This is a genomic window from Asanoa sp. NPDC049573 (assembly GCF_040676615.1).
Classification (GTDB): Bacteria; Actinomycetota; Actinomycetes; order Mycobacteriales; family Micromonosporaceae; genus Asanoa.
Map to the genome: position 1 here is coordinate 115,344 of NZ_JBFAPI010000014.1, position 88,757 is coordinate 204,100.

The following is an 88,757-nucleotide window of genomic DNA, read 5'->3' on the forward strand; positions in this document are numbered from 1 at the left end:
GCTCGCGCAACCGCTGCGCGAGGACGTTCTGGCTCATCTGCGGCAGCCCGCGGTGCAGGTCGGAGTAGCGCTTCGGGCCGAAGACCAGCTCCCGCACGACGAGCAACGCCCACCGCTCGCCGACCGCGTTCAGCGCTCGCGCGATGCCGCAGGGGTCGTCGAACAGCCGCTTCTTGCTCATACACCCGAGTGTACTTGACCACAGGAGTGAATGCTCCTAAATTAGGAGTATGAACACTGTGACCTCCGCCGACGGCACCGTCATCGGCTACACACGGCACGGCGACGGCCCCCGGGTGATCCTGGTCGGCGGCGGTCTCGACGACGGAACGGAGAACGCCCCACTCGCCGAGGCGCTGGCTGCGCACCGTGCTCAACTAATCCGTTCGGAACACCGAGAGAAGGAATCGAACCCATGGGAAAGCTCGCGATCGAGACGAGAGGGTTGAAGAAGAGCTTCGGCAAGACCCACGCGGTCGCCGGTGGGTCGACATGCTCCGACGGTGACGACCACGCATCGAGAAATGGAGAGAAGCAGTGAACGAGATGACACTTCGTGTGACGTCCGCCGACGGTACGAGGATCGCCTACGACCGGAAAGGCACTGGCCCGGCGGTGATCCTCGTCGGCGGCACCCTAGACGACGGCGCTGAGAACGCGCCGCTGGCCCGGCTCCTTGCCAACCATTTCACGGTCTACAATTACGCACGACGCGGCCGGGGCGCCAGCGGCAATACACCGCCGTACGCCGTGGCGCGGGAGGTGGAAGACCTCGACGCGCTGATTGCGACAGCCGGCGGCTCAGTTCACGTGTACGGCGCCTCATCTGGCGGCGCCCTCGTGCTGGAGGCAGCAGCGGCAGGTTCGGCGATCGACAAGATCGCGGTGTGGGATGTGCCGTACGCGATCGGGGACGACCTGCGGCCGAGGTTCAACCAGTACATCGCGGACACCCATGAGGCATACAAAGCCGGCCGGGACGAGGAGCTCCTGGAACTGTTCGTGAGGCTTACCGGTGGACCCGACGCGGACATCGCGGCTGGCAAACAACACCCGAACTGGGCCTCGTCCGTCGCGCTCGCCCACACGCTCGTCAAGGACGCCGTGGTCCTCAATGACTACAAGATCCCCACGAACCGACTTGCCCGCATCACTCAGTCGGTCCTGGTGACCACCGAGGGTCCGATCACCGAGCCCCAGATGGCGGGCCTCCCGACCGACTTCTTCGACCGCGCCGCGAAAGCGATAGCCGCTGCCACCCCCCAGACCGAACGACACACGCTCGACGGGCAGGGACACGTCGTCGCCCCCGAACTCATGGCCCGTGTACTGAAGACGTTCTTCAACCAGTAGCCCGTCGACTGATCAGGTCGCGACCGTGGGTCGCTTCGGAACGCAGGCCCATCGGCCACGTCAGCATCGGTCGGTGAGCGGCGACTCCTGAGTTCCGGAGTCTCGCCGCGTGTTGGCGCGAACGCGAACTGCAAGCCTGCGATCCCTTCCCCATGACGGGTGCGCCGATGACGCGGACCTTGCCGCGAGCTCGTCAACTGGGCAGCCAGCGCACGGACTCACCCCGGGAAGTCGTCAACGACGCCAGCAGCGAACTAAGCCTGCGTGCAGAAAGGCGCCTCCCGGGAGATCAAGCCGCGCTCGCCCCAGGGTCACCCTGACATCGCTGCCGCGCTGGAGGTCGTCGACCTCGAAGAAGGACCGGCGTCCGTGAACGCGGGCGACATGACCTCTTAAGGTTCCGGGGTCATGCGGGACAAGATGGGGACACGACAAGGAGAGACGATGAGCGAGCTGACCACCAAGCAGCCGGCTGGCACACCGACCTGGATCGACCTGGGCATCCCGGATCTCGACCGCGCGATGACCTTCTACGGCGCGTTGTTCGGTTGGGAGTTCGATGTGGGACCGGCGGAGTTCGGCCACTACACCCAGTGCTTGCTACGGGGCAGACCCGTCGCGGCCATCAGGCCGAACCCGATCCCGACGCCACGGACTTCTGGTGGAACGTCTACTTCGCGACGGATGACTGTGACGCCGCGGCCGCCCGAGCGCGGGACACGGGCGGCTCGATCATCACCGGTCCGATGGACGTGCTGGACCAGGGCCGGACGGCGATCATCAAGGACACCACCGGTGCGCAGTATGGACTGTGGCAGGCCGGTGCCCACATCGGCTGCGAGATCGTCAACGAGCCGAACGCCCTGCTCCGCAACGACCTGGTCACCGCGGAATCCGGGCCCGCGCGCGACTTCTACGTCGCGGTCTTCGGCTACACGTTGGATGCCAACCCGGACATGCCCGAGCTCGACTTCACGTTCCTGCGCAGACCGGATGGCCACGAGATCGGCGGCATCGCCGGTGACCCAAAGGCCACGAAGTGGCGTTCACGTGGTCGTCGGTGACCAGGTAGCCGCGGGCGCGGCGTGGTTGGGTGTGGCTCTCTGCGAGGACGTAGAACTTGCCGGGCGCGTCGAGGTCGAGCCCACCGAAGTCATCGCGCCGCCGTACACCAAGATCGACCGCTACCGAGCGACGCTCGACGCCGGAGGCGACCCGGCGCTCATCGCCGGCTGGATCCGGGAAACCGCAACGATCCGGACCGCCACGCTGGCCAGGATCGGCGTCGCCGACGGACCGCCACAGCGACTCAACGAAGATCACATCGCCGCGATCGTAGAAGGCCTCGGCGGGCTGCTCGCGATCCTCAAACGGGCGGACCCGCGCGACAAGGCAGAGATCTACAGCCGCATCGGACTGCGGGTGAGATACGAGCCTGGCCTAGAAACAATCAAGGCCGAAGTCGTGTCTGACGACTTCGGCCGTGTGCTGTCTGCGTGTCCGAGGGGGGACTTGAACCCCCACGCCCTATACGGGCACTAGCACCTCAAGCTAGCGCGTCTGCCATTCCGCCACCCGGACTTGCGCGCCCAGTTTACCGGGACGCACGGGCGCTAACTGTACACGACAGGTTGGGGGGTGCGGCTCGGGGGGCAAAACCGGTCGCGCGCCACATGGGTCTCATCAGAGACTGCCTCGCATGGCGCTCACCAGGCTTAATCCCGACGGGCTGCATCCCACGCCCGGCTACCACCATGTCACCGTGGCCAGCTCCGCCCGCACGGCCTACCTCGCCGGGCAGTGCCCGCTCGACGCGGCTGGCGATCTTGTCGGGGACGGAGATACGTACGCCCAAGTGGATCAAGTGGTGGCCAATGCGCTCGCGGCGCTGGCCAGCGTGGGGGCCGGGCCTACTGACGTCGTGCGGACCGTCATTTATGTGACGGATGCGGCAGATCGGTCTCTTGGTGACATCTGGCGGCGGCTGCTGGAGTCGCCGCTCGCGCCGGCCTTCACCTCCGCGAGCACCCTGCTGGGGGTGTCCCGGCTCGGCTTTCCCGGACAACTCATCGAGCTCGACGTAACGGCGGTCCTTCCCGACTGACGCTGAGCTAGGGCAGAGGTAGGAAAAGCGGCCGGGTAGTCGAGGAAGCGCTCGCGGCACCAGGCGTGGTGATCGACCGCTCTCGGCGCCAAGATCGTGGACCCGTACGTGGGTCGCTGCCTCGCGACCCTATGCGGGTTCACCTCGGCGCCCCATCATTTAGGGACATGACCCCCCAGCCTTGCCCCGGCGCAAGGAGTTGCGATGTCCGATGACACGGCACTTGGGCAAGAGGCGGCACTGGCGGAGTTCAACGCGCTGCGCACCGAGATCATGGGGCGGCAGGGCAACGCGCAGCAGCTGCTGTCCATCCAGCTGACGGTTTCCGGGGCGCTCTTCAGCCTTGCGCTGTCGAGCCCGGGTCGGTCGGCGGTGCTGCTGATCCTGCCGCTGATCACCTTCATGCTCGCGGGGCGCCATGTCGCGCACAGCTACGCCTGCCTGAGCATCGCGACGTATATCAGGACCGAGCTGAGCTCCCGGGTCGTTGGCGGGTTGGGCTGGGAGGAATGGCTGCGATCGCATCGGGCCAGACCGCGGCGGAATCAGCCGTTCAATCCGTTGTTCATTTCGTTCCCCGGGATCAGCGCGCTGGCGATCGTGGGCTCGCTGGTCAGTGTGACGCCGTCACACACGTCATTCCTCTACTGGATCGCCTGGCTCGCTGGAGCCGCTCTCACCCTGCTGTCGGCGCGGCTCGTGCGGAAGGTGCGCCACGACTCGTTCCTGTGGATCGGCCCCACTCTCGACAGACCGACCACCGTCGAACAGGCCGCCCCGCAGCGCGCTACGGGACGGCTGTTCAGACAACGATCTCGGTCCTGACGCCGGCGTCCAGCCATCGGATGCCGCGGCCACTTGCGCAGGCGCACCGGCGACCGGGTGTACGAGGCGAACACGCTGCACCGCCACGGGCGACAATCACGCCACTGCCGCGGGCGTCCGTCAGTTGAAGAAGGCGTCGATGGGGGCGCGGGCCTCGTCGAACAACGCCGGACCGTCACGACGGACCTTGTTCGGCGTGGGGGTTCGCGCGAGCGCCTCGAACTGCTCGGCGCTCAGCGCGAACACCACCCGACCCAGACCAGAGCGCTCAATGGCGTACGCGCACATCTCGCACGGTTCGCAGCTGGTGTACATCGTGGTCCCGGCGGCGGCCGACGCGGAGAGTTCCCGGGCCGCCCACCGGGCCAGCTTGAGTTCGGGATGAGCGGTGATGTCGCGGTCTTCGGGCACGGTGTTGTGGTCCTCGGCCAGGATCGCCCCGTCCGGCCCGACCAGCAGCGACCCGAATGGCCGTCCGCCGGCTGCCGGCGCCGCCGCGGCCAGTTCGATCGCGCGGCGCAGATACTGCTCGTCTCGTTGATCCATGGACGTGAGGGTAAACAGAAGGTGCCCGGGTCGCGAGACGACGACCCGGGCACCTCGAGGGTGCTCAGAAGCCGAGCACGGCCTTACCGCCGACGACCGGCAGGCGCAGTTCGCTGCCCTTCGGCGAGACGGTCAGTTCGGTGCCGCCGAGCGGCAGCAGCGTGTAGTCCTGGTCGGTGGAGAACACCACGACGCCGAGACGGTGACCGGTCTGGAAGATGTAGTCCTTCGGCTGCATCGTCCAGGTGAAGTCGTACATCTTGCCCTGCTTGAGTTTTTCGGTGTGTGCCGCGTCCTTGCGGTTCTGCGGGTCCATCCAGCCGCGGGTGACCACGGTCGTGCTGGTCGGGCCGTAGTCCACCAGGTACGCGGTCAGGTTGGCGTCCGGGCGGTTCTCGATCGCCATCTGCAGCCGCATCTCGGGACGGCCGGAGATGCGGACGTTCTGGCCGAGCGCGGGGGACAGGTAGGCGAGCCGGTTCGGGCTGTCCGTGTCCGGGCCGGCCACCAGCGTCGCCGGGGTGATGGTGCGGCCCTCGTCGACGAAGCCCTGCTCGACCTGGCCCTTCGGCGGCTTGCCGGTGGTCAGCGTGCCGGTCGCGGTCGCGCTGGTCGCCGAGAACTTCAGCGCCACATCGCGAGCGGCCTGGTCAGGCCAGTTGGCGTACGTCGTGTAATTGCGGTCTTCGCGCTGCACCACGGCCGTCGGCTCGTCCATGATGCCGTTGTTGACGTTCCACAGCCAGAAGTCGAACCAGCGGTTCTCGGTCTGCTTGTAGGTCCACGTCTGGCCGCTGGGCAGGGTGACGGACGCGCTGTTGCCCGGGCCGCCGTGGCCGCCCTGGTGGAGCCAGATCTTGCGCGGCACGTCGTTCTTGGCGAGCTCGTCCCACCAGCCGGCGAAGTTCTCGGTCTTGACGTTCCAGTCGTTGAGTCCGTGAACGACGAAGACGCTGGCCTTCACGTCGCTGGCGTCGCGGTAGTCGCGGTCGGCCCAGAACTTCGAGTAGTCACCGGTGACCCGGTCCTGCTTCGCGGTGATGTCGGCGAGTTCGTCGACACAGTCGCCCTGGGCGCGGACCTGACCGGCGGTGTACTGGGCCAGGATGTCGAGGTCCTCGCCCTGGAACGTGCCCGGGGCGACGACGAGGCCGTTGGCCCGGTAGTAGTCGTACCAGCTGCTGATCGCGGAGACCGGGACGATCGTCTTGAGGCCCTCGACGCCGGTGGTGGCGACCTGGTTGGGCAGCGTCCCGTTGTAGGAGACGCCGGTCATGCCGACCGCGCCAGTGGTCCAGGTGGCCTCGACCGGGGCGCCGGCGGCGTCGTACGCCTTGGCCCGGCCGTTGAGCCAGTCGATGACGGCCTTGGTGCCGAGCGTCTCGGCCTGGTCGCCGCTGGTCGGGCAGCCGTCCGAGTCGGCGGTGCCGATGCTCATGCCGAGCACCACGGCATAGCCGCGGGGCACGTAGTAGTCGTCGAGCGAGCCGGGCAGGTTGGCCTTGCCCGCCGCGTTCGGGTTGGGCTGCGGGCCCGAGCGCAGCAGGCTGGCCCGGTCCGAGGCGCCGTTCTGGGGCAGGTCGTCGACCAGCACGCTCGGGTAGGGGACGTCGTCCCAGGTGTCCTTGCGGTAGGGGCTCTGCTCGAAGATCACCGGCACCTTGAAGCCCTCGGTCGAGGTCTCCAGGGGGCGGGAGATGTCGATCGCGACCCGGTCGCGCTGGCCGTCGTGATCGGTGTCCACGGGGGCCTCGACGTAGACCCGCTCCTCGATCGCGTCAGCGAGCGAGAAGACCGGCTGGGTCATCCCGTCGGTGACCAAGATGTGTGGGGACGGGGTCGCGGTCGGTTGGGCCGCAGCCGGTGAGGCGGTCGCGGCCGCGATCAGCGTGCCGGATATCGCGACGCCGAGCAGTGCCAGACTTGAGGGTCTGCGCATGAACGTCTCCGTTCGAGAGGGGCGCACCGAGGGGTATCGGTGTGGATGGATCATGATGATCCACTTCCTCAGGCTAAACCCGTTCTCGCGTTCGTCCCGTCCGGGGTGCGATGAAGATGATCACAGCCAATGTGGACAAGTTGGTATAAATGAGCGCGTCTTCACTGGGCGATCGCCGCGGTCGTTCAGCACCTAGCCCGCTGAGCTGTGCCGATACCCCCTGATCTCCCCGGTCGACGGGTCGATCAGCATGACCTGGCAGGCCTGTTGGTGAGTGAACGCCCACGGCGTTCCCTGGACGATCATCAAGGACGACGTCTCACGGACTTTCCGGTCCGCGGTCCGCACCGTCAGCACGGCCTCGACGGGCGCGGCCGGCAGGTCTGGGGCGCAGCCGACGGTCGCCGTGACGGGGACCGACTTCACGCCGGGCGCGACCGTCGTCGGGCGGCCCGAGCGGAAACGCAGACCGCCCGCATCGCCCGTCACCTGTTCGACCACGACGGGAACCGGGCCGCTGTTGACGAGCGTGAGGTTTGCCTCCATCGTCAGCGTCAGCCCGTCCGACCGCGCGGTGCCGGCGCTGCCGACCAACGCGATGAGTGACACGTCCGCGTCCTGCCTGGCCTGGCGCTGGCTGCTTTCGACGACGTGCGTGACCAGGCCGCCGGCGACCATGGCAAGCACGATGCTCGCTGCGATGGTGAGCGTTGTCCGTCGGGATCGGACGGCCGCACGCGCCGGGTCGACGGGCGGCAGGTCGAGATCTAGAACGGGTCCTTCCGGCGGTATGCCCACCAAGCCCTCATTCCACGCCGACGTTTGCCATGACGGCGATGTCTACCAGATGGGTAGCGGCGCGGTGGTCCGGGCTATTCGGCCCGCCAGGTGATGGACAGGCCTTTGCCTACGGCGACGGTGGTCGACCGGCATCGGTCGTCTTCCGCCAGCAACACGAGGAAAGGCGCCACCTCGTCGGGATGGGAGAGCACGTTGTCGATGGCCAGCACGCCGCCCGGGCGGAGAACGCGGATCGGGTGCGGCCACCACGACGGGTATTCGGTCCGTTCCGCGTCGAGGAAGAGCAGGTCGACGCTGCCGGAGGCGAGCGACGCCAGGTGGGCTCCGCCGTCGGCCCGGACCAGGTCGACCTCGACGCCGGCGCGCGACAGGTTCGCGAGGACACCCGGCCACTCCTGCGTGTCGACGCTGACGACCCGGCCGCCGACCTCGCGGGCCGCCGCGGCCAGCCAGATCGTGGAATAGCCGTTGGACGTGCCGATCTCGACCACCCGCCGGGCGCCGGCGATCCGGACCAGCATGGCCAGCAGCGCGGCGGTGTCGGGTTCGAGGTTGCGGCGGCGCAGGAGGCGGTCGGGCTGGGCGGCGTCGTGCTGGACGCCGTCGGCATAGAGGTCTGCCAGGAACTGGTCCATCCTCACCTCACCAGATCGGGGCGACAGGCGTGCCGCCGTCGTGCAGCGACCGTATGCCGGCTTCGCATGCCGCGGTCGCCGCATAGCCGTCCCAGGTGGACGGACCGTCGACCACTCCGCGCCGGCAGGCGTCGACCCACGACTGGACCTCCAGGTCGTATGCCGTCGCGAAACGCTCGAGGAAGTCGTTCGGGAACGGCGCCGCGGCGTCGACGAACGAGCTTGCGCGTTCGCCCACCGCTTCGCAGCGGATCTCGTACCCCCGCTGGCTGTTGACGAAGACCTCCGCGGTCGCGATGCCGCCGCCGGTCATCCGGAAGATGGCCACCAGCGGGTCGGACACGCCGGCCGGCGCGAGCCGGGACGGCGCCGGGGTCAGCACGCTGACCGTCGCGATCTCGTCGTCGAACAGCCACCGGCAGACGTCGACCTCGTGCACGAGCGAGTCCCGCACGATCATTTCGGTGCCGAAAGACCCCGGCGCCGCCATGTTGCGGTGGATGTTGTGCAACAACAGGACCCGACCCAGACCCGCTTTCATCCGGGTGTAAGCCGGGTCGTAGCGCCGCATGAATCCAACCTGGACAAGCGGGCGGCCGGCGGCCCGTTCCGCGGTCACCAGGCGCAGCGCCGAAGCGCTGGACACGGTGAGCGGCTTCTCGCACAGCACGTACTTTCCGGCCGCCAGGCACGCGAGCACCTGCTCCTCGTGCGCGGCACCGGGGGAGGCGATCAGCACGGCGTCGACGAAGTCGGCCGCGATCAGGGCGATCGGCGACTCGACCACCCGTACGTCGGGATGGGCGGCGGCGACGGCCTTGGCCCGTGCGATGTCCGGGTCGGACACCGCGACCAGAGCAGCATCCGAGATCCGCTCCGCGAGCCGCGCGGCGTGGTCGGCGCCCATCACCCCGACGCCGACCACCCCGACGCGCAACGTGTCGGTCACGAAGCCGAACCATCCGAACGTTCCGACCCACTCGCGGGGTCAGGCGCTCCAACCGTTCCCGGCGCGACCGACGCCGGCTCGACGACCTTTCCCGGGTCGGCGCCGCGGAGTTCGTGGCTCAGCTCCGTCAACTCGTCGCCGCCGGCCATCTCTGCCGTCAAACGGTCCAGGGTCAGGTCGTCGCGGTGGGCATCCAGGACCACCCGGCCCAGCTTGAGGATGACGAAGTGATTGCCGACCAGGTACGCGTGGTGCGGGTTGTGGGTGATGAAGATGACCCCGAGGCCGGCGTCGCGGGCCTTGACCACGTAGCGCAGCACCACGCCGGACTGCTTGACGCCCAACGCCGCCGTCGGCTCGTCGAGGATGATGACCCGGGCGCCGAAGTAGATGGCCCGGGCGATCGCCACGCACTGGCGCTGACCGCCGGACAGGCTCGCCACCGGGCGTTCCAGGTCGGGGATGACGATGCCCATCTTGCCCAGCTCCGACGCACAGATCCGCTTCATCTCGGCGATGTCGAGACGGAACAGGCCCCGACGCAGTTCGTTGCCGAGGAAGAAGTTGCGCCACACCGACATCAGCGGTGCCAGGGCCAGGTCCTGATAGACCGTGGCGATGCCGTTGGCCTGCGCCTCGCGCGGGGATCCGAAGTGGACGGGCGCGCCGTCGAGGCGCACGACGCCGGAGGTGTGGGGATGCAGGCCCGACACGATCTTGATCAGGGTCGACTTCCCGGCGCCGTTGTCGCCGAGCACGCAGGTGACCTCGCCCTGGCGGACGGACAACGAGACGTCGCGCAGGGCGTGCACGTTGCCGTAGCTCTTGCCGACACCCTCGAGCGAAAGGATGGCGCTCATCGCAGGTCGGCCCTCCGCTTCACGTACAGGTTCACGATCGTCGCCAACAGCAGCATGACTCCTAGGAACGTGCGGAACCAGTCCGGGTTCCAACCCGCGTAGTTGATGCCCAACTGGGTCATGCCGAAGATGAGGGCTCCGATCGACGCGCCGACCACCGAGCCGTAGCCGCCCGTCAGCAGGCAGCCGCCGATCACCGCGGCGATGATGAAGATGAACTCCTTGCCGACGCCCTCACCCGACTGCACCGTGTTGAACTGGAACAGCAGGTGCATCCCGGACAGCCACGCGCAGAAGCCGACGGCCATGAACAGCCCCACCTTCGTCGAGCGCACCGGCACGCCGACGGCCCGGGCCGCGGCGGCGTCACCCCCGACTGCGAAGATCCAGTTTCCGATTCGGGTACGCAGCAGCACGTACGCCGCGATGACCGTCAGCAACACCCAGTAGAGGACCGTGATCTTCAGGTTGACCGGGCCCAGGGAGACCTCGGAGCCGAAGACCGCGTGGGCCGACGCGAAGCCGTCCATGTCGCTGATGTCGGCGCTGGCCACGTTGCCGGTGGCCAGCCGGGTCACGCCGAGGTTGACGCCCTGCAGGATGAAGAAGGTGCCCAGCGTGACCAGGAAGCTGGGCAACCCGGTGCGCAACAGCAGCCAGCCGTTGAATGCGCCGATCGCGACCGCGAGCACCAGCGACAGGAGCACGCCGACCCACACGTTGAGGCCGAAGTTCCACGCGAGCAGCGACCCCGACAGTCCGGCCGTGGTCACCGCGACACCCGCCGACAGGTCGAACTCCCCGCCGATCATCAACAGCGCGACGGGCACGGCCATGATGCCGATCGTCGACGCTCCATAGAGGATCGTGCCGATGTTGGCCACGTTGCGGAACGGTGCGGCAACGGCCATGAACAGCAGGAAGATCACTATTGCGGCGACCAGCGAGCCGACCTCGGGGCGGCTCAGCAGTCGGGCCGCGAGCGGCCGGCTGGCGACCCGGTCGTCCTGGGCCGCCAGCATCGTCGTGGTGCTCACCGCTTGCCGTTGTTGGCGAACTGTTCGATCGCGGCGACGTTCGAGCTGTCGATGAACGCCGGGCCGGTCAGGGTCGCCTGGCCGCCGCCGATGGTGTTGCCGTTGGTCTTGTAGAGCCACAGGCTGTCGACGGCCAGATAGCCCTGCAGGTAGGGCTGCTGGTCGACCGCCCACGTGATCGAGCCGCTCTTGATCGCGCCGACCAGTTCCTTGTTGGTGTCGAAGGTCGCGACCTTGGCCGAGCTGCTGGCGTCCTTCGCCGACTGCACCGCGGCGAGCGCGACCGGGGCGCCGAGGGCCAGGACACGGTCGATCGCCTTGTCCTGCTGGAGCTTCGAGGTGATCGCGGCCTGGACGCCGGGCATGTCCGTACCCGTGACGTAGATCTTCTCGATGTTGGGGAAGGTGTCCTTGGCGCCGTCGCAGCGCGCCTCCAGGCCGACGTTGCCCTGCTCGTGGATGACGCAGAGGGCCTTCTTGCCGCCGTCGGAGGCGAGCTTGCGCCCGGCCGCGCGGCCGGCGATCCGCTCGTCCTGGCCGAAGTAGCCCTGCACGCCCATCGCCTGCCACGCGTCGATGCCACCGTTGAGCGCGACGACCGGCACGCCGGCCTGCACGGCCTTGGTCACGTTGGCCTTCATGGCGTCGGGCTTGGCCAGCGTGACCGCGATGCCGTCGACCTTCTTGTCGACCGCGGACTGCACCAGGTTGGCCTGGCCGGGCCCGTCGGGGTCGGCCTGGTACTGCAGGTCCACATTGTCCTTCTTGGCGGCGTCCTCGGCGCCCTTGCGGACCAGGTCCCAGAACGTGTCACCGGGTCCGGAGTGGGTGATGAACGCGACCGTCATCCGCGGAGTGTCGGCGGCGCCGGCGTTGAGTGAGTCGTCGGGTTCCTGCTTGCCGCCGCTGGAACTACACGCTGCCAGCGCGAGCGCCGCGGCGGTGCCGGCGGCCAGCAGGGCGAATCTGCGCTTCATCTCGGTCTGCCTTTCTCCATCCGCCGCGCCATCGGAGCGGATGAGGGGATATGTGTGCCAGTATCGCCGCGGTGATGTCTGCGCGGCGATTCGTCATCCGGGAAGGGGGGCGGGCGCGACGTCACGCTCCCTTGATCTCGGCGAGGGCGACCGGCCGCCGTTCTGCGCGGGACAGCTCGCACGCTTCCGCGACGCGGAACGCGGCGAGGGCGTCGCGGACCGTGCAGGGTGAGGGGACGTCCCCGCGGGCGACCTCGACGAACGCGGCCAGCTCGGCCTGGTAGGCCGCTCGGAACCGGTCCATGAAGGACCAGTGTCGCGGCCCGGGCGGAAAGGCGGCGCCTGCTTCGGCGGACGTGAGGGCCAGCGAGTCGTCCAGGCCCACGGCGAGCGCACCCTCGGAGCCGAGCACCTCCATGCGCACGTCATGGCCGGCGCCGTTGTAGCGGGTCGCCGAGACAAGTGCCAGCGTCCCGTCGTCGAGCGTCAGCAGGGCGGCGCCGGTGTCGACATCGCCGGCGGCGGTGAAGAACGGCTCGCCCTTGTTGGCGCCCGTCGCGTAGACCGTGGTCACCTCGCGGCCCGTCACGAAGCGCAGGATGTCGAAGTCGTGCACCGAGCAGTCGCGGAAGATGCCGCCCGACGTCGCGATGTAGGCCGCCGGCGGCGGCGCCTGGTCGTGGGTGTTGGCGCGGATGGTGTGCACGAAACCCAGGTCGCCGGCGACGACCGCCTCGCGCACCCGGCGGTAGGCGGCGTCGAAGCGGCGTTGGAAGCCGATCTGCACCGGCACGCCGCTGCCCTCGACGAGTGCGGCCAGCGCGACGGTCTCGGTGAGGGTCGCCGCGACCGGCTTCTCGCAGAAGGTCGGCACGCCGGCCGCGACGGCCGCGGTCAGCAGGGGCGCATGGGCGGGGGTGGCTGCCGCGATCACCAGTGCGTCGATGCCTGACGCGAGCAGCGCGGCGGTGCCGTCGGCGACCGCGACGCCGAGCGCCGCCGCCAGCGCGCGGGCGGCGGGCAGGTTGGCGTCGGTGACCACGAGGTCGGCCAGGGACGACAGCGTTTCGGCGTGGAAGGCGCCGATCCGTCCCACTCCGACCAGGCCGATGCGCATGGCGTTCACCCGTTCCGTCGCCGATGTCGGATCTGCTAGGTAGCGTGCACGTACGTAAATATGGCGTCAAGCATTTGTTCCAACATTTTTACGTAACGTCAACGTGAGCGCAGGCGGGTAAAGTGCGGGCATGGCGATCCAGGTGGGCGTGTCGATCGACCGGTCGTCGCCCGTGCCGCTCTATCACCAGCTCGCCGAGCAGCTCCGCGCGGCGATCGACGACGGCCGCCTGCAGCCGGGCGACCCCTTCGAGAACGAGATCGCCCTCGCCGAGCGGCTCGACCTGTCCCGGCCGACCGTCCGGCGGGCCATCCAGGAGCTGGTCGGGCAGGGGCTGCTGCTGCGCCGCCGGGGGCTGGGCACCACGGTCGCCAACCGCAAGGTGCACCGCCGGGCCGGGCTGACCAGCCTCTTCGACGACCTCGACCGGGCCGCGGGCCGGCCGGCGACCAGTGTCCTGGGCTACGAGCCGGTGCGCGACGAGCGGGTCGCGGCCGAGCTCGACCTGCCGCCAGACACCGAGTTGCTCTCGATCGTGCGACTTCGGTCGGCCGGCAACCAGCCGCTGGCGATCCTGCGCAACTGGCTGCCGCCGCGCGCCGCCGGGATCACCCGCGAGCAGTTGGAGGAGCAGGGGCTCTACGCGCTGCTGCGGGCCCGCGGCATCCGGCCCGTGGTCGCACACCAGGAGATCGCCGCGCGGATGCCGACCGCGGCCGAGCGGCGCAACCTCGGTCTCAAGGCCGCCGAGCCGGTGCTCACGATGACCCGCAGTGCCTTCGACGCCAACGGGGTCGCGGTCGAGTACGGCGACCACTGCTACCGCGCGCAGGACTACCGCATCGACGTGACCATCGACGAACGCTGACCTAAGCTGACCCGATGAAGGCGTACGCGCTGCTCGGCTTCGTCGCCGTCGTCTGGCTGGCCGCGATCGCCATGGCCGTCGACGGTTTCCGGCACGGGCTGTCGGCACCCGGCCGGTGGAGCGGCTTCGTCGTAGCGCTCCTCGTGAGCCTGGCCGCCACCTGCCTGCTGGTGCTGGCCGCCCGCCGGGCACGACGGCCCGGTGCACGGTGAACGAGCACGCGGTCGTGGTGTTCCTGCTGACCTCCGTGGTCGGTCTCGCCGTCGTCGGCCTGGTGTTCCTGGCCCGCACGGGCAAGGTCGACACGAGCCGCTTCGAGGCGCCGGTCCGCTGCCGCGAGGGCCATGTGTTCACCACGACCTGGATACCCGGCATCTCCTTCAAGGCGATCCGCCTCGGCCCGATGCGCGTGCAGTGGTGCCCGGTCGGCGAGCACCGCACGATCGTCACCCTCGTGCCGTGGTCGCGGCTCAGCGACCGGGAGCGCTGGATGGCCGCCCACTATCACGACTCCGGGATGCCCTGACCCGCGAGATAGACCGTGTTGGTGGAGGTCCGCCGCTGCAGCGGGTTGTCGAACGCGACGACGTCCGCCCGGGCGGTGCCGAAGACCGCGCGCAGCAGCCCGGTGAACGCGTCGTCGGGCGGGTCGTTGGACCAGAGCCCGAACACGCCGCCCGGGTGCAGGTGACCGGCCAGCCGCCGCAGCCCGTCGGCCGTGTAGAAGCCCGCATGGCTTTCGTGTAACAGGTGACGAGGGCTGTGGTCGATGTCGACCAGCACGGCATGGAAACGCTGCTCACCCAGCGCGGTCAGGGCGAAGAAGTCCCCGTGCTCCAGCCGACTGCGCGGGTCGGTGACGACGGGCGCGGCGAAGGGGAGCAGACCGCGGCGGTGCCAGGCGATCACCTCGTCGAGGGCGTCGACGACGACCAGCGACCGCACCCGCGGGTCCTCCAGGACGGTGCGGGCGGTGTAGCCGAGCCCGAGACCGCCGACGACCACGTCCAGATCCTCGCCGGCGACCTCGGCCAGCCCGAGCCGGGCCAGTTCGATCTCGGCGACCGTGAACAGGCTCGACATGAGGAACTCGTCGCCGAGCTTGACCTCGTACACGTCCTGCTCGACGGTCGGGTCCCACCGGCGCCGCAGGCTGATCTCGCCCATCGGCGTCTGCCGCCAGGCCAGCTCTTCGAATCGCGGACTCATGCGTCTCCCGTTACTCGCGCGTTGCGTGAGGCACCCCGTTCGGCCACGGCGCGCGGTGATCGGTGCAAGCGTAGGTGAAAGGTGTCGAAGACCCGGGGAGTCGTCATGGCAACACTTTCGTACGAGACGTTCGTCGCGCCCGCGAAGCCGGTGGTGTCCGCCGACCTTCCCGCCGGCGAGAAACGGGAGATGTTCTCCCCGACCACCGCGACACTGATCCACGGCGACCGCGAGGCGGTGCTGGTCGACGCGTTGCTGACCGACAGCGAAGGGCAGGCCCTGGCCGACTGGGTCGACGAGTCCGGCAAGCACCTCAACACGATCTACATCACCCACGGCCACGGCGACCACTTCTTCGGCGCCGCGGGCCTGCTCGAGCGCTTCCCGGACGCCCGGCTGGTGGCCACCCCCGGCGTGGTCGACGTGATGCGCAAACAGGCCGCCGAGCCCTGGCTCGACGAGTACTGGCGGGTGGCCTTCCCCGACCAGATCGGCGATCCCGTCGTGGCCGACCCGCTCGACAGCGACATCATCGAGCTGGAGGGCATGGAGCTGGTCGTGGTGCCGCTCGGGCACAGCGACACCGACAACTCGACCGCGCTGCACGCGCCCTCGATCGGTCTGGTCACCGCCGGCGACAGCGTCTACAACGGCGCGCACCCGTATCTGTCCGAAGCCGGCGCCGACGGGCTCGCGGAGTGGTTCGACGCGCTGGACACGCTCGACGACCTGCATCCCAAGACGGTCGTCGCCGGGCACAAGCGGCCCGACGCGCCCGACGACCCGGGCAGCATCGAGTTCACCCGCCGCTACCTACGCGACTGGGAAGCCGCCGATCGGGGCACCGACGACGCCGTGCAGCTCTACCAGACGATGCTCGACCGCTACCCGGATCTGATCAACCGCGCCATGCTCTGGCACTCCGCCGAGGCCGCGAAGCGCTCGGCCTCGTCCGGCCCGCCCGACCGGCACTAGCGACCGGGCTGGCGCTCCCTGATCTCCTGCAGCAGCCAGCCGTTGCCGTCCGGGTCGGTGAACGAGGTGACCCCGCGGCCGAGCCGGACCGAACATGCCGAACCCGGCGGCGTCAGTTGCACGATCCGGAACGTCGGACCGGCCTCGTAGTCCGCGTCGAGCCGCCAGTGCCGGATCCGGTCGATACCAGTGCGACTAGCCGGTGTGGCCGAGCCGGGTCGAAAGCTCGCGAACCTCGGCCAGCAGCAGTTGGGCGATCTCGCCGACCCGGGTGCGGACGCGTTCGACCGGGCCGCAGACGCTGATCACCGCGACCGGCCGGCCCTCGTGGTCGAACACCGGCGCCGCGACCGACGCCGCGCCGGCCTGGCGCTCCCCGAACGAGGCCGCGTAGCCGCGCTCCCGGATCACCCGCAGTTCGTCGCGCAGGAAGTTGGGGTCGACGACGGTGTGGTCGGTGAGCGCCTGCAGCGGCCCCGACTCGAGGTAGGCCTCGCGCTCGTCTTCGGCCAGGAACGCCAGGAAGGCCTTCGACGAACTGCCCGCGTGCAGCGGGAACGCGGCGCCGACCTGCACCTCCATCTTCACGTCGCGGTGCGGTGTCACCTGATCGAGGTAGACCCGGCTGTGCCGGAGCCGGATCGACAGTGTCGAGGTCTCGTTGGTCGCGGCGCTCAGCCGGCGCATCGGCTCGCGGGCCAGGTCGCGCACGTCGACCCGGTCGAGGAACGCCCGGCCGAGGGCCAGCGACGCCGGGCCGAGCACGTAGCGGCGGCTGGACTCGTCGGCCACGATGAGTTGGCGGCTGCACAGCGTGGTGAGGATGCGGTGCACGACCGCTTTCGACAGGCCCAGCCGCCGGCCGATCTCGGTGACGCCGAGGCTGGGCTCGCGCGACCGGGAGAAGAGCAACAGCACGTCGAGGGCGCGCTCGATCCCGTTGACGGTGCGCGGATCGGGCGACTGGTCGAGGCTCTGCGCGATGGTCACACTCACAGCATCGGAACGTAGCGTAGCGACGTCAACAGGGGTAGAGCCGGCGCCGCGACGGGCCCACCACGATCTTCGAGTTCTGGGGGTTATCGTCGATGGCATGCCGAGGCCTGCGCGGCGGGTGGTCAGTCAGGAGCGCGTGATCCAGGGCGGCTGCGCGTTCTTCCTGCGGCACGCCACTGTGGACATGGACGGGCTCGCCGACAGCTTGTCGGTGAGCCGGGCCACGCTATACCGCGTGGTGCACGGGCGCGACGTGCTGCTCGGCGACGTGCTGTGGCGGCTCGGCGAGCGCACGCTGGCCCGGGCCCGCGAGCAGACCGCCGCGCCCGGCCTCGACGGCGTGCTGGAGACCACCCGCCGGTTCACCGCGCTGCTGCGGCAGGCCACCGCGTTCCGGGCCTTCCTGCGGGCCGAGCCGGCGACCGCCGTGCGGGTGCTGTTCACGCCGGCCGGCGGGGTGCACGCCCGGGTGGTCGAGGCGCAGAAGGGCATCCTCGCCGCCGCCGCGGCCGACCCGCGATGGTCGCCCGGCGACCTCGACGGCGCCGCCTTCCTCTACGTGCGGATCATCGAGTCGGCCCTCTACGCCGAGCTGATCAGCGGCCGCCGGGCCGACCCGGCCACCGCCGAGCGGGCCGCCCGCGCGGTGCTCGAGGCCTGCTGAACCCCGTCTGCGACGGCCGTCTCAGCTTCGCGCGGGCCGGTAGCCGGTCACATCGACGGCGATTTATGGTGCGGCCAGAGCCGAAGGAGCATTTATGACCTCTCCATGGCGCCGCGCCGTCCTTGCCGTCGCCGCACTGCTCGCATCCCTGCTCTCCGCCGCACCCGGGCAGGCCGCGCCGCCCGACGGCCGCGAACCCATCTCCCGGCCCACGGTGCACGGCCCGATCCCGGGGACCGTGCCCGGCGACCGGCTGGCCACCGACCTAGCCGACACGTACCCCTTCTTCTCGACGCCCTTCGACCTGGCCCGGCATGGCTATGTGGAGCAGGAGTTCTACCTCTCCGGCGTGGCCGACGGCTGGGACACCACCGGCAACCGGGTCGCCACCGACGTGCCCTACCAGACCCGGCTCGTGGTGCGCCGGCCCGCCAGCGCCAAGAAGTTCAACGGCACCGTGCTGGTCGAGTGGCAGAACGTCACCGCGGGCTATGACCTCGACGCGCTGTGGAACGCCGAGGCGACCACCCGCGCCGGCTATGCCTGGGTGGGTGTCTCGGCGCAACGGGTCGGCGTCGACCAGCTCCGCGGCTGGAGCCCGACCCGCTACGGCAGGCTGGACGTGACCGGCGGCCGGCAATGGGTGGCCGACGAACTCTCGTACGACATCTTCGCCCAGGCCGGGCAGGCCATCGCCGATCCCCGCGGCGTCGCACCGCTGGGCCGGCTCAAGGCCACGACGGTGCTCGCCATCGGCGCCTCGCAGTCGGCGTCGCGGATGACCGTCTACTACGACCGGGTGCTGCCCCAGGTGCAGCCGGTGTACGCGGGCTACGGCTTCATCGTCGGTGCGGCGCCCACCCGGGTCGGTGACGAGCCGGTGTTCCAGGTGCTCTCCGAGACCGATGTGCGCACCCCGGTGCGGCCGGCCGACACCGACATGTTCCGTCGGTGGGAGGTGGCCGGCGGTGCGCACAGCGGCTACAACGGTCAGGTCTACCGGGCGCCGATCCAGGAGCGCGACTTGGGCGCCGCGCCGGTCTACAACTGCGCGCAGCCGCCGTTCAGCCGGGTGCCGGTGCAACACGTGACGGCGGCGGCGTACGCCCATCTGGAGCGCTGGGTGCGACGCGGCACGCCGCCGCCGACCGCGCCGCCGATCGTCTTCAACCCGGACGGCACCAAGGCCCGTGACGCGCTGGGCCTGGTCCGCGGCGGCATCCGGCTGTCCCAGGTCGACGTGCCGACGGCGCTGAACACGGGCGACAACGCGGGCGAGTCGTTCTGCCTACTGTTCGGCACCTACCGCCCGTTCGACGAGGCCACATTGGACGGCCTTTACCGCACCCACGTGGGTTACGTCGCTCGGGTGGTGGCCACCGACGTACGCAACGTCGTCGCCGGCTACCTCCAGCCCGCCGACGCGGCGGCCAACCTGCGCGAGGCGCTGGGTTCCGATGTAGGCCACTGAGGACCGGCCCGGCGGCGCCAACGCGGTGCCGCCGGGCCGGGGCTCACGCGTCGCGCCGCTTGAAGAGGGTGCCGGCGATGACCACGACGGCCGCCACGAAGAGCATGAACACGGCGGCCGACGGCCAGCGGGTGAACAGGTCGACCTCGTCGGCCGAGCCGCCCGAGGTCTCGCCCGCGGCGCTGATCAACTGCAGGCCGTCGGTGAAGGGCAGGAACTTCACCGCCGGGGCCAGCCAGTCCAGTGCCGGCACGAACGAGAGCCGGAAGATCAGCTGCTCGACGATCATCGGGGTGACCAGGATGACCACCAACGCGCCGGGCACACCGCGCAGCAACTGGCCGAGCGCCACGCCCAGCACCGACCAGAGCACCGCCAGCAGCAGATAGCCGGGCACCGTCACATCCGACAGGCTCGGCGGCCGCTCCCAGAACGGCAGCGTCGCGGCGATGTTGAGCACGATCGACGCCGCCGTCACGACCAGCGCCGTCGTGGCGACGACCAGCAGCTTGGCGGTGAACAGCCGGACCCGCTGCGGCACCGTCGTCAGGGTCGGCTGGATCGTGCCGTAGCGGTATTCGTGGCCCGACGCGAAGATGCCGAGCACGGCGAGGAACACGACCGCCAACGGCACCGGGGCGTTCGCACCGCCGCCGGTCACCACCGCGACGACCACGTCGTGCACCGGGGTTTCGTGCCGGGTGGCGTAGGCGACCAGCAACGCGATCGCCGCGTTGAGGACCAGGGCCGACCCGATCAGCGCGTACGTGGACCGCAGCGTCCGCAACCGCGTCCACTCGAAGCGCAGCGCGTCGTTCATGCCGGTGCCTGCGCGACGTACTCCTCGGCGTCGCCGGTCGCGGTCATGAACGCCGCCTCCAGCGACGCCGTCGCCGTCGACAACTCGTGCAGCATCACCCCGGCCCGGAACGCGACCTCGCCGACCGCCGCCGCGTCGGTGCCCGCGACCCGCAACCCGTCCGCGCCGAGGGCCTCCGTGCTCACGCCCGCGACATCGCGCAACGCGGCCGCGAGCGCCGCCACGTTCGGGCCGCGGACCAGCACCGTCGACTGGGTGAACTCGCGGACGAAGCCGTCGACATCCCCGTTGTAGATCATCCGGCCGCGGCCGACCACGACCAGCCGGTCGGCCATCAGCGACACCTCGGAGAGCAGGTGGCTGGAGACGAAAACGGTGCGGCCCTCGCCGGCCAGCGCGCGCAGCACGTCGCGCAACCAGTGGATGCCGTGCGGGTCGAGGCCGTTGGCGGGCTCGTCGAGGATCAGCGTGCCGGGGTCGCCGAGCAGCGCCTGGGCCAGTCCCAACCGCTGCGCCATGCCCAGCGAGAAGCCCTTCGGCCGGCGCCGGGCCACCTCGGCGATGCCGACGAACTCGAGCACCTCGTCGACCCGCGCCGGCGGGATGCCGCTGCCCGCGGCGAGCATCCGCAGGTGGTTGCGGGCGGTCCGGGTCGGGTGCACCGCCCGCGCCTCGAGCACCGCGCCGATCTCGCGCATCGGATGGCGGATCGTGTCGAACCGCCGGCCGTCGAAGAGGGTCTCGCCGGTGCCCCGGTCGAGGTCGAGCATCAGCCGCATGGTCGTCGACTTGCCGGCCCCGTTGGGCCCGAGAAAGCCGGTGACCGTGCCGGGGCGGACCTCGAACGAGAGGTCGTCGACGGCGACCTTGTCGCCGTATCGCTTCCCGAGGCCGGTAGCGGTGATCATGAAAGCTCCGTAACGAGTGGTGGGTGCACGCAGGATCGCCGAGGGTTGCTGTGCGCGCGCTGAGAGCCGAGAGTGGTGGCGTGAGACGGGCCCTGGCCGCGCTGACCGTCGCGGCATTCGTCACCCTGGCGGTCGACGTCGCCGCCGACCAGCGGTCCGTCGCCTCGCTCGGCCCGGCCGTCGCGTTCCTGCTCGCGGCCACCTTCGGCTTCGGCTACGTCGAGCGCCGGCCGGAACGCTGGCCGCGCTACGCGTACGTCGTCCTGCTGTTCCTGCTCGGTGGCGCGGTGTTCGTCGAGGCCAGCGCCAACGTCGGCGCCACCCTGCTGCTGGTCGTGCTGGTCAGCCAGACGACCCTGCTGCTGCCGCTGCCCGCCGTGGCCGTCGTGGTCGCCCTGGTCCCGTTCTTCCACGCCGGCATGGCCTTCGCCGAGGGCCTGCGCGAGGGCCTGGGCCTGCTCGCCGCCGCCGTCTTCGCCGCCGTGCTGACCAAGCTGCTGGTCCGCGAACAGGCGGCCAGGGCCAAACTGCGCGAGTACGCCCTGCAGGTCGAGCGGCTCGCCGCCGCGCAGGAGCGCAACCGGGTCGCCCGCGACATCCACGACGGCCTCGGGCACGCGCTGACCGTGGTGCAGATGCAGATCAAGGCGGCCCGCGCGGTGCTGGCCAGCCAGCCGAAGCAGGCCGACCAGGTGCTCGCCAAGGCGCAGGACCAGGCCGAGGAGGCGCTGCGCGAAGTACGCCGCTCGGTCAGCGCGCTGCGCGAACCCCAGCCCGCCGTGCCGTTGCCCGAGGCCCTGCGGGCGCTGGCCGCGGAGACGTCGGCGGCCGGCGTGCCGACCGAGGTCGGCGTCACCGGTGCGGTCCGCGCCCTGCTCGCCGACGCGGAGGAGTCGCTGTTCCGGGCCGCGCAGGAGGGCCTGACCAACGTGCGCAAGCATGCCCGGGCCAGCCGCGCCGAGGTGCTCCTCGACTATTCACAGCCGGCCGCCGTGCGGCTCGAGGTCCGCGACGACGGCGCCGGCACCGCAGGGGAGGGCGGCGGCTACGGGCTGCTGGGCGTACGCGAGCGGGCCGCGCACGTCGGCGGCCGGATGACGCTCGAGTCGCTGCCCGGCACCGGCTCCACGCTGCGCGTCGAGGTGCCCGGATGACCGTGCGCGTGCTGCTCGTCGACGACCAGGCACTGTTCCGCGAGGCCCTCGCGATGCTGCTCGGCGTACGCCCCGATGTCGAGGTGGTCGGCGAGGCCGGCGACGGCGCCCAGGCACTCGACCGGGTCACCGACCTGCGTCCCGACGTGGTCCTGATGGACCTGCGGATGCCGGTGCTCGACGGCATCGCCGCGACCCGCCGGCTGCGCGCCGCACACCCGGGCGTGCGGGTGATCGCCCTGACCACGTTCGACGACGATGACGACGTGTTCGCGGCGCTGCGCGCGGGTGCGGTCGGCTACCTGCTCAAAGACGTCTCGTCGGCCCGGTTGGCGGAGGCGGTGCTGGCCGCCGCGCGCGGCGAGTCGGTGCTGCAGCCGTCGGTCGCGGCCAAGGTGGTGGCCCGGATCGCCGCGCTGCCCGCCGACGAGGGTCAACCCCGCCCGCAGCCGCTGGTCGTGCCCCTGTCCGACCGGGAACTCGAGGTGGTCCGGCTGCTCGCCGAAGGGCACAGCAACCGGGAGATCGCCGCCGCGCTGTTCCTCGCCGAGGGCACGGTCAAGAACCACGTGACCAACGTGCTCGGCAAGCTCGGCGCCCGCGACCGCACCCAGGCCGCCCTGCGGGCGCGCAGCCTGGGCCTGCTCTGAGCCGGGGTCATGACCCGTGGCATGACCTTCGGCACCTGCGCGTGAACCGGTCACGCCAGCACGATCGACGCCATGACCACCACCGCAGCGGCCCGCCGGGCCGACAGAGTCCGAGCCAACCTCAAGGGTCATCTCCGCTTCGCGGCGCACTACGTCGAGATGGTCGTCTCGATGCTGGTCGGCATGTTCGCCCTCGGCCCGCTCTGGTCGATGGCGCTGCCCGGCCTGGCCGACCACCCGGCCGCCGACGCCCTCGTCATGGCGACCAACATGTCGGTCGGCATGACGGCGTGGATGGCCATCCGCCGGCACAGCTGGGCCCGGATCGCCGAGATGGTCGCCGCCATGTACGCACCGTTCCTGGTCCTACTCGTTCCGTATTCTTTCGGTGCGATTTCCGGCGACGCCCTGATGATGGGCGGCCATGTGCTGATGTTCGTGACAATGCTCGCGGCGATGCTCTGGCGGCGCGCGGACTATTACCACCACGGGCACCACTGACGCAAATAGAGATCGGCCGGAGCGAATCGCTCCGGCCGACCTTTACCGTTGCTTATTTTTGCCTTAAATGCTGCCTCAGGCCACCGAAGCGAGGCGGCGCCGAGCGGGCTCGGCGACCTCGACGCGCTGCGGCGTCTCGGTGTGCAGCGGCAGCGGCACGGCCTGCATGGGCGGCAGCGGAGTGGCGATCATCGCGCGGGCCAGCGACGTGAACGCGTGTGCCGCGTTGACCGACACCAGGCCGACCAGCCGGTCGTCGCGGTGGTAGCCGACCACCACGCCGGCCCGGGCGGTGTCGCGCCGGTGCCGCTTCATCTCGCTGATCGCGACCTCGCCGTTGGGGTCGAGCTCGCCGCAGACCTGGATGCGTAGGCCCCACTGCTCGGTCCAGAACCGCGGGATGACCGTGACCGGCCCGGGTTCGCCGTCGTCGTTGAGCAGCGTGCGCGCCGCGCCCCGGCCCTGCTCCAGCGAGCTGATCCAGTGCTCGGCCTTGCGGGGCTTCGTGCCGTAGCGCAGGTTGGGCCAACTCGCCACGGCGCCGCAGGCGACCACGTCGTCGAGGCCGATCACCCGCAGGGTCTCGTCGCAGGCCACACCGTTGGACAGGTCCAGGCCGGTGCTCTCCAGCCAGGCCGTGTCGGGCCGGCCGCCGGTGGTGGCGACCACGATGTCGCCGGTCAGGTTCTCGCCGTCGTCGAGCTGGACGACCCAGCCCTGCCGGAACCGGTTGGCGGTGCGCACCCGGTGCCCGAGGCGGAAGTCGACGCCCTCCTCGCGCATCACGTCGGTGACGTAGTTGCCCACCTCTTCGCCCAGCGCACGGGCCATGACCTGCGGCTTGGAGTCGATGACCACGCAGTTGCGGGCCATCGAGCGGACGGCGCTGGCGACCTCGCTGCCGGTGATGCCGCCGCCGACGATGATGACCCGCTCGGCGTCGCGCAGTGCGCGCCGCAGCGCCCAGGCGTGCTCCAGGTCGTGCAGCAGGTGGACACCCGGGTCGGCGGCCCACTTCGGCATGCTCGGCGAGGAGCCGGTGGCGATGACCAGGCCGTCGTACGCGAAGGACTCGCCGGTGTCGGTCTCCACCCGGTGCGCGTCCGGGTCGAGGTCGACCGCGCGCCGGCCGAGATACCAGGTCAGGTCGTCGTCGTGGAACGGCATGCGGGTGTCCTGCGGGCGCTTGTGGCCGGTCAGGATGCCCTTGGAGCACGACGGGCGGTCGTACGGGCCTTCCTTCTCCGCACCCAGCATCGCGATCTCGCCCGGAAAGCCCTGGCGCCGCAACTCTTCGGCCGCGGCGACGCCAGCGCGTCCCGTTCCGACGATCAGAATCCGGCCGTAGTCCGCGCGCCTGAACCGCCGCGTCATCGGTCTCCCCTGCTACGTCGACGTGGACCGGCGCCCGAGCCCGCCGGAATCCGTGTGGGGCCGGTCAAAGGCTGCTCGGCCGGCTCTTCGTTCTTCTGCGTTACCACCGTGGTCGCGGTCCGGTGCAGCTGGATCGCCCGCGCCGGACACACCTCCACGGCTCTGATCACGTCGTTGGCCAGGTCCGGCGGCACCGTCGCCTTGTAGGCCAGGCGACCGTCGCCACGCAGGGCGAACACCTTGGGCGCCTCGTGCTCACAGAACCCGAACCGCGCGCATCTGGTGCCGTCGACGTTGACCAGGAGCTCGTCGCCGACCCCGACGCGGTCGTTGCGCCGGTTCGTGCGTTCCTGGCGCCAGTTGAGGAACCACTGCGTGGTGGTCACCCAGAGCAGCACGGTGATGCCGAAGGAGCCGAGCACCGCGCCCCAGCGGACGCCCGCGGCCATGTCCGAACCGGACAGCAGCACGTGGCCGACCAGGAACATGTAGGCCACGTAGTTGAACGCGTGCAGCGCCCGCCAGCGGGTGTAGCCGAGCTTCTTCTGGATGAGCACCGACAGGGTGCAGGCGACGAAGAGTTCCATCGCGATCACGCCGACGCCGATGCCGACCGGGTCGTACGGGTTGGTGAACGGCACCACCACGTCGACCAGCTTGACGACACCCATCGGCCCGGCGAGCTGGGTGAACCCGTGCACGACGCCGAGCATCACGCCGAGCAGCGCGATCGTCTGATGGATGCCGTAGACCGTTGCGTGCTTGATCCGGCTCTGCGCCCAACCGTTGCGGAGCATCAGTCCCCAGAGGACCGCCAGCCAGAGCAGGAAGAGCGACAGGAACCCGACCGTGGCCGCGACGAGGTGGACGCTCTGCTGCGCATTGCGCACGGCCGATCCTCCGTTGTTCGTGGCGGAAAGTGGGGACAACGCAAGTATGGTGCGGCACGTCGAATTGTCAATCTGGTCAGGTAGCGCGTTTCGGGGGTAGTTTTCCGTGGCCAACACGCTGTGGAACGGTCACCGGACGGTCGGTTGGCGAACTATAAATTCCGTTTAGGCGCGGCCTAAGGATTCCTTCACTTAAGCCATCTCTAATTGACATGCGTTTATCGTCTCCTTCGTGTCGAGGCGCGGCTACGGCCGCCGACCCGGAGGAGTGACGAGTGAAGGTCCGGCAGCTGGTCGCAGTGGGGCTGCGAGTGCTGGCCGTGGCGTCCCTGGTGACGCTGGTGCCGGCGTCCGCGGCGTTCGCCAACGGCCACTACCGAGCCGCGGCGCCCACGGCGGCCGGCGGCGACAGCGGGCACGGCGGCCACAACATGGCCGGCATGAGCTTCGACGAGCACATGGCGGCGATGACGGTGATGAGCGACGTCATGAAGAGCTCGTCGCTCTATCAGGCGCCGGCACCGCCGCTGCCGGTCCCGGTGCCACCGGACGTCGCCGTTTCCAAGGACGGGAAATACGGCCCGCTCGGTCCCGCCGACATCGACCTGGTCGTCAAGGTCCGGCTCGCCGGCCTCTGGGAGCAGCCCGCCGGTGACATGGCGGTGAAGAAGGGCGCCAGCCCGCGGGTCCGCGAGATCGGCAAGATGATCTCGGAGCAGCATGCGGTGCTCGACCAACTCGACCGCAACGCGGCCGCCAAGCTCGGCGTGCAGTTGCCGAACGAGCCCAACGCCGACCAGCAGTACTGGCTCGGTGAGATGAAGGACGCCTCGGGCGCCCAGTTCGACCGGATCTTCGTCGACCGCCTGCGCGCCGCGCACGGCAAGGTCTTCTCGGTGATCGCGGACGTGCGTGCCGGCACCCGCAACGACGTCGTCCGCGAACTGGCGCAACAGTCCAACCAGTTCGTGGGTACGCACCTCACTCTGCTCGAAAGCACCGACCTGGTCGACTGGCAGCATCTCGCGCTGCCGCCCGAGCCTGCCGATGCTGTCGTCGCTCCCGCCGGCTACATCAAGAGCGGCGTCAACCCGATGGTGATCTGGGTTGTGCTCGGCCTCGCCGTCGTCGCCGGCGGCATCACCACGATTCGCGTAGTCCGTCCCCGATAACAAACCGCACCGGTGTGTGTCCACATGGAAGGTGTCACGCAATGACCAGAACCAGGCAGGCCCCCCGCAAGAACCGGCGGTTCATCGCCGTGTTCGCGACGCTGGCGGTGTTCGCCGGCCTCGTGGCGGTCACCCAGGTGTCTCTCGCGGGCAGTTGGCGGGGTCGCAACAACAACAGCCTGCCGGTGTGTCCCCCGGCGGCCTCGGCGAGCGCGCACGACCACGTCGGTGAGTCGGACCCGGCCGCCAAGCCCCCGGCCGACGCCCCGGCCGGCGAGGTCGCCGGCGCCGCCGGCGACGGGACCGCGGCCGACGCGACGGACACCGCGGCCCCCACGGGCGACGCCGCCGACGCGACCGCTACCACCCCTGAGGAGAAGGCCGCCGACGAGAAGGCCGCCGCGATCGCCAAGATCGCCGCGGACGAGAAGGCGAAGGCCGACGCGCAGGCCAAGGCGGCTGCGGAGCAGCGGCGCAGCGGACGCTGCCGGCCGGCCACCAGCGCACCGACGACCGGCACCGGTGGCAACAACGGCGGCACCGGCAGCACCCCGAGCACCGGAACCAGCGGCGGCACCGGCACCGGCAGCACCCCGAGCACCGGCACCAGCGGCGGCACCGGCACCGGCGGCACCACCTCGCCGACCACCGCGCCGCCCGCGGCGCCGCTCGTCCCGCTCGGCCGCACCTGTGAGGGCAGCGACTTCCCGATCCACGACGGTTTCCAGGGCGGCCCGAAGTGCGTCGAGACCCAGATGGGCGAGGTCGGCGCCGAGGCCGACAACCCCGAGCTGCTGATCAGCCGGGCACCCGCCCGCGTCCGGATGAACACGGCGTTCGACATCCAGGTGAGCACCCGCAACATCGTCCGTGACCGGTTCCTGGGTGCGGCGGCCGGCGGCTACTACCTGGAGAGCTCCTTCCTCACCGAGGACGGCATCGTCCGTGGCCACTTCCACGTGGCCTGCCGCCTGCTCAGCGGCCGCAACGCGCAGGAATCGGCGCCGGTGCCGGCCTTCTTCAAGGCGGTCGAAGACGGCAAGGGCGGTCGTACGCCCGACACCGTGACCGTGACGATCACCCCTGGCCTGGCTGCCCCCGGTGTCGCGCAGTGCGCCGCATGGGCTGGTGACGGCTCCCACCGGATCCCGATGATGGCGCGGGCCAACCAGATTCCCGCGATGGACTCGGTCCGGGTCATCGTCACCCGGTAGTCACCACCAAGCAGCACCGCTGCGGCACAGGGCCGGGCATCGGAACTCCTCCCCGATGCCCGGCCTCCGCGGTTGTCACCGTCCACCGTGAACGGTCCCGAAGGGGAAGATCATGGAACAGGGCTCGGTACGGATCCGCCAGCTCACCGGCGTCTACCGGTTCGACGCGACCGCCCGCGGCTATCTCGCGGCCCGGCTGACGGGCGACGGCTGCGCGTTGCGGGCGTTGACCCACCGCGGCCTGCGGGCCAACCCGGACTGGTCGGCGATGGCCGCCGAGTTGATCGTCCCGGTCATGTTGACCCACCTCGACCGCGCACCCGAGCCGATCCGCCGGGTCGCCCACCGTCCCTGCGTGCTGGCGATCACCCGCGGCGGTGCCGTCCCGTTGCTTGGGCCGGCCGACCTCGATCGGATCGCCGGCCGGGTCGCGCTGTTCCTCGACGAGGTGCGCCGGGCCGCCAGCGCCGCCGGACTGGTCTGGACGATGCCCATGTGGGACAGCAGCCCGGCACCGCTCTACGCGACCAGGTCGACGGACAGCCGCCAGAGCCGGGCTGCCGCCTCCTGGTCGAGGGCGTAGCCGGCCACGCCCCGCCGCACGCCCGGCCGGTGCGGCCCGGCCTCCTGGCAGTCTTCGAAATAGCGACCGGTGACGCCCGCGAGCAGCGGCGAGCCGGCCAGCAACGCGGAGGTCGCGGCGCCCTGCGCGGCGTCCTTCCAGGACACGTCGGTGCTGGCCGGATCGAACGACGCCGGCGCGCTGCCGATGTCGCCGATGTGCCGGCCCAGGTTGGTGCTCGTGATCCGGCCCGGGTTCAGTGCGTTCGCGGTGATCCCGTCGACCGCCCAGCGCTTCGCCGCCTCGACCGCGAACAGGATGTTGGCCGTCTTTGACTGTCCATAAGCGACCCATCTGTCGTACGCCCGGCGTTCGAAGTTGGGATCGTCGAAGTCGACGCCCGCGTTGACGTGCCCGACCGAACTGACCGCGACGATCCGGGCGTCGCCGGCCGCGGCCAGCGCGCGGTGCAGGCCGGTGGCCAGCGCGAAGTGCCCGAGATGGTTGGTGGCCAACTGCAACTCGTAGCCCCGCGCCGTCCGGAGCAGCGGGGTGGCCATGATCCCGGCGTTGTTGACCAGGATGTGCAGCGGCCCGGACCAGCCCGCGACGAACGCCGCCACCGACGCCGGGTCGGCCAGATCGAGCGGCGCGACCGCCAGCCGCCCGACCTCGTCGGCGACCCGGCCATCGGCCGCCGCGGCGCGGGTGACCTGGGCATCGGCCGCCGCGTCGCGGGCGGTGCGGAGGCTGGCGGCCACGTCGCGGGCGACCCGGGCGCCGGCGGCCACGTCGCGGACTGCCAGGGTGACCTCGGCACCGGCGCCGGCCAGCGCGCGGACGGTCTCGACGCCGATGCCCGACGACCCGCCGGTGACGATCGCGCGGCGACCGGTGAGGTCGACCCCGGCCAGCACCTCGGCAGCGGTCGAGGTGGCGCCGAACGGAGTGGTGATCATGGGTTCCTCCTCCTGCCGAGCTAACCTCTAACCGGACCCGGCTCCGTCTAAGGTAAGCGGACCCGGCTCCGGTTATCCAGTGACCCGCGTCACCGCTCGAAGGAGCGCCGTGTCCCGACCGCTGCGCGCCGACGCCCGCGCCAACCACGACCGCCTGCTCGAGGTCGCCGCGGCGGCGTTCGCCCGCGAGGGCACCGACGCCTCGCTGAAGGCCATCGCCCGGGAGGCGGGCGTCGGGATCGGCACCCTCTACCGGCGCTTCCCGACCCGGGAGCACCTGGTCGAGGCCGTCTACCGCAGCGAGGTGGCCCGGCTCTGCGCCGCCGCGCCGGACCTGCTGGAAACCATGCCGCCGGTCGAGGCGCTGACCGCCTGGATGGAACGGTTCGTCGACTTCATGGCCACGAAGCGGGCGATGATCGGCGCGCTGCGCGCCGACGATGACCGGCTGCACATCCGCGAACTGCTCCGCACCGCGATCGCGACACTGCTCGACGCCGGCGCCGGGCGGCCCGGCGTCGACCCCGACGACGTGCTGCTCGCCCTCGGCGGCATCACGCTGATCGCGGGGGAGGAGCGCGAACGGGAGTTGGCGACCCGGCTGATCGGGCTGCTCCTGCGCGGCGTCGCCGATCAGTAGCGCCAGCGGGTCGCGGCCACCACCGCCTCGTCACCAGCGCCGTCGAACAGGGCGATCTCGCCGCGCCTGACTGCCACGACCGTGTCGACCACAGCCGGACCGAGCGCCTCGCCCAGCACCTCGTCGGCCTCGAACTCGGCCACCGCCGCGGCCAGCGTGGCGGGCAGCCGGTCGATGCCGCGCGCCGCCCGCTCGCCGGGCGGCAGCGCCTCGGGGTCGTCGGCCACCGGATCCGGCAGCCGGGCGCCGGCCGCGATGCCGGCGCGGCCCGCGGCGAGCAGGCCGGCCAGCAGCAGATACGGGTTGGCCGCCGCGTCGACGCACTTGACCTCGACGTTGGCCGACTCGCCGGCGACCAGCCGCAGCGCCGCCTCCCGATTCTCCAGACCCCAGCAGGCGTACGCGCTGGCCCACTGCGACGGCACCAGGCGCAGGTAGGACGCGACCGACGGAGCGCCCAGCGCCAGCAGCGCGGGCAGCCGGGCCAGGATGCCCGCCGCGAACGCCTCGCCGGCGCGGTCGAGGCCGAACGGCCCGGCGCCGCCGGACATCGCGGTCATGCCGTCGCGCAGCACGCTCAGGTGCACGTGCCGTCCGTTGCCCACCTGGCCGGCCACCACCTTAGGTGCGAACGTCGCCCGCAGGCCGTGTGCGAGGCTGACCGCCCGCACCGTCTCCTGCACCAGCACCACCGTGTCGGCGGCGGCCAGCGGGTCGGCGGGCGCGACGGCCACCTCGAACTGGCCGGGGGAGTACTCCGGATGGATCTGCTCGACCACCACGCCCTGCGCGGTCAACGCCGCCAGCACCGCCCGCAGGTAGGGCGCGAGCTCGACGAGCCGGGTCATCCCGTAGGCCGGCCCGGTGGTCGCCGGCACGAACTCGTCGCCCGGGCCGCGGGAGACGCACCACTCGATCTCGAACCCGGCCAGCACGGCGAGGCCGGAGCCGAGCCGGTCCAGCTCCCGGCGCAGCAACCAGCGCGCGTCCAGCGGATGGGGCGAGCCGGCCTGGTCGAAGCGGTCACCCGGCGCCCAGGCCCAGCCCGGCGCGGCCGCGAGCGTCACCACCCGCCCGAGGTCGGGGTGCAGCCGCAGGTCGCCGACCGGGCCGCCGGCGTACCGGCCGCGTACCGAGCCGTCGTCGACCAGGAACGCGTCGAAGACCGCGGCGGCGCCGGCGCCCCAGGCGGCGGCGTGCGCGAGCCGGGCCAGCGGCACCGCCTTGACCCGGGTGATGCCCGAGGTGTCGACCCAGGTCAGGGCCACGCCTTCGACACCCTCGCCGGCGAGCCGGTCGGCGACCTCCCGGGCCTGCGCGGCCCGGCGGTCGCGATCACTGGCGTCCACCGACTTAGGTTAGGACGGTGGAGCTGCTGGTGGACCACCATTGCCATGGCGTCGTGCGGCGCGATCTTGACCGTGCCGGGTTCGAGGGGTGGCTCACCGAGGCGCAGCGGCCCGCGCCGGGCACGACGCTGTTCGACTCGGCGCTCGGCGACGCGCTGCGCCGGCTCTGTTTCCCGCTGCTCGACCTGGCCCCGACCGCGACGCCGGAAGCGTATCTGGAGCGGCGGGCCGACCTCGGTCACGCGGCGGTCGGGCGGCGGTTGCTGCACGCGGCGGGGCTCGCGGCCATGCTGGTCGACACCGGGTTCACGCCCGAGCCGCTGACGACACCGACCGAGTTGGGTGCGGCCGCCGGCGCGGCCGCCTACGAGGTGGTCCGGCTGGAGGCGGTGGCCGAGAGCCTGGCCGGCGCGTCCGCGGAGGGCTTCGCGGACGCCGTCCGGGCCGCGCTGGCCGAGGCGGCCGGCCGGCCGGGAACGATGGCGTTCAAATCGGTCGCCGCCTACCGGGTCGGACTGGCGCTGGGGGCGCGACGGCCGTCGGCGGGGGAGGTGCGCACGGCTGCCGGCCGCTGGCTGGCGGCAGGCGGCGGGCGCCTGGCCGACGAGACGCTGCACCGGTTCCTGGCCTTCGCGGCGCTGGACACCGGGCTGCCGTTGCAGTTCCACACCGGGCTCGGCGACCGCGACGTCGACCTGCGCGCCTGCGACCCGCTGCTGCTGGCTCCGTGGCTGCGGGCCACGGAGGCGACCGGCGTACCCGTGTTGTTGTTGCACTGCTATCCGTTCCAGCGGCACGCCGGCTATCTGGCGCAGGTGTTCCCGACCGTCCACATGGACCTCGGCCTGGCCACCCACAACGTCGGCGCGCGAGCCGGTGCGGTGCTCGCCGAGGCGCTGGAGCTGTGCCCCTACGGCAAGTTCCTCTACTCGTCGGACGGGTTCGCGCTGCCGGAACTGCACTTCCTCGGCGCCGCGCTGTTCCGGGAGGCGGCCGGCGACGACCTGGCCCGGCGGACGACCGAGAACGCGCACCGGGTCTACCCGGCGGTGGGTGGAAGGGGCCCTGGCCGATAGGGCCCCTTCCACCTTCTCACCGCGGTTCAGCAGCCTTCCGGCAGCGTGAACCGCCAGCGCTGGGCGCGCAGCACGGGAATGACCCGGTCGACGGCCTCGACGGTCTGGCTCCGGTCGCCGCCGCCGTCGTGCATCAGAACGACCGCGCCCGGTGTGAGCCGGTCCAGGAGGCGTTGGACCAGCACGTCGGTGCCCGGCGGTTCCCAGTCCGTGATGTCGAACCGCCAGCCCAGCGGCCGCATCCCGAGCGATGCCGCCACGTCAGCACTGGCACCCCAGGCGCCGAACGGCGCGCGGAAATAGGGTATCCGGGCGTGTGGCACCGCCCGCCGGATCGCGGCGCTGGTCTCGCGCAGGTCGGCCGCGATCTGTTCCGGCGTCCAGGTGCTCAGGTCGTCGTGGTGCATGCTGTGGTTGCACAGCGTGTGCCCGGCCCGCACGATCGCCCGCACCACCTCGGGGTGCTCGACGACGTGGTCGCCCCACAGGCAGAACACCGCCTTGACGTGGTGCCGGCGCAGCACGTCGAGCAGCCGCAACGTGTCGGGTGGGTTCGGGCCGTCGTCGAAGGTGAAGCTGACCACGTTGCCGTGCCCGCGGGCCGAGTCGACGATGTCGGCGCTGACCCGCCCGTGCGCGTCGGCGGTGCCGGCCACGCCGAGCACCAGCGCCACCGCGCCGAGCACGGCGACCAACCCGCGCCTCATCGGCGCGGCTTCTGCGGTATGCGGGGCAGGACGTACGGCCGTCCACTGTAGATCAGATCCGCCTTCATCTCCTGGTACGCCCGCTTGGGCTGGTAGTTCTCGTCGTAGATGGTGGCCAACCCCTCGGGCGGGTCGGTGAACCAGGTGGGCACCCAGGAGTGCTTGTCGGTGAAACCCCAGACGGTGAACGAGAGGCAGTGCCGGTCGGCCAGACAGGCCCGCAACAGCACGCTGTAGTTGCCGGCCGACGCCTGCAGCCGGGGGTTGATCTCGTTGGAGTCGCCGGCCTGCACGCCGGCCGTCATCTGGCTGCGCACGTCGACCTCGGTGAACGCGGTGGCCAGGCCCAGCCCGGCGAAGCGCTTGAGCGCCGCGGCGACCTGGAAGGTGTCGTAGTTGCCGTATTGCGTGCCGAGGTGGCCCTGGCTGCCGATGCCGTCGATCGGCACCCCGTCGCGCAGCAGCGCCTTGGCCATGTCGAAGACGAACTGGGTCTTGTCGTCGGCCGGGTCGCCGGAGCCGAACGCCTCGATGTTGTAGTCGTTGTAGAACAGCAGGGCGCCCGGGTCGGCGGCGCGGGCCCAGCGGAACGCGTCGGCGATGTAGCCGTCGCCGAGGTGCTCGGCCCAGAAACCCTTGTAGTGCAGGGTCGGCGGACTGTCCCACGGGTCGCTGACGGCTTCGTTGACCACGTCCCACTGCCAGATCTTGCCCTTGAAGTGCTTGACCACGGTGGTGATGTGGTCGCGCAGGATCTGCCGCAACTCGGCCGCGTCGATCGAGCCGTCGTTGACGCCGTCGGTGAGCCAGGCCGGCAGTTGGTTCTGCCAGACCAGGACGTGGCCGCGGACCCGCTGGTTGTTGCGCTTGGCGAAGGCGATCAGTTCGTCGGCCGGGGCCCAGTTGTAGGTGCCGCGGGTGGGTTCGAGGGATTCCCACTTCATCACGTTCTCGGCCGTGACGGTGGAGAACTCGCGGGACACCGTGGCCCGGTACTGCGGGTCGGCGGTGTCGGCGAGGGCGGCCATGTCGACCGCGGTGCCGATGTAGAGGTCATGCCGCAGGCCCAGCGTGCGCAGGCTCTGCTGGGCCGGGTCGACCGGGTGGCTCGCCGTGGCGGGCGTGCCCGCGACGGCGGCGGTCGCCAGCACGACCGCGCTGGCGGCGAGCCATCGTTTCAGCTTCATGTGCGCTCCTATCGCGAGCGACGCCGATAGTTACGGATCGAGTTCCGTAACTTTGCCGAAACATAACGGCCCAGATTGTCCCGCGTCAATCCAAAAGAGTTCCGGAAGTTCCCTCCGTCCAGGTGGCCTCGGCGAAATCGGCGTGCACCCCCTCGGCGCCCAGGTCCTGCACCCAGAGCCCGACGAACGCCCCGGTGAAGCCCCACGCGGCCGGCTCGCCGTCGACCACCTGCGCCGCATGCTCGTCGGACAGGATGGTGGCGTCCAGCGTTACCGGTAGCTCGCGCCAGCCGACACCGAGGTCGTAGGCGAACCGCACCACCGGGCCGTCGAACGCGGCGCGGATTCCGACCCGGGTGGCACCACCGGTGTCGACGGTGACCTCCGGGTGGGCGCGCAGCCGGCCACGGTCGCTGGTCAGCACCTCGAGCACCACCCGGCCGTCGTCGGCGCGGGTCAGGTAGCAGAAGTGCCAGTTGCGCGAGTTGTAGTAGGCGGTGACGCCGGCCAGCTGCCGGTGGTCGCCGGGCTCGAACTCGACCACGGCTGACAGCGCGCAGTGTTCGGCACCCACCCGGCGGGCGACCAGGCTCGGCCATTGCCGGCCCACCGGTGACTGGCCGCCACGCACCCGCAGGTGGCCGGGGCGGCTGGTCAGGTCGACCCAGTCCGGCGTGGCCGGCCGGCGCAGCGTCGACCACCAGGGCGCGAGGTCGGGCCCGGCGAAATCGTCGGTCGCCGGTTCGGCCGGCCACGGGTGCGCCGGCAGGCCCGGCGCGGTGACCTCGTCGGCGGGGATGCCGCCCTCGATCCGCGGCCAGCCCCCGGGCGCCCAGTCGACCCGTTGGATGGCCGTCTCCCGGCCCAGCACGCAGTTGCCGAGCGGAGTCGCGGGCCGGGCCGTGAGATGGGCCAGGTACCACTGCCCGTCCTCCGTGCGCACCAGGCTGCCGTGGCCGGCCTTCTGCAGTCGCAGGTCGGGGCGGCCCAGCGAGGTCAGCAGCGGGCCCTCGGGATCGGCCTCGTAGGGTCCGAACAGGTCGCGCGACCTCGCCACGGTGACCTGGTGCTCCCAACTCGTGCCGCCCTCGGCGGTGACCAGCCAGTACCAGCCGTCGTGCCGGTAGAGGTGCGGTCCCTCGGTCATCCCGGCGGCGGTGCCGCCGAAGATCGGCCGGGCCTGGCCGACCAGTCGGCGCTCGGCCAGGTCGTAGCGCTGGATCTCGATGCCGCCGAACCGGTCCCGGCCCGGTCGCCAGTCGGCGCTCAGGTTCAGCAGCCAGGTGCTGCCGTCGTCGTCGTGGAACAGCGACGCGTCGAAACCGCGCCCGTGCAGCCGGACCGGGTCCGACCACGGCCCGTCGATCGACGGCGCGCTGGTGTGGAAGTTCTGCGGGTCCCAGTAGCCGCTGGCGAAGCTGGCGACGTCGCTGTAGATCAGGTGGAACCGGCCGTCGTGGTAACTCAGGTCGGGCGCCCAGACGCCATTGGAGTCGCCGGCGCCGCGCAGGTCGAGCAGCCGCCGGTCGGTGATGATGCCGCCGCGCGTCCGCCAGTTGACCAGGTCGCGCGAGTGGTGCACGCGGACGCCCGGGTACCACTCGAAGGTCGACGTGGCCAGGTAGTAGTCGCCACCCACGCGCAGGATCGACGGATCCGGGTTGAAGCCGCGCAGGACCGGGTTCCGGATCGACCGGGCGGCGGTTGCGGTGGCTGCGGTCTCGGTCGCCATGGGCAGCTCCTTCGGGTCCGCTTCCGGTGACTTCCGGAAGCCGGTCGCCCCGATATGGGCGAACTCCCCGAACACGGTAATGGCTCACATCGAGATTAGACAGTTCCTTGACCGGCAGTTGCGCACGTCGTAACCTGCCCGCCATACCGGAAGAACTATCGGCATCGATCCGAAAGTTTCGGCACCGCGTTTCCTGCACGTCCCGCCGGCTGCGGCCGGCATCCGAAGATCCGGATTTCCTCGAAGGGATGGCACATGACAGCGCACCTCTCCCGCAGATCGCTGCTCGGACTGGCCGGCCTCGGCGCCGGCGCGGTCCTGTTGGGCGCCTGCGGCGACGACGACGACGGTGGCTCGGCCGCGGCCGACGGTCCACAAACGATCAACTGGTGGCACATCCAGAACACCGAGCCGATGCTGCCGGTCTGGGCGGCGATGGCCAAGGAGTACCAGACCGCGCACCCCAACGTGAAGATCGCGATCCAGCCACTGGAGAACGAGGCGTTCAAGACCAAGCTGACCACCGCCACCCAGGCCGGCTCGCCGCCGGACCTGTTCCAGTCGTGGGGCGGCGGGGTGCTCCAGCAACAGGTCGACGCCGGCCTGGTCAAGGACATCACCGACGACGTCAAGCCATGGGTCGGCACGCTGCTGCCCGCCGCGATGCAGCCCTACACGATCGAGGACCGGATCTACGGCGTCCCGTTCGACATCGGCATGATCGGCTTCTGGTACAACAAGGACCTCTTCGCCAAGGCCGGCGTCACGGCACCGCCGACCACCTGGGCCGAACTGCTCACCGTTGTCACCAAGATAAAGGGCTCCGGCACGGTGCCCATCGCCCTGGCCGGCAAGGAGAAATGGCCCGGCCACTACTACTGGGCCTACCTGGCGATGCGGATCGGCGGCCTGGAAGCGTTGCAGCGGGCCGCGACCGACAAGAACTTCGACACACCCGACTTCGTCGCCGCGGGGGAGCGGCTCAAGGAACTCGTCGACCTCCAGCCGTTCCAGAAGGGGTTCCTCGGCGCCGAATACGGCTCACCCGACGGCCAGGCCGCGACCATGGGCAACGGCCGCGCGGCGATGGAGCTGATGGGCCAGTGGGCACCCTCGGTGCAGGCCAGCTCCTCGACCAGCAAGAAGGGCATCGGCGACAAGCTCGGCTTCTTCACCTTCCCCGCGGTCGACGGCGGCAAGGGCAAGCCCACCGACGCGTTCGGTGGCGGCAACGGGTTCGCGGTCGGCCGCAACGCGCCGCCGGCGACCCTCGACCTGCTCAAGACCCTGCTCGACGTCGAACACCAGCGCCGCTCCGCGGCCACCGGCGCGGTGCTGCCCACCAACAAGGACGCCGCCGACTCGATCAAGGACGAGACCAGCAAGGTGGTCGCGTCGACGCTGGCCAGCGCCACCGGGTTCCAGCTCTACCTCGACCAGGCCTACCCGCCGGCCGTGGGCCAGCAGGTCAACGACAGCGTCGCCGAGCTGATCGCCGGCTCGAAGAAGGCCGACCAGGTCGTCAAGGACATCACCACGGTGGCGAAGAGCCAGTAACGATGCTCACCACCACACCACCCGTCGCGGCGGTGCCGGCGGTCCCGCAACCGCGGGGCCGCCGGGCCCGGCCGCGAGCGGGCCGCCTGGCCACCGTCGCCGTCTTCCTCGCGCCCGCGCTCGCGCTGTTCCTGCTCCTCGTCGTCGCCCCGATCCTGGTCGCCGGCTACGCCAGCGCGTACAAGTGGAACGGTTTCGGTCTGCCGGAGAACTTCGTCGGTCTCGACAACTTCACCCGCGCGTTCGGCGACCCGACCTTCCGCGGCGACCTGTGGCGAGCGCTGGTGCTGATCGGCCTCTCGCTGGTCGTCCAACTCCCCGTCGCGCTGGGCCTGGCCATGCTGCTCAACCAGCCGCTCAAGGGGCGCGGCGTCTACCGGCTGATCTTCTTCGCCCCGTACGTGCTCTCCGAGGTCACCACCGCGGTGCTGTTCACGCTCGTCTTCTCGCCGAACCGCGGCCTCGGCGACGGGTTGGCCCGCTGGCTCGGCGCCGACGCCGGCACCGTCTTCGCCGACCCGGACACCGTGCTGTTCGCGCTGTTCCTGGTGATCTCCTGGAAGTACTTCGGCTTCCACATGGTGCTCTACCTGGCCGGCCGGCAGAGCATCCCGCGCGAGCTGACCGAGGCGGCCACCACCGACGGCGCCAGCGCCTGGCAGGCCTTCCGGCACGTCACGCTGCCGCTGCTCGGCCCGACCATCCGGGTCAGTGTGTTCCTCTCGGTGATCGGCACCATCCAGCTCTTCGACATGGTCTGGGTGCTCACCGGCGGCGGCCCGATCCACTCCTCGGAGACGATGGCCGTGACCATGTACCAGTACGGTTTCCGCCGCTTCGAGGTCGGCTACGCCAGCGCCATCTCGATCATCATGTTCGTGCTGAGCTTCGCGTTCGCGCTGTTCTACCAGCGCGTCATCATGCGCCGCGACACCGAGGGCGCGATCACCACCAAGGGAGTGCAGCGATGACGACCCCGGCCCGGCGACTCGTCCTGCACCTCGTCTCGATCGTCATCGGCGCCCTGATCGTGGTGCCGGTGCTGTTCGGGGTGCTGGGCGGCTTCAAGGACAACGGCCAGCTCGCCGAGAACCCGCTCGGCCTGCCCCACCCGTGGGTGGTCGGCAACTACACCGGCATCCTGGCCTCCGGCGTGTTCTGGCGGCAGCTCGCCAACAGCACGCTGATCGCGGTGGCCACGGCCCTGGTGGTGGTCGGCGCGTCGGCGATGGCGGCGTTCGTCTTCGCCCGCTTCGCGTTCCGCGGCCGGGAGGCACTGTTCACCCTGTTCGCGGCCGGACTGATGTTCCCGTTCGCGGTGGCGATCCTGCCGCTGTTCATCCTGCTGCGGTCCATCGGCCTGCTCGACAACCCGCTCGGGGTGATCCTGCCGCAGGCCGCGTTCGGGCTGCCGGTCACCATCATCATCCTGCGGCAGTTCTTCCGGACGATCCCGGCCGAGGTCGAGGAGGCGGCCACCCTCGACGGCTGCAACCCGGCCGGCTTCTTCTGGCGGATCCTGCTGCCGATGGCCCGCCCGGCCCTGGCCACCGTGTCGGTGCTGGCCGTGGTGGCCAGTTGGAACAACTTCATGCTGCCGCTGGTCGTGTTCACCGACCAGAACTGGTGGACGCTGCCGGTGGGTGTGCAGGCCTTCCAGGGGCAATACTCCGACGACACCGCGCGCGTGCTGGCGTACGTGGTGATCTCGATGATTCCGGCACTCGGTTTCTACGCGGTGGCCGAACGTCAGCTCGTAGGCGGCCTGGCCGGCGGTGTGAAGGGCTGATCGACGGTCGTAGGCTCCACACCATGACGAAAGGGCGATCCATGCCAGGTGCGGCCTCCGGTGGTGCCGCCGACGACAAGCGGACCGTGACCATCGCGGCGATCGCGCGCCTGGCGGGTGTCTCGGTGCCCACCGTCTCGCGGGTGCTCAACGGCCGCGCCGACGTGTCGCCGCACACCCGCAAGCGGGTCGAAGACCTGCTCAGCCAGCACGGCTACCGGCGCCGGCCACCCAGCATGCGGGCCAACTCCGGCCTGGTCGACCTGGTCTTCAACGACATCGACAGCCCGTGGGCGGTCGAGATCATCCGGGGCGTCGAAGACGTCGCGCACGCCTCCGGCGTCGGCACGGTCGTGTCGGCCATTCACCGCCGCACCTCGTCGGCCAAGCAGTGGCTCGACAACATCCGCACCCGCTCCACCGAGGGCGTCATCTTCGTGACCTCCACGCTCGAACCGCCGCTGCAGAGCGAGTTGCGGCGGCTCAACATCCCGGTGGTGATCGTCGACCCGGCCGGCGTGCCGCCGCAGGAGGCGCCCACCATCGGCGCCACCAACTGGGTCGGCAGCCTGCACGCGACCGAATACCTGATCGGTCTCGGCCACCGGCGGATCGGCTTCATCGGCGGCCCACCCCACCTGATGTGCAGCCGGGCCCGCCTCGACGGCTATCGCGCGGCGCTCGAGTCGGCCGGCGTCCCGGTCGACGACACGCTGATCCGGCCGGGCAACTTCTACCACGAGGCAGGCTTCGCCGGCGGCACCGAGTTGCTCGCGCTGGCCGACCCGCCGACGGCGATCTTCGCGTCGAGCGACCAGATGGCATTAGGGGTGTACGAGGCCGTCCGCCAGCAGAAGCTGCGGGTGCCCGACGACATCAGCGTGGTCGGCTTCGACGACCTGCCCGAGGTGCGCTGGTGCTCGCCGCCGCTGACCACCGTGCGCCAGCCGCTGGCCGAGATGGGCCTGCTCGCCGCCCGCACCGTGCTCCGGCTGGCCCGCGGCGAGCAGATCGAAAGCCCGCGGATCGAGCTGGCCACCGAGCTGATCGTCCGGGACAGCGCGGTCGCCCCCGCCGCCTGACGTCACCCGCACACCCGACTCCGTCGGCCGGCGGTGGCAGGATGGCCGGATGGATGTGCGGGAGCGCAACAACATCACCTGGCTGGGCCCCGACGACGGCCCCGTGGTGCTGCTCTCGCACGGCTTCGGCTGCGACCAGAACATGTGGCGGCTGGTCGCGCCGAGCCTGGCCAAGCAGCACCGCGTCGGCCTCTTCGACCATGTCGGTGCCGGCGGCTCAGACCTGTCGGCCTGGCGGGCCGACCGCTACGCGACCCTCGACGGCTACGCCGACGACGTCCTGCGCATCTGCACCGACCTCGACCTGCGCGACGTGGCCTTCGTCGGCCACTCGGTGAGCGCGATGATCGGGGTACTGGCCGCAAACCGCCGGCCCGACCTGTTCGCCGGGCTGGCACTGGTCACGCCGTCGCCCCGCTACATCGACGAGCCCGGCTACCGGGGCGGGTTCAGCCGGTCCGACATCGACGAGCTGCTGGACTCGCTCGACAGCAACTATCTCGGCTGGTCGCAGGCCATCGCACCGGTGATCATGGGCAACCCCGACCGGCCCGAACTCGGCGCCGAGCTGACCAACAGCTTCTGCCGCACCGACCCGACGATCGCGCGCTCGTTCGCCCGGGCGACCTTCCTGTCCGACAACCGGGCCGACCTCGCGGCGGTGTCCGTGCCCACGCTGGTGCTGGAATGCCGCGACGACGTGATCGCCCCGCCCGAGGTCGGCGCCTACGTGCACGACCGGATCCGCGGCAGCGTGCTGGTCAGGCTCGACGCCACCGGTCACTGCCCCCAGCTCAGCGCGCCCCGCGAGACCGAGGCGGCGCTGCTGTCCTTCCTCGGCTCGCTCTGGTGACCGCCGCCCGCACGCCCGACGACCGCTACGACGACGACGCGCCGTGCGGCAGCCTGGTGACCACGCTCGACGGCACCGTCGTGCGGGCCAACGCGACCCTGCTCCGCTGGATCGGCCTGCGCCGCGACGAGGTGGTCGGCCAGCTCCGGTTCAGTGACCTGCTCAACGTCGGCGGCCGGATCTACTACGAGACGCACCTGGCGCCGCTGTTGCGGATGCAGGGCGAGATCGCCGGCGTGGCACTCGAGTTGCGGGTGGCCGGCGGCGCCCGGCTACCCGTATTGGTCACCGCCGTGGTGCTGACCGACCCCGGCGGGGGTCCGGCCCAGATCCGTGTCATCGTCTTCGACGCCCGCGAACGCCGCTCCTACGAACAGGAACTGCTGCGCGCACGCGAGGCCGCCGACCGCGACCGGGATCGGCTCACCCACCTCGTCCGCTCGCTGCAGCAGAGCCTGCTGCCGGCGGCGCTGCCCGTCCCGCCCGGCACGCAGACCGCCGCCTACTACCACATGGCGTCGGCGGAAGAGGTGGGCGGCGACTTCTACGACCTGTTCCCGCTGCCCGGCAACCGCTGGGGGTTCCTGCTCGGCGACGTCTGCGGCAAAGGCGTCGAGGCCGCGGCGGTCACGGCCATGGCCCGCTACACGATCCGGGCCTCCGCCTTCCACGATCCGGACCCGGCGGCCGCCGTCGGAAGCCTCAACAGCGTCCTCTACCAGGAGCACCGCTCGCCGACGCACCGGCACTGCACGGTGGTGTGCGGCGTATTCGCCGTGGGCGAGGGCGGCGTCGAGGTGACGATGGCGACGGGCGGCCATCCGCCACCGCTGCTGCTGCGCGGCGACGGCACGGCCGACTACCTGCCCGCCACCGGCGGTCCGCTGGTCGGCGTCCTGGCCGACGCCCGTTACTACGCGCAGACGCTGACGCTGCGGCCGGGCGACACGTTGCTGCTCTACACCGACGGGCTCACCGAGGCCCGGGCGCCGGGCACGAGGCGGCGCTACGGCCCGGACGAGCTGCTCGCGTACGCCGCGGGCGTCGCACCGGCGACCGCCTCCTCGGCCGTCGCCGCGGTTCAGGCGCTGCTCGGCTCCTTCGACGGCGGCCTGGACGACGACGTGGCGGTGATGGCCATCGGCGCGCTGGCAACCGTCCAGAGTGGTCCGTAGGCTGTCGGCTTATGAACCAGACCGATCCGGCCGGCGAGCTGACCCGGGAGGTGCTCGACCGCATCGAGGGGGCGCCGGACGCCCGCCTGCGCGAGGTGCTCCAGGCCGCGGTGCGCCACCTGCACGGCTTCGCGCGCGAGGTCTCGCTGTCGCCCGCCGAGTGGCTGGCCGGCATCCGGTTCCTCACCGCGGTCGGCCGGATGAGCGACGACCAGCGCCAGGAGTTGATCCTGCTGTCCGACACGCTCGGCCTCTCGTCGCTGGTGGAGACCATCGCGCACCCGGTCGACGCGGCCACCGACGCGACCGTCCTGGGTCCGTTCTACGTGCCCGGTGCGCCGTGGCGGGCCGCGGGCGACTCGATCGCGGTCGCGGATCCGGGTGGCAGCCCGTGCGTGGTGCGTGGTCTGGTGCGCGGCGCCTCCGGCCCACTGGCCGGTGCGGTGCTCGACGCGTGGCAATGCGCTTCCAACGGTCTTTACGACGTGCAGGATCCGGGCCAGCCACCGGGCAACATGCGCGGCCGGTTCCGCACCGGCGACGACGGCTCCTTCGTGTTCCGCACCAGCCGGCCGGTCAGCTACCCGATCCCCGACGACGGCCCGGTCGGCGTGCTGCTGCGCGCCAGCGGCCGGCATCCCTGGCGGGCGGCACACATCCACGTCATCGTCTCGGCCGACGGCCACGAGCCGGTGACCACCCACCTGTTCGACGCCGCCAGCTCCTATCTGGACAGCGACGCGGTCTTCGGCGTAAGGGCCAGCCTGGTCAAGGAGTTCCTCGCGCAGCCCGACGGCAGCACCCTGGTCGAGCACGACTTCGTCCTGCGGGCGGCGTGATGGAGACCGTCGAACGAGTCGACACCTCCCGCGGCGAGTTGGTCCTGCGCCGCGACAACGGCGACTACGAGCTGATCAGCAACGGGGTGTTCCTGATGGACACCCGCTCCGGCGCCTCCGAACGCACCCTGGTGCGGGCGGCTCTGGCCGGTATGGCGCCGGGCGGCCGGCTGCTCATCGGCGGTCTTGGCGTGGGCTTCTCGCTGGCCGAGGCGGTCGGGTACGCGGCGCTGGCCGAGATCGTGGTGGTCGAGATCGAGCCGGCCGTGGTCGCCTGGCACGCCACCCACCTGGCACCGTTCAGCGGGGGAGCGCTCGACGACCCGCGGGTCCGGGTGGTCACGGCCGACCTGGGCGGCTGGCTGGCCGACACCGACGAGCGCTTCGACGCCATCTGCCTCGACGTCGACAACGGCCCCGACTGGACGGTGTTCGGCGACAACGCCGCCCTCTACGGCGACGCCGGCACCGCGATGCTGGGCGACCACCTCAACCCGGGTGGCGTGCTGGCCGTGTGGAGCGCCAGCGCGTCGGCGGCCTACGCCACCCGGCTGGCCGCCACCATCGGCGAGGTCGAGACGAGGCTGACCGAGGTGCCACACGGCGAACCCGACGTGGTCTACCTCGCCCGCCGGTCCTGACCCGCTGCCGGTCCCGGCCCGCCGGCCCGCCCGGCCTTGAGCAGGGCGGCGCCGTGAAACCCGCTAGCCGGCCATGCCGGCGCCGGCGTCGTCGACCGCCGCGTCGACCCGGTGGGCCAGGGCCACGTCGGCCTCGGTCACCGTGCCGGTCGCCGCGGTGTAGACGGTCAGCGTCGCCGTGCCCCGCGCGGGGCGGGAGATGTGCGGCGAGCGGCCGGTCTCGGCCCGCAGCCCCTCGATCAGCGGCAGCACCCGGTCGAGGTTGTCGGGCGGCAACTCGATCGTGCGGCTCATCGCGCGCCGGTCGCCGGACCAGTCCGGCAGGTCGCGCAGGGCGGCCGAGACCTCGTCGTCGTCGAGCGCCAGCGGGTGCCCCGACGGCGTCCGCGCGTCGGGCGGCAGCGGCTCGGCCAGCGAACCCAACTCGGGCGGCAGCGGCAGGTCGATGCCGGCGTCGCCGAGGACGGCGAACACCGCCTGGACCTTGACCCTTATTTCCTCCGGCCGCCGTTCCAGCAGCCGGCCCACCTCGCGCAGGAACATGGTCAGGTCGCGCTCCGGCGGCCCGGCCAGCGCGCGGGCCACCTCCAGCTCACCCGGAAGCGTCTGCATCAGGCGTTTCCCGTCGGGCTCGTCGAGCGACCGGGCGGTCACCCCGACCACCGCGCGGGTCAGCTCGCGGGCCGCGTGGAACTCGTCGCCGGTCAGCCGGGCCACCTCGCCGACCAGCTCGCGATAGCGCAGCCGCGGGCCGGCACCGGCGTCGGTGGTGCCGTCCTCGTCGGCCGCGCGGCGTGGCCACTCCTGCCCCGGCTCGCCCAACTGCGGGATCCGGGTCGCGCCGGCCTCCGGCTTGTGCCGACCGGCCGTCGGCGGGCCCGCGCGGCGTTTCTCCGGCCGGTGTTCCTGCTGCTTCGAGGCGCCCAGCGTGACACCCTCCGCACTGGGCGAGCGGTTGGCGTTGCGCGCTTCCCGGGCCAGCTCGCGGCGGCGCCGGTTGTCGCCTTCCATCTCCTTGGGGGCCATGAGCTGGATTGCCCGCTGCGGACAGGAGTACACACCCCGTTCTGGCGCTTTCGACACAAGTGCACCACTCACCCCGTACGCCGCGCTTGCCGGTTTGCCCGTCGGACGAACGGGTACGGGCCGCCCTATCGCCGCCGACACGGAGGAGATGGTGATGTCGACCGGATACTGGGGAAACGGGCCGTTCGGCGGGGACCCGTTCGACGAGTTCATGGCCCAGTTCCTATCCCCCGGCCAACCCCGGGCCCGACTCGACCTGGGCAAGGTCATGAGCCAGGACGCCCGCGATCTGCTCCAGGCCGCGGCCGGCGAGGCCGCACAACTGGGCAGCGGTGATCTCGACACCGAGCACCTGCTCTGGGCGATGACCCAGCGACCGCCGCTCAACGAACTGCTCTCCCGCGCGGGCGCCGATCCGGCCACCCTGGCCGGCGAGATCGAGCAGCGCGACCGCAAGGGCGGCGCGGTGCCGGGGCCGCCGGCGCTGACCCCGAACGCCAAGCGGGTGCTGCTGCAGGCGCACCAGATCTCCCGCCGGCTCGGCTCGTCCTACCTCGGCCCGGAGCACATCCTGCTGGCGCTGACGCTCAACCGGGAGACCGAGGCCGGGCGGCTGCTGGCGATGCACGGCATCAACCCGGAGTCGCTCCAGGCCGCGGCCCAACCGGGCGCGCCGGCCGCGCCGCGCGTGCCGCAGCAACAGGAGTCGACAACCGGAACACCGACCCTCGACCAGTACGGGCGAGACCTGACCGCGCTGGCCCGGGAGGGCCGGATCGACCCGGTGATCGGGCGGGCCGACGAGATCGAGCAGTGCGTCGAGGTGCTGGCCCGGCGCACCAAGAACAATCCGGTCCTGATCGGCGAAGCCGGTGTCGGCAAGACCGCGATCGTGGAGGGCCTGGCGCAGCGGATCGTCGACGGCGAGGTGCCGCGCACGCTGACCGGCAAGCGCCTCGTGCAACTCGACGTGACCGGCCTGGTCGCCGGCACCCGCTATCGCGGCGACTTCGAGGAGCGGCTCAAGAACCTGCTCGACGAGGCCCGCGAGCACACCGACGACCTGGTGGTGTTCATCGACGAGATCCACACCGTGGTCGGTGCGGGCGCCGGCGAGGGCGCCACCGACGCGGCCCAGATCCTCAAGCCGGCGCTGTCCCGCGGTGAGCTGCACGCGGTGGGCGCGACCACATTGGACGAATACCGGCGCTACATCGAGAAGGACGCCGCGCTGGAGCGTCGGTTCCAGCCGATCCTGGTGCCGGAGCCGAGCGTCGACGACACCATCGAGATCCTGCGCGGCCTGCGCGACCGCTACGAGGCCCATCATGGCGTGCGGTTCACCGACGAGTCGCTGGTCGCGGCGGCCGAGCTGTCCGACCGCTACCTGGCCGACCGGTTCCTGCCCGACAAGGCGATCGACCTGATCGACCAGGCCGGCGCGCGGGTGCAACTGCGCAGCGGCGCGGTGGCCAAGGACGAACGCGAGACTGAGCAACGGATCGAGCAACTCTGCCGCGACAAGGACCAGGCGGTGGCGGCCGAACTCTACGAGCGCGCCAGCGACCTGCGCGACCAGGTGGCCGCGCTGCGCAAGCAGATCGAGGACAGCGGCGGCGGCAGCCGCGCACAGGTGCCGCAGGTGACCGCCGATGACATCGCCGAGGTGGTGTCGCGGGCCACCGGCATCCCGGCGCGGCAGCTCAGCGAGGAGGAGAAGGCCCGCCTGGCCAACCTCGAGCAGCGACTGCACGAGCGGCTGATCGGGCAGGACGAGGCGGTCGCGGCCGTCGCACAGGCGATCCGCCGGTCGCGGACCGGGCTCGGCGACCCGAACCGGCCGATCGGCAGCTTCCTGTTCCTCGGCCCGACCGGCGTCGGCAAGACCGAACTGGCCCGGGCGCTGGCCGAGACGCTGTTCGGCAACCAGGACCGGATGATCCGGCTGGACATGAGCGAGTTCCAGGAGCGGCACACGGTCAGCCGCCTGGTCGGCGCCCCGCCCGGATACGTGGGTTACGAGGAGGCCGGCCAACTGACCGAGGCGGTCCGGCGCAGGCCGTACGCCGTCGTGTTGCTCGATGAGATCGAAAAGGCCCATCCAGACGTGTTCAACCTGCTCCTGCAGGTGCTCGACGACGGCCGGCTGACCGACAGCCAGGGCCGCACCGTCAGCTTCAAGAACACCGTCCTGATCATGACGAGCAACCTGGGTTCCGAGCTGATCACCGCCGAGCAGGCGTCGGTCGGCTTCGAGACGGCCGGCAGCGGCAACGCGCAGCGTGACCTGCGCGACCGGATCACCCGCCGGCTGCGCGAGGAGCTACGCCCGGAGTTCATCAACCGGATCGACGACATCGTGATCTTCGGCCGGCTCGAGCCCGAGCAACTGGCCCGCATCACCGACCTGATGCTGGAGCAGACCCGCCGCCGCATGCACGCCCAGAACATCGCGGTCGAGTTCTCCGCGGCGTCGATCCGCTGGCTGGTCGAGCACGGCTACGAACCGGCATATGGCGCGCGCCCGATGCGCCGCACCATCCAGCGCGAGGTCGACAACCGGCTCTCCGAGATGATGCTGGACGGCCGCGTCAACGCCGGCCAGAAGGTCCGCGTCGACGAACGCGACGGCCAACTGACCTTCGAAGTGGAATCGACCGTAGCGGCCTGATCGCGGGCATTGATCTGCCGGACGCCGTTCGCGCGTCCGTCGGCCTCTGAGCGCCCGAAGTACAGTCGGCGGCGGTGCGTAGCCACATCGTCGAAGGAGACCGACATGTCCACCTGGCTGATCACCGGCTGCTCCAGCGGACTGGGCCGGGCGCTGGCCGAAGCCGTCCTCGACGCAGGGGACCAGGCCGTCGTCACCGCCCGCCGCGCCGCGTCGGTCGCGGACCTGGCCGGCCGCTACCCGGACACAGCACTGGCGCTGGCCCTGGACGTGACCGACCCGGCGCAGGTCACCGACGTCGTACGGCAGTCCGAGGCCCGCTTCGGCGGCGTCGACGTGCTCGTCAACAACGCCGGCTACGGCTACCGGGCGGCCGTCGAGGAAGGCGACGACGCGGACGTGCAGCGGTTGTTCGCCACGAACTTCTACGGCCCGGTCGCCCTGATCAAGGCGGTGCTGCCGGGCATGCGCGCCCGCCGCGACGGGGCGATCGTCAACATATCCTCGATCGGCGCCCGGGTCTGCCCGCCCGGTTCCGGCTACTACGCCGCCACCAAGTCCGCACTGGAAGGCATGACCGGGTCACTGCGCAAGGAGCTCGAACCGCTGGGCATCACCGCGATGGTGGTCGAGCCGGGCGCCTTCCGCACGGACTTCTCCGGTCGCTCCCTGACCCAGTCCGCGACCGTCATCGCCGACTATGCCGGCACCGCGGGCAAGCGCCGCAAGGAGGTCGACACCGTCGACGGCACCCAGCCCGGTGACCCCGCGAAGGCCGCCCGCGCTCTCATCGCCGCGGTCAACTCCGACCGGCCACCGGCGCTGCTGCTGCTCGGCGCCGACGCGGTCGGTTCGTTCGGCGGCGTGCTCGACGCCCAGCGGGCCGAACTCGACGCCTGGCGGCAGCTGAGCACGAGCACCGACCTCACCGATTGACGGCAGCGCGAACGCGCCTCGGCGCCCGATCACGCCGGCGCGTGCGGCCGCAGCCAGGGTGAGAGCCGGGCCGCGGTGACCCAGGCGACCACGACGGCGACGATCACCAGCGAGACGAGGTTGGTCGCCTCGGAGGCCAGGAAGAGCAGCGTCAGCAACACGGCCGTGAGTGGCAGGCCGCCCAGCATGACCACCGTCATCGCGCCGGTGCCCATGCCGACGCCCGCGGTCAGGGGTAGGCCGGCCAGATGGGACAGGGCGAGGCCGCCGGCGGCGCCGATGAACATGCCGGGGAACGTCGGGCCGCCGCGGAAGGCGCTCAGTGACACGCCGTACGCCAGGCTCTTGCAGAGCACGAGCAGCAGCAGTTCGCCGACGGACCAGGTGCCGGCCTGTTCGATGAGGGGTGGGAGCGCGTTCTGGCCCGAGAAGAGGACCTGTTCGGCGCCCTTGGTGGTGACGCCGGCGAACAGGGCGGCGAACCCACCGACGACGAGGCCGGCCAGCACGGTCAGCAGCATCGTGCGACGGGAAGCGATCGCCTGGATCTGGAAGGCGAGGCGCCGGATCGCGGTACCGAGCACCGCCGCGGCCAGTCCGATGACGATCGCCCAGCCGAACTCGGCGACGGTCGGCGTGCCCAGGTGCGGCACGTTCGGCACCGCCAGCGAGAACGTGCCGAAGCCGGTCAGGTGGTCGAGGCCGACGAAGATGAGCGCGCCGATGCCCGCCGCGAGCAACCCGGGTGCCAGGACCACGCTGGTCATGGCGCCGCCGGCGCCCGCCGCCTCGAGGATCAGGAAGGCGCCGGCGAGCGGTGAGATCAGCAGGGTCGCGATGGCCGCGAAGCCACCGGCCGCACCGATCAGCACGATGGCCTTCTCCGGTGTGTCCCGTTTGATCAGCCGCGCGATCAGCACCGCCAGACCCGCACCGATCAGCAGCAGCGGTGCCTCCGGCCCGAGCACCGCACCGAACACCAGGGTGGCGAGCGCCGCCCAGGCGATCCCGGGCAGGTCGCGCGCGGCGACGGTGCCGCCGGTCTTGAACCCTTCCGCCGGGTTGTGACCGCCGGTGCCGGGCAGATAGCGCAGGCCGAGGCCGACGATCAACCCGCCCACCGCGACCACCGGGATCGGCCACCAGTCGGGCGCGCCGGCGAAGCCCAGGTCCTGGGGCAGGTCGGTGAAGAAGTAGCGCTGTCCCCTGTTGACCAGTTCGAGGAAGTAGTAGGCGACGATCGCGACCGGCACGCCGACGAGCGCGCCCAGGAACAGCAGCCCGACATAACCGCGGGTCCTGAGCAGATCCATCGGCTTGGGCGCGTCCGCCGACGGACCAGTCACGACATCTCCCCCCGATGCTCTACTTTCCAGACTAACCGGACAGACCGCAGCGAAAGGCGGTCAACCTGTTTACCGGCGGCAGCGCTGGAAACCCGACACGTGATCAGCGGGTCGACGACCCGGGGAGCGAGGGGCCAATGGGAGCTCCGTTCGACGCCGACGCCGGATTTGACGCGGTCCTTACCGGCCGTCTGGTCGAACCCGTGTTCCAACCTGTCATCGCCCTCCACGATCGGCGGCCGGTGGGGTTCGAGGCCCTGGCGCGCGGACCCCAGGGACGGTTCCACGACGCTCCGGCACTGTTCGCCGCCGCGGCCCGGGCCGGCCGTTCGGCGGAACTCGACTGGCTGTGCGCCGACGCCGCCGCGCGCCACTACCGGAAGGCCGCCCTCCCCGAACTCGCCCTGTTCGTCAACCTCAACCCGGACACGCTGGCCACCGAACCGCCGGTCGGACTGCGCGATCTCTACATCGAGCTGACCCGGCACCACCCGGTCGTCCTGGAGATCACCGAGCAGGCCGTGATGCGCGAGCCCGGCCGGCTGCTCAAAGCGGTCGTCGACGCCCGCAGCCGCTCCGCCCGCATCGCCCTCGACGACGTCGGTGCCGACCCGGCGAGCCTGGCGGCCATGCCACTGATCAACCCGGACATCATCAAACTCGACCGGTCGATCGTCCAGAGCCGGTCGCGGTCCTGGGCGGTCTCCCAGGTGGTCAACGCGGTGCTCGACGAGGCGCAGCGGCGTGGGGCGCAGATCCTGGCGGAAGGCATCGAACGGCGCGAGGATCTCGATGCCGCGCGGGCGATGGGCGCCACGCTTGGCCAGGGCTGGTTGTTCGGCCGCCCGGGTCCACTGCCGGAGCGCGTGGAGCCCTCCGCGGAACCGCTGGCCCGGGTCCAGCCTCGCGAGGTCGCCTGCGCCACGCCCTTCGAGGTGCTGGCCCCGGACGCCCAGGTGCATCCGACCACCGACGAGATGTACGCGACGATGGCCGGCAACATCGAAAACCAGGCGGCGCAGACCGCGAACCCGGCGATCCTGGCCGTCAACATCGGCGACGGTGAACTCGACGACGCCGCCCGCATCGGCTACAACCAACTCGCCGGCAGAGGCATCAACGTCTTCGTCCTCGGCCGACACGTGACCGCGCTGCCCGGCGGTCGTGTCCGCGGCATCCCGCTGGCCGACACCGATCCGCTACTACGCGAACGGAGCGTGCTGTTCGTCGGCAGCCGCTACGGCAGCGGCACCTTCGCCCGCCGCCACGGCTCCAATCCCCGCGACGCTTACCGGGCCGGTGTCTGCTACGACGCCGAGAAGGTCATCGAAGCCATGCTCACCCTGGTCAACCGCCTGCCGAGCTGATCCGTCACTCGTTCGGGTGCACCGGCCGCGCGCCTTCGTGAACGAGCGAGCGCCGCGGCCGATGCTGATCGGCGTGGCGACCTACCTCTACCGCTGCCCCCGCGACGGCGAGTTCGAGGTGCGCCTCCCGCTCGGCGCAGCCACCACGACAGTCCCGTGCGCCCGGTGTGCAGGCGACGCCGCCCGGGTCTGGTCGGCGCCACACCTGGGCCGCACGCCCCGCCCGCTGGCCGCCGCGATCGAGCAGGCCGGCCGCAGCGCCGAGACGCCGACAGTGGTGTCCCGGCAGCCTCGGAGCCGGCCGCCACAGGTCCCACGCGGGCTGCCCCGGATCTGAATCAGGGGCTCACGAACGGCGCGCGCCACGGGGGCGCGGCGCGGCGAGAAGGAGTGGGCATGCCCGAGGTCATCTTTGGGTTGGACTCGACCAAGCGGTTCCGCGAACAGGAGAAGATCGGCCACAACCGGTGGCACCCGGCCGTCCCGCCGGTCGCCACGGTCAAGCCCGGTGCGACCTTCCGGGTGCACTGCCGGGAGTGGTTCGACGGCGAGATCCACAACAACGACTCGGCCGACGACGTACGCGACGCACCGCTGTCCATCGTGCACGCGCTCAGCGGGCCGTTCGCGGTGCAGGGCGCCGAACCGGGCGACCTGCTGCTCGTCGACATCCTCGACGTCGGGCCGATACCGCAGGAAGACTCCGGGCCGCTGGCCGGGCAGGGCTGGGGCTACACCGGCATCTTCGCCAAGCAGAACGGCGGCGGCTTCCTCACCGACCAGTTCCCCGACGCCTACAAGGCGATCTGGGACTTCAAGGGCCAGGTCGCCACCTCACGGCACATCCCCGGCGTCTCGTTCACCGGCCTGGTGCACCCCGGCCTGATGGGCACGGCACCGTCGGCCGACCTGCTGCGCAGATGGAACCAGCGGGAGACGGCGCTGCGGAACACCGACCCCGACCGGGTGCCGCCGCTGTCGCTGCCACCACTGCCGCAGGACGCCGTGCTGGGCACGCTCACCGGGTCGGCGTTCGACGACGCCGCGGCGGAGGCCGCCCGCACCGCACCGCCCCGTGAGAACGGCGGCAACCAGGACATCAAGAACCTGACCAAGGGCTCGAGGATCTTCTACCCGGTGTACGTACCCGGCGCCAATCTTTCCGTCGGCGACCTGCACTTCTCGCAGGGCGACGGCGAGATCACCTTCTGCGGCGCGATCGAGATGGGCGGCTTCGTCGACCTGCACGTCGACGTCATCAAGGGCGGCATGCAGACCTACGGCGTCTCCGAGAACGCGATCTTCCTGCCGGGCAACAACAACCCGCAATACAGCCAGTGGCTGGCGTTCTCCGGTGTTTCGGTCACATTGGACGGTGAACAGCGCTATCTCGACGCGCAACTGTCGTTCCAGCGGGCCTGCCTGCACGCGATCGAGTACCTGACGAAGTTCGGCTACAGCCCGGAGCAGGCGTACCTGATCCTCGGCGCGGCGCCGATCGAGGGCCGGTTCTCCGGCGTGGTCGACATCCCGAACTCATGCGCCACGGTCTACCTACCGACCGAGATCTTCGACATCGACGTACGCCCGTCCGCGTCCGGTCCGGCGCAGGTCCGGAAAGCAGGCAAGCCGGTGCCTAAGTCGTCGTTCTAGACCTGGTGCGGTTCCACCACTGCGCGAGGGTGACGGCGGCGAGGACGAGCAGGGCGCCGGCCAGAGCGAACCAGACGGTGATCTCCATGTCCTGCTTCTGCAGCACGATGTTGCTGGGCAGGTCACGGAGCACCCGGGTCAGCTCGGCGGCGTCGCCGGCCTGGTAGTACTCGCCGCCGGTCAGGTCGGCCACCTCGCGCAGCGTCGGCTCGTCGATGTTCTGGTAGCGCCGGCCGCCGCCGAAGCCTCCGCCGCCGAAGCGCGACCCGTCGCCGAAGATCGCGGCGTCGCCGCTGACCTGGTCGCGGCTGCAGACCATCGACGCGGGCTGGGTGGTGCCGAAGCCGATCGTGTAGACCCGCAGGCGCCGGGCCGCCGCCTCGCCGGCCGCGGTGGTGGGGTCGACGCCCTGCGTGTTGCGACCGTCGGTGAGCACGACGATCGTGTCGGGCTCGTAGTCGCCGCCGCCGGCGGCCGCCGGCAACTCCACGCCGGTCGGCGGCACGTCGGGGTTGACCTCCGCGATCGCGTCGACCGAGGTGAGAATGGCCAGCCCGATCGCGGTGCCCCGGGCCGTCCGTAGCGTGTCGATGGCCGCGATCAGCGCCTTCTTGTCGGTCGTCGGCTCGACCAGCAGCCCCGCCGTGGACGAGAACGTGACCAGGCCGATCCGCGCCCCGTCGGGCTGGTCGGTGACGAACTCGCGGGCCGCCTGCTGTGCGGCGGTGAGCCGGTTGGGCGGCACGTCGGTGGAGCACATCGAGCCGGACGAGTCGATGGCCAGCATGATGGTCGTCGAGTTGGCCGGTACCGGCACGGACGCCTGCGGGCGGGCGGCGCCGGTGGCGAGCACGACGAGGCCGGTGGCGAACAACCAGATGGGGATCCGGCGGCGCCAGCGGGAGGTGGCCGGCACCGCGGCGCGGACCAGGGCGACGCTGGGCAGCCGCACCGTTTCGCGGCGTCGCCGGTGGCGGCTCCACCAGCGGTAACCCAGCAGGGCGGGGAAGGCGAGCAGCGCGGCCAGGGCCCAGGGCCAGGTGAACGACATCAGATGATCCGTCCGAACCAGTGGATCGTCAGCAGCGCGCCGGCCATCAGCAGCAGCAGCGCGAAGGCCACGACCGGGCCGGTCAGCTCGACCGGTTGGTCGTCGATCGTGGTGCGCAGGTCGAGGTCGCGGTAGGCGGCGTCGAGCGCGCCCTCGTCCTGGGCCCGGTGGTAGGCGCCGCCGGTCGCCGCGGCGATCTGGGTCAGCAGGTCTTCGTTGAGCGCCGTCGACACCTGGTAGCCGTCGATGTCGACGGTCCTGCCCTCGACCGTCCCGACGCCGACGGTCTGGATGTGCACGCCCGCGATCGCGGCCAGGTCGGCGGCCAGCAGCGCGTCGGGCCCGCCGGTGTCCTCGCCGTCGGTGAGCAGCACGATCGTCGCGTCGCCGCGGTAGGGCAGGTCGGGCGGTGGCGCCGACGGCTCCGGCAGGCTCACCGGCTGGCCGACGATCGCGGTCAGCGACGCCAGGATCGCCTGGCCCAGCGACGTGCCGCCGGTCACCCGCAGCCGCTTGATCGCGTCGACCGTCTCGGTGTGCAGGTTGCCCGGCGTGTGCGTGTTGAGCGCGCCCTGGCTGAACGCGACCACGCCGACGTCGACGCTGTCGGGTTGCGCCTCGACGAACGAGATCGCCGCGGCCTGCGCGGCGGCGAGCCGGTTGGGCGCGATGTCGTCGGCGGCCATGCTGTTGGACACGTCGAAGGCCAGGATCACGGTGCCGGACGTACGCGGCACGCCCAGTGTCGCTTGTGGACGCGCGACGGCGAGCAGCAGGAACACGACGGCGGCCAGGAACAGCACGGTCGGCAGGTAGCGGCGCAGGTTGCCGGTGGCCCGCACGCCGGCGGCCCGATATGCCTGCGCGCGCTCACGGTGCAGCCAGCGCAGGCCGGCGGCGCAGGCCAGGCCGACCAGCACGGCGACCGCGAGCATGACGGGGTGTGCGACGCTCATCGGCGCCCCCGCCTGGCCCGGCGGACCATCTCGACCAGCGCCTCCACCAGATCCTCGTCGCTGCGCACCCGGTGGGCGGCCACCCCGGCGCGGGCCATCGCCTCGTCCACGGTCGACTCGCGCACCGCCACCTCGGCCCGGAGCCGCTCGCGGAACAGCGGGTCGCCGGTGTCGGCCAGCACCTGCTCGCCGGTCTCGGCGTCTTCGACCAGCACCAGGCCCAGGTCGGGCAGTTCGAGTTCGACCGGGTGCACGACCCGGATCGCCACCACCTCGTGGCGCAGCGCGAGCCGGGTCAGCTCGCCGGCCCAGTCGCCCTCGCCGATGAAGTCGGAGATGACGAAGACCAGGCCGCGCCGGCGGGCGTTGCTCGCGGCCAGCCGGATCATCGCGGCCAGGTCGGTGCTGCCACCCCCGCGATCCGGCGTCGGCGCGGTCACCAGGTCGGTCAGCCGCAGCACGTGATCGCGGCCGGTGCGCGGCGGCACCACCTGGTGGCGGCGGTTGTCGTAGAGGATCGCGCCGACCCGGTTGCCGCCCCGGGTGAACAGCCGGGCCAGGCAGACGGCGAGGTCGGTGACCATCGAGTCCTTGCCCTGGGCCGTTTCCCCGAACCGCATCGAGGCGGACTGGTCGAGCACCAGCCAGGCGGTCAGCTCGCGGTCTTCGGTGTATTGCCGCACGTGCGGCTGGTCGAGCCGGGCGGTGACGTTCCAGTCGATGTGCCGCACGTCCTCGTCGGGCGCGTACTCACGCAGGCTGTCGAAGTCGATCCCGGTGCCGCGGAACGCCGTGCGGTAGGCGCCCTGCAGCCGGCCGTCGAGCCGGCGGAGAACACGCCACTCGAGTTGGCGCAGCAGGCGGTCCGGGGCGGTCGTCATGGCCGGGCGGCCCGTTGCAGCGGAGCGTCCGGCACAGGTGTCGCGGCCATCACCCGGGTGAGGACGTGGTCGGCCGTGACGTCGTCGGACACGGCCTCGTAGGAGAGCACCAGCCGGTGCCGGAACACGTCGAGGACCAGTTCGGTGACGTCGGCCGGCACCACGTAGTCACGGCCGCGGATGAACGCCAGCGCCCGGCCGGCCAGGATCAGGTTGATCGAGGCACGCGGGCTGGCGCCGAAGCTCACGTAGCGGGCCAGGTCACCGAGCCCGGCCGCGGCCGGTTCGCGGGTCGTGTTGGCCAGCCGGACCGCGTATTCGATCAGCGCGGGATCCACGTACACCCGGTCGACCTGGCTCTGCATCTCGACGAGCCGCTCCGGGTCACTGACCGCCTGCCCGGCCGCGGTCGCGGCGATCGCCCGCTCGACGATCACGAACTCTTCGGTCGCGCTCGGGTAGCCGACGAGGACCTTCATCATGAACCGGTCGACCTGCGCCTCGGGCAGCGGATAGGTGCCCTCCGACTCGATCGGATTCTGCGTCGCCATCACCAGGAACGGGCGCGGCACCTGGTGTGTCTCGCGGCCGATGGTCACCTGCTGCTCCTGCATCACCTCGAGCAGCGCGCTCTGCACCTTCGCGGGCGCCCGGTTGATCTCGTCGGCGAGCAGCAGGTTGGTGAACACCGGGCCGAGCGAGACCTGGAACTCGCCGCTGTGCTGGTGGTAGACCCGGGTGCCGACGATGTCGGCGGGCACCAGGTCGGGGGTGAACTGCACCCGGTGGAACTGGCCGCCGATCGCAGCCGCGAGCGCCTTGACGGCCAGTGTCTTGGCCAGGCCCGGCACGCCCTCGACGAGGATGTGCCCGCGGGAGAGCAGGGCCACCAGCAACCGTTCGAGCAACACGTCCTGGCCGACGATGGTCTTCTTGACCTCGTACAGGATGGGCTCGGTGTCCATGCGCTCTCCTACTGCTCCGGGCCGGGTGGTCCGGTGCCGTCGCCGCCACCACCGAGGGCGGCGCCGATCGGCACAGCGAAGCCGACACCCACGAAGGTGCCGGCCGGGGTCGGATTGAGCAGCGCGACGACGATGCCGACCGTCTCGCCACGGGCGTTGACCAGCGGCCCGCCCGAACTGCCGGGGTTGACGGCGGCGTCGAACTGGATCAGGCCGCGCAGCCGGGTGCCGTCGGTGCCGGACGCGACCCGCTCCAAACCGGACACCACGCCGGCGGTGGTGGTGTCGGTCAGCCCGAGTTGGTTGCCGATGGCCACGACGTCGTCGCCGACGTCAAGCCGCCCGGCGTTGCCGATCACGGCCGGCACCACGACGCTGGGCAGGTCTGCCGGTGCCAGCATGGCGATGTCGTTCTCCGGGTCGCTACCGGCGAGGGTGGCCGCCGTTTCCGTGCCGTCCGGGAAGGTGATCTCGATGTCCTTTGCGCCCTTGACCACGTGGAACGCGGTGACGATCAGCCCGTCCGCGTTGGCGACCACGCCGGTGCCGTTGCCGGCGCCCCGGATCGCGACCACCGACGGCACGAGGGCGGCGTAGACCTGCGCTGGGGTCAGCGGCGGCGCGGTGGTCGGTGACGGGCTCGGCCGGGCCTGGGGGGTCGCCTTCCCGCCGGCCTTGAACGCGACGACGGCGGTGAGGGCCATCAGCACGACGACGCCAGCGGCGATCAGCAGGCTCCGCCGCGGGTGGCGGGGCGGCGGCGGAACGCTCGCGACCTCGTCGGGCACGATCATCGCGGACCGCGGCCCACGCATAGGTGCATAGCGCCACCCTAACCGCGCGCCACCGCGATGCTAAATGTCCGTCCTTTCGAGACCGCCGTGCGGCCCGGCCCTCAGGCGTGGCCGGTGAGCGGGTCGAAGGCGTAGAGCCACTCCAGATCGGGGGACAGGCCGTTGCCGACCGCGATCGCGGCGTCGCGGGCCTCCTGCTCCGGCCCGTCGGGCAGGTGGAACCGTGTCGCATTGCCGCGGGAGATCTGCTGCACGCGGGCGGTGCGGTCGTGGCGGAGGGCCTCGTAGCGGGCCAAAGCCGCCGGCACGTCGCTGTCGTCGCGCAGGCAGGCGGCCAACACCGCGGCATCTTCGATCGCCTGGGCCGCACCCTGCGCGCCATAGGGCAGCATCGGGTGGCAGGCGTCGCCGAGCAGGGTGACCGCGCCCTTGCTCCACCGGTCGAACGGGAGGCGGTCGAACAGGGCCCACTTGAGCGGCGCCGACAACTCGTCGATCACCGCGCGGACCACCGGATCCCAGCCGGCGAACGCGGCCCGCAACTCGGCGGGGTCGCCGTGGTCGGTCCACGACTCCCGGGTCCAGGCGTCTTCCTCGATCACGCAGACCACGTTGAGCAACCGCCCGGACGAGACGAAGTAGTGCACACAATGGCTCCCCGGACCCATCCGCACGGTCGAGGTGTGTGTCAACGGCAGGCCGGCGACCCGCTCGGCCGGGATCAGGCCCCGGAAGGCCACGTGCCCGGTGAACCGCGCGTCTGCGGCGCCCAGGATGGCGTGCCGGACCAGAGAGTGGATGCCGTCGGCCCCGACCACCAGGTCGGCCGTCTCCCGCCGGCCGCCCGCGAACCGCACCTCGGCGCCGCGCTCGCCGGGCAGCACGTCGACGCAGCGGGCGCCGACCTCGACCGGGACCCCCGCGGCCAGCACCGCGTCGCCGAGCACCGCGACCAGGTCGCCCCGGTGTGCGTGCAGGTAGGGCGCGGCGTAGGCGGCCACCATCGCGGCGCCGAGCGGCGTCGCCGAGAGCAGCCGCCCGTCGTCCCAGCGGCGGAACTCGAACGCGGTCGGCTCGACGGCGATCGCCCGGACCGCCGGCAGCACGCCGAGCGCGTCGAGCACCCGGGTGGCGTTGGGCGCCAACTGGATGCCGGCACCGACCGCGCCGACCGCCGGCGCCTGCTCGAAGACCCGCACGTCGACCCCGGCCCGCCGCAACGCCAACGCGGCGACCAGACCACCGATCCCGCCACCCACGACCGCCGCCCGAACAGTCATGGACCACATCATTCCCGATCGATGCGCCCGGCCGCAGTCCGGTTTCAGCGGCGCCGATGGGCACCGATCAGCAGCGGCCACAGGGCCTGGTGGTCGGGATGGGCGGTCATCGCCTCGGCCAGGTCGGCCTGGAACCGCTGGGCCTGCGCCTCGGTGATCGTGCCGAGCGTGATCCCGACCGGGGTGACGCTGCGATAGGTCGCGGCCAGCATCCCGCCGGTGGTCGCCAGCCGGTCGATCCGCCCGGTGACCACCGTGCCGTCCGGCAGCGCGCCGGTCGCCTCCGCGAACAGCCGCGGCAGCCGGTGGCCCAGCCCGACGTCGCGTCCGGCCGCCGCGTAGGTGCCGAGGAAACCCCGCCGCCACTCGTCGAGCACCGGCAACGGCGGGTCGAGGGCGACGCCGCGCATGTCGTAGTCCTGCACCACCAGGGTGCCGCCCGGCGCGGTCCACTCCCACATCCGGCGCAGCACGGCGACCGGGTCGGCCACGTGCAGCAGGATCAACCGCCCGAAGACCAGGTCGAAACCGCCATCGGGTACGGGGTCCGCCCGCTCGATGTCGCCCTCGACGAACTCGCACTGCCGGTGCCCGTCCTCGACCAACCGGTCGACCGCCGCCCGGCCGAGGTCGCCGTCGACGTCGACACCCACCACCCGGCCGGTCGCACCGACCCGCTGTGCCATCAGCCGCATCGTCTCGCCCGGCCCGCAGCCGACGTCGAGGCAGCGCGCGCCGGGCGCCAGCCCCACCGTGTCGAGCAGCGTGCCGGTGGCGTCGGCCCAGATCCGGGCCTGGTCGCGCAGCCGCGCGTACTCCGCCGCCGTCCGTCCCATCACGTATGTCATGGTCCCCAGGCTGGTCCTGGCGGCACGGTGCGCGCATCGTGGAGCGCACACGGAGATTTGCCGGGCAGGCATTCGCCTCTGTTCCGATGTCACAGCTGACCACCAACACCGCCGCCGTTCCGGCCGGCGACGCCACGCCGCCCGGGCCGCACCGCCGGCCCTGGTGGTGCTGGTTCACCTGGGCCGACCTGGCCCTGGTCCCGCTCGCCCTCGGGCTGGTGTTGATGATCCGGCGGGCGGCCTACCACCACCCGCTCTGGCTCGACGAGCAGATGATCGCCCGCAACATCCGCGACCGCGGCTTCCTCGATCTCGCCGGCGCGCTCGACTACAACCAGAGCGCGCCGCTGGGCTGGCTCTGGGCGCAGCACGCCCTGGTCTCGGCGTTCGGCACGGACGAATACGTGCTGCGGGCGCTGCCCCTGCTGGCCGCGGTCGGCACCCTGGTGCTGGCCTGGCTGGCCGGCCGGCGCTGGCTCGGCCCGGTCGGCGCGGTGGCCCTGGTGTCACTGTTCGTGGCCAACGCCTCGCTGCTGCGTTACTCCGCCGAGGTCAAGCAATACACCGGCGACCTGTTCTGGACGCTGCTGCTGCTGTTCCTGACGATGGCGTTGCTGGAGAAGGCACGCCCGACCACCCGCCAGTACGTGACGTGGTGGTCGGTCGCGGCGCTGGCCTGCCTGTTCAGCATGGGCGCCATGCTCGCGACCCCGGTCTTCGCGGTCGTCGTGGTGGCTACCGCCTGGCTGCGGGCCGGCTGGCGCACCGGTTTCACCCAGGCGTTCCGGGCCGCGTGGCCGTTCCTCATCTGGCTCGTGGTGTTCGGGGTGCACTACCTGGCCTCGCTGCGCTACGTGGTCGGCAGCGATTTCATGGCCATCTTCTGGGGCCGGCGCGGCTACCCGCCGGCCGACGCCGGCAAGCGCGAGACGCTGGACTGGGCCTGGGACCGCCTCCAGGTGCTCGGCACCGACCCGCTGCACCTGTCGTCGCCCGGCACCGGCGCCGGCTACCTGAAAACGGCCGCCCTGGTCGTCTGGTCGCTGTTCCTGCTCGGCTGCCTGGCAGCCGCCTATTTCCGCCGTCCGTGGAGCGCGTTGCTGCTCGGCGTGCCGGTGCTGGCCTACGGCCTCGCGTTCGCCGAGGTGGTCCCGCTCTACATGCGGATGGCGCTTTGGATCGTGCCCTGCGTGTACGTCGCGGTCGCCTGCGCGATGGCCGCCGCCGCGAAGCTGGCGGTGGCCGCCGTCCATGCGCTGCGCGGCCCGGCCCGCACCTCCTGGCGCGGCGGTGCGGCACTGATGGGCGGCCTCGCCGGCGCGGTCGCCGTGGTGACGCTGGCGGTGCTGGTGGCCCCGCTGATCAAGGCCCGCACCGCGCCTGAACCCCCGCCCGGCCTCGACGAGCGGGCCGCGCTGGCCTGGCTGTCGACCCAGCACCGGCCCGGCGACATGACGATCGTGCTGACGGCCAGCGCCCACGCGGTCGGCTGGTATGCCGACGACGTGCTCCGCCCGCGGGCCGAGCCCGCCCACGTGCCGCCGAAGGCCGGCCAGCCCTGCGCGGGCCAGACCCTGGGCCAGCTCACCGACGGCTATCAGCGGGTGATCCTGTTCGGCTACACGAAGAAGGGCGAGGCCGCGGCCACCGCCGCGCAACTGCGCACCGACCTCGCGGCGCTCGGCACGGTCGCCGCTGAGCGCGACTTCGGCCCGGCAGCGCTGACCCAGATCATCAACCTCTTCCCGGCGGCCCGGCGCGGCCCGACCACCGGCTGCTACGTGGCCATCCTGGGCGACGTCGACTGACGATCCACAACCTCGTTTGATCCTTCGGGCCTCCGGTTGCGTACAGACAGGTGGCCCGGTGGAGCCTGCCGCCGGGCAGGGACGAGGAGGTCTGGCATGCACGCGGTCGCCGCCGCGACGCCCGGTGTCGTCCCGCCCGCGAACTGGGGCTTTCCGCCCAGGTCACGCGCCCTGTCAGGGGCGGCTAGAGACGTGCCGCGGTGCGCAGGACACAATGACCGGGTGCAGCGACGTTCGGGTTCCGGCGACCCCCCTGCCGGGGCTGCCACCCCCGGTGACCCCGACGAGCTCATGCGGCTCCTTTATCGGGAGCATTCGGGCCCATTGTTGATGTTTGTCCTGCGGCTGACCGGCGGCGACCGCCAGCGGGCCGAAGACGTGGTGCAGGAGACATTGCTGCGGGCCTGGCGCAACGCCGACCGGCTCAGCACGTCGGGACACACCTCGTTGCGGCCCTGGCTCGTGACCGTCGCCCGCCGGATCGTGATCGACGAGCACCGCAGCGTGCTGGCCCGGCCGCGCGAGGCCTACGACGAAGACCTCGAACGCTTCTCCGAAGCCGACGGCACCGACCAGGTCCTGCGCCGGATGACGATCACCGCCGCGTTCAAGAGCCTGAGCCCGACCCATCGCGAGATCCTGCTGGCCACCTACTTCCGGGGCCGCACCGTTCCGGAGGCGGCCGAAGAGTTGGGCGTGCCGCTGGGCACGGCGAAGTCGCGCGTCTACTACGCCCTGCGTGCCATGCGCGAGGCGCTCGAAGAGCGCGAGGTGACGGGGTCATGAGTCGCGAGCAGCACTGGGACGTCGCGTCCTACGCACTCGGCGTCCTCGACGAGGCCGACACCGAGCGGTTCGAGGCACATCTGGCCGAGTGCTGGGTCTGCGCCGGCGAACTCGAGTCGTTCCTGCCGGCGGTCGACGCGCTGGCCGAGGTGAACGGCGCCGACCTCGCGGTGACCGAGCGGATCGACCGCGACGGCGCGTTGCTCCGCCGGACGTTGACCGCGGTGGGCGACGACCGCCGCCGGGTGCGCCAGCGGCGCCTGCTCAGCATCGCGGCCGGGATCGTGCTGATCGCCCTGATCGGCGGATTCGCCCTGTTCGCCGGTGCCCGCTGGGTGGCCGACCCGCAGGTGGTGGCGGCGCCGACGGCAACGGCTGGTGTCGGGCCCGGTGAGCCGTTCAGCGCCACCGACCCGGCCACCGGGGTGCACGCCGACCTCGCGGTCGACTCGCGGCCGTTCGGCACCCGGATCTCGTTCGCCTTGAGCAAGCTCGAAGGGCCGGCCACCTGCCACCTCGTCGTGCTGGCCGACGACGGCCGCAGCGAGGTGGTGTCGAGTTGGCGGGTGCCGCCGGAGGGTTACGGCACGGCGGAGCGACCCACCCCGCTGATGTTGCAGACGGCCACCTCCATGGCCGTCGACGACATGAAAGCCGTGCAGGTGCAGGTGGTCCACGCCAACGGGGCGACCAGCCCGCTGGTCACCGTCCCGATGTAGCTCACGGGCAGAATCGCCCGATCACCTCGCCGGCCACCGCGTGCAGCGTGTCGCCGGTGCCACCGCCGAGTAGACCGGCGACGACGGCGTCGATGGTCGCCGCGGTGAGCACGCCCTCGGCGTTGCGGCGGAACTTCGTCGCCACCTCGTCGGCGGTTATCGGATCGTCGGGGTTGCCACGGGCGTTGCGCACCGACTGGCTGGCCGACGAGCCGTCACGCCAGCGAACCGTCACCCTGGCCGGCCGCTCTCGGGGCAGCGCCGCACTGTAGGCCGGTTCCTCGCGCAGCCGCACCAGCGCGGCCAGCGCCCTCACCTCGGGGCGGGCCAGCCGTTCGGGCAGGAAACCGCCGGCGGCCAACTCGCCGTCGAGAGCGAGGGTGGCCAGGCTGACCGGCACCGAGAAGCGGGCCTGCATGTCCGAGGTCGCCTCGGTGGCCGCCAAGGACGCGGCGAACGCGAACGTGTCGACCTCGATCGCGGCCAGCCCGCCGCGGTCGTGCGCCGGGTCCGGCACGTCGGCGACGGCGGCCCGGAACGCGTCGAGCGTGGGATGCACCCAACGGGCACAGGCGTACGGCTTCAGGTAGCTGTCGGCCAGCCGCCAGCGGGTGCCGAGGCCGCCGTTCAACTCCGAAGTGGACAGATCCGTGCACACGACGCCGTCGAGCAACCCGGTCAGCAGGGCCGCGGATCCGACCGCGCCGTCGGCGGCCCGGCCGGCGGCCGCGGCACCGTAGTAGGCACCCAGCCCGGTCCACAGGTTGCGCACCGTGCCGCCGTGCATCGGCACGGCCAGGGTCGCGGCGAGCGGCACCGAGCCGGCCAGTTCGACCGCGGTCGCCGTGGTCGCGGGGGACAGGTCGTGCAGCAGGGCGGCCGCGACGGCCGCGGCGATCGGGCCGTGTATGCCGTGCGGGTGCAGCCCGGGCCGCAGCGTGGTGCCGGCGCCGAAGCGCATGCCGATCTCGTTGGCGATCAGGAAGATCTCCAGCAGCCGGCGGTCGTCGATCCCGCCCGCGGCGGCGTGCAGCAGCACCGGCAGCGAGTGCGGCGCCGGGTGCGCGGTCGGCACCGGTGGCAGGCGGTGCCCCTGCGGGTGGAACGAGCCGCCGGAATCGGCGTCGAGCCAGGTGGCCGCCGCCCCGAGGGTGACCAGCCGGCCGAACGGAAGATCCGGCGACGCGGCGGACCGCAGGCTGTCGCCGAACGCCTGTACCGCCGGATAGCGCAACCCGCCGAGCAGCGCGCCGAGCGTGTCGAGCAGCAGCAGCCGGGTGAAGCCGACCACCGCGTCGGGGGCGTCGTCGAGCGTGGCCGCGTGCGCGAACGCCCCGATCCGCGCGGTGTCTATCTCGGTCATGGTCAGTCCTTCGCTGTGGTCAGGCCGGTGCGGACGGCGGTGGCGAGGTCGGCGAGCCGGTCCAGCACGCCGCCGAGGGCACCGGCCAGCACGACGCCGTCGACGCCGAGCGCCCCGAACGCCGCGAACCGCGCGGTCACGGCCGACACGTCCCCGGTGACCACGAACCGATCCCGGACGAACCGATCGGCCGCGACCGACAGGCCGTCCCGGCGGGCGTCGGTGGTCCCGGCCGACCCGCCGTCCCGGCGGGCGTCGGTGTTCCGGGCCGACCCGCCGCTCCGGCGGGCGTCGGTGGTCCCGGCCGGCAGGTCGCTCCGGCGGGCGTCGGCGGTGCCGTGCCGCCGGTAGTCGTGCGCCGCGGCGGCCGCGGCGACCGCCTCGCGCAGGTCCGCGGGCACGTCGAACCAGTCCGGGGCGTTGACGAGCCGGGCCGCGCACGAGCCGAGCACCGGAGCGGCGGCGGCGTCCGCCTCCGCCTCGGTCGCCGTCACGACCGCGCGGGCGAATACCCAGACGACCGCGTCGGGGCGGGAAGCGCGGGCCAGGGCGACCGCCTTGCCGACGGTCGCCGGGTCGGCGCCGGCGTCGACCAGCACGCCGCCGAGCCGGGCCGCGGTGGCCGTGATGGTGCGCGGGCCGGACGCGGCGCCGAGCAGCCGGATCGACGGAGACACCAGCTCGCGCAAAGTGTCCAAGGACTGCTCGTAGGCGCGCATGGACGGCGGGGCGAGACCCTCGTTGCGCACCGAACTCTCGCCGCGCCCGACCACCGCGAGGACCCGACCGGGGTGGTGCGCGTCGAGGGTGCGCACCGCGCCGGCGACCGCGGCCGGGTGCCGCAGGCCGAGGCTGAGCACGCACGGTCCGGCCAGCCGGGAGTCGGTGCCGCTGAGCACCCGCTCGGTCTCCAGCAGGCAGTCCGGGAACAGCCGGGGGCTGTCGGCCAGCGCGACACCGTCGAGGCCGGCGGCGAGCGCGTCCCGGGCCAGGTCGACCGGGTCGACCGTGCCGGCCGGGCGGGCCACGTTGAGCAGGATCATCGCAGCGTCCCGAGGATCTCCCCGACGGCCACGTCGGCGGGCGCGCGGTCCAGCGGTGCGGGGTCGCCGGCCACCACGGCGAGGGTGTGGGCCAGACCGCCGTGCATGCCGACGATTCCGGCTGACCGGGCCCGCAGCGCCAGCCAACCGGCGGCGGGCGCGTGCCCCGGTTCGGTCGACGGCGGGCCGATCACCATCAGGCTCGCGGCCAGGTCGAGCAGGGCCGGCAGGTCCGCGTCCGGTACTCCGGCCAGGCGGGCCGCGGTGACCGTCGCCGCGATGACGCCGGTGTGCAGTGGCGCGGAGGTGGGTACCTCGCTGTCGAGGCCGGCAGCGACGGCACGCGCGAGGTCGGCGGCGGAGCGCCCGTGTTCGGCGCCGACCGCGAGCCCGATCAGCGTGAGGCCGGCCGCGGGCCCGAGACCGGCCCGCGCGCACCGCGCGCCGTTCCACAGCAGCGCGGGGTAGGTCTCCGCGCGGGTGCCCGTCCCGATCAGCGGGAAAGCACCGTCCGCCGTGCCGATCCGGGCCGCCCAGGCGGCGAGGTCGGCGTCCGGCGCCGGCAGCGCCGCGAAGTCGGCCAGCACCGCACCGGGCTGTCCCCAGTGGACGGTCACGCCGCCAGGCTTTCCCGGGTCACCTCGGTGCTCTCGGCGACGAGGTAGAACTTGAACTTCGTGCGGCCGGCCGGGCCGCGCTCGGCTGGCAGTGGGTTCTGCTCGAACCAGCGCAGATAGTTGGCGTAGGCCTCTTCGTCGGCGTAGTGCATCTCCGCGATCCGGTAGAACGTGTAGCCATCCGGCACCGTGGCGGTGCCGCCGGACGCCTGGCGCACCGGGCGCAGCACCTTGTTGAAGACGATCCGATCGAGGTACGGGTTGGCCAGCAGATCGGGTGCGTGCACCTCGAACAGCCAGCGCTCGTACTCCTCCGGACTGACGCCCTCTTCGATGCCGTACCCGAGAATTGTCTTGATCATGTCGGTTCTCTCCTCACCGTCCACTGATGGGACTGCGCGCCCACGCCGAACCCCTCCAACCGCACCCGCACCGGACGGATCCGGACGCCGACCAGTTCGGCGACGACCTGCTCGTCCGTCCGCAGTGGAGCCTTGTCGAGCCCCCTGGCCCGCTGCGCGGTGACCTGCTCGCGGTAGACGGCCACCGTCCACTCCGGTGGCATCGGCTCGGCCAGGCCGCGGATCGCCACCATGCGCGGCGGCAGCAGGCCGAGGTCGAAGACGTGCGGGCGCTCGTTGCTGGCGCCCGGCGCCGGCGTGCCGACCCAGCTGACCAGCGTGTGCGGGTCGCGCTTCCATTGCTCGAGCCGCCGGTGCGTGTTGCGCTGCACCAGGCTGACCGACCAGTCCGGCGCCAGGAACGCGGTCATCGTGCGCACGACCGGGAAGCCGGCCCGGTCGATGGTCGTCACCTGGGCGAAGCCGGCCTCGTCACGGACAAAAGCCAGGGCGCGTTCCATCTCAGGACCTCCAGGGCGCCAGGCGCCAGGTCGTCTCGGTGGCCGGCGACCGCCCGACCCGGGCGACGAGTTCGGCGTGGCTGGCCGGGCGGTCCGGCACCGCCGTGCTGCGCACCTCGATCTCGATGCCGGTGCGCCGGAACGGATACGGGTCGAGCCACAGCTCTCCGAATGTGCGTACGCCGACGGTGATCGGCTGCGCGACGCCGAGTGGGTGAGTGCGCACCGGCGGCAGCAGCACGTCTTCGGCCGCGTGTTCCAGCGCGGCGAGTTGCGGGCCCCACGGCCCGGCCGACCCCGGGGCCGCGGCCGGCTCGCGCGGCATCACGCACAGGTAGAGGGAGAGCAGGTCCCAGAGTCGGAGCAGCTCGAAGTTGTGCCAGAGCCGGGTCTCGAACGCGGCCCGCGGCTCCTGCTCGGCCCAGGCCAGCCGCTTGGCGTCGATCCAGCGGCGCTCCTCGGCGTCGACCGCCGCGTCCTGGGCGGCCCGGCCGTCGCCGCCGAGGTCGAGCCGGCCACGGGCGCCGGGTGCGGACCAACGGCCGCGGTAGAGGCCGGTCCAGTGCATGCCGACCAGCACGCCGGCGTAGACGTCGCCGAGCGCGACCCGCTCGACGCCCTGCCGGTAGAGCCGGACGTGCTCGCCGGCATCGATCTCCAGGAAGTGCAGCGGGCGGCGTTCCACCTCGTTGAAGAGGACCCGGGCGTCCCAGGCCCGCCAGCCCTCGTCGTGCCGGGCCGCGGCGGTGCGCACCGGCTCGTGCGGTGTCGGCGTCTCGAACAGCTCGTTGCCCCACGCGGCCGCGAGCAGGCCCGCGACGCGGCCGTGTTCGACCTGCTCGACCAGGTGCAGGGCGCCGTCGCGGCGGGTGACGATCACGCGGCCGCCGCTCGCAGGGCCGCACCCAGGTCGCGGGCCGAGCCGCCGGTCGCCAGCCCGTCGATCGCCGCGAGCACGGCGGCGGCGTGGCCGGGGAAGCGGTGATCGAGCAACCGGCGGGCCTTGGCCCGCAGGGCCTCCCGGGAGAACGCCCGTTCCGCGTCGCCGCGTGGTTGGTCGGCGCTGCCGGTCAGCTCGCTGCCGTCGGCGCGACGGACCCGCACCCGGGCCGGCCGCCCAGCGGGATAGCCGGCGTCCAGCGACGGGTCGTGCACCACCCGGACCCGGGCGGCGAGGTCGCGTACCGCGTCCGACGTCACCGTCGCCGCGGTCAGCGTGGTCTCGTCGAGCCGGCCGAAGAGCAGACCGACCGCGACGCTGGTGGGCACACTGAACCGCGCGGCCAGCTCGCTGTCGGCGACGCTGTCGAAGGCGGCCGCGTGCGCGAACGCGCGCACCTCGACGGATTCCACATCAGACAGTGGACCGGTCGCGGCGACGATGTCGGCGACCGCGTCGTTGACGCCGTGCAGATGAGCGCAGGTCGGGTGGGCCTTGGTGTAGCCGCGCAGCACCTCGTAGTCGTCCGATCCGGGCGTGAAGCCGGCCCAGTCCCGGGCGGCGACGGCCGCGAAGTGCCGGTCCAGCGCGCCGGGCAGCGCCTCCAGCCCGGCCACCGCGGCGCCGCCGAGGCTCGCGCCGAGCTGCACCGAGGCGCCCAGGTAGGCGTGCCCGCCGGTCCGCCCGGCGAAGATGGTGGCCGCGTCGCTGAGCAGCACCGCCGAGCCGGCCAGTTCGACGGCCCGGCGCAGCGCGGCACGGTCGCCGGGCGCCAGCAGTTCGGCCACGCCGGCGGCGGCGCCGACCTGACCCCAGGTGCCGATGTCGTGCACGCCGGGCGGGGTGCCGCCCATCGCCTTGCCGAGCCGCACGCCGACCTCGTAGCCGGCGAGCACCGCCGAGAGCACGGCGGTCCCCGGCAGGTCGCGCTCCTCGGCGACGGCGAGCACGGCCGGCACCACGTGTGAGGCCGGGTGGCCGCGGGCCGGGCGATGCCCGTCCTGCAACTGGTCCGCCGCGATCGCGCTGCCGTTGAGGAACTGGGCGTTGGCCGCCGGCCAGCCGTGCGCCGAGCCGACCACGGTGGCCGGACCGGCCGCACCGTCGCCGGCCGCGACCAGCGCGCGCAGCTCGGCGCGGCCGCTGCCCAGCGCGGCGACCGCGACCGTGTCCGCGACCAGGTCGACGACCCGGTCCCGGACCGCCGCCGGCGCGGTGTCGAAGGACATCAGCGCACCCGGGCCATGAGCCCGGCCACGTCGGGCGCGGCGGCCAGGTCGAGCACCGCCGCGGCGATCGCCTCCCGGTCGGCCACGTTTTCGGCGTTGGACGCGAACTTGCTGGCCAGCTCCGCGGAGCTGAGCGGGTTGCCGGGACCGCCGCGGTTGACGTCGACCCGGACCTCGTGCCTGCTGCCGTCGCGCAGTTCCACCCGGAGCACGGCCGGGAACTGGTTCGGGAAGATCTCGTCGCAGCGCGCGTCCGGGACACAGTGGACCTTCGCGGCCAGCGCCAGCCGGGTCTCGTCGGCGGCCGCCGCGTCGGTGAAGTCGTCGTGGCCCAGGCCCAGCCCGCCGCCGCCGAGCAGCGCCGCCGCCACCGTGTAGGGACCGCTGAACGCCGCGTGGTAGCCGGACTCCGGTCGGGCCTTGTCCTGTGCCGGCTGGGCGATCGTGCGCAGCACCGGCGAGGGCACGCCCAGCTCGATCGACTCGATCTCGGCCGGGTCGACGCCCTGGGCCCGCAGCGCGAGCGCGGCGTCGATGCCGGCGTGGGTGAAATGGTTGCACGGGTACGGCTTGAAGAAGATCCCGGGCAGCTCCCAGTGCTCGCCGAGCCGGTCGACGACCGCGTCGACGTCGGCCCGCTCGCCACAGAACGCGTGCAGGAAGCCGAACCGGCCCTCGATCACCGTCGGTGGGCCGGTCAGCCCGTGCCGGGCCAGTTCCGCGGCGACCACGCCGGAGTGCGCGGCCCAGCCGCAGTGCACCCGCTTGACGGTGCCGCCGGTGCGGTTGGCCTCCAGCAGGCCGGCGCCCATGCTCGCCGCGATCCCGGCGGCGTGCGCGATCCCGTCGGCGTCCAGACCCGAGACCATGGCCGCCGCCACGGCCGCGCCGACCGCGCCGCAGATCGAGGTCGCGTGCTGCCCGCGCTCGAAGAACTCGGAGTTGCCGAGCGCGCGGTCGTAACCGCCCATCCCGAGCCGGACGGCGACCTCGATGCCCATCCCGGCGGCGTCGAGCAGCGCGGCGCCGGAGGCACCGCGGGCCTCCGCGACGGCCAGGGCGGCCGGCACGACCGGCGACGACGGGTGCAGCACCGACGGCAGGTGGGTGTCGTCGAAGTCGAGCGAATGCGCCAGCGTGCCGTTGACCAGCGCGGCATTCGCGGCCGGGACGCGCAGGCCGGTGCCGATGGCCACGGACGACGGCGTGCCGCCCGCGTCGCGGACGTACGCGGTGACCGCGCGGGCCGGCGGCAGCCCGGTCGCGGCCAGGCTGTTGCCGATCAGGTCGAGCACCCGGCGGGCCACGTCCTGGCGCAGCTCGTCGGGCAGCCCGTCGCGACGGACCCGGTCGGCGACGGCGGCCAGCCGCTGTACGACGGTCTGCGAGCTCATGCCGACACCGCCGCGAAGGGCCGGATCGGTGAGCCGGTGCCGCCGACGATGCGCAGCGGCGCCATCGCGAAGACGAACGCGGTCAGCCCCTCAGCCGCCGCCTGTTCCAAATTGAGATGCTCGATGATGTAGCTGCCGGCGTCGACGAGCAGCACCCGGTGCACCGGCAGCACGCTGTGCCCCGCGCCCGGCCGGATCTGCTCGTACGCCGTGGTGTCCGAGCCGGTGGCGACCACGCCCCGCGCGGCCAGCCACTCGGCCGCGCCGGTGGTCGCACCGGGCACCCCGGAGGCCTGGCCGAGGTAGGTCGGCGCGTCGTCGAAGTGCCGGGCCCATCCGGTGCGGATCAGCGCCACGTCGCCGCGGCCCACCGTCACGCCGGCCCGGTCGGCCGCCGCGGCGAGGTCGTCGGCCGTCACGCCGTAGCCGCCGGGCAGCACGTCGACGCCGTGCACGGCGGCCACGTCGAGCAGCACGCCGCGGTTGAGCAGGGCCGGGGTGTGCTCCGCGCCGAGGGCGGTGAACCGGCCGCCGACCTGGGCGGCCGCCGCGTCGACGCCACCGTGCAACCTGCCGTCGTGGCTGACGTGGGAGAGCGCGTCGACGTGGGTGCCGACGTGCCCACCGGTCACGATCAGCTCGTTGGCGGCCGAGCCGCCGTCGGGACGGACCATGTCACCGTGGCGGCGGATCAGGCTCATCCGGAAACCCGGGTGGTTCGGCGAGCACGGCATGCCCGTGAAATGCGGGTGCCCGAGTTCGACGAGCCGGACGCCCGCGGTCACCGCCGCGAGTAGCGCGTCCTGGCTCGGCGTCGGCGCCGGGCGGGCCTGCGGCTCGGTGGTCAACTCGTTCCTCCTGGTTGTGCTGCGGACGGGTCGTGCAGATCGAGGACGAGCCGGGCCCGGCGCACCACCGCGGGATCGACGAACCGGCCGTTGGCGTCGAGAACGGCCACCTCGCCGCGTTCCTGCGCGCGGGCGGCGGCATCGAGGATCGCCTGGGCGGCGGCCACCTCGCCGGCGCTCGGCGTGAAGACGTCGTGCACGACCGGGATCTGCCGCGGGTGCACGACCGACCGGCCGACGAAGCCGGTGGCCCGGGCCCGTTCGGTGCTGGCCCGCAGGCCGTCGAGGTCGCCGACGTCGGTGTAGACGCTCTGCACCGGCGAGGGCAGCCCGGCCGCGCGCGCCGCGACGACCACCCAGCCGCGCGCCCAGGCGAGCCCGTCGTCGCCGGCCACCCGCAGGTCGGCCGACAGGTCTGCCTCGCCGAGGCCGAGACCGGCGACCAGTGGGTGCGCGGTGGCCAGGTCCGCAGCCCGGGAAAGGCCGGCGGCACTCTCCAGGAGCAGTTGCAGGGGCAGCGCGGCGCGGGTGCCGACCTCGCGGACGGTCGCCGGGTCTTCGCAACGGGGGATGCGCAGGCCGGCCAGGCCCAACCCGGCCAAGGCGTCGACGTCGGCCGAACCCCACGGGCCGGCGGGGTCGTTGACCCGTACCCACAGGTTGTCGTGACCCTCGGCCGCGAGCCGCACCGCCGTCGCGCGGGCGGCGGCCTTCTGGTCCGGCGGCACGGCGTCCTCCAGGTCGACGACGACCGCGTCGGCGCCGGCGGTGAGGGCCTTGGCCACCCGGTCGGCGCGATGGCCGGGAACGTAGAGCCAGGAGCGCGGTGTCACTTCGGCAACCCGCCCGACCAGCCGAGCGCGCGGGAGATCCGGTCGGCGGCGGTGCGCACCAGCGGGCCGAACCGTTCCCGGGCCTCGGCGTCGACCCGGGCGGCCGGACCGCACACCGAGATGGCGCCGATGACCGCGCCGTCGATGCCGAACACCGGCGAGGCAACCGAGCCGGCGCCCTCCTGCCGTTCCCCGTCGGAGCCGGCGACGCCGGTTTCGCGGATCTCGGCCAGGCGGGCCCGGATCGCCTCGTGGTCGGTCATCGTGCGGGTGGTCAGCGACGGCAGTTCGGCGCCGAGCACCGCCTCCCGCTCGGTGTCCGGCAGGAACGCCAGGATGCAGGTGCTCGAACTGCCGGCGTGCAACGGATATCGGCGGCCGACCTCCACGGTCATCTTGATTTCCCGGGTGGACTCGACCTGGTCGAGGTAGACCCGACCGCTGTGCACCCGCGCCGACACCGTGGTCGTCTCGCCGGTGGCCAGTTGCAGCTCGCGCAATATCGGCATGGCGACCGTGCGTAGCTGCGACTCGCGCAACGCCCGTGCGCCGAGGGCCGCGGCGGCCGGGCCGAGTTGATAGCCGCGGCTGGCCGGGTCGCTGACCAGCAGCCGGCGTTCGACCAGCGTCTGCAGGATCCGGTGGACCACGGCCTTCGACAGGTCGAGGCTGCGGGCGATCGCGGTGACGCCGAGAAAGTCGGGCCCGTCGGTGAAGAGCAGCAGGACGTCAGCGACGCGCGTCGCCGCCTCGGTGCCCTGACTCTCGGCCACGTCCACATCCTTAGTCAACGTTGTTTCAGTCAGCGGAACACGATTTCAGCACCCACTCGCAGTGGGGTCAACCCCCCAAAGTGGCTTTGGACAGCCTGGACAACGAATCTGAGGTGGACTCTTGACCAGCCTCACGTGCAGTGCCAGCATCAGGCCTCATGCGATGTTCCGTGCGGCGGAACACTGTCACCCCCAGGAGCTGACATGAGGAAGACCTGGACCGCGACCCTCGCCTTAGCCCTGCCGCTGGCGCTGGCCGCCTGCGGCGGGTCCGCCCCGGCCGGTACCAGCAACGGCGGCGGCGGGCAGTCCGGCGGCACCATAAAGATCGGTTCCCTGCACCCGCTGAGCGGCTCGTCCGCGGCCGACGGGCAGCAGATGGACAACGGAGCCAAGCTCGCCGTCGAAGCCATCAACAACGCCGGCGGCATCAAGTCGCAGGGCGGCAAGAAGCTCGAACTCGTCAGCGCCGACACCCAGGGCAAGCCGGAGGTCGGGCAGAGCGAGGCGCAGCGTCTCATCCAAGAGGGCGCGGTCGGTCTGCTCGGCACCTACCAGAGCGCGGTCAGCGCCAACGTGTCCACGGTGGCCGAGCGCAACAAGGTGCCGTTCGTCATCGACGTCTCCAGCGCCGACTCGATCCTGGCCCAGGGCTACAAGTACACGTTCCGCGTGCAGCCGAGTTCGACCGTGCTGGGCACCTCCGGCGCGCAGTTCCTCGACCAGGTCGCCAAGGCCGCCGGCAAGCCGGTCAAGCAGGTCGCCGTGCTGCACGAGCAGGGCCCGTTCGGCACCGCGGTGCGCGACGCGTTCAAGGCCGAGGCGGCCAAGGCCGGCATCAAGGTCGAGCCCGCGATCGCCTACGACGCAGCCAGCGTCTCCGACCTGACCACCCAGGTCACCCAGGTCAAGGCCAGCGGCGCCGACGTGCTGATGGTGGCCGGCTACTACCGCGACGGCGTGCTGGCGGCCAAGGCCGTCGACACCATCAAACCGACCCTCAACGCGGTGTACGGCGTGGCCAACGGCGCTTTCGACCTTCCCCAGTTCCCCAAGGAGGTCGGCGCTCCGGCCGAGGGCTACTTCGACGCCAACTACCACGCCGACATGACCAAGCCGGACATGCAGGCCCTGGCCAAGCTCTACACCGAGCGCTACAACGACCAGATCCGGACCGGCGCGGTCCTCGCGTACGACTCGGTCCAGGTGATCGCCGCCGCGCTGGAGAAGGCCGGCAGCGCCGACGCGACCAAGGTGCGCGACGCGATCGCCAGTGGTGAGGTGCCGACCCTGATCGCCGGCCCCGGCACGATCAAGTTCGGCCCGACCGGCGAGAACGTCAACGCCACGCCGATCCTGATGCAGGTGCAGGGCGGCGCGCCCAAGCAGGTGTTCCCGGCCGACAAGGCGGAGGCGCAGCCCGTCTACCCCGCCTTCAAGAGCCAATGACATTCTCACCCGACCAGGACCACGTCGCCGCCGGAAACGGCGGCGGCGTGGCCACCCTGGACCCCGACGAGCTACCCGCGCCCGCGGCCCGTTCGGTGCCGTGGCTGCGGATCGTGGTCATCGCCGCGCTGATCGTCGTCGCGATCGGGCTCGCCTACCTGCGCGCCGGCAGCGGCGTGGTCGTGACCCAGGCCGTCGTCACCGGCATCCTCATCGGCGGGGTCTACGGCCTGGTCGCGATGGGCCTGACGCTGATCTTCGGCGTCCTCGACATCGTCAACTTCGCGCACGGCAGTTTCCTCGCGCTGGCCCTGTTCCTCACCTTCGGGCTGACCCAGGCCGGCCTGCACGTCTACCTGGCCCTGGCGATCAGCGTGCCGGCCATGTTCCTGCTCGGCGTGCTCGTGCAGCGCGGCATCCTGGCCGGCGCCATGGGCAAGCCGCTGGAGAACCAACTGCTCATCACGCTGGGCATCTCGCTGATCATCGAGAACGCCCTGCTGCTCTTCTTCGGCGGCAACCCGCGCTCGGTCGCCCTCTCCGGCGACCGCGGCGTGCCGATCCTCGGCGCCGTCGCCAACCTGTCCCGGATCCTGGCCTTCCTCGGCGCGCTGCTGCTCGCCGGGCTGCTCTACCTGCTGCTGCAGCGCACCCGGCTGGGCACGGCGATCCGCGCGGTCGCCGCCAACGACACCGGTGCGCAACTGGTCGGCATCGACACCCGGGTCATCTACGCGGTGACCTTCGCGATCGGCACCGCCTGCGCCGGAGCGGCCGGCACCCTGGTGGCCCCGCTGGTCACCATCGAGCCGACGACCGGTTCGCTGTTCAACATCGTCGCCTTCGTGGTGGTCGTGCTGGGCGGCATGGGCAACGTGGTCGGCGCGCTCGTCGGTGGCCTGATCATCGGCCTGGCCGAGCAACTCGGCGGCATCTACCTGCCCGGCCAGTCGCCGCTGCTGTCGGTCTTCATCGTCTTCGTGCTCGTGCTGTTCCTGCGACCACAGGGACTCTTCCGGAGGTCGGCATGACGACCACCACCGCACCGGCGCCGGCGACCGCGGCCGGAAAGCCGCTGCCGCGCCAGCCCTGGAACCGGCACCTACTGGCGATCGCGGTGCTCACCGTGCTGCTGATCCCGCTGCCGCTGATCCTGCCGCCGGCACAGGCGTCCGTCGCGGTGCGGGTGCTGATCTTCGCGCTGATGAGCATCGGCTGGAACATGATGAGCGGCTTCGGCGGCATGTTCAGCTTCGGCCACGCGGCCTACTTCGGCATCGGCGCGTACACCGGCGCCTATCTGCTCGTCGAGCACGACGTGTCGCCCTGGATCGGGATGCTCGCCGGGATGGTGATCGCCGCGGCGTTCGCGACCCTGATCGGCTTCCTCGCGCTGCGCTACAAGCTGCGGGGTGCCTACTTCGCGCTGGCCACCTTCGCGTTCGCCGAAATGCTGCGGCTCTGGGCCACCAACAGCGAGTTCGTCAACCGCGCGGTCGGCTACCACGTGCCGCTACGGGTCGACACCTCGTGGTGGTGGATCCAGTTCGAACCGGCCTCGCCGAACTATTTCTGGATCGCGCTCGGGCTCACCGTGGTGGCGCTCGTGGTCAGCGTGCAGTTCGTCCGCTCACGGGCCGGCATGTTCGCCAAGGCGGCCCGCGACGACGAGGACGCGGCGGCCACCATCGGCATCCCGGTGATGCGCTACAAGCTGTTGACGATGGCGCTGTCCGCCGCGATCACCGCGGTCGCCGGCGCCTTCTACGTGCAGTATTTCCTGTTCATCGATCCCGACCTGGCGTTCGGGTCGAGCGTGTCGATCCAGGCGATCCTGCCCGCGGTGATCGGCGGCGTGGCCACCATCTGGGGCCCGGTCATCGGTGCCGTGGTGATGGGCCCGCTCAACGACGTGACCGCGACGATCCTGCGCAACCCGCCGCCGGCGCTCGAGTTCCTGCAGGGCCGCGGCGGCCTGGACGTCATCGTCTACGGCGTACTGCTGATCATCATCGTCCTGCTCCTGCCGAAGGGCGTCTACGGAGCGATCCGCAAGAGGTGGTCCCGGCGATGAGCTTGTTGCGGGTAGAGAATCTGGGCAAGTCCTTCAAGGGACTGCGCGCGGTCGACGACGTGAGCTTCGAGGTCGCCGAGGGCAGCATCCTCGGCGTGATCGGCCCCAACGGCGCCGGCAAGACCACGATGTTCAACCTGGTCGCCGGCGCGCTCAAGCCGGACTCCGGCCGGGTGCACCTGGGCGGCAAGGAGATCACCGGGAACGCGCCGCACAAGGTCACCGCGGCCGGGATGACCCGCACGTTCCAGCTCATGCGGCCGTTCTACTCGATGACCGTGCTGGAGAACGTGACCGTCGCGGTGCTGGCCGGCGGCGGCGCCAAGCGCACCGCCCGCACCGAGGCGGCCGAGGTGATCGAGCGGGTCGGCCTCGACAGGTGGCGCGACTCGCCGACCGAGGGGCTGCCCACCGCGGCCCTCAAGCGGCTCGAGCTGGCCCGCGCGCTGGCCAGCAAGCCCCGGGTGCTGCTGCTCGACGAGGTGCTCGCCGGCCTGGTGCCCGCCGAGCGGGCCCCGGTGATGGAACTGCTCGAGCGGCTGCGCGCCGAAGACGGCGTCACGCTGGTGTTCGTCGAGCACATCATGGCCGCCGTCATGCGGCTGTCCGACTCGGTGCTGGTGCTCGACCTGGGCCGGGTGCTCACCTCCGGCGCGCCGGACGAGGTCACCCGGGACCCCCGGGTGATCGAGGCCTACCTGGGGGAGGACCCGCATGCTGCGGCTTGAGGGACTGAGCGCCGGCTACCACGGCCTGCAGATCCTGCACGAGCTCGACCTGCGGGTCGAGGAGGGCGAGATCGTCGCGATCGTCGGTGCCAACGGCGCCGGCAAGACCACCACGCTCAAGGCCATCTCGGGGCTGGTCAAGCCGACCGCGGGCACGATCACGTTCGACGGCAAGCGCGCCGACGGCGTACGCCCGAGCGAGCTGGTCACCCGCGGCCTGCTGCACGTGCCGGAGGGGCGGGCGCTGTTCGGCCCGCTCAGCGTCGAGGAGAACCTGCGGATGGGCGGCTGGACCCGCGGCCGCAAGCCGCTGGAGGAGCCGCTCAAGGAGGTCTTCGAGCTGTTCCCGATCCTGCACGAGCGGCGGACCCAGGCGGCCGAGACGCTCAGCGGCGGCCAGCAACAGATGCTCGCGACCGGCCGGGCGCTGATGGCCGGCCCGCGGCTGCTGCTGCTCGACGAGCCGTCGACCGGCCTGTCGCCGAAGCTGACCTGGACGGTGCTCGACGCGGTCAAGGCGATCCGCGAGCGGGGTGTGTCGGTGCTGCTCGTCGAGCAGAACGCCGCGCACGCGCTCAACCTGGCCGACCGGGCCTACGTGCTGGAGAGCGGCAGCCTGGTCCTCGACGGGCCCGGCCCGGAACTGGCCCGCGACGACCGGGTGCGAGCCGCCTACCTGGGGCTGTGATGTCTACAGTGGAATCTATCGCGCGGCTCGGCGGCTGGGTCGCCGGGCTGCGCTGGGCCGACGTGCCGTCGTCCGCCCGGGCCCGGCTCGGCCTGGTGCTGCTCGACTCGCTCGGCGTGACCGTGGTCGGTGCCCGACAGCCCGAGCAGCGGGCGCTGGCCGCCGCCTGGCGGCCCGGTGCGGGCGCCTCGCCGCTCATCGGCGGTGGCCGGTCGACCACCGTGGAGACGGCCGCCTGGCTCAACGCGACCGCGCTGTGCCGGCTGGAACTCGACGAGGGGCACAAGTACGCGAAGGGCCATCCCGCCGCGCACGGCCTGCCGGCCGTGCTCGCGCTGGCGGCCGACCTCGGCGCGAGCGGTCCGGAGACGATGGCGGCGCTGCTGGCCGCCTACGAGGTGGCGGCCCGGTTCGGCCGGGCGACCACGTTGCGCGCCGGGATGCACCCGCACGGGAGTTGGGGCGTGGCCGGGGCCGCGGCCGGTTGTGCCCGGCTGCTCGGCCTGCCCGGAGACCAGGTCGCCGCCGCCATCGACGCCGGCGGCGGCCTGCCGGTCGCCGGACACTTCAGCAGCGCGCTGGACGGCAACCCGGTCCGCGACGCCTGGCTCGGTGCGTCCAATGTGTCTGGTCTGGCCGCGGCCCGGATGGCGGTGGCCGGTGTGGCCCGCAACACCGGCACGCCGGCGGCCTCGCTCGGTGACGTGCTCGGTCGCTTCGATCCGGCGCACCTGACCGATGCGCTCGGCGACCGCTGGGACGTCGAACTGGGCTACTTCAAGCGGCATGCCTCGTGCTCGTTCACCCATCCGGCCGCCGACGCGGCGCTGCTGATGCGGGCCACCCTGCCGCTCGACGATGTCGAGGAGGTGCTGGTGGAAACCCACTCGCTGGCCGGTGGACTCGGCCGGGCCGAGTGGGACAGCCGGCTCGGCGCGCTGTTCTCGACGCCGTTCGTGGTGGCCGCGGCGCTGGTGCACGGCGCCGTCGACCCCGGCGTTTCGGCGTCCGGGACGCGCGACGATCCTCGGGTGCGGGCGCTGGCCACGAAGGTGAACCTGAAAGTCGCCGACGACCTCGACGCCCGGCTGCCCGGCGAGCGCGCGGCCCGGGTGACCGTACGCCTGGCCAATGGTCCGGATCGGGTCGTCCAGGTGCCGAACCCGGTCGGTGACGCCGACTACCACCCGATGGATGAGCCAGACGTGCTGGCGCTGCTGGGCCGCCTGCTCGACACCGAAACCGTCGAGGTCGTGCACGAGGTCGCATCCGCCCTCGCCACGAGCCGGGATGTCGGGCCTGACCTCCGCCGGCTCGCCGAGATTTAGGAGTTTTCAGTGCGGATCTACGCCGTGACCCCGATTCACGTCGACGCCGAGGAGTTGGCGCGCCGGCAGGCGCGCTACGCCGCGCTGTCGCCGCCGGGCGTGGAGATCGTGCTGCACGACATCGGCCCGGACGCGCCACGCGCCCTCGACACCGACGCGCAGGTGCGGGAGAGCGAATCGCTCGTGGTCGAGGCGCTCAGGCGGGCACCCGACGGCTTCGACGCGCTGCTGCCCGACTGCGTGCTCGATCCGGGCGTCGCGCTGCTCGCCGGCACCCTGCCCGTGCCGGTGTTCGGCCTGCTCCGGCTCAGCCTCGGCTGGGCGGTGCTGACCGGCCGGCGCAGTGCCGCCGTGGCCCGCAACAAGGCGATCGCCGACGAGATCGTCGCGCGGGCCGAGGTCTACGGCTGGTCGTCCACCCTGATCGGCGTCGAGGTGCTCGACCTCGACGTGCACGCGATCGCCGACAGCGACCGGTGGGCCGGCGGGCTGGGTGGCGCCGTCGGCACGCTCGCCGCGGCCGGCGCCCGCTCGGTCATCAACGGCTGTTCGGCCGTCGACATCCCGGCCGGGGTCGTGTTGCCCGCGCGGGTGGTCGACCCGACGGCGCTGGCGCTGCGGCTGATCGGAGCGGGCGAATGACCGGCCCGGACCTGGTTGTCGCCGGCGCCGGCGGTGGGCTGGTCGCCGCGCTGCGCGCCGCCCAACTCGGCCTCGACGTGCTGGTCGTCGAGGCCAGTGAGCACTTCCGCCGGGGCAACAACACCTCGATGTCGACCGCGATGATCCCGGGGGCCGGGTCGCGCTGGCAGAAGGAAGCCGGCATCGACGACTCCGGCGAGTTGTTCGCCGCCGACGTGGCGCGCAAGACGCACGGCCAGGGCGACCAGCGGCTCGCCCGCGCCCTCGGCGACGTGAGCGCGCCACTGGTCGAATGGCTGGCCGACGACATCGGGCTCGACCTGTCGCTGGTCACGGACTTCCACTACCCGGGCCACTCGGTCGACCGCTGCCACACCGTCGAGGGCCGGCACGGCACCGTCCTGCTCGACCACCTGGTCGACCGGGTCGAGAAGGCCGGTATCGACCTGCTGGTGCCGGCCCGGCTGGTCGACGTGCTGCTGGACTCAGCCGGCTCGGTGAGCGCGGCGGTGGTCGAGCGGCCGGACGGCTCGCGCGAGCAGATACCGACCCGGGCCGTGCTGCTGGCCACTAACGGCTACGGCGCCGACCGGGCGCTGGTCGCCCAGCACCTGCCGGAGATCGCCAAGGCGGTCTACCACGGCAGCGAGACCTCCCGCGGCGATGCGCTGCGGATCGGCGCCGCGCTGGGTGCCGAGAGCGCCTTCCTCGACTCCTACCAGGGGCACGCCGCCCTCGCCGCCCGCTCGGCGACGCTGGTCGGCTGGGCCACGGTGATGCACGGCGGCTTCGTGCTCGACACCACCGGCCGCCGGTTCGGCGACGAGACGACCGGCTATTCCGAGTACGCCGCCGCGCTCGCCGCCCGCCCCGACGCATTCGGCTGGCTGGTACTGGACCGCCGGATCCACGACGCCTGCCTGGCCTTCACCGACTTCCGGCAGAGCGTCGAGTCCGGTGCGCTGCTGGAGGCGTCCGACGCCGCCGCGCTCGCGTCGGTCGCCGGCCTGCCTGCTTCGGCGGTCGCCGCGGAACTCACCGAAACCGCCGCGGTCGCGCGCGGAGAACGCGCCGACCGGTTCGGCCGCACGTTCTTCGAAGCGCCCTTGTCGGCTCCCTATCTGATCGCCCGGGTGGTCCCGGCCCTCTTCCACACCCAGGGTGGGCTCGTGGTCGACGAGCACGCCCGGGTGCTGCGCCCAGGCGGCGCGCCGATCCCCGGGCTCTACGCCTCGGGCGGCGCCGCGTCGGGCATCTCCGGCCACGGCGCCGCGGGCTATCTGGCCGGCAACGGCCTGCTGCCCGCCCTCGGCCTGGCCTATCTCGCCGCAAACCACTGTGCCACCGCACTTTCGGAAGGATCCCGATGAAACCGCTGGAAACCTTGATCAAGAACGTCACCGTGGTCCGGCCCGACGCCGGCTCGCCCGACGGCGACCGGCTCGACATCGGCATCTCCGGCGGCAAGGTGGTGCGGCTGGAGGCCGACATCCCGGCCGAGGAAGCGGAGACCGTCGTCGACGGCCGCGGCCGGCTGGCCTATCCCGGCGCGGTCGACGCCCACCAGCACTGGGGCATCTACAACGAGCTGTCCGCCGACACCGAGACCGAGAGCCGGGCCAGCGCGCAGGGCGGCGTCACCACCGGCCTGACCTACATGCGCACCGGGCAGTACTACCTCAACCGCGGTGGCGCCTACAAGGAGTTCTTCCCGCACGTGCTGGCCGCGTCCGAGGGCCGGTCCTACATCGACTACGGGTTCCACCTGGCCCCGATGATGAAGGAGCACATCGACGAGATCCCGTCGATCGTCGAGGACTTCGGCGTCACCTCGTTCAAGATCTTCATGTTCTACGGCAGCCACGGCCTGCACGGCCGCTCGTCCGACCAGAGTTCATTCCTGATGATCCCGCCGGACGAGCGCTACGACCTGGCCCATTTCGAGTTCGTGATGCGTGGCGTGCAGGCGGCCCGGGAGCAACTGACCGCCGTCGCCCCGCACGTCTCGCTCTCGCTGCACTGCGAGACCGCAGAGATCATGACCGCGTACACGAAACTGGTCGAGCAGGACGGCTCGCTGCAGGGCCTCGCGGCCTACAGCGCGTCGCGGCCGCCGCACTCCGAGGGCCTCGCGGTGACCATCGCGGCGTTCCTGGCCGACGAGACCGGCCTGCCCAACATCAACCTGCTGCACCTCTCGTCGCGCAAGGCCCTCAAGGCCGCCATGGCCATGGCCAAGACCTTCCCGCACGTCGACTTCCGCCGCGAAGTGACCATCGGCCACCTGCTGGCCAGCGTCGACACCGCACACGGCCTGGGCGGCAAGGTCAACCCGCCGCTGCGGCCGCAGGAAGACGTCGAGGCGCTCTGGGAGTACGTGCTCGACGGCAGCGTCGACTGGGTGGTCAGCGACCACGCCTGCTGCAAGGACGAGCAGAAGTTCGGCGAACCGCGCGACGACATCTTCGCCGCGAAATCCGGCTTCGGCGGCGCCGAATACCTACTGCCCGGCCTCGTGTCCGAGGGACGCAAGCGGGGCCTGTCGCACCAGCGGATCGCGCAACTCGTCTCGCTCAACCCGGCCCGCCGCTACGGCCTGCCCGGCAAGGGGACCATCGGGGTTGGCTTCGACGCCGACCTGTGCCTGGTGGAGAACGCGTCCTGGACGGTGCACGCGGCCGACTCGCTGTCGACCCAGGAATACACCCCGTTCGAGGGCTTCGAACTGGGCGCCAAGGTCACCGACACCTGGGTCCGCGGCCAGCGGGTGCTGGAGAGCGGCAACGTCGTCGGCAACCCGGGCGGTCGCTACGTGCACCGGCCCTACCAGGGGTGACCGTGACTACCGTGGACGATGGCCCACTCGCGGGACTGCGGGTGCTCGACGTCTCGACGATCCTGGCCGGCCCGCTGGTAGCCCAGATCCTGGGGGACTACGGCGCGGAGGTCATCAAGATCGAGCACCCGGCCCGGGGCGACGGCATGCGGGGACACGGCCTGGCCAAGGGCGACCAGCCGTTGTGGTGGAAGATGGTCGCCCGCAACAAGCGCACGGTCGGCCTCTATCTCGGTGACCCGGCGGGCGCTTCGCTTTTCAAGCGGCTGGCCGCCACCGCCGACGTGGTGATCGAGAACTTCCGGCCGGGCACATTGGAGCGGTGGGGGCTCGGATACGACGTCCTCGCCGCCGACAACCCCCGGCTGATCCTGTTGCGGGTCACCGGTTTCGGGCAGACCGGCCCCTACGCGTCGCGACCGGCGTTCGGCACGCTGGTCGAGTCGATGAGCGGGTTCGCGCACCTCACCGGCGAGCCCGACGGCCCGCCAACACTTCCCGCGTTCGGGCTGGCCGACTCGATCGCCGGGATGGCCGGGGCGGCGGCGGTCTCGATGGCGCTGTTCCAGCGGGAGAAGGACGGTCGAGGGCAGGAGATCGACCTCGACCTGCTGAGCCCCATCATGACCGCCGTCGGCCCCGGTGTGATCTACGCCGACCAGCTCGGCATCGACCAGCAGCGCACCGGCAACCGGTCGGCCAACAACGCGCCGCGCAACACCTACCGCACCTCCGACGGCCACTGGGTGGCGATCTCCACCAGCGCCGACAGCATCGCCCGCCGGGTCATGACGCTAGTCGGCCACCCCGAGGTGATCGACGAGCCGTGGTTCGCCACCGGGCGGCAGCGGGCGCAGCACGCCGACCTGCTCGACGGGTACGTCGGCGACTGGATCGGTGCGCGTACCCGCGATGAGGTGTTGCGCGCGTTCGCCGAGGCCGGTGCCGCGGTGGGCCCGGTCTACAAGCCGAGCGAGCTGCTCGACGACCCGCAGGTGCGGGCGCTGGAGCTGGTGACCACCGTGGACGATCCGGAGCTGGGCGAGATGCGGATGCAGAACCTGCTCTGGCGGATGTCGCGCACGCCGGGCCGGATCCGGTTCACTGGCCGGCCGCTCGGTGCCGACACCGACGCGGTGCTCGGCGACGAGCTGGGACTGTCGCCCGAGGAACTGGCCGACCTGCGCGAACGCGGCGTAGCCGGCTAAGTTCCGCTGGGCGGAAAGCGAGAAACCCCCCGAAACAATGGAGGTCCGAGTGCTCCGCAGTTTCCGTCTCCTCACCAGTTTGGGGCTAGCCGCCGGCCTGGCCGTCGCCGCATCACCCGGCGTCGCCCAGGCGCACGACAAGAAGCCCACCCTCGACTGCTCGACGACGGCCGCCGGGAAGGTCAGCAAGGCCGTCGGCCAGCCGACCACGGTCACGTCGGCGGCCTCCGCGACGACCCCGGCCACCACGGCGTTCTGCGACGTCAAGGCCAGCATCACCGTCACCGCGAAGGACCACAGCACCTCCGTCATCCAACTGCGACTGCAGATCCCGCAGAACTGGAACCGCCGCTACGTGCAGCTCGGCGGCGGCGGTTTCTGCGGCAGCATCCCGACCGGCGGCACCTCCGGCAACGCCAACGTCGACCTCGGCTACGCCGTGGCCTCCGACGACAGCGGCCACATCGGCGGCGGTTCGGACGGCTCGTTCGCGCTCGACAACACCGCCGTCCAGGACACCTGGGGCTACCTGTCGGAGCACCTGACGGCGCTCGCGTCCAAGGCGCTCCTCAAGGCAATGGCCGGCACGAAGGCCGACTACTCCTACTTCGTCGGCTGCTCGACCGGCGGGCGGCAGGCCCTGATCGAGGCCCAGCGCTGGCCCGACGACTTCGACGGCATCGTCGCCGGCGCACCGGCCAACCGCCAGAACTACCTGGCCCCGCTCTCCCAGGGCGTGCGCGAGCTGCAGAACCGCGACGCCGCCGGCAACCAGGTCGTCGACGCGGCCGCTGCCGCCGTGGTCGGTCAGGCCGTCGTGACCACATGCGACGGTGTGGTCAAGGACGGCGTCGTCGACGACCCGCGCAGTTGCCACTTCGACCCCGCGACGGTGGCCTGCCCGGGTGGCGCGGCCGCTCCCGGTTGCCTGAGCGCCGCGCAGGTCGCCGTCATCAGGAAGTGGTACGACAGCCCGCGCGACAACCGCGGCCACGAGCTCTACCCCGGCGGCCTGCCGCTGGGCTCGGAGGGCGGCTGGGTCGGCTCCGACATCAGCACCTCGCCGACGCGGCTCAGCGGCGGTGGCGCGTACGCCGAACAGGTCCTGAGGTATCTGGCCTTCCCGACCGACCCCGGTGCCTCCTACCAGCTCGCCGACTTCGACCCGAACAAGGACGCGAAGAAGCTCGACGCGATGGCGAAGGTCTACAACGCCGACACCACCAACCTCGACGCGTTCCGCAAGGCCGGCGGCAAGCTGATGCTCTACCACGGCCTGGCCGACCCGCTGATCACCCCGTTCGGGACCATCCAATACTACGAAGACGTCGTCGACCGCTACGGTTCGCTCGCGAAGACCGAGCAGTTCGCCCGGCTGTTCCTGCTGCCGGGCGTCTACCACTGCAACGGCGGCCCCGGCGCCGACCGGGTCGACTGGCTCAGCTCGATCCGCGACTGGACCGAGCACGGCAAGGCGCCGTCGTCGGTGCTCGCGAGCAAGGTGAGCGGCGCCGTGACCACAATGGAGCGGCCGGTCTACGCCTACCCGCTGCAGGCGCACTACGACGGCACGGGTGATGCCAACCTGGCCACCAACTGGATGCCGGTCTCCGGGCCCCGCGGCCGCTGACCGGCGAACTACCCGAAGGGCCCGCGCGAACGCGCGGGCCCTTCGCTTATCCCGTCACCCGTGCGGTGGTCGACCGGACGGGTGCTACCAGGGCGAACGCGGCGACCGTAGGGTCGGTCCGTTCGGAAATCGCTCAGACGGGACGCCAGGCCTTGCATACTGCCCGCTCGCACCGGCTCGACGACGCGCTGTTCGACCACTCGACCCCGCGCCCACCGGCCCAGCGGCTCAGCGCCATCACCCGCTACCTGTGCGGAGCGTCCTATGTCGACCCCAGCTTCGGCGACAAGGTCGTCCGCGAGCTGATGGAAGACGCGCACCGGGCCGTCGTGCCCGCGACCGGCTATGACCTTGGTCCGGTGCTGCGGCACGCCTACCGCGCCCGGCGACTGTGGCTGGCCCAGCACGCGCTGCTCACCGCGGTGCTGCTGGTCGGGGTGTTCATCGCGCCCGAAGGCACGCTGCTCCTGGTGCTCGCGGCGCTGGCGCTGGCGCTGCCCGGGCTGTCGGGCGGGCCGCTGAGCCGCTCCCGGGCCAAACGGCTCGGGCTGATCGCCATCCTGGTGCTGCTGGGCCTGATCCTGCTCGGCGGCCCGATCGTCGACGCGGTGCGCGGCATCGACGATCCCTACCGTGACACCTCCCGGCCGGCGGGCGTCGGGCTGTGGCTGGTCGGCACCGGCCTGGTCGGGATCGCGGCGTTCTTCGTCGTGCTCGGCTGCCGCGGCCGGATGGTGCGGGTGCTGTGCACCGAGCTGGCCGCCGACGCGCCGCCGTCGCGTGTCGACGCCGGGATCACCGGCCTCGCCGCGCACCGCCTGGCGACGGTGGCCGCAGCCCAGCACGGCAACATCGTGCTGCACTCGGGCTACAACCCGTTCCTCGGCGCCGGCCGGGTGACCGACGCCTCGTCGGTCGCGGTCGAACTGAAGCCGGCCCGGCCGCCGGACACCTTCCTGCCGCCGCGCCGCCCGCCCGACGAGCCCGCACCGCCGCCGGTGCCGATCGACCCGGTGGCGCTCAACCGGCACGTCAAGGAGCGACTCGCGGCACTCGGTTCGCCCGACCTGCCGGACGGCGCGGCGTTCACCAGCCTCCACCTACGCGACCAGATCATCGCCGGCGGCATCCGCTGGCGCGGCTTCCCGCTGGTCGACCAGCACCTGCGGGTGCCCTTCTCGATCGCGACGCCGGAGGCGCTCGACGAGATCGTGCGCCATCCGCAGTCCAGCGCCCGGCACTTCCTGCGCGCCAGCGTCGGCGCGGAGAGCCGGGCGATCCGCCGACCGGACCACACGGTGGTGATGCCGGCCGAGCACCAGAGCGTCATGGTCACGACGTTCACCCACATCGCCGTCGAGGGCGGCATGCTCTACGTCGAGAACGTGGCCGCGATGCTCGGACCGATCGAGCGCAAGTACCTCGACATCGACCACTTCACGGCCGGCTCCGACATGTGGTGGGAGACGTTCAAAGACACCGTGCGCCGGGCCGGCGCCGACGTGTCGCTGGCGGCACCGCGGTTGGTGACCGCGCTGACCCGTCGCGCGCTGGCCTGGTGGCGCGGCGGCCGGGCCGATCAGGCCAGTGTCGACGACGAGGTCTACGACTTCGGCGCGCGCGAGGAGATCCGCCAACTGGCCTCGTCGACCCATCCGCTGACCTACCTGCAACGGCTGGACTCCACGAAGTACGCCAAGCTCGTGCAGCGCCGGATCAACGACGCGGTGGTCGACTTCCTGCGCCGCAACGGCGTCGACACCTCGGAGTACGAGGAGCGGGTCAGCTCCTACACCAACAACGGCGTGGTGATCGCCGGAGACAACTACGGCGCGGCGGCGGCCGGCGACAAGGCCACGGCGACGGCCGGCGGCAAGGAGGAGAAGACCCGGTGAGCGAACCCACGTACGGCATCTCGATCGGCCGCGACAACCACGGCGCGGTGGCGGCGGGCGACCGGGCCCGGGCGGTGCAGACCACCGCCGCCCCGGCGGGCCGCCAGGTCGACGCGATCGTCCGGGAGCTGGCGAAGGTCCGCGCCGCGATCGAGGGCGCCGACGACGTGGTCGAGCGGCCCAAGGCGCTCCGCGACGTCGACGCGCTGGCCGCCGAGGTGCGCCAGGCCGACCCCGACACCGACGCGATCCGGTCCACGCTGGCCCGCCTGGTCGGCCGGGTCAAGCCGGTCGCGGCCGTCGCCACCGCCGTCTACCAGGTTTGGATGCTCGTCGAGGGCATGCTCGCCGGGACACCACCAACGGCCGCCGGCTCGTAGACTCGGCCCCGTGGATGATCGTCTGACCGAGGCACTCGAACGCTACGAGGCGGCCGTGTTCGCCGGCGCGACCGACGGCCTCGACGCCGGTGACCGGGCGCTGGACGCCGTCGAGGCCGACACCGCGCTCGCGCGCGGCCGGATCCGGCACGCCCGCTTCCTGGCCGCCGGCGGGTCAGCCGGAGAAGACCCGACAGAGATCGCCCTCTTCGACCGCGCGCTGTCGCTCTACCAGTCGCTCGGCGACGTGCGGGGCGAGGCCGAGGCCCAGTTCTGGGTGGGCTGCTACCACCAGGTGGTGCGCGGCGACATGGACACGACCGAGCCGATGTTCGCGCGGGCGGCCGATCTGGCCACCAAGGCGGGCGACGACCTGACACGCTCGTACGCCCTGCGCCATGTGGCCTTCGCCGCCCAGCACGCGGGCCGCGGGACGGAAGCCCAGGAAGCGTTGGCCGAGTCGACCCGGCTGCGCCGCGACCTCGGCTTCGACGCGGGAGTGGCGGCCAACCTGGTCGCCCAGGCCTACTTCACCGCCGAGGGCGGCCCCGGCGACGCCACCGCCCTGCTTGACGAGGCCGCCGCCCTGGCCGCGGCGGCCGGCGCCCACGCCGTCACCGGCTGGGTCGACGAGGCCCGCACCAACCTCGCACCGGCGGCCTAGGGCGTGTCCTGCCGATCATGTGCTGGTGAGTGGTTCACCATGCGTTGGTGGTGGGTCGCGGTGAGTTGACCGACAAGGCGTGGGCGGTG

The 88,757-nt window shown here is 71.8% G+C and carries 90 protein-coding genes, 1 tRNA gene and 1 pseudogene (1 of these 92 only partly in view); 49 read left to right on the forward strand and 43 right to left on the reverse strand.

Translation table 11 applies throughout. From position 1 onward, the window contains the following. On the reverse strand, positions 1-181 hold the start of the coding sequence (locus AB0J74_RS27630) for a winged helix-turn-helix transcriptional regulator (protein ID WP_363452916.1). 518 nt of this gene lie to the left of the window's left edge; only the first 181 of its 699 coding nucleotides appear in the window; the start codon lies at positions 179-181; the stop codon falls past the left edge of the window. 49 nt (positions 182-230) lie between these two features. On the opposite strand from AB0J74_RS27630, the gene AB0J74_RS27635 reads away from it, so the two are divergent. The 3 genes from AB0J74_RS27635 (at position 231) to AB0J74_RS27645 (ending at position 2,417) form a co-directional block, all read left to right on the forward strand. Beyond that, on the forward strand, positions 231-449 hold the full coding sequence (locus AB0J74_RS27635) for a hypothetical protein (RefSeq protein WP_363452918.1): 219 nt from the start codon (positions 231-233) through the stop codon (positions 447-449). A gap of 97 nt (positions 450-546) precedes the next feature. Then, the gene (locus AB0J74_RS27640) at positions 547-1,353 is read left to right on the forward strand and encodes an alpha/beta fold hydrolase (RefSeq protein ID WP_363453106.1); all 807 of its coding nucleotides are present in this window, start codon (positions 547-549) and stop codon (positions 1,351-1,353) included. 593 nt (positions 1,354-1,946) lie between these two features. Next, complete coding sequence (locus AB0J74_RS27645; RefSeq protein WP_363452920.1) at positions 1,947-2,417, forward strand: VOC family protein; 471 nt, start codon at positions 1,947-1,949, stop codon at positions 2,415-2,417. Between the two features lie 433 nt (positions 2,418-2,850). On the opposite strand, the gene AB0J74_RS27650 is transcribed toward AB0J74_RS27645, so the two are convergent. Next, a tRNA-Leu gene (locus tag AB0J74_RS27650) sits at positions 2,851-2,934 on the reverse strand. A 118-nt stretch (positions 2,935-3,052) separates the two neighbouring features. Here AB0J74_RS27650 and AB0J74_RS27655 point away from each other — a divergent pair. Together AB0J74_RS27655 and AB0J74_RS27660 are read left to right on the forward strand one after the other, a co-directional pair. Continuing rightward, positions 3,053-3,457 carry a RidA family protein gene (locus AB0J74_RS27655; protein WP_363452922.1) on the forward strand — a complete coding sequence of 135 codons (405 nt, stop codon included), beginning with the start codon at positions 3,053-3,055 and terminating at the stop codon, positions 3,455-3,457. A 204-nt stretch (positions 3,458-3,661) separates the two neighbouring features. Continuing rightward, a complete protein-coding gene (locus tag AB0J74_RS27660) occupies positions 3,662-4,282 on the forward strand; it encodes a hypothetical protein (protein ID WP_363452924.1) in 621 nt (206 codons plus the stop codon). A gap of 120 nt (positions 4,283-4,402) precedes the next feature. Here the strand turns inward: AB0J74_RS27660 and AB0J74_RS27665 are convergent, their stop codons facing one another. The 9 genes from AB0J74_RS27665 to AB0J74_RS27705 form a co-directional block, all read right to left on the reverse strand. Beyond that, positions 4,403-4,828, reverse strand: coding sequence for a nucleoside deaminase (locus AB0J74_RS27665; RefSeq protein ID WP_363452926.1), 426 nt, complete (start codon positions 4,826-4,828; stop codon positions 4,403-4,405). A gap of 64 nt (positions 4,829-4,892) precedes the next feature. Further along, entirely contained in the window at positions 4,893-6,767 is a 1,875-nt protein-coding gene (locus tag AB0J74_RS27670; RefSeq protein WP_363452928.1) for a Xaa-Pro dipeptidyl-peptidase, read from the reverse strand. Between the two features lie 192 nt (positions 6,768-6,959). After that, positions 6,960-7,565 (reverse strand): hypothetical protein, encoded by a 606-nt coding sequence (locus tag AB0J74_RS27675; protein WP_363452930.1) that lies wholly within the window; start codon positions 7,563-7,565, stop codon positions 6,960-6,962. Between the two features lie 74 nt (positions 7,566-7,639). After that, positions 7,640-8,203 (reverse strand): class I SAM-dependent methyltransferase, encoded by a 564-nt coding sequence (locus AB0J74_RS27680; RefSeq protein WP_363452932.1) that lies wholly within the window; start codon positions 8,201-8,203, stop codon positions 7,640-7,642. 7 nt (positions 8,204-8,210) lie between these two features. Further along, positions 8,211-9,152 carry a Gfo/Idh/MocA family oxidoreductase gene (locus AB0J74_RS27685; RefSeq protein ID WP_363452934.1) on the reverse strand — a complete coding sequence of 314 codons (942 nt, stop codon included), beginning with the start codon at positions 9,150-9,152 and terminating at the stop codon, positions 8,211-8,213. Next, the gene (locus tag AB0J74_RS27690; RefSeq protein WP_363452936.1) at positions 9,149-10,012 is read right to left on the reverse strand and encodes an ATP-binding cassette domain-containing protein; all 864 of its coding nucleotides are present in this window, start codon (positions 10,010-10,012) and stop codon (positions 9,149-9,151) included. The genes AB0J74_RS27685 and AB0J74_RS27690 overlap by 4 nt, the downstream gene beginning before the upstream one ends. Further along, positions 10,009-11,049 (reverse strand): ABC transporter permease, encoded by a 1,041-nt coding sequence (locus tag AB0J74_RS27695; protein WP_363452938.1) that lies wholly within the window; start codon positions 11,047-11,049, stop codon positions 10,009-10,011. Before AB0J74_RS27695 ends, AB0J74_RS27690 begins: the two co-directional genes overlap by 4 nt. Beyond that, positions 11,046-12,026, reverse strand: a complete 981-nt coding sequence (locus tag AB0J74_RS27700; RefSeq protein ID WP_363452940.1) for a sugar ABC transporter substrate-binding protein — start codon at positions 12,024-12,026, stop codon at positions 11,046-11,048. The genes AB0J74_RS27695 and AB0J74_RS27700 overlap by 4 nt, the downstream gene beginning before the upstream one ends. Before the next feature lie 121 nt (positions 12,027-12,147). Further along, entirely contained in the window at positions 12,148-13,143 is a 996-nt protein-coding gene (locus AB0J74_RS27705; RefSeq protein WP_363452942.1) for a Gfo/Idh/MocA family oxidoreductase, read from the reverse strand. Positions 13,144-13,273: 130 nt separating this feature from the next. Between AB0J74_RS27705 and AB0J74_RS27710 the strand changes: the two genes are divergently transcribed. Genes AB0J74_RS27710 through AB0J74_RS27720 form a run of 3 tightly spaced genes read left to right on the forward strand, consistent with a single transcriptional unit; the run spans position 13,274 to position 14,537 of the window. Continuing rightward, the gene (locus tag AB0J74_RS27710; protein WP_363452944.1) at positions 13,274-14,011 is read left to right on the forward strand and encodes a GntR family transcriptional regulator; all 738 of its coding nucleotides are present in this window, start codon (positions 13,274-13,276) and stop codon (positions 14,009-14,011) included. 14 nt (positions 14,012-14,025) lie between these two features. Beyond that, positions 14,026-14,223, forward strand: a complete 198-nt coding sequence (locus tag AB0J74_RS27715) for a hypothetical protein (protein WP_363452946.1) — start codon at positions 14,026-14,028, stop codon at positions 14,221-14,223. Then, on the forward strand, positions 14,220-14,537 hold the full coding sequence (locus tag AB0J74_RS27720) for a hypothetical protein (protein ID WP_363452948.1): 318 nt from the start codon (positions 14,220-14,222) through the stop codon (positions 14,535-14,537). Before AB0J74_RS27715 ends, AB0J74_RS27720 begins: the two co-directional genes overlap by 4 nt. On the opposite strand, the gene AB0J74_RS27725 is transcribed toward AB0J74_RS27720, so the two are convergent. Next, positions 14,516-15,220 (reverse strand): spermidine synthase, encoded by a 705-nt coding sequence (locus tag AB0J74_RS27725; RefSeq protein WP_363452950.1) that lies wholly within the window; start codon positions 15,218-15,220, stop codon positions 14,516-14,518. The two genes, AB0J74_RS27720 and AB0J74_RS27725, sit on opposite strands and share 22 nt — an antisense overlap. 105 nt (positions 15,221-15,325) lie before the next feature. On the opposite strand from AB0J74_RS27725, the gene AB0J74_RS27730 reads away from it, so the two are divergent. After that, positions 15,326-16,195 carry an MBL fold metallo-hydrolase gene (locus AB0J74_RS27730; RefSeq protein WP_363452952.1) on the forward strand — a complete coding sequence of 290 codons (870 nt, stop codon included), beginning with the start codon at positions 15,326-15,328 and terminating at the stop codon, positions 16,193-16,195. Here the strand turns inward: AB0J74_RS27730 and AB0J74_RS27735 are convergent. Next, a complete protein-coding gene (locus tag AB0J74_RS27735; protein ID WP_363452954.1) occupies positions 16,192-16,317 on the reverse strand; it encodes a hypothetical protein in 126 nt (41 codons plus the stop codon). The two genes, AB0J74_RS27730 and AB0J74_RS27735, sit on opposite strands and share 4 nt — an antisense overlap. A 73-nt stretch (positions 16,318-16,390) precedes the next feature. Further along, positions 16,391-17,191, reverse strand: a complete 801-nt coding sequence (locus AB0J74_RS27740; protein WP_363452956.1) for an IclR family transcriptional regulator — start codon at positions 17,189-17,191, stop codon at positions 16,391-16,393. A 97-nt stretch (positions 17,192-17,288) separates the two neighbouring features. On the opposite strand from AB0J74_RS27740, the gene AB0J74_RS27745 reads away from it, so the two are divergent. After that, entirely contained in the window at positions 17,289-17,855 is a 567-nt protein-coding gene (locus tag AB0J74_RS27745; RefSeq protein ID WP_363452958.1) for a QsdR family transcriptional regulator, read from the forward strand. A 94-nt stretch (positions 17,856-17,949) separates the two neighbouring features. After that, the gene (locus AB0J74_RS27750; RefSeq protein ID WP_363452960.1) at positions 17,950-19,326 is read left to right on the forward strand and encodes an alpha/beta hydrolase domain-containing protein; all 1,377 of its coding nucleotides are present in this window, start codon (positions 17,950-17,952) and stop codon (positions 19,324-19,326) included. Between the two features lie 43 nt (positions 19,327-19,369). Here AB0J74_RS27750 and AB0J74_RS27755 read toward each other — a convergent pair whose 3' ends face one another. Then, entirely contained in the window at positions 19,370-20,146 is a 777-nt protein-coding gene (locus tag AB0J74_RS27755; RefSeq protein ID WP_363452962.1) for a hypothetical protein, read from the reverse strand. After that, positions 20,143-21,054 (reverse strand): ATP-binding cassette domain-containing protein, encoded by a 912-nt coding sequence (locus AB0J74_RS27760; protein ID WP_363452964.1) that lies wholly within the window; start codon positions 21,052-21,054, stop codon positions 20,143-20,145. Before AB0J74_RS27760 ends, AB0J74_RS27755 begins: the two co-directional genes overlap by 4 nt. Before the next feature lie 80 nt (positions 21,055-21,134). Here AB0J74_RS27760 and AB0J74_RS27765 point away from each other — a divergent pair, with 80 nt between their 5' ends. The 3 genes from AB0J74_RS27765 to AB0J74_RS27775 all read left to right on the forward strand — a co-directional run bounded on the left by AB0J74_RS27765 (position 21,135) and on the right by AB0J74_RS27775 (position 23,359). Continuing rightward, entirely contained in the window at positions 21,135-22,208 is a 1,074-nt protein-coding gene (locus tag AB0J74_RS27765) for a histidine kinase (RefSeq protein ID WP_363452966.1), read from the forward strand. Further along, a complete protein-coding gene (locus AB0J74_RS27770; RefSeq protein ID WP_363452968.1) occupies positions 22,205-22,858 on the forward strand; it encodes a response regulator transcription factor in 654 nt (217 codons plus the stop codon). The genes AB0J74_RS27765 and AB0J74_RS27770 overlap by 4 nt, the downstream gene beginning before the upstream one ends. A gap of 72 nt (positions 22,859-22,930) precedes the next feature. Next, complete coding sequence (locus tag AB0J74_RS27775) at positions 22,931-23,359, forward strand: hypothetical protein (RefSeq protein WP_363452970.1); 429 nt, start codon at positions 22,931-22,933, stop codon at positions 23,357-23,359. A gap of 75 nt (positions 23,360-23,434) precedes the next feature. Here the strand turns inward: AB0J74_RS27775 and AB0J74_RS27780 are convergent, their stop codons facing one another. Both AB0J74_RS27780 and AB0J74_RS27785 read right to left on the reverse strand, forming a co-directional pair. After that, entirely contained in the window at positions 23,435-24,733 is a 1,299-nt protein-coding gene (locus AB0J74_RS27780; protein ID WP_363452972.1) for an FAD-dependent oxidoreductase, read from the reverse strand. Beyond that, positions 24,730-25,623, reverse strand: a complete 894-nt coding sequence (locus AB0J74_RS27785) for a ferredoxin (protein WP_363452974.1) — start codon at positions 25,621-25,623, stop codon at positions 24,730-24,732. Before AB0J74_RS27785 ends, AB0J74_RS27780 begins: the two co-directional genes overlap by 4 nt. A gap of 275 nt (positions 25,624-25,898) precedes the next feature. On the opposite strand from AB0J74_RS27785, the gene AB0J74_RS27790 reads away from it, so the two are divergent. From AB0J74_RS27790 to AB0J74_RS27800, 3 genes are all read left to right on the forward strand, one after another. Continuing rightward, positions 25,899-26,795 (forward strand): DUF4142 domain-containing protein, encoded by an 897-nt coding sequence (locus tag AB0J74_RS27790; RefSeq protein ID WP_363452976.1) that lies wholly within the window; start codon positions 25,899-25,901, stop codon positions 26,793-26,795. Between the two features lie 41 nt (positions 26,796-26,836). Beyond that, complete coding sequence (locus AB0J74_RS27795) at positions 26,837-28,009, forward strand: Pecanex-like protein 1 (RefSeq protein WP_363452978.1); 1,173 nt, start codon at positions 26,837-26,839, stop codon at positions 28,007-28,009. A 112-nt stretch (positions 28,010-28,121) separates the two neighbouring features. Further along, on the forward strand, positions 28,122-28,592 hold the full coding sequence (locus AB0J74_RS27800) for a hypothetical protein (RefSeq protein WP_363452980.1): 471 nt from the start codon (positions 28,122-28,124) through the stop codon (positions 28,590-28,592). Here the strand turns inward: AB0J74_RS27800 and AB0J74_RS27805 are convergent. Beyond that, positions 28,529-29,530: an SDR family NAD(P)-dependent oxidoreductase gene (locus AB0J74_RS27805; RefSeq protein ID WP_363452982.1), complete on the reverse strand. Its 1,002-nt coding sequence runs from the start codon at positions 29,528-29,530 to the stop codon at positions 28,529-28,531. The two genes, AB0J74_RS27800 and AB0J74_RS27805, sit on opposite strands and share 64 nt — an antisense overlap. 109 nt (positions 29,531-29,639) lie before the next feature. Between AB0J74_RS27805 and AB0J74_RS27810 the strand changes: the two genes are divergently transcribed. Further along, on the forward strand, positions 29,640-30,170 hold the full coding sequence (locus tag AB0J74_RS27810) for a helix-turn-helix domain-containing protein (protein ID WP_363452984.1): 531 nt from the start codon (positions 29,640-29,642) through the stop codon (positions 30,168-30,170). On the opposite strand, the gene AB0J74_RS27815 is transcribed toward AB0J74_RS27810, so the two are convergent. Beyond that, positions 30,164-31,519, reverse strand: coding sequence for a glutamine synthetase family protein (locus tag AB0J74_RS27815; RefSeq protein WP_363452986.1), 1,356 nt, complete (start codon positions 31,517-31,519; stop codon positions 30,164-30,166). The two genes, AB0J74_RS27810 and AB0J74_RS27815, sit on opposite strands and share 7 nt — an antisense overlap. 17 nt (positions 31,520-31,536) lie before the next feature. Here AB0J74_RS27815 and AB0J74_RS27820 point away from each other — a divergent pair, with 17 nt between their 5' ends. Then, positions 31,537-32,595 carry an amidohydrolase family protein gene (locus AB0J74_RS27820; protein WP_363452988.1) on the forward strand — a complete coding sequence of 353 codons (1,059 nt, stop codon included), beginning with the start codon at positions 31,537-31,539 and terminating at the stop codon, positions 32,593-32,595. Positions 32,596-32,621: 26 nt separating this feature from the next. Here AB0J74_RS27820 and AB0J74_RS27825 read toward each other — a convergent pair whose 3' ends face one another. From AB0J74_RS27825 to AB0J74_RS27835, 3 genes are all read right to left on the reverse strand, one after another. After that, on the reverse strand, positions 32,622-33,302 hold the full coding sequence (locus AB0J74_RS27825) for a polysaccharide deacetylase family protein (RefSeq protein ID WP_363452990.1): 681 nt from the start codon (positions 33,300-33,302) through the stop codon (positions 32,622-32,624). Next, complete coding sequence (locus tag AB0J74_RS27830; RefSeq protein ID WP_363452992.1) at positions 33,299-34,489, reverse strand: endo-1,4-beta-xylanase; 1,191 nt, start codon at positions 34,487-34,489, stop codon at positions 33,299-33,301. Before AB0J74_RS27830 ends, AB0J74_RS27825 begins: the two co-directional genes overlap by 4 nt. A gap of 85 nt (positions 34,490-34,574) precedes the next feature. Further along, a complete protein-coding gene (locus tag AB0J74_RS27835; RefSeq protein ID WP_363452994.1) occupies positions 34,575-36,221 on the reverse strand; it encodes a glycoside hydrolase family 43 protein in 1,647 nt (548 codons plus the stop codon). Positions 36,222-36,476: 255 nt separating this feature from the next. Between AB0J74_RS27835 and AB0J74_RS27840 the strand changes: the two genes are divergently transcribed. Genes AB0J74_RS27840 through AB0J74_RS27875 form a run of 8 tightly spaced genes read left to right on the forward strand, consistent with a single transcriptional unit; the run spans position 36,477 to position 44,157 of the window. Beyond that, positions 36,477-37,778: an extracellular solute-binding protein gene (locus AB0J74_RS27840; protein ID WP_363452996.1), complete on the forward strand. Its 1,302-nt coding sequence runs from the start codon at positions 36,477-36,479 to the stop codon at positions 37,776-37,778. A 2-nt stretch (positions 37,779-37,780) separates the two neighbouring features. Continuing rightward, positions 37,781-38,749 (forward strand): sugar ABC transporter permease, encoded by a 969-nt coding sequence (locus AB0J74_RS27845; protein WP_363452998.1) that lies wholly within the window; start codon positions 37,781-37,783, stop codon positions 38,747-38,749. Continuing rightward, positions 38,746-39,567, forward strand: coding sequence for a carbohydrate ABC transporter permease (locus tag AB0J74_RS27850; RefSeq protein WP_363453000.1), 822 nt, complete (start codon positions 38,746-38,748; stop codon positions 39,565-39,567). Before AB0J74_RS27845 ends, AB0J74_RS27850 begins: the two co-directional genes overlap by 4 nt. Positions 39,568-39,590: 23 nt before the next feature. Then, positions 39,591-40,649, forward strand: a complete 1,059-nt coding sequence (locus AB0J74_RS27855; RefSeq protein ID WP_363453002.1) for a LacI family DNA-binding transcriptional regulator — start codon at positions 39,591-39,593, stop codon at positions 40,647-40,649. A gap of 49 nt (positions 40,650-40,698) precedes the next feature. Continuing rightward, complete coding sequence (locus AB0J74_RS27860) at positions 40,699-41,502, forward strand: alpha/beta hydrolase (protein WP_363453004.1); 804 nt, start codon at positions 40,699-40,701, stop codon at positions 41,500-41,502. Beyond that, positions 41,499-42,677 carry a SpoIIE family protein phosphatase gene (locus tag AB0J74_RS27865; RefSeq protein WP_363453006.1) on the forward strand — a complete coding sequence of 393 codons (1,179 nt, stop codon included), beginning with the start codon at positions 41,499-41,501 and terminating at the stop codon, positions 42,675-42,677. The genes AB0J74_RS27860 and AB0J74_RS27865 overlap by 4 nt, the downstream gene beginning before the upstream one ends. A gap of 11 nt (positions 42,678-42,688) precedes the next feature. Further along, positions 42,689-43,516: a dioxygenase gene (locus tag AB0J74_RS27870; RefSeq protein ID WP_363453008.1), complete on the forward strand. Its 828-nt coding sequence runs from the start codon at positions 42,689-42,691 to the stop codon at positions 43,514-43,516. Then, positions 43,516-44,157 (forward strand): spermidine synthase, encoded by a 642-nt coding sequence (locus AB0J74_RS27875; RefSeq protein WP_363453010.1) that lies wholly within the window; start codon positions 43,516-43,518, stop codon positions 44,155-44,157. The genes AB0J74_RS27870 and AB0J74_RS27875 overlap by 1 nt, the downstream gene beginning before the upstream one ends. A gap of 63 nt (positions 44,158-44,220) precedes the next feature. Here the strand turns inward: AB0J74_RS27875 and AB0J74_RS27880 are convergent, their stop codons facing one another. Then, the gene (locus tag AB0J74_RS27880; protein WP_363453012.1) at positions 44,221-45,183 is read right to left on the reverse strand and encodes a DUF2267 domain-containing protein; all 963 of its coding nucleotides are present in this window, start codon (positions 45,181-45,183) and stop codon (positions 44,221-44,223) included. A gap of 154 nt (positions 45,184-45,337) precedes the next feature. Between AB0J74_RS27880 and AB0J74_RS27885 the strand changes: the two genes are divergently transcribed. Together AB0J74_RS27885 and AB0J74_RS27890 are read left to right on the forward strand one after the other, a co-directional pair. Next, on the forward strand, positions 45,338-47,854 hold the full coding sequence (locus AB0J74_RS27885) for an ATP-dependent Clp protease ATP-binding subunit (RefSeq protein ID WP_363453014.1): 2,517 nt from the start codon (positions 45,338-45,340) through the stop codon (positions 47,852-47,854). A 105-nt stretch (positions 47,855-47,959) separates the two neighbouring features. Beyond that, complete coding sequence (locus AB0J74_RS27890; RefSeq protein WP_363453016.1) at positions 47,960-48,790, forward strand: oxidoreductase; 831 nt, start codon at positions 47,960-47,962, stop codon at positions 48,788-48,790. Between the two features lie 29 nt (positions 48,791-48,819). Here the strand turns inward: AB0J74_RS27890 and AB0J74_RS27895 are convergent, their stop codons facing one another. After that, on the reverse strand, positions 48,820-50,136 hold the full coding sequence (locus AB0J74_RS27895; protein ID WP_363453018.1) for a chloride channel protein: 1,317 nt from the start codon (positions 50,134-50,136) through the stop codon (positions 48,820-48,822). Between the two features lie 137 nt (positions 50,137-50,273). Here AB0J74_RS27895 and AB0J74_RS27900 point away from each other — a divergent pair, with 137 nt between their 5' ends. The 3 genes from AB0J74_RS27900 to fmdA all read left to right on the forward strand — a co-directional run bounded on the left by AB0J74_RS27900 (position 50,274) and on the right by fmdA (position 53,156). Continuing rightward, a complete protein-coding gene (locus AB0J74_RS27900) occupies positions 50,274-51,503 on the forward strand; it encodes an EAL domain-containing protein (protein WP_363453020.1) in 1,230 nt (409 codons plus the stop codon). 61 nt (positions 51,504-51,564) lie between these two features. After that, positions 51,565-51,840 carry a zinc ribbon domain-containing protein gene (locus AB0J74_RS27905; RefSeq protein ID WP_363453022.1) on the forward strand — a complete coding sequence of 92 codons (276 nt, stop codon included), beginning with the start codon at positions 51,565-51,567 and terminating at the stop codon, positions 51,838-51,840. 59 nt (positions 51,841-51,899) lie between these two features. After that, on the forward strand, positions 51,900-53,156 hold the full coding sequence (fmdA, locus tag AB0J74_RS27910; RefSeq protein WP_363453024.1) for a formamidase: 1,257 nt from the start codon (positions 51,900-51,902) through the stop codon (positions 53,154-53,156). Here fmdA and AB0J74_RS27915 read toward each other — a convergent pair. The 7 genes from AB0J74_RS27915 to AB0J74_RS27945 form a co-directional block, all read right to left on the reverse strand. Continuing rightward, a complete protein-coding gene (locus AB0J74_RS27915; RefSeq protein ID WP_363453026.1) occupies positions 53,140-54,207 on the reverse strand; it encodes a VWA domain-containing protein in 1,068 nt (355 codons plus the stop codon). The two genes, fmdA and AB0J74_RS27915, sit on opposite strands and share 17 nt — an antisense overlap. Further along, complete coding sequence (locus AB0J74_RS27920) at positions 54,207-55,163, reverse strand: VWA domain-containing protein (protein WP_363453028.1); 957 nt, start codon at positions 55,161-55,163, stop codon at positions 54,207-54,209. Before AB0J74_RS27920 ends, AB0J74_RS27915 begins: the two co-directional genes overlap by 1 nt. Further along, the gene (locus AB0J74_RS27925) at positions 55,160-56,044 is read right to left on the reverse strand and encodes a DUF58 domain-containing protein (RefSeq protein ID WP_363453030.1); all 885 of its coding nucleotides are present in this window, start codon (positions 56,042-56,044) and stop codon (positions 55,160-55,162) included. The genes AB0J74_RS27920 and AB0J74_RS27925 overlap by 4 nt, the downstream gene beginning before the upstream one ends. Beyond that, a complete protein-coding gene (locus AB0J74_RS27930; RefSeq protein WP_363453032.1) occupies positions 56,041-57,009 on the reverse strand; it encodes an AAA family ATPase in 969 nt (322 codons plus the stop codon). Before AB0J74_RS27930 ends, AB0J74_RS27925 begins: the two co-directional genes overlap by 4 nt. 8 nt (positions 57,010-57,017) lie before the next feature. Further along, positions 57,018-57,824: a trypsin-like peptidase domain-containing protein gene (locus tag AB0J74_RS27935; protein WP_363453034.1), complete on the reverse strand. Its 807-nt coding sequence runs from the start codon at positions 57,822-57,824 to the stop codon at positions 57,018-57,020. 80 nt (positions 57,825-57,904) lie between these two features. Further along, positions 57,905-59,083, reverse strand: coding sequence for an FAD-dependent monooxygenase (locus AB0J74_RS27940; protein ID WP_363453036.1), 1,179 nt, complete (start codon positions 59,081-59,083; stop codon positions 57,905-57,907). Positions 59,084-59,127: 44 nt separating this feature from the next. Continuing rightward, complete coding sequence (locus AB0J74_RS27945; RefSeq protein ID WP_363453038.1) at positions 59,128-59,931, reverse strand: methyltransferase domain-containing protein; 804 nt, start codon at positions 59,929-59,931, stop codon at positions 59,128-59,130. 86 nt (positions 59,932-60,017) lie between these two features. Between AB0J74_RS27945 and AB0J74_RS27950 the strand changes: the two genes are divergently transcribed. From AB0J74_RS27950 to AB0J74_RS27960, 3 genes and pseudogenes are all read left to right on the forward strand, one after another. Beyond that, the gene (locus AB0J74_RS27950) at positions 60,018-61,739 is read left to right on the forward strand and encodes a hypothetical protein (RefSeq protein WP_363453040.1); all 1,722 of its coding nucleotides are present in this window, start codon (positions 60,018-60,020) and stop codon (positions 61,737-61,739) included. A gap of 282 nt (positions 61,740-62,021) precedes the next feature. Beyond that, positions 62,022-62,525 (forward strand): annotated as a pseudogene (locus AB0J74_RS27955) (sigma-70 family RNA polymerase sigma factor); the annotation flags it as partial. Beyond that, complete coding sequence (locus tag AB0J74_RS27960) at positions 62,522-63,244, forward strand: zf-HC2 domain-containing protein (RefSeq protein WP_363453042.1); 723 nt, start codon at positions 62,522-62,524, stop codon at positions 63,242-63,244. The pseudogene AB0J74_RS27955 and the gene AB0J74_RS27960, both read left to right, overlap by 4 nt. A 1-nt stretch (position 63,245) precedes the next feature. Here AB0J74_RS27960 and AB0J74_RS27965 read toward each other — a convergent pair whose 3' ends face one another. From AB0J74_RS27965 to AB0J74_RS28015, 11 genes are read right to left on the reverse strand one after another with little or no spacing between them, the layout of a single operon-like run. Next, positions 63,246-64,607, reverse strand: coding sequence for an MmgE/PrpD family protein (locus tag AB0J74_RS27965; protein ID WP_363453044.1), 1,362 nt, complete (start codon positions 64,605-64,607; stop codon positions 63,246-63,248). Between the two features lie 2 nt (positions 64,608-64,609). Next, entirely contained in the window at positions 64,610-65,650 is a 1,041-nt protein-coding gene (locus AB0J74_RS27970) for an LLM class flavin-dependent oxidoreductase (RefSeq protein WP_363453046.1), read from the reverse strand. Next, positions 65,647-66,267 carry a hypothetical protein gene (locus AB0J74_RS27975; RefSeq protein ID WP_363453048.1) on the reverse strand — a complete coding sequence of 207 codons (621 nt, stop codon included), beginning with the start codon at positions 66,265-66,267 and terminating at the stop codon, positions 65,647-65,649. Before AB0J74_RS27975 ends, AB0J74_RS27970 begins: the two co-directional genes overlap by 4 nt. Next, positions 66,264-66,629, reverse strand: coding sequence for a hypothetical protein (locus tag AB0J74_RS27980; RefSeq protein ID WP_363453050.1), 366 nt, complete (start codon positions 66,627-66,629; stop codon positions 66,264-66,266). Before AB0J74_RS27980 ends, AB0J74_RS27975 begins: the two co-directional genes overlap by 4 nt. Next, a complete protein-coding gene (locus AB0J74_RS27985; protein WP_363453052.1) occupies positions 66,626-67,129 on the reverse strand; it encodes a hypothetical protein in 504 nt (167 codons plus the stop codon). The genes AB0J74_RS27980 and AB0J74_RS27985 overlap by 4 nt, the downstream gene beginning before the upstream one ends. A 1-nt stretch (position 67,130) precedes the next feature. Further along, the gene (locus AB0J74_RS27990) at positions 67,131-68,009 is read right to left on the reverse strand and encodes a DUF3891 family protein (protein ID WP_363453054.1); all 879 of its coding nucleotides are present in this window, start codon (positions 68,007-68,009) and stop codon (positions 67,131-67,133) included. After that, positions 68,006-69,298: an MmgE/PrpD family protein gene (locus AB0J74_RS27995; RefSeq protein WP_363453056.1), complete on the reverse strand. Its 1,293-nt coding sequence runs from the start codon at positions 69,296-69,298 to the stop codon at positions 68,006-68,008. The genes AB0J74_RS27990 and AB0J74_RS27995 overlap by 4 nt, the downstream gene beginning before the upstream one ends. After that, complete coding sequence (locus AB0J74_RS28000; RefSeq protein WP_363453058.1) at positions 69,298-70,692, reverse strand: MmgE/PrpD family protein; 1,395 nt, start codon at positions 70,690-70,692, stop codon at positions 69,298-69,300. The genes AB0J74_RS27995 and AB0J74_RS28000 overlap by 1 nt, the downstream gene beginning before the upstream one ends. Then, on the reverse strand, positions 70,689-71,540 hold the full coding sequence (locus AB0J74_RS28005; RefSeq protein WP_363453060.1) for a cyclase family protein: 852 nt from the start codon (positions 71,538-71,540) through the stop codon (positions 70,689-70,691). Before AB0J74_RS28005 ends, AB0J74_RS28000 begins: the two co-directional genes overlap by 4 nt. Beyond that, complete coding sequence (locus AB0J74_RS28010; RefSeq protein WP_363453062.1) at positions 71,537-72,373, reverse strand: CoA ester lyase; 837 nt, start codon at positions 72,371-72,373, stop codon at positions 71,537-71,539. Before AB0J74_RS28010 ends, AB0J74_RS28005 begins: the two co-directional genes overlap by 4 nt. Continuing rightward, positions 72,370-73,146 (reverse strand): IclR family transcriptional regulator, encoded by a 777-nt coding sequence (locus AB0J74_RS28015; RefSeq protein WP_363453064.1) that lies wholly within the window; start codon positions 73,144-73,146, stop codon positions 72,370-72,372. Before AB0J74_RS28015 ends, AB0J74_RS28010 begins: the two co-directional genes overlap by 4 nt. 204 nt (positions 73,147-73,350) lie before the next feature. On the opposite strand from AB0J74_RS28015, the gene AB0J74_RS28020 reads away from it, so the two are divergent. The 14 genes from AB0J74_RS28020 (at position 73,351) to AB0J74_RS28085 (ending at position 88,668) form a co-directional block, all read left to right on the forward strand. After that, on the forward strand, positions 73,351-74,595 hold the full coding sequence (locus AB0J74_RS28020; RefSeq protein WP_363453066.1) for an ABC transporter substrate-binding protein: 1,245 nt from the start codon (positions 73,351-73,353) through the stop codon (positions 74,593-74,595). After that, entirely contained in the window at positions 74,592-75,626 is a 1,035-nt protein-coding gene (locus AB0J74_RS28025) for a branched-chain amino acid ABC transporter permease (protein WP_363453068.1), read from the forward strand. The genes AB0J74_RS28020 and AB0J74_RS28025 overlap by 4 nt, the downstream gene beginning before the upstream one ends. Then, positions 75,623-76,669, forward strand: coding sequence for a branched-chain amino acid ABC transporter permease (locus tag AB0J74_RS28030; protein WP_363453070.1), 1,047 nt, complete (start codon positions 75,623-75,625; stop codon positions 76,667-76,669). Before AB0J74_RS28025 ends, AB0J74_RS28030 begins: the two co-directional genes overlap by 4 nt. Beyond that, entirely contained in the window at positions 76,666-77,397 is a 732-nt protein-coding gene (locus tag AB0J74_RS28035; RefSeq protein WP_363453072.1) for an ABC transporter ATP-binding protein, read from the forward strand. Before AB0J74_RS28030 ends, AB0J74_RS28035 begins: the two co-directional genes overlap by 4 nt. After that, a complete protein-coding gene (locus AB0J74_RS28040; protein ID WP_363453074.1) occupies positions 77,384-78,085 on the forward strand; it encodes an ABC transporter ATP-binding protein in 702 nt (233 codons plus the stop codon). Before AB0J74_RS28035 ends, AB0J74_RS28040 begins: the two co-directional genes overlap by 14 nt. A gap of 8 nt (positions 78,086-78,093) precedes the next feature. Further along, positions 78,094-79,413: an MmgE/PrpD family protein gene (locus tag AB0J74_RS28045; RefSeq protein ID WP_363453076.1), complete on the forward strand. Its 1,320-nt coding sequence runs from the start codon at positions 78,094-78,096 to the stop codon at positions 79,411-79,413. A 9-nt stretch (positions 79,414-79,422) separates the two neighbouring features. Further along, on the forward strand, positions 79,423-80,055 hold the full coding sequence (locus AB0J74_RS28050) for an aspartate/glutamate racemase family protein (RefSeq protein ID WP_363453078.1): 633 nt from the start codon (positions 79,423-79,425) through the stop codon (positions 80,053-80,055). Next, positions 80,052-81,425 (forward strand): FAD-binding protein, encoded by a 1,374-nt coding sequence (locus AB0J74_RS28055; RefSeq protein ID WP_363453080.1) that lies wholly within the window; start codon positions 80,052-80,054, stop codon positions 81,423-81,425. Before AB0J74_RS28050 ends, AB0J74_RS28055 begins: the two co-directional genes overlap by 4 nt. After that, positions 81,422-82,891, forward strand: a complete 1,470-nt coding sequence (locus AB0J74_RS28060; RefSeq protein WP_363453082.1) for a dihydroorotase family protein — start codon at positions 81,422-81,424, stop codon at positions 82,889-82,891. The genes AB0J74_RS28055 and AB0J74_RS28060 overlap by 4 nt, the downstream gene beginning before the upstream one ends. Positions 82,892-82,902: 11 nt before the next feature. Continuing rightward, the gene (locus AB0J74_RS28065) at positions 82,903-84,099 is read left to right on the forward strand and encodes a CoA transferase (RefSeq protein WP_363453084.1); all 1,197 of its coding nucleotides are present in this window, start codon (positions 82,903-82,905) and stop codon (positions 84,097-84,099) included. Between the two features lie 49 nt (positions 84,100-84,148). Next, a complete protein-coding gene (locus AB0J74_RS28070; RefSeq protein WP_363453086.1) occupies positions 84,149-85,729 on the forward strand; it encodes a tannase/feruloyl esterase family alpha/beta hydrolase in 1,581 nt (526 codons plus the stop codon). 152 nt (positions 85,730-85,881) lie between these two features. Next, complete coding sequence (locus AB0J74_RS28075; RefSeq protein ID WP_363453088.1) at positions 85,882-87,624, forward strand: hypothetical protein; 1,743 nt, start codon at positions 85,882-85,884, stop codon at positions 87,622-87,624. Continuing rightward, on the forward strand, positions 87,621-88,004 hold the full coding sequence (locus tag AB0J74_RS28080; RefSeq protein ID WP_363453090.1) for a hypothetical protein: 384 nt from the start codon (positions 87,621-87,623) through the stop codon (positions 88,002-88,004). The genes AB0J74_RS28075 and AB0J74_RS28080 overlap by 4 nt, the downstream gene beginning before the upstream one ends. Positions 88,005-88,014: 10 nt before the next feature. After that, entirely contained in the window at positions 88,015-88,668 is a 654-nt protein-coding gene (locus AB0J74_RS28085; RefSeq protein ID WP_363453092.1) for a tetratricopeptide repeat protein, read from the forward strand. Positions 88,669-88,757 lie beyond the last annotated feature (89 nt).

Coding starts and splice junctions, on each gene's coding strand:
- AB0J74_RS27635 (WP_363452918.1), top strand. CDS start 231: ATGAACACTGTGACCTCCGCCGACGGCACCGTCATCGGCTACACACGG.
- AB0J74_RS27875 (WP_363453010.1), top strand. CDS start 43,516: ATGGAGACCGTCGAACGAGTCGACACCTCCCGCGGCGAGTTGGTCCTG.
- AB0J74_RS27905 (WP_363453022.1), top strand. CDS start 51,565: ATGCTGATCGGCGTGGCGACCTACCTCTACCGCTGCCCCCGCGACGGC.
- AB0J74_RS27970 (WP_363453046.1), bottom strand. CDS start 65,650: ATGATCCTGCTCAACGTGGCCCGCCCGGCCGGCACGGTCGACCCGGTC.
- AB0J74_RS27745 (WP_363452958.1), top strand. CDS start 17,289: ATGCCGAGGCCTGCGCGGCGGGTGGTCAGTCAGGAGCGCGTGATCCAG.
- AB0J74_RS27835 (WP_363452994.1), bottom strand. CDS start 36,221: ATGGCGACCGAGACCGCAGCCACCGCAACCGCCGCCCGGTCGATCCGG.
- AB0J74_RS27670 (WP_363452928.1), bottom strand. CDS start 6,767: ATGCGCAGACCCTCAAGTCTGGCACTGCTCGGCGTCGCGATATCCGGC.
- AB0J74_RS27840 (WP_363452996.1), top strand. CDS start 36,477: ATGACAGCGCACCTCTCCCGCAGATCGCTGCTCGGACTGGCCGGCCTC.
- AB0J74_RS28020 (WP_363453066.1), top strand. CDS start 73,351: ATGAGGAAGACCTGGACCGCGACCCTCGCCTTAGCCCTGCCGCTGGCG.
- AB0J74_RS27665 (WP_363452926.1), bottom strand. CDS start 4,828: ATGGATCAACGAGACGAGCAGTATCTGCGCCGCGCGATCGAACTGGCC.
- AB0J74_RS27940 (WP_363453036.1), bottom strand. CDS start 59,083: ATGACTGTTCGGGCGGCGGTCGTGGGTGGCGGGATCGGTGGTCTGGTC.
- AB0J74_RS27710 (WP_363452944.1), top strand. CDS start 13,274: ATGGCGATCCAGGTGGGCGTGTCGATCGACCGGTCGTCGCCCGTGCCG.
- AB0J74_RS27985 (WP_363453052.1), bottom strand. CDS start 67,129: ATGGAACGCGCCCTGGCTTTTGTCCGTGACGAGGCCGGCTTCGCCCAG.
- AB0J74_RS27690 (WP_363452936.1), bottom strand. CDS start 10,012: ATGAGCGCCATCCTTTCGCTCGAGGGTGTCGGCAAGAGCTACGGCAAC.
- AB0J74_RS27655 (WP_363452922.1), top strand. CDS start 3,053: ATGGCGCTCACCAGGCTTAATCCCGACGGGCTGCATCCCACGCCCGGC.
- AB0J74_RS27850 (WP_363453000.1), top strand. CDS start 38,746: ATGACGACCCCGGCCCGGCGACTCGTCCTGCACCTCGTCTCGATCGTC.
- AB0J74_RS27930 (WP_363453032.1), bottom strand. CDS start 57,009: ATGGACACCGAGCCCATCCTGTACGAGGTCAAGAAGACCATCGTCGGC.
- AB0J74_RS28000 (WP_363453058.1), bottom strand. CDS start 70,692: ATGAGCTCGCAGACCGTCGTACAGCGGCTGGCCGCCGTCGCCGACCGG.
- AB0J74_RS27880 (WP_363453012.1), bottom strand. CDS start 45,183: ATGGCCCCCAAGGAGATGGAAGGCGACAACCGGCGCCGCCGCGAGCTG.
- AB0J74_RS28040 (WP_363453074.1), top strand. CDS start 77,384: ATGCTGCGGCTTGAGGGACTGAGCGCCGGCTACCACGGCCTGCAGATC.
- AB0J74_RS27925 (WP_363453030.1), bottom strand. CDS start 56,044: ATGACGACCGCCCCGGACCGCCTGCTGCGCCAACTCGAGTGGCGTGTT.
- AB0J74_RS27780 (WP_363452972.1), bottom strand. CDS start 24,733: ATGACGCGGCGGTTCAGGCGCGCGGACTACGGCCGGATTCTGATCGTC.
- AB0J74_RS27860 (WP_363453004.1), top strand. CDS start 40,699: ATGGATGTGCGGGAGCGCAACAACATCACCTGGCTGGGCCCCGACGAC.
- AB0J74_RS27965 (WP_363453044.1), bottom strand. CDS start 64,607: ATGACCGAGATAGACACCGCGCGGATCGGGGCGTTCGCGCACGCGGCC.
- AB0J74_RS27855 (WP_363453002.1), top strand. CDS start 39,591: ATGACGAAAGGGCGATCCATGCCAGGTGCGGCCTCCGGTGGTGCCGCC.
- AB0J74_RS28035 (WP_363453072.1), top strand. CDS start 76,666: ATGAGCTTGTTGCGGGTAGAGAATCTGGGCAAGTCCTTCAAGGGACTG.
- AB0J74_RS27660 (WP_363452924.1), top strand. CDS start 3,662: ATGTCCGATGACACGGCACTTGGGCAAGAGGCGGCACTGGCGGAGTTC.
- AB0J74_RS27775 (WP_363452970.1), top strand. CDS start 22,931: ATGACCACCACCGCAGCGGCCCGCCGGGCCGACAGAGTCCGAGCCAAC.
- AB0J74_RS27795 (WP_363452978.1), top strand. CDS start 26,837: ATGACCAGAACCAGGCAGGCCCCCCGCAAGAACCGGCGGTTCATCGCC.
- AB0J74_RS27640 (WP_363453106.1), top strand. CDS start 547: ATGACACTTCGTGTGACGTCCGCCGACGGTACGAGGATCGCCTACGAC.
- AB0J74_RS27945 (WP_363453038.1), bottom strand. CDS start 59,931: ATGACATACGTGATGGGACGGACGGCGGCGGAGTACGCGCGGCTGCGC.
- AB0J74_RS27935 (WP_363453034.1), bottom strand. CDS start 57,824: ATGCGTGGGCCGCGGTCCGCGATGATCGTGCCCGACGAGGTCGCGAGC.
- AB0J74_RS27920 (WP_363453028.1), bottom strand. CDS start 55,163: ATGAGCGTCGCACACCCCGTCATGCTCGCGGTCGCCGTGCTGGTCGGC.
- AB0J74_RS28060 (WP_363453082.1), top strand. CDS start 81,422: ATGAAACCGCTGGAAACCTTGATCAAGAACGTCACCGTGGTCCGGCCC.
- AB0J74_RS27885 (WP_363453014.1), top strand. CDS start 45,338: ATGTCGACCGGATACTGGGGAAACGGGCCGTTCGGCGGGGACCCGTTC.
- fmdA (WP_363453024.1), top strand. CDS start 51,900: ATGCCCGAGGTCATCTTTGGGTTGGACTCGACCAAGCGGTTCCGCGAA.
- AB0J74_RS27890 (WP_363453016.1), top strand. CDS start 47,960: ATGTCCACCTGGCTGATCACCGGCTGCTCCAGCGGACTGGGCCGGGCG.
- AB0J74_RS27700 (WP_363452940.1), bottom strand. CDS start 12,026: ATGAAGCGCAGATTCGCCCTGCTGGCCGCCGGCACCGCCGCGGCGCTC.
- AB0J74_RS27915 (WP_363453026.1), bottom strand. CDS start 54,207: ATGTCGTTCACCTGGCCCTGGGCCCTGGCCGCGCTGCTCGCCTTCCCC.
- AB0J74_RS27705 (WP_363452942.1), bottom strand. CDS start 13,143: ATGCGCATCGGCCTGGTCGGAGTGGGACGGATCGGCGCCTTCCACGCC.
- AB0J74_RS27805 (WP_363452982.1), bottom strand. CDS start 29,530: ATGATCACCACTCCGTTCGGCGCCACCTCGACCGCTGCCGAGGTGCTG.
- AB0J74_RS27725 (WP_363452950.1), bottom strand. CDS start 15,220: ATGAGTCCGCGATTCGAAGAGCTGGCCTGGCGGCAGACGCCGATGGGC.
- AB0J74_RS28025 (WP_363453068.1), top strand. CDS start 74,592: ATGACATTCTCACCCGACCAGGACCACGTCGCCGCCGGAAACGGCGGC.
- AB0J74_RS28030 (WP_363453070.1), top strand. CDS start 75,623: ATGACGACCACCACCGCACCGGCGCCGGCGACCGCGGCCGGAAAGCCG.
- AB0J74_RS27825 (WP_363452990.1), bottom strand. CDS start 33,302: ATGAGGCGCGGGTTGGTCGCCGTGCTCGGCGCGGTGGCGCTGGTGCTC.
- AB0J74_RS27900 (WP_363453020.1), top strand. CDS start 50,274: ATGGGAGCTCCGTTCGACGCCGACGCCGGATTTGACGCGGTCCTTACC.
- AB0J74_RS27995 (WP_363453056.1), bottom strand. CDS start 69,298: ATGTCCTTCGACACCGCGCCGGCGGCGGTCCGGGACCGGGTCGTCGAC.
- AB0J74_RS27980 (WP_363453050.1), bottom strand. CDS start 66,629: ATGATCAAGACAATTCTCGGGTACGGCATCGAAGAGGGCGTCAGTCCG.
- AB0J74_RS27950 (WP_363453040.1), top strand. CDS start 60,018: ATGTCACAGCTGACCACCAACACCGCCGCCGTTCCGGCCGGCGACGCC.
- AB0J74_RS27870 (WP_363453008.1), top strand. CDS start 42,689: ATGAACCAGACCGATCCGGCCGGCGAGCTGACCCGGGAGGTGCTCGAC.
- AB0J74_RS27845 (WP_363452998.1), top strand. CDS start 37,781: ATGCTCACCACCACACCACCCGTCGCGGCGGTGCCGGCGGTCCCGCAA.
- AB0J74_RS27750 (WP_363452960.1), top strand. CDS start 17,950: ATGACCTCTCCATGGCGCCGCGCCGTCCTTGCCGTCGCCGCACTGCTC.
- AB0J74_RS27760 (WP_363452964.1), bottom strand. CDS start 21,054: ATGATCACCGCTACCGGCCTCGGGAAGCGATACGGCGACAAGGTCGCC.
- AB0J74_RS28055 (WP_363453080.1), top strand. CDS start 80,052: ATGACCGGCCCGGACCTGGTTGTCGCCGGCGCCGGCGGTGGGCTGGTC.
- AB0J74_RS27800 (WP_363452980.1), top strand. CDS start 28,122: ATGGAACAGGGCTCGGTACGGATCCGCCAGCTCACCGGCGTCTACCGG.
- AB0J74_RS27960 (WP_363453042.1), top strand. CDS start 62,522: ATGAGTCGCGAGCAGCACTGGGACGTCGCGTCCTACGCACTCGGCGTC.
- AB0J74_RS27730 (WP_363452952.1), top strand. CDS start 15,326: ATGGCAACACTTTCGTACGAGACGTTCGTCGCGCCCGCGAAGCCGGTG.
- AB0J74_RS27830 (WP_363452992.1), bottom strand. CDS start 34,489: ATGAAGCTGAAACGATGGCTCGCCGCCAGCGCGGTCGTGCTGGCGACC.
- AB0J74_RS27680 (WP_363452932.1), bottom strand. CDS start 8,203: ATGGACCAGTTCCTGGCAGACCTCTATGCCGACGGCGTCCAGCACGAC.
- AB0J74_RS27715 (WP_363452946.1), top strand. CDS start 14,026: ATGAAGGCGTACGCGCTGCTCGGCTTCGTCGCCGTCGTCTGGCTGGCC.
- AB0J74_RS27770 (WP_363452968.1), top strand. CDS start 22,205: ATGACCGTGCGCGTGCTGCTCGTCGACGACCAGGCACTGTTCCGCGAG.
- AB0J74_RS27755 (WP_363452962.1), bottom strand. CDS start 20,146: ATGAACGACGCGCTGCGCTTCGAGTGGACGCGGTTGCGGACGCTGCGG.